This is a genomic window from Egibacter rhizosphaerae (genome assembly GCF_004322855.1).
GTDB lineage: Bacteria > Actinomycetota > Nitriliruptoria > Euzebyales > Egibacteraceae > Egibacter > Egibacter rhizosphaerae.
Genome location: NZ_CP036402.1, coordinates 682609 through 797951, shown reverse-complemented (window position 1 = coordinate 797951; position 115343 = coordinate 682609). Strand labels below are relative to the sequence as shown.

103 protein-coding genes, 6 tRNA genes and 2 pseudogenes (2 of these 111 only partly in view) are annotated in these 115343 nt (G+C 71.5%); 62 read left to right on the top strand and 49 right to left on the bottom strand.

Annotated elements, in window-relative coordinates; genetic code table 11:
• Positions 1-432: the 5' portion of an SPW repeat domain-containing protein gene (locus ER308_RS03730; protein ID WP_131153743.1), read on the bottom strand. 123 nt of this gene lie to the left of the window's left edge; 432 of the gene's 555 nt are visible here — the first part of the coding sequence; it begins with the start codon at positions 430-432; its stop codon lies beyond the left edge, outside the window.
• A gap of 172 nt (positions 433-604) precedes the next feature.
• Here ER308_RS03730 and ER308_RS03725 point away from each other — a divergent pair, with 172 nt between their 5' ends.
• The 9 genes from ER308_RS03725 to rdgB all read left to right on the top strand — a co-directional run bounded on the left by ER308_RS03725 (position 605) and on the right by rdgB (position 7303).
• Positions 605-1198, top strand: coding sequence for a MarR family winged helix-turn-helix transcriptional regulator (locus ER308_RS03725; protein WP_165491796.1), 594 nt, complete (start codon positions 605-607; stop codon positions 1196-1198).
• Positions 1199-1232: 34 nt separating this feature from the next.
• Complete coding sequence (gene selD / locus ER308_RS03720; protein WP_131153741.1) at positions 1233-2270, top strand: selenide, water dikinase SelD; 1038 nt, start codon at positions 1233-1235, stop codon at positions 2268-2270.
• A 168-nt stretch (positions 2271-2438) separates the two neighbouring features.
• Positions 2439-2891, top strand: a complete 453-nt coding sequence (locus tag ER308_RS03715) for a M67 family metallopeptidase (RefSeq protein ID WP_205745882.1) — start codon at positions 2439-2441, stop codon at positions 2889-2891.
• 92 nt (positions 2892-2983) lie between these two features.
• Complete coding sequence (locus ER308_RS03710; protein WP_131153740.1) at positions 2984-3265, top strand: ubiquitin-like small modifier protein 1; 282 nt, start codon at positions 2984-2986, stop codon at positions 3263-3265.
• Positions 3266-3277: 12 nt separating this feature from the next.
• The gene (locus tag ER308_RS03705) at positions 3278-4222 is read left to right on the top strand and encodes a PLP-dependent cysteine synthase family protein (protein WP_131153739.1); all 945 of its coding nucleotides are present in this window, start codon (positions 3278-3280) and stop codon (positions 4220-4222) included.
• Between the two features lie 30 nt (positions 4223-4252).
• Positions 4253-5164 (top strand): glutamate racemase, encoded by a 912-nt coding sequence (gene murI, locus ER308_RS03700; RefSeq protein ID WP_131153738.1) that lies wholly within the window; start codon positions 4253-4255, stop codon positions 5162-5164.
• On the top strand, positions 5161-5907 hold the full coding sequence (locus ER308_RS03695; RefSeq protein WP_165491795.1) for an MBL fold metallo-hydrolase: 747 nt from the start codon (positions 5161-5163) through the stop codon (positions 5905-5907). The genes murI and ER308_RS03695 overlap by 4 nt, the downstream gene beginning before the upstream one ends.
• A gap of 92 nt (positions 5908-5999) precedes the next feature.
• Positions 6000-6695, top strand: a complete 696-nt coding sequence (gene rph / locus ER308_RS03690) for a ribonuclease PH (protein WP_131156885.1) — start codon at positions 6000-6002, stop codon at positions 6693-6695.
• Positions 6692-7303, top strand: coding sequence for an RdgB/HAM1 family non-canonical purine NTP pyrophosphatase (rdgB, locus tag ER308_RS03685; RefSeq protein ID WP_131153737.1), 612 nt, complete (start codon positions 6692-6694; stop codon positions 7301-7303). The genes rph and rdgB overlap by 4 nt, the downstream gene beginning before the upstream one ends.
• Before the next feature lie 55 nt (positions 7304-7358).
• Here the strand turns inward: rdgB and ER308_RS03680 are convergent, their stop codons facing one another.
• Entirely contained in the window at positions 7359-7685 is a 327-nt protein-coding gene (locus ER308_RS03680; RefSeq protein WP_165491794.1) for a DUF192 domain-containing protein, read from the bottom strand.
• A 178-nt stretch (positions 7686-7863) separates the two neighbouring features.
• Here ER308_RS03680 and ER308_RS03675 point away from each other — a divergent pair, with 178 nt between their 5' ends.
• From ER308_RS03675 to ER308_RS03650, 5 genes are read left to right on the top strand one after another with little or no spacing between them, the layout of a single operon-like run.
• Positions 7864-8190 carry a septum formation family protein gene (locus ER308_RS03675; RefSeq protein WP_131153735.1) on the top strand — a complete coding sequence of 109 codons (327 nt, stop codon included), beginning with the start codon at positions 7864-7866 and terminating at the stop codon, positions 8188-8190.
• A gap of 42 nt (positions 8191-8232) precedes the next feature.
• Positions 8233-10074, top strand: a complete 1842-nt coding sequence (locus ER308_RS03670; RefSeq protein ID WP_131153734.1) for an RHS repeat domain-containing protein — start codon at positions 8233-8235, stop codon at positions 10072-10074.
• A gap of 36 nt (positions 10075-10110) precedes the next feature.
• Entirely contained in the window at positions 10111-11109 is a 999-nt protein-coding gene (locus ER308_RS03660; RefSeq protein ID WP_131153733.1) for an RHS repeat-associated core domain-containing protein, read from the top strand.
• A gap of 7 nt (positions 11110-11116) precedes the next feature.
• A complete protein-coding gene (locus ER308_RS03655; RefSeq protein ID WP_131153732.1) occupies positions 11117-11518 on the top strand; it encodes a hypothetical protein in 402 nt (133 codons plus the stop codon).
• 45 nt (positions 11519-11563) lie between these two features.
• A complete protein-coding gene (locus ER308_RS03650; protein ID WP_131153731.1) occupies positions 11564-12034 on the top strand; it encodes a hypothetical protein in 471 nt (156 codons plus the stop codon).
• On the opposite strand, the gene ER308_RS03645 is transcribed toward ER308_RS03650, so the two are convergent.
• The 6 genes from ER308_RS03645 to ER308_RS03620 all read right to left on the bottom strand — a co-directional run bounded on the left by ER308_RS03645 (position 12021) and on the right by ER308_RS03620 (position 16774).
• Positions 12021-12851: an L-lactate permease gene (locus ER308_RS03645; protein ID WP_131153730.1), complete on the bottom strand. Its 831-nt coding sequence runs from the start codon at positions 12849-12851 to the stop codon at positions 12021-12023. The two genes, ER308_RS03650 and ER308_RS03645, sit on opposite strands and share 14 nt — an antisense overlap.
• A 2-nt stretch (positions 12852-12853) precedes the next feature.
• The gene (locus ER308_RS03640; RefSeq protein WP_131153729.1) at positions 12854-13123 is read right to left on the bottom strand and encodes a hypothetical protein; all 270 of its coding nucleotides are present in this window, start codon (positions 13121-13123) and stop codon (positions 12854-12856) included.
• A gap of 14 nt (positions 13124-13137) precedes the next feature.
• On the bottom strand, positions 13138-14142 hold the full coding sequence (locus ER308_RS03635) for a 2-hydroxyacid dehydrogenase (protein ID WP_131153728.1): 1005 nt from the start codon (positions 14140-14142) through the stop codon (positions 13138-13140).
• A gap of 145 nt (positions 14143-14287) precedes the next feature.
• Positions 14288-15277, bottom strand: coding sequence for a sucrase ferredoxin (locus tag ER308_RS03630; RefSeq protein ID WP_165491792.1), 990 nt, complete (start codon positions 15275-15277; stop codon positions 14288-14290).
• On the bottom strand, positions 15274-16467 hold the full coding sequence (locus ER308_RS03625) for a cupin domain-containing protein (protein WP_165491791.1): 1194 nt from the start codon (positions 16465-16467) through the stop codon (positions 15274-15276). The genes ER308_RS03630 and ER308_RS03625 overlap by 4 nt, the downstream gene beginning before the upstream one ends.
• Before the next feature lies 1 nt (position 16468).
• Positions 16469-16774 carry a hypothetical protein gene (locus tag ER308_RS03620; RefSeq protein ID WP_205745881.1) on the bottom strand — a complete coding sequence of 102 codons (306 nt, stop codon included), beginning with the start codon at positions 16772-16774 and terminating at the stop codon, positions 16469-16471.
• A 265-nt stretch (positions 16775-17039) separates the two neighbouring features.
• Here ER308_RS03620 and ER308_RS03615 point away from each other — a divergent pair, with 265 nt between their 5' ends.
• Complete coding sequence (locus tag ER308_RS03615; RefSeq protein ID WP_131153726.1) at positions 17040-17765, top strand: potassium channel family protein; 726 nt, start codon at positions 17040-17042, stop codon at positions 17763-17765.
• A 154-nt stretch (positions 17766-17919) separates the two neighbouring features.
• Here the strand turns inward: ER308_RS03615 and ER308_RS03610 are convergent, their stop codons facing one another.
• A complete protein-coding gene (locus tag ER308_RS03610) occupies positions 17920-19017 on the bottom strand; it encodes an adenosine deaminase (RefSeq protein ID WP_131153725.1) in 1098 nt (365 codons plus the stop codon).
• A gap of 351 nt (positions 19018-19368) precedes the next feature.
• Between ER308_RS03610 and ER308_RS03605 the strand changes: the two genes are divergently transcribed.
• Entirely contained in the window at positions 19369-20649 is a 1281-nt protein-coding gene (locus ER308_RS03605; RefSeq protein WP_240732050.1) for a M23 family metallopeptidase, read from the top strand.
• 24 nt (positions 20650-20673) lie between these two features.
• Here ER308_RS03605 and ER308_RS03600 read toward each other — a convergent pair whose 3' ends face one another.
• The 4 genes and pseudogenes from ER308_RS03600 to ER308_RS03585 all read right to left on the bottom strand — a co-directional run.
• Positions 20674-26325 (bottom strand): ATP-binding protein, encoded by a 5652-nt coding sequence (locus tag ER308_RS03600; protein ID WP_276319885.1) that lies wholly within the window; start codon positions 26323-26325, stop codon positions 20674-20676.
• Positions 26326-26475: 150 nt separating this feature from the next.
• Entirely contained in the window at positions 26476-28314 is a 1839-nt protein-coding gene (locus ER308_RS03595; protein ID WP_131153722.1) for an alpha/beta hydrolase family protein, read from the bottom strand.
• 151 nt (positions 28315-28465) lie between these two features.
• Positions 28466-28726 carry a hypothetical protein gene (locus ER308_RS21350; RefSeq protein ID WP_165491790.1) on the bottom strand — a complete coding sequence of 87 codons (261 nt, stop codon included), beginning with the start codon at positions 28724-28726 and terminating at the stop codon, positions 28466-28468.
• 91 nt (positions 28727-28817) lie between these two features.
• Positions 28818-29078, bottom strand: a pseudogene (locus ER308_RS03585) (LysR family transcriptional regulator); the annotation flags it as partial.
• A gap of 174 nt (positions 29079-29252) precedes the next feature.
• On the opposite strand from ER308_RS03585, the gene ER308_RS23345 reads away from it, so the two are divergent.
• Entirely contained in the window at positions 29253-30401 is a 1149-nt protein-coding gene (locus tag ER308_RS23345) for an FAD binding domain-containing protein (RefSeq protein WP_205745879.1), read from the top strand.
• Here the strand turns inward: ER308_RS23345 and ER308_RS03570 are convergent.
• Positions 30374-30571 carry a hypothetical protein gene (locus ER308_RS03570; RefSeq protein WP_131153719.1) on the bottom strand — a complete coding sequence of 66 codons (198 nt, stop codon included), beginning with the start codon at positions 30569-30571 and terminating at the stop codon, positions 30374-30376. The two genes, ER308_RS23345 and ER308_RS03570, sit on opposite strands and share 28 nt — an antisense overlap.
• A 179-nt stretch (positions 30572-30750) precedes the next feature.
• On the opposite strand from ER308_RS03570, the gene ER308_RS03565 reads away from it, so the two are divergent.
• The 5 genes from ER308_RS03565 to lhgO all read left to right on the top strand — a co-directional run bounded on the left by ER308_RS03565 (position 30751) and on the right by lhgO (position 37990).
• On the top strand, positions 30751-31770 hold the full coding sequence (locus ER308_RS03565; protein WP_131153718.1) for a cell wall-binding repeat-containing protein: 1020 nt from the start codon (positions 30751-30753) through the stop codon (positions 31768-31770).
• 72 nt (positions 31771-31842) lie between these two features.
• Positions 31843-33714: a gamma-glutamyltransferase family protein gene (locus ER308_RS03560; RefSeq protein ID WP_131153717.1), complete on the top strand. Its 1872-nt coding sequence runs from the start codon at positions 31843-31845 to the stop codon at positions 33712-33714.
• 149 nt (positions 33715-33863) lie between these two features.
• Positions 33864-35303, top strand: coding sequence for an FAD-binding oxidoreductase (locus ER308_RS03555; protein WP_131153716.1), 1440 nt, complete (start codon positions 33864-33866; stop codon positions 35301-35303).
• Between the two features lie 21 nt (positions 35304-35324).
• Complete coding sequence (locus tag ER308_RS03550; RefSeq protein WP_131153715.1) at positions 35325-36602, top strand: class I SAM-dependent methyltransferase; 1278 nt, start codon at positions 35325-35327, stop codon at positions 36600-36602.
• Positions 36603-36793: 191 nt separating this feature from the next.
• The gene (gene lhgO, locus ER308_RS03545; protein ID WP_131153714.1) at positions 36794-37990 is read left to right on the top strand and encodes an L-2-hydroxyglutarate oxidase; all 1197 of its coding nucleotides are present in this window, start codon (positions 36794-36796) and stop codon (positions 37988-37990) included.
• A 15-nt stretch (positions 37991-38005) separates the two neighbouring features.
• On the opposite strand, the gene ER308_RS03540 is transcribed toward lhgO, so the two are convergent.
• Both ER308_RS03540 and ER308_RS03535 read right to left on the bottom strand, forming a co-directional pair.
• Positions 38006-38233, bottom strand: coding sequence for a hypothetical protein (locus ER308_RS03540; RefSeq protein ID WP_131153713.1), 228 nt, complete (start codon positions 38231-38233; stop codon positions 38006-38008).
• Positions 38234-38365: 132 nt separating this feature from the next.
• Positions 38366-38890 (bottom strand): VOC family protein, encoded by a 525-nt coding sequence (locus tag ER308_RS03535; RefSeq protein ID WP_131153712.1) that lies wholly within the window; start codon positions 38888-38890, stop codon positions 38366-38368.
• Between the two features lie 504 nt (positions 38891-39394).
• On the opposite strand from ER308_RS03535, the gene ER308_RS03530 reads away from it, so the two are divergent.
• A complete protein-coding gene (locus tag ER308_RS03530) occupies positions 39395-39772 on the top strand; it encodes a DUF488 family protein, N3 subclade (protein ID WP_205745878.1) in 378 nt (125 codons plus the stop codon).
• A 163-nt stretch (positions 39773-39935) separates the two neighbouring features.
• Here ER308_RS03530 and ER308_RS03525 read toward each other — a convergent pair whose 3' ends face one another.
• The 4 genes from ER308_RS03525 to ER308_RS03510 form a co-directional block, all read right to left on the bottom strand.
• A complete protein-coding gene (locus tag ER308_RS03525; protein WP_131156881.1) occupies positions 39936-40301 on the bottom strand; it encodes a VOC family protein in 366 nt (121 codons plus the stop codon).
• Positions 40302-40409: 108 nt separating this feature from the next.
• Positions 40410-40940: a GyrI-like domain-containing protein gene (locus ER308_RS03520; RefSeq protein ID WP_131153711.1), complete on the bottom strand. Its 531-nt coding sequence runs from the start codon at positions 40938-40940 to the stop codon at positions 40410-40412.
• Positions 40941-41124: 184 nt separating this feature from the next.
• Positions 41125-42147 (bottom strand): sigma-70 family RNA polymerase sigma factor, encoded by a 1023-nt coding sequence (locus tag ER308_RS03515; RefSeq protein ID WP_131153710.1) that lies wholly within the window; start codon positions 42145-42147, stop codon positions 41125-41127.
• Positions 42148-42361: 214 nt separating this feature from the next.
• The gene (locus tag ER308_RS03510) at positions 42362-43372 is read right to left on the bottom strand and encodes an aldo/keto reductase (RefSeq protein WP_131153709.1); all 1011 of its coding nucleotides are present in this window, start codon (positions 43370-43372) and stop codon (positions 42362-42364) included.
• Between the two features lie 115 nt (positions 43373-43487).
• Between ER308_RS03510 and ER308_RS03505 the strand changes: the two genes are divergently transcribed.
• Positions 43488-44384: a LysR family transcriptional regulator gene (locus ER308_RS03505; RefSeq protein ID WP_165491789.1), complete on the top strand. Its 897-nt coding sequence runs from the start codon at positions 43488-43490 to the stop codon at positions 44382-44384.
• A 98-nt stretch (positions 44385-44482) separates the two neighbouring features.
• Here the strand turns inward: ER308_RS03505 and ER308_RS03500 are convergent, their stop codons facing one another.
• Both ER308_RS03500 and ER308_RS03495 read right to left on the bottom strand, forming a co-directional pair.
• Positions 44483-46264: a potassium channel family protein gene (locus ER308_RS03500; protein ID WP_131153707.1), complete on the bottom strand. Its 1782-nt coding sequence runs from the start codon at positions 46262-46264 to the stop codon at positions 44483-44485.
• Between the two features lie 217 nt (positions 46265-46481).
• Positions 46482-46564: transfer RNA gene (locus tag ER308_RS03495), tRNA-Leu, on the bottom strand.
• 243 nt (positions 46565-46807) lie between these two features.
• On the opposite strand from ER308_RS03495, the gene ER308_RS03490 reads away from it, so the two are divergent.
• The 8 genes from ER308_RS03490 to ER308_RS03455 all read left to right on the top strand — a co-directional run bounded on the left by ER308_RS03490 (position 46808) and on the right by ER308_RS03455 (position 57826).
• Positions 46808-47356 carry an RNA polymerase sigma factor gene (locus tag ER308_RS03490; protein WP_165491788.1) on the top strand — a complete coding sequence of 183 codons (549 nt, stop codon included), beginning with the start codon at positions 46808-46810 and terminating at the stop codon, positions 47354-47356.
• On the top strand, positions 47353-48447 hold the full coding sequence (locus ER308_RS03485; RefSeq protein WP_131153705.1) for a hypothetical protein: 1095 nt from the start codon (positions 47353-47355) through the stop codon (positions 48445-48447). Before ER308_RS03490 ends, ER308_RS03485 begins: the two co-directional genes overlap by 4 nt.
• Before the next feature lie 95 nt (positions 48448-48542).
• Positions 48543-49157, top strand: coding sequence for a peptidase inhibitor family I36 protein (locus ER308_RS03480; protein ID WP_165491787.1), 615 nt, complete (start codon positions 48543-48545; stop codon positions 49155-49157).
• A 451-nt stretch (positions 49158-49608) separates the two neighbouring features.
• A complete protein-coding gene (locus ER308_RS03475) occupies positions 49609-51381 on the top strand; it encodes a serine hydrolase domain-containing protein (protein ID WP_131153703.1) in 1773 nt (590 codons plus the stop codon).
• Between the two features lie 34 nt (positions 51382-51415).
• A complete protein-coding gene (locus tag ER308_RS03470; RefSeq protein WP_131153702.1) occupies positions 51416-53311 on the top strand; it encodes a glycoside hydrolase family 3 protein in 1896 nt (631 codons plus the stop codon).
• A gap of 170 nt (positions 53312-53481) precedes the next feature.
• Positions 53482-54861 (top strand): exo-beta-N-acetylmuramidase NamZ family protein, encoded by a 1380-nt coding sequence (locus ER308_RS03465; protein ID WP_205745876.1) that lies wholly within the window; start codon positions 53482-53484, stop codon positions 54859-54861.
• Positions 54862-54965: 104 nt separating this feature from the next.
• Positions 54966-55931 carry an endonuclease/exonuclease/phosphatase family protein gene (locus tag ER308_RS03460; protein WP_131153701.1) on the top strand — a complete coding sequence of 322 codons (966 nt, stop codon included), beginning with the start codon at positions 54966-54968 and terminating at the stop codon, positions 55929-55931.
• Positions 55932-56050: 119 nt separating this feature from the next.
• Complete coding sequence (locus tag ER308_RS03455; RefSeq protein ID WP_165491786.1) at positions 56051-57826, top strand: glycoside hydrolase family 3 protein; 1776 nt, start codon at positions 56051-56053, stop codon at positions 57824-57826.
• A 60-nt stretch (positions 57827-57886) separates the two neighbouring features.
• Here the strand turns inward: ER308_RS03455 and ER308_RS03450 are convergent, their stop codons facing one another.
• Positions 57887-58603 (bottom strand): SOS response-associated peptidase, encoded by a 717-nt coding sequence (locus ER308_RS03450; RefSeq protein WP_131153699.1) that lies wholly within the window; start codon positions 58601-58603, stop codon positions 57887-57889.
• 136 nt (positions 58604-58739) lie between these two features.
• On the opposite strand from ER308_RS03450, the gene ER308_RS03445 reads away from it, so the two are divergent.
• Entirely contained in the window at positions 58740-59177 is a 438-nt protein-coding gene (locus ER308_RS03445) for a hypothetical protein (protein WP_131153698.1), read from the top strand.
• Position 59178: 1 nt separating this feature from the next.
• Here the strand turns inward: ER308_RS03445 and ER308_RS03440 are convergent.
• The 4 genes from ER308_RS03440 to ER308_RS03425 form a co-directional block, all read right to left on the bottom strand.
• A tRNA-Lys gene (locus ER308_RS03440) sits at positions 59179-59251 on the bottom strand.
• 132 nt (positions 59252-59383) lie between these two features.
• Positions 59384-60688 (bottom strand): CysS/YqeB C-terminal domain-containing protein, encoded by a 1305-nt coding sequence (locus ER308_RS03435; protein WP_131153697.1) that lies wholly within the window; start codon positions 60686-60688, stop codon positions 59384-59386.
• Between the two features lie 159 nt (positions 60689-60847).
• Positions 60848-60922: transfer RNA gene (locus tag ER308_RS03430), tRNA-His, on the bottom strand.
• 126 nt (positions 60923-61048) lie between these two features.
• Positions 61049-61121 (bottom strand) — tRNA-Arg (locus ER308_RS03425).
• Between the two features lie 197 nt (positions 61122-61318).
• Between ER308_RS03425 and ER308_RS03420 the strand changes: the two genes are divergently transcribed.
• The 3 genes from ER308_RS03420 to ER308_RS03410 all read left to right on the top strand — a co-directional run bounded on the left by ER308_RS03420 (position 61319) and on the right by ER308_RS03410 (position 63412).
• Positions 61319-61843, top strand: a complete 525-nt coding sequence (locus tag ER308_RS03420) for a hypothetical protein (protein WP_131153696.1) — start codon at positions 61319-61321, stop codon at positions 61841-61843.
• 74 nt (positions 61844-61917) lie between these two features.
• Positions 61918-63009 (top strand): lysylphosphatidylglycerol synthase domain-containing protein, encoded by a 1092-nt coding sequence (locus ER308_RS03415; protein ID WP_165491785.1) that lies wholly within the window; start codon positions 61918-61920, stop codon positions 63007-63009.
• Positions 63010-63061: 52 nt separating this feature from the next.
• The gene (locus tag ER308_RS03410; protein WP_131153694.1) at positions 63062-63412 is read left to right on the top strand and encodes a hypothetical protein; all 351 of its coding nucleotides are present in this window, start codon (positions 63062-63064) and stop codon (positions 63410-63412) included.
• Between the two features lie 30 nt (positions 63413-63442).
• Here ER308_RS03410 and ER308_RS03405 read toward each other — a convergent pair whose 3' ends face one another.
• From ER308_RS03405 to ER308_RS03325, 17 genes and pseudogenes are all read right to left on the bottom strand, one after another.
• Positions 63443-65587, bottom strand: a complete 2145-nt coding sequence (locus ER308_RS03405; RefSeq protein WP_165491784.1) for a putative bifunctional diguanylate cyclase/phosphodiesterase — start codon at positions 65585-65587, stop codon at positions 63443-63445.
• A 72-nt stretch (positions 65588-65659) separates the two neighbouring features.
• Positions 65660-65734 (bottom strand) — tRNA-Gly (locus ER308_RS03400).
• Between the two features lie 77 nt (positions 65735-65811).
• On the bottom strand, positions 65812-68172 hold the full coding sequence (gene lon / locus ER308_RS03395; protein ID WP_131153692.1) for an endopeptidase La: 2361 nt from the start codon (positions 68170-68172) through the stop codon (positions 65812-65814).
• 151 nt (positions 68173-68323) lie between these two features.
• The gene (locus ER308_RS21950; RefSeq protein WP_205745875.1) at positions 68324-68644 is read right to left on the bottom strand and encodes a YdhR family protein; all 321 of its coding nucleotides are present in this window, start codon (positions 68642-68644) and stop codon (positions 68324-68326) included.
• A gap of 74 nt (positions 68645-68718) precedes the next feature.
• Positions 68719-69813 (bottom strand): AI-2E family transporter, encoded by a 1095-nt coding sequence (locus ER308_RS03385; protein WP_165491783.1) that lies wholly within the window; start codon positions 69811-69813, stop codon positions 68719-68721.
• Positions 69814-69893: 80 nt separating this feature from the next.
• Positions 69894-70205: a gas vesicle protein K gene (locus ER308_RS03380; RefSeq protein WP_131156879.1), complete on the bottom strand. Its 312-nt coding sequence runs from the start codon at positions 70203-70205 to the stop codon at positions 69894-69896.
• A gap of 92 nt (positions 70206-70297) precedes the next feature.
• The gene (locus tag ER308_RS03375; RefSeq protein WP_131153690.1) at positions 70298-70996 is read right to left on the bottom strand and encodes a GvpL/GvpF family gas vesicle protein; all 699 of its coding nucleotides are present in this window, start codon (positions 70994-70996) and stop codon (positions 70298-70300) included.
• Positions 70993-71127 (bottom strand): gas vesicle protein GvpJ, encoded by a 135-nt coding sequence (gvpJ, locus tag ER308_RS21945; protein WP_205745874.1) that lies wholly within the window; start codon positions 71125-71127, stop codon positions 70993-70995. Before gvpJ (ER308_RS21945) ends, ER308_RS03375 begins: the two co-directional genes overlap by 4 nt.
• Before the next feature lie 146 nt (positions 71128-71273).
• Positions 71274-72392 (bottom strand): GvpL/GvpF family gas vesicle protein, encoded by a 1119-nt coding sequence (locus tag ER308_RS03365; protein ID WP_131153688.1) that lies wholly within the window; start codon positions 72390-72392, stop codon positions 71274-71276.
• A gap of 20 nt (positions 72393-72412) precedes the next feature.
• On the bottom strand, positions 72413-73186 hold the full coding sequence (gene gvpJ / locus ER308_RS03360; RefSeq protein ID WP_240731947.1) for a gas vesicle protein GvpJ: 774 nt from the start codon (positions 73184-73186) through the stop codon (positions 72413-72415).
• Positions 73183-73698, bottom strand: a complete 516-nt coding sequence (gvpO, locus tag ER308_RS03355) for a gas vesicle protein GvpO (protein WP_131156877.1) — start codon at positions 73696-73698, stop codon at positions 73183-73185. The genes gvpJ (ER308_RS03360) and gvpO overlap by 4 nt, the downstream gene beginning before the upstream one ends.
• Before the next feature lie 122 nt (positions 73699-73820).
• Positions 73821-74123, bottom strand: a pseudogene (gene gvpJ, locus ER308_RS03350) (gas vesicle protein GvpJ); the annotation flags it as partial.
• Positions 74124-74170: 47 nt separating this feature from the next.
• Positions 74171-75904 (bottom strand): SAP domain-containing protein, encoded by a 1734-nt coding sequence (locus ER308_RS03345; protein WP_131153686.1) that lies wholly within the window; start codon positions 75902-75904, stop codon positions 74171-74173.
• Entirely contained in the window at positions 75901-76161 is a 261-nt protein-coding gene (locus ER308_RS03340) for a gas vesicle protein GvpG (protein WP_131153685.1), read from the bottom strand. Before ER308_RS03340 ends, ER308_RS03345 begins: the two co-directional genes overlap by 4 nt.
• Positions 76152-76859 carry a GvpL/GvpF family gas vesicle protein gene (locus tag ER308_RS03335; RefSeq protein WP_131153684.1) on the bottom strand — a complete coding sequence of 236 codons (708 nt, stop codon included), beginning with the start codon at positions 76857-76859 and terminating at the stop codon, positions 76152-76154. Before ER308_RS03335 ends, ER308_RS03340 begins: the two co-directional genes overlap by 10 nt.
• Before the next feature lies 1 nt (position 76860).
• Positions 76861-77259: a gas vesicle protein GvpJ gene (gene gvpJ, locus ER308_RS03330; protein ID WP_131153683.1), complete on the bottom strand. Its 399-nt coding sequence runs from the start codon at positions 77257-77259 to the stop codon at positions 76861-76863.
• 58 nt (positions 77260-77317) lie between these two features.
• A complete protein-coding gene (locus ER308_RS03325; RefSeq protein ID WP_131153682.1) occupies positions 77318-77596 on the bottom strand; it encodes a hypothetical protein in 279 nt (92 codons plus the stop codon).
• A gap of 265 nt (positions 77597-77861) precedes the next feature.
• Here ER308_RS03325 and ER308_RS03320 point away from each other — a divergent pair, with 265 nt between their 5' ends.
• On the top strand, positions 77862-78290 hold the full coding sequence (locus ER308_RS03320) for a TMEM175 family protein (RefSeq protein ID WP_131153681.1): 429 nt from the start codon (positions 77862-77864) through the stop codon (positions 78288-78290).
• 42 nt (positions 78291-78332) lie between these two features.
• Here the strand turns inward: ER308_RS03320 and ER308_RS03315 are convergent.
• Positions 78333-78407 (bottom strand) — tRNA-Pro (locus ER308_RS03315).
• A 263-nt stretch (positions 78408-78670) separates the two neighbouring features.
• On the opposite strand from ER308_RS03315, the gene ER308_RS03310 reads away from it, so the two are divergent.
• The gene (locus ER308_RS03310) at positions 78671-79939 is read left to right on the top strand and encodes an aminoglycoside phosphotransferase family protein (RefSeq protein ID WP_131153680.1); all 1269 of its coding nucleotides are present in this window, start codon (positions 78671-78673) and stop codon (positions 79937-79939) included.
• Here ER308_RS03310 and ER308_RS03305 read toward each other — a convergent pair.
• A complete protein-coding gene (locus tag ER308_RS03305; protein WP_131153679.1) occupies positions 79924-80454 on the bottom strand; it encodes a hypothetical protein in 531 nt (176 codons plus the stop codon). The two genes, ER308_RS03310 and ER308_RS03305, sit on opposite strands and share 16 nt — an antisense overlap.
• Before the next feature lie 64 nt (positions 80455-80518).
• Between ER308_RS03305 and ER308_RS03300 the strand changes: the two genes are divergently transcribed.
• The 6 genes from ER308_RS03300 (at position 80519) to ER308_RS03275 (ending at position 86682) form a co-directional block, all read left to right on the top strand.
• A complete protein-coding gene (locus ER308_RS03300; protein WP_131153678.1) occupies positions 80519-82096 on the top strand; it encodes a sensor histidine kinase in 1578 nt (525 codons plus the stop codon).
• The gene (locus tag ER308_RS03295; RefSeq protein ID WP_131153677.1) at positions 82093-82752 is read left to right on the top strand and encodes a response regulator transcription factor; all 660 of its coding nucleotides are present in this window, start codon (positions 82093-82095) and stop codon (positions 82750-82752) included. The genes ER308_RS03300 and ER308_RS03295 overlap by 4 nt, the downstream gene beginning before the upstream one ends.
• A gap of 135 nt (positions 82753-82887) precedes the next feature.
• On the top strand, positions 82888-83820 hold the full coding sequence (locus ER308_RS03290; RefSeq protein WP_131153676.1) for a cell wall-binding repeat-containing protein: 933 nt from the start codon (positions 82888-82890) through the stop codon (positions 83818-83820).
• A gap of 221 nt (positions 83821-84041) precedes the next feature.
• Complete coding sequence (locus tag ER308_RS03285) at positions 84042-85079, top strand: ABC transporter substrate-binding protein (RefSeq protein ID WP_131153675.1); 1038 nt, start codon at positions 84042-84044, stop codon at positions 85077-85079.
• Positions 85079-85930 (top strand): ABC transporter ATP-binding protein, encoded by an 852-nt coding sequence (locus tag ER308_RS03280; RefSeq protein ID WP_131153674.1) that lies wholly within the window; start codon positions 85079-85081, stop codon positions 85928-85930. Before ER308_RS03285 ends, ER308_RS03280 begins: the two co-directional genes overlap by 1 nt.
• A complete protein-coding gene (locus ER308_RS03275) occupies positions 85927-86682 on the top strand; it encodes an ABC transporter permease (RefSeq protein WP_131153673.1) in 756 nt (251 codons plus the stop codon). Before ER308_RS03280 ends, ER308_RS03275 begins: the two co-directional genes overlap by 4 nt.
• Before the next feature lie 152 nt (positions 86683-86834).
• Here the strand turns inward: ER308_RS03275 and ER308_RS03270 are convergent, their stop codons facing one another.
• Positions 86835-88469 (bottom strand): peptide chain release factor 3, encoded by a 1635-nt coding sequence (locus ER308_RS03270; protein ID WP_131153672.1) that lies wholly within the window; start codon positions 88467-88469, stop codon positions 86835-86837.
• A 127-nt stretch (positions 88470-88596) separates the two neighbouring features.
• On the opposite strand from ER308_RS03270, the gene ER308_RS03265 reads away from it, so the two are divergent.
• Together ER308_RS03265 and ER308_RS03260 are read left to right on the top strand one after the other, a co-directional pair.
• Complete coding sequence (locus ER308_RS03265; RefSeq protein WP_131153671.1) at positions 88597-89994, top strand: MFS transporter; 1398 nt, start codon at positions 88597-88599, stop codon at positions 89992-89994.
• A 30-nt stretch (positions 89995-90024) separates the two neighbouring features.
• Positions 90025-91185 (top strand): UDP-N-acetylmuramate dehydrogenase, encoded by a 1161-nt coding sequence (locus ER308_RS03260; RefSeq protein ID WP_131153670.1) that lies wholly within the window; start codon positions 90025-90027, stop codon positions 91183-91185.
• 411 nt (positions 91186-91596) lie between these two features.
• Here ER308_RS03260 and ER308_RS03255 read toward each other — a convergent pair whose 3' ends face one another.
• The gene (locus tag ER308_RS03255; RefSeq protein WP_131153669.1) at positions 91597-93024 is read right to left on the bottom strand and encodes a CUAEP/CCAEP-tail radical SAM (seleno)protein; all 1428 of its coding nucleotides are present in this window, start codon (positions 93022-93024) and stop codon (positions 91597-91599) included.
• Positions 93012-94304: an ATP-grasp domain-containing protein gene (locus ER308_RS03250; protein ID WP_131153668.1), complete on the bottom strand. Its 1293-nt coding sequence runs from the start codon at positions 94302-94304 to the stop codon at positions 93012-93014. Before ER308_RS03250 ends, ER308_RS03255 begins: the two co-directional genes overlap by 13 nt.
• Positions 94305-94543: 239 nt before the next feature.
• Here ER308_RS03250 and ER308_RS21340 point away from each other — a divergent pair, with 239 nt between their 5' ends.
• From ER308_RS21340 to ER308_RS21330, 16 genes are all read left to right on the top strand, one after another.
• Positions 94544-95185: a NifU family protein gene (locus ER308_RS21340; protein WP_205745873.1), complete on the top strand. Its 642-nt coding sequence runs from the start codon at positions 94544-94546 to the stop codon at positions 95183-95185.
• A gap of 218 nt (positions 95186-95403) precedes the next feature.
• Positions 95404-96909, top strand: a complete 1506-nt coding sequence (gene tig / locus ER308_RS03245; RefSeq protein WP_165491781.1) for a trigger factor — start codon at positions 95404-95406, stop codon at positions 96907-96909.
• A gap of 158 nt (positions 96910-97067) precedes the next feature.
• Positions 97068-97664, top strand: coding sequence for an ATP-dependent Clp protease proteolytic subunit (locus ER308_RS03240; RefSeq protein WP_131156876.1), 597 nt, complete (start codon positions 97068-97070; stop codon positions 97662-97664).
• A 209-nt stretch (positions 97665-97873) separates the two neighbouring features.
• The gene (clpX, locus tag ER308_RS03235) at positions 97874-99142 is read left to right on the top strand and encodes an ATP-dependent Clp protease ATP-binding subunit ClpX (RefSeq protein ID WP_131153666.1); all 1269 of its coding nucleotides are present in this window, start codon (positions 97874-97876) and stop codon (positions 99140-99142) included.
• Between the two features lie 64 nt (positions 99143-99206).
• A complete protein-coding gene (locus ER308_RS03230; RefSeq protein WP_131153665.1) occupies positions 99207-101891 on the top strand; it encodes a valine--tRNA ligase in 2685 nt (894 codons plus the stop codon).
• 34 nt (positions 101892-101925) lie between these two features.
• Positions 101926-103458 carry a glutamate ligase domain-containing protein gene (locus ER308_RS03225; protein ID WP_131153664.1) on the top strand — a complete coding sequence of 511 codons (1533 nt, stop codon included), beginning with the start codon at positions 101926-101928 and terminating at the stop codon, positions 103456-103458.
• A 102-nt stretch (positions 103459-103560) separates the two neighbouring features.
• Positions 103561-103968 carry a nucleoside-diphosphate kinase gene (gene ndk, locus ER308_RS03220; protein WP_131153663.1) on the top strand — a complete coding sequence of 136 codons (408 nt, stop codon included), beginning with the start codon at positions 103561-103563 and terminating at the stop codon, positions 103966-103968.
• Between the two features lie 127 nt (positions 103969-104095).
• The gene (locus ER308_RS22910) at positions 104096-104668 is read left to right on the top strand and encodes a JAB domain-containing protein (RefSeq protein WP_131153662.1); all 573 of its coding nucleotides are present in this window, start codon (positions 104096-104098) and stop codon (positions 104666-104668) included.
• A 291-nt stretch (positions 104669-104959) separates the two neighbouring features.
• The gene (locus ER308_RS03210) at positions 104960-106012 is read left to right on the top strand and encodes a rod shape-determining protein (protein ID WP_131153661.1); all 1053 of its coding nucleotides are present in this window, start codon (positions 104960-104962) and stop codon (positions 106010-106012) included.
• A 160-nt stretch (positions 106013-106172) separates the two neighbouring features.
• The gene (mreC, locus tag ER308_RS03205) at positions 106173-107114 is read left to right on the top strand and encodes a rod shape-determining protein MreC (RefSeq protein WP_165491779.1); all 942 of its coding nucleotides are present in this window, start codon (positions 106173-106175) and stop codon (positions 107112-107114) included.
• A complete protein-coding gene (gene mreD, locus ER308_RS03200) occupies positions 107111-107617 on the top strand; it encodes a rod shape-determining protein MreD (RefSeq protein ID WP_131153659.1) in 507 nt (168 codons plus the stop codon). The genes mreC and mreD overlap by 4 nt, the downstream gene beginning before the upstream one ends.
• A gap of 111 nt (positions 107618-107728) precedes the next feature.
• On the top strand, positions 107729-109747 hold the full coding sequence (gene mrdA / locus ER308_RS03195; protein WP_165491778.1) for a penicillin-binding protein 2: 2019 nt from the start codon (positions 107729-107731) through the stop codon (positions 109745-109747).
• Positions 109744-110919: a rod shape-determining protein RodA gene (gene rodA / locus ER308_RS03190; RefSeq protein WP_131153657.1), complete on the top strand. Its 1176-nt coding sequence runs from the start codon at positions 109744-109746 to the stop codon at positions 110917-110919. The genes mrdA and rodA overlap by 4 nt, the downstream gene beginning before the upstream one ends.
• Before the next feature lie 142 nt (positions 110920-111061).
• On the top strand, positions 111062-112981 hold the full coding sequence (locus ER308_RS03185) for a TIGR03960 family B12-binding radical SAM protein (RefSeq protein WP_131153656.1): 1920 nt from the start codon (positions 111062-111064) through the stop codon (positions 112979-112981).
• Entirely contained in the window at positions 112965-113813 is an 849-nt protein-coding gene (locus ER308_RS03180; RefSeq protein ID WP_165491777.1) for a TIGR03936 family radical SAM-associated protein, read from the top strand. Before ER308_RS03185 ends, ER308_RS03180 begins: the two co-directional genes overlap by 17 nt.
• A protein-coding gene (locus ER308_RS21330; protein ID WP_165491776.1) for an Rne/Rng family ribonuclease crosses the window boundary here: on the top strand, positions 113806-115343 show its 5' portion. It continues 583 nt past the right edge of the window; only the first 1538 of its 2121 coding nucleotides appear in the window; it begins with the start codon at positions 113806-113808; its stop codon lies beyond the right edge, outside the window. Before ER308_RS03180 ends, ER308_RS21330 begins: the two co-directional genes overlap by 8 nt.

The following is a 115343-nucleotide window of genomic DNA, read 5'->3' as shown; positions in this document are numbered from 1 at the left end:
AGGGTCGTCACCTGTGCGGTCCGGGCCCGCCGTCTCCGCCCCGGGAGCGGCCTCGTCGGCTGGCCGGAGCCCCTCCTGATCGGGGAACTTGGTCAGCAAGGACACGACCAACGTTCCGAGGCCCAGCAGCACCGCGATGAGTAGTGCCTGCTCGTCGTCGCTGAACCCGAAGGCGAACGGTGCGATGACCAGGAAGAAGCCCAAGAGATAGACCAACCCGGCGTGGACCGGGGCGGGAAGGACCTGCGCGACCCCGGCGGGTCCGCGCGACAGTACGCCGACCGCGAGGTACACGACCCCGGTCGCGACGAACAGGGGTAGCGTGACGCCGTCGATCAGGTCGAAGACGAAGGGCACGAGCACCGCGAAGACGCCCGCGAGGTAGACCAACCCTTGGTGAAGTGGCCATGGGATCAACCCGATCGCTGCCATGCCACCCTCCGCTCGTCGGGTCGACCGTACCGTGCACCTGACCGCCGGGATCCTAACGGTCGGGCGAGAACGAGGCAGCAGGGGCCTGCGCGGGTCGGCCGTTGTTCGTTACATTCAATTCTCGTCGGTTGCGACCGAGAGCCGGACGTGTACGCAGAGGTTGGGGGTAACGGTGGAGGAGGAACTGGTCCGTTATCCCCACGATGACGACGCGCTGGGGACTGACGACACCGCGGAGCTGATCATCCTCTTGCGGTCGATCATGGCCGCGGTCGACGAGATGCTGCGCCGGTACGGGGAATTGCAGGACCTCCAGCGCATCGAGATGCTCGCGATCGACCTCATCAGCCGGCGCGACCCCGACCCGATGACCATGGGCGAGCTCGCGGACTCCCTCGGGCTCTCCACGCCCGCGCTCACCGGTCGGATCGACCGTCTCGAGCAGCGCGGATGGGTGCAACGGGTCCGCAGCGCCGACGACCGTCGACGCATCCAGCTGCGGATCACATCGCATGCCCACGACGCGACGGCGCAGTTCTTCCGCCTCATGATCGATCGTCTACGCGAGAAGGTCGGGGGGCATCCCGACGCTGACCGGGTTGCCGCCCACCGAGTGCTCGAGACGGTGTTCGCCGAGGTCTTGTACGCCCAGTCCCAGATCGACTTGGCAACCTCCGCCACGCAGATCGTGGATCCGAGCCTCGATCGTGCCGCTCGGTCCGATCCGACGGACCTCGATCGCTGGAGCGTCCGGCAGGCCCCATGAGCACCCCCTCGGACCAGCGCCTACGCTGGCGCCCATGGTCGATCAGCATCTCCGCCTGACGGAGTTCAGCCACGGCGCCGGGTGAGCCTGCAAGCTCGCCCCCGGCGAGCTGGCGCAGGTCCTGCGCCACCTGGATCCCCCCGCCCACGCCGACCTGTTGGTCGGCGCGAGCCACGCCGACGACGCGGCGGTGTGGCGGCTCGATGCTGACCGTGCGCTGGTGGCGACCCTCGATGTCATCACCCCGATCGTCGACGATGCCTTCGCGTGGGGGCGGATCGCGGCGACGAACGCGGCCAGCGACGTCTGGGCGATGGGGGCGAGGCCGCTGTTCGGGCTGAACATCGTGGGGTGGAACACCGAGGCGCTGCCGACCGCGCTGCTCGGGGAGGTGCTGGCGGGGGGCTCGCGGGCCGCGCGCGACGAGGGGTGGATCATCGCTGGCGGGCACACGGTCGACGACCCCGAGCCCAAGTACGGGCTGGCGGTCGTCGGCGAGGTGCATCCCGACCGTGTGTTGCGCAACCAGGGGCTGCGGTCCGGCGATGCCCTGGTCCTCACCAAGCCGCTCGGGATCGGGATCGCGACCACCGCCATCAAGGCCGGTTCCGCCCCCGCGGGCCTCGAGGGGGCAGCCATCGAGCTGATGACGCGTTCGAACGCGCGTGCGTCGGAGGTCGCGAGCGCCGCCGGCGCCTCGGCCGTGACCGACATCACCGGCTTCGGGCTCCTCGGCCATCTGCGGCGGATGGTCGAGGGGACCGAGCTCGAGGCGACCGTCGAATCGGGGGCGGTGCCGGTCCTGCCCGGTATACGCGAGCTCGCCGCCCGCGGGGTCGTGCCCGGGGGTTCCCGGCGCAACCTGACCTGGGCGCGGGAGCTGCTCGAGGAGCCGGTCGATCTCGAGGGCGCCCTGGTGCTCGCCGACGCGCAGACCTCGGGGGGATTGTTGTTCGGCGCCGAGCCGCAAGCGGCGGAGGACGCCGTCGCCGAGCTGCGCGGCGAGGGCCACGAGGCGGCCGTCGTCGGCCACGTGGGGCCCGGCAGGGGTCGGCTGCGAGTCGTGGAGTAGGCAGGGGTCGGCTGCGGGTCGTGGAGTAGGCAGGGGTCGGCTGCGGGTCGTGGAGTAGGCAGGGGTCGGCTGCGGGTCATCCGATACCTGGGCTGCGAGTCGCCGTGGCCAGCTGCGGGGCGCGGGCTAGCCTTGTCGACAACCCGGTGACGACGGTAGGAGCGACTGGTGACGCGTGCGGAACTGTCCGGCCGGCTCGATCTCGACCGTGAGACCTTCGACGGGATCGTCGAGCACGCCCGCAGCGACACCCCATACGAGGTCTGCGGCCTGCTGGCGACCGACGACGGTGAGCGGGTGACGGCCCACTACCCCGTTCCGAACTCCGCGCGATCCATGACGTACTACAACATGGATCCGAAGTCGATGCTGCACGCGATGAACGACATGGACGACCACGGGTGGGAGCTGTTGGCGATCTACCACTCGCACACCCACACCGAAGCCTTTCCCTCGCCCACCGACGTGGAGCTGGCCTTCTACCCGGACGCGGTCTACCTGATCGTGTCGCTGCAGGATGCCGAGTCCCCCGTCCTGCGCGCGTTCAACATCGTGGACGGCAAGATCACCGAACGAGTCCTGACGGTCGAAGGGGAAGCTGCAGCGGCTGGTCCGCGTTGACGGGGTTGCACCTATAGCTACCCCGAGGTCGTGCGGCTCGTGCCCGCGCGCTGGGTAGCCTTGCCAGCGTCGCGACAGGAGGATCACACCCCATGACCGTTGAAGTCCGCGTGCCGACCGTGCTCCGCCAACACACCGGCGGGGAGTCGAAGGTTGCTGCGGAGGGCGCGACCCTCCGAGAGGCCATCGACGATCTCGAGGCGCGCCATGGCGGCATCAAGGAGCGCCTCGTCAGCGAGCAGGGGGACCTGCACCGGTTCATCAACCTCTACGTCAACGACGAGGACGTGCGGTTCCTGTCCGGCATCGACACCCCCTTGGACGAGGGCGACAGCATCGCAATCCTGCCGGCGGTCGCCGGTGGGCACCGATAGGTCGAGGTCGGCGTGCTTGCTCCGGACATCACCAGCACCGTCGGTCGGACGCCGCTCGTGGGTCTGCCCGGGCTCGCCCCCGACGGCTACGAGATCTATCTCAAGCTCGAGGGCGAGAATCCGACAGGCTCGATCAAGGACCGCGTCGCGCAGTACCTCATCGCGGCCGCCGAGCGCGATGGGACGTTGCACTCGGGCAGCCGCGTGCTCGAGCCCACGAGCGGCAACACCGGTATCGCGCTCGCCGCGATCTGCGCGCCGCGCGGCTACAAGCTGACGTGCGTCATGCCCGAGAACACCTCCCCCGAACGCACCCAGTTGCTCGAGATGTACGGGGTCGACATCGTCTACACGCCCGCGGGGGAGGGTTCGAACGGGGCGGTCCGGGTCGCTCGCGAGATGGCCGAGGGGGATCCCGACGTCTTCATGCCGTTCCAGTACGGCAACCCGGCGAACCCACGGGCTCACTACGAGACGACGGGGCCCGAGATCATCCAGGACCTGCCCGACGTGGGGGCCGTGGTGGCCGGGTTGGGTACCGGCGGCACGTTGACCGGGGTCGGACGCCGCCTCAAGGAGCACGACCCCGACGTGAAGGTGGTCGCCGCCGAGCCCGAGTACGGGGATCTCGTGTACGGGCTGCGCAACCTTGACGAGGGGTTCGTGCCGCCGATCTTCGACGCGGACGTGCTCGACGGACGGATCAAGGTCGACAGCCGCAAGGCGCTGCGGGCCACCCGCTCGCTGGTCGGCGACGCCGGTGTCTTCGCCGGGCCGTCGACCGGGGCGGCGGTGCACGTCGCGCAGCGCCTCAGCACGCCGCGCCGCCTGCCCGAGGGAACGAAGATCGTGGTGGTCAGCCCGGACGGGGGTTGGAAGTACCTCTCGTCGGGCGCGTACGCGCCGGGGGACGAGGAGACCGTCGCCGAACGCCTGTCCGAGCAGCTCTGGGCGTGAGGTGGTGCGGGACGCATAGACTCCCGCGCGATGCGAGACAATGACCGTCCCACGCCGACGGCGAGGAGCACGGCGGCGGACGGGACGCCCCAACCCGGTGACGTGCGCCCGATCGGTGTCTTCGACTCCGGTGTCGGCGGCTTGACCGTCGCGCGGGCCCTCATGGACCTGCTGCCCGACGAGCGGCTGACCTACGTCGGCGACACCGCCTGGGGGCCGTACGGGCCGCGGCCGCTGGACGCGGTGCGTGAGCGCGCCCGCAGCATCGTCGACTGGCTCGCCTCCCAGGACGCGAAGCTCGTCGTCGCCGCCTGCAACACCGCCACGGCCGCGGCGTTCTCGCAGGACCCGATCGCGACGACCGTCCCGGTCGAGGGCGTGGTCACTCCGGCCGTGCGGACCGCCGTCCGGGCCACGCGCACGGGCGAGATCGGGGTGATCGGGACGGTCGGCACGATCCGTTCGCGGGCGTACGAGCAGGCGGTCGCGGCGGCCTCTCCCGAGGTCCGGGTGCACGCTCGCGCGTGTCCGGACTTCGTCGACTTCGCCGAGCGCGGACGCACGACCGATCCGGGGGTCCGGGCGGCGGCCACCGAGGCGCTGGCGCCGTTGCGCGATGCGGGTGTGGACACCCTCATCCTGGGCTGTACCCACTATCCGCTGCTCACCGGGGTGATCGGCCACGTCATGGGGCCCGACGTGCTGTTGGTTTCCAGTGCCGAGGAAACCGCGCGGCGGGTGTTCGGCCGCCTCGTCGACGAGGGCCTGGACGCCCGTGCGCCACAGCACGTGCCGCACCGCTTCGTGGTGTCCGGGGACGGCGCGGTCTTCCGGGGACTGGCATCGCGGTTCCTCGGCCCGCGTCTGGCCGACGTCGGCGATGCGGCGGCGGTGATGACGACGGGGCTGCAGCTGCCGGAACCAGTGGGAGGGACGGCGTGAGCGTGGCCGTGACCGTTCTGGGTTCGTCGGGGACGCATCCGAGTCCGGGCCGGGTCTGCTCCGGCTACCTCGTCGAGAGCGAGGGGTTCCGATTGCTGCTCGACGCGGGCAACGGGTCGCTGTCGAACCTTCCGTGCGACGTGGCGGAGCTGGACGCCGTCATCGTGAGCCACCTGCACGCCGACCACTGCGTCGACTTGTTCGGCTTGAACTACGCGTTGCGCTTCCACCCCGCCGGTCCGCGATCGGTGCCCGTCTACGCCCCGGCGGGCGCGCACGCCCACCTCGAGCAGTTGCTGCCCTCAGGCGACTCGGGGCTCGGGGACCACCTGGGGTTCGCCTCGGCGACCGCGGGCGACACGTTGGAGCTCGGCCCCATGCGCGTGCGGCTGCACGCGATGAACCATCCGATCGAGACCATCGCCAGCCGCATCGAGGTCGCCGATCGGGTCGTGGCCTTCTCCGGCGACACGGCCGCGACCGACGCCCTCGTGGACTGCGGCCGCGAGGCGGACCTGCTCATCTGCGAGGCGAGCTGGGCGACCGCGGACGGCCCGTTCCCACCGGGCATCCACTTGACGGGCACCGAGGCGGGCCAGCACGCGGACGAGGCCGCGGCCGCCCGGCTCCTGATCACCCACGTCTTCCCCTCGTACCGTCCGGAGGAGATCGCCGCCGAAGCCGCCCGCGCGTATTCCGGTGAGGTGCGGGTCGCCAACGACCGAGAGGAGCACGTGCTGTGACGGCAACCCCTGGTTCCAGCGACGAGTCCGTCGTGCCCGCGGGCGGGCCGCGCCACGATGGCCGTACACCCGACGAGCTGCGTTCGGTGTCGATGCGCACGGGGGTCCAGGCGTTCCCCGCCGGGAGCGTGGAGATCGAGTGCGGGCAGACGCGTGTGCTGTGCGCCGCGAGCGTCGAATCGGGTGTGCCGCCCTGGCGGCGTGACTCGGGGCTCGGCTGGGTGACCGCCGAGTACTCGATGCTGCCCGGCGCCACCAGCGAGCGCAGTCGCCGCGAGTCGACCCGTGGGCGCATCGGGGGCCGGACACACGAGATCCAGCGGCTGATCGGCCGTTCGCTGCGCGCGGCGATCGACCTCGGCGCCCTCGGCGAGGTGTCCATCGTGGTCGACTGCGACGTCGTGCAGGCCGACGGCGGGACGCGCACGGCCTCGGTGACGGGGGGATGGGTCGTGCTCCAGCTCGCCCTCGACGCCCTTTACGCGCGCGGGGAGCTCGCCGAGCCGCTGGCACTGGAACCACTCGCGGCGGTCAGTGTGGGGATCGTCGACGGTCGCCCGGTGCTCGACCTGGACTACGTGGAGGACAGCGCGGCCGCCGTCGACATGAACGTCGTCGTGGTCGGAGATGAGACCCCTCGGTTCGTCGAGGTCCAGGGCACGGGCGAGGAAGCGCCGTTCGATCGTGGGGAGCTCGACGGGTTGCTCGACCTTGCGCTGGCGGGTTGCGAGCGGCTCCGGGAAGCGCAGCTGGCCACGCTGCATCGGGCCCGGAGCGCGGTGGCATGACGAGCGCGACCGTCGTCCTCGCGACCCACAACGCGCACAAGGTCGCCGAGCTGGCGAGGATCCTCGAAGGGCTTGTTGTCGCGTTGCGGTCGGGGCGGGACCTCGACCTGCCGGAGGTCGACGAGACCGGCGCGACGTTCGCGGAGAACGCGCTCCTCAAGGCCCGAGCGGCGCACGCTGCGACGGGCCTGGCCGCGGTCGCGGACGACTCGGGGTTGGTGGTCGATGCGCTCGACGGCGACCCGGGGGTCCGGTCGGCGCGGTATGCGGGCGAGCACGGGGACGACGCGGCGAACCTGCGGCTGGTCCTCGAGCGCATGCGCGGCGTCGAGGACCGTGGAGCCCGGTTCGTGTGCGCGGCGGCGCTCGTCACGCAGGCGGGGGAGTGGGTGCGGGAGGGCACGTTGGACGGGACACTCGTGGCCGAACCGCGGGGTACGGGGGGGTTCGGCTACGACCCGCTCCTGGTGCCCCAGGGTGAGCTCGGACGGGACACGCCGCGTACGTGCGCGGAGCTGACCCCCGAGGAGAAGGACGCCATCAGCCACCGTGGCGCGGCCTTTCGCGCGCTGCGGCCCGTGGTGGTGGAGGCGCTCGCCGTGCAATGAGCGGGCCGGCGCGGCCATTCCCGGGAGTCGCATCGGCACGGTCGCTCGGCGACGCTCAGGTATCGATGCCCAGGAGACTGCTCGGTCGCACTCCCCACCGGTCGAACGAGCCCGGTTCCGCCTCCACCACGACCCGGCTTTCGCGGACGACCCGTGTCATCCGCCACGGACGCAGGCGCACCGTGCGGAGCACGCGGAGGTCACGGTCGCAGAACGCCACGTCCAAGGGGGCGCGCAGACCCACGGAGTGCACCGAGCGGCACGGGTCGAGCAGGAGCGCGCCCGCCAGTGGCTGCTTCCCGAGTGCGCCCCGCAACCTGGACCATGCCGTGTCGGCGATCTCGACCTCGGCCACGGCCTCCCCGTTCACGAGCAGCCGCACTGCTGATCCCTCCTCGCGGTCCGAGCCCTGTCGAGATGCGCGCTTTGTGCCAGTGTCGTAACCTATTCAGGTCGCCAGGACGCTGGTTCAGTGGTAGGGGCCACGTGAGACGCATGCTGTTGGTGGCGGTCGTCGCAGTCGCCATTGTTGGCTGCGGGGGTGACGAGGACGTCGGTGCGTGCTACGAGGATCCGCCTCGAGCCTCCGCCGACCACGAGTCCGTGGACTGCGAGCGAGCCGTTTCGAGGTCGTGGACGTCGATGATCTCGAGCGGTTCGACGACGAGTACCCCGGGCGGGACGAGGTCGCGCGGGCCGCCTTCGATCGCTGCGCGGCGGCGTTCGAGGCCTACGTCGGCGCGAGCCCGGCCCGGTCCGCGCTCGACGTGTGGTTCGATCACCCGGACGAGCGGGCGTGGGCGGATGGGGACCGTCGGCTGGTGTGTGCGGCCAGTGCCGAGGAGGGCGAGGCACTCGGTGGCTCGGTGGCCGACGAGGGACCATGACCGCTGAGCACCGACGAGGACGGACTCGACGTCGAGACCACCGTGACCGATCCCGCGGGTCAGGAACGCCGGTACGTGTACGACGGCGGTGTGCTGACCGCCCAGGTCGACGCGCTCGGCAACGTCACCCAGTACCGCTACGACGACGACCTCAACGTCGTCGAGGTGACGGACGCGGTGGGCGACACGGTCGAGATGGCTTACGACGCGGCGGGCAGCCTGACCGAGATCGTGCGCCCCGAGCCGTTCGACGAGCCCGAGCGCATGATCTACGACGACGATCACAACCTCGTTGAGCACCGCGCGCCTGACGGCGCCCACACCAGCTTCGAGTACGACGACGCGCGCAACCTGATCGGCGTCGAGCTGCCCGACGGCAACCGGGCCCGCTTCTCGTACGAGGACGGGCTGCCCGGCCAACCCACCTCGGTCGAGTTGTCGGACGGGACCGTGTGGGCTCTCGAGTACGACGATACCGGGCGGCTGACGGCGCAGGTCTCACCCGAGGGCCGCGTCGCCGAGCTGGAGTACGACGACGCCGGACGGGTGACCACCGTGCGCGAGGCGTCGGCCGACGGTGAGCACCCCGCCGAGTGGGAGCTCGCCTGGGACGAGGCCTCCCGGTTGACGGCGATCACGGATCCCTCGGGGGCGACCGCCCAGGCCACCTACGACGATATGGGGCAGGTGACCGAGGTCGAGGATCCCGAGGGGCGCGTCACGTCCTACGAGTACACCTCCACCTACGAACTCGAGCGCGTCACCGACGACAGGGGCGCGGAGACGGTCTACGAGTGGAACGCGTCGGGTCGGCTCGACGCACGGGTCGCGCCGACGGGTGCGCGTACCGACTACGGCTACGACGCGGCGGGACGGCTCACCTCGGTGACGGGTCCCGACGGTGAGACGTGGGAATACGGTTACGACCCGGTCGGTCGCCTGATCACGGCGGAGGAGCCGAACGGGCTCCAGACCGTGATCGGCTACAACGCGGTGGGGCTGCCTGCTGCGCTCGACGCCGGTGACCGGGAGCCGGTCCGGGTGGACTACGACCTCGGCGGGCGTCCGGTCGCCATGGAGGACGAGCTCGGCGAGGTCACCTACGACTACGACGCCCTCGGACGGTTGGTCGAGATCGCCCGGGACGGCGCGACCACCCACGAGTACGGCTATGACGAGGTCGGCAACCTCGTGCGCCGGTCGGTCGACGGGATCCCGGAGGTCGCGATCGGGTACGACGGCGACGGGCTCCCTGTTCGCGTGGAGGGTGGGAACCACACGGTCGAGCAGTCCTTCGACACTGCCGGCCGGCTGACGGAGCGCCGTTGGGCCGACGGGACCGAGATGGAGGTCGGCTACGACGCCGCGGGTCGGATCGCATCGATGCTCACCCGCGACGAGGGTGAGGTGCTCGAGGCTCACCAGTACCGCTACGACGATGCCGGCCTTCCGGTGGCCCATGCCACACCAGCGACGACGACGAACTACGGGTACGACGAGCAGGGGCGTCTGGTCGAGGAGCTCGTGGAAGCCCGCGGCACCGGCGAGCAAGTCTCCGCGACGGAGTACACGTACGACGATGCGGGCCGGCGGACCGAGCTGAGCACCGACGAGGGGGTGACGGCGACGAGTACGACGAGGCCGACCGGCTCGAACGGGTCACCGACCACGACGGGGAACGCACGGAGTTCTCCTACGACGCGGCCGGCAACCGCACCCGGGCCGGCGACCTCGCGATGGAGTACGGCCCGTTCGGGCAGGTCAGCGCCGTCGAGGGGCCCGACGGCCGCAGCGACTTCGTCCACGACGGCGCTGGCGTTCGCCAGCTCGCCGAACACGAGGACGGGTCGACGACCGACTACACCTGGGACGTGGGGACGCTGAACTACCCGCTGCTCGCGGTCGAGGGCGAGCAGCGTGATGGCGGTGACGCCGTCGACGAGGCGTACCTGCGGGGCCCCTTCGGGGGATCTGCTGGGCGTCGAGGCCACCGGCGGGCACCCCGGTGCCGTGGCACACACCGACCGGCTCGGGTCCGTGACTGCCCTGTCGGACGGTGGTGACGTCGCCGGCCGGCTGGACTACTCCTCCTTCGGAACCGTGGACGACCGAGACGTCACGGGGACGGCAGGAAACGTCGCACTGGGGTTCACCGGTGAGCTGCACGACGACGAGCGCGGGCTGGTGCATCTACGCCTGCGCGACTACCAGCCCGAAATCGGCCAGTTCACCGCCCTCGACCCGGCGCCCGCCGCCGCGGGCGAGCCCTACCACACGCCGTACCACTACGCGTACAACCAACCGACGAACCTCACCGACCCCTCCGGCGCGTGCCCGCTGTGCGCGGCGGCCGGCGCCGCGGTCGGCGGGCTCGTCGGCGGTGGGGTGGAAGCCGGACGGCAGCTCTTCTCGGAGGACCGCAGCCTCGGGGAGCTCGACTGGGGTTCGATCGGCGCGGAGGCTGCAGGGGGTGCGGTCGCCGGCGGCCTCATGGGCCTGGCGGGGCCCGCGGGTGGTGCGATCGCCGGCGGGCTCGGAGCCTCCTCGGCCGGGGGCGTCGCCACCGGGATGTCGCTCGGCATCACCGGCGCAGCGGGCGGGATCGGTACGCAGACCTCCTCGGTCCTTCGGGGCGACGGGTTCGCGTCGGTCACGGACACGGCGATCGGCGCGGGTACGGCACTGGCCGGACGCGGTGTCGGGTCGCTCGCGACACGGACCCGGTTCGTCCCGGAGTTCCGCAGCATGCACACGATCAGCCAGTCGCGCCATTTCGGGCCGCAGCAGTTCTCGCGGTACTTCGACCACCCCGGTCACAACTACACTGCCTTGCGGCGTCAGAACATGGTCAGCGCATCCTGGGTCATGTTCCAGGGAGTGGGTGATATCAGTGTCGAGCACTACATGACCGGCAAGTGAGGCACGGATGTCCGAGGAACGTGTCGAAGCCCTGTCACGGTTCGATCGCCTCGGCGGTGCGCCGTGGCTGCAAGTGGGGATGTTCCTGCTCTTCGCGGTCGTGGGTGCGGGTGTGCTGATCTTCGATCCGCACGGGACACCGGTGACGACGCTGCCGGTCCTCGCGGCCGGTGTGCTCGTCGGCCTGATCCTGGCGTTCCTGGGCGGCCGCGGTCGCGTGCACGTGGGCATCTCCGCCTTCGAGCTGGGGTTGATCCCGGTCCTGGGGATCGCCGCCTTGGCGGTCACCGGCGGGCACGGCCCGCAGACCCTGGGCGTGTTGTGCTTCTACATGGCGACGGTGATCGGCCTGCGGTGGATCCTGCCGTGGGGCCTGCTGCGCGAGGCGGGCGGTTCGCGCGAGGGATGACCGGTGCCCGGCTGGTGCGAGCCGCTCGTCCCGAGGGAGTGAGCGATGGGGTGGTGGAATCGGCTGCGGCGCTACTTCGGCGGGGCTGATCCCGCAGCGGTCCCCGAGCTCGTGGAGCGGCTCGAGGGCCGTCACGAGGACGTGTCGGTGGCGCTGGTGGAGTTGCCCGTGCAGCGGCGTCCATCGGGTGAGGTGGCGTTGCGCGACGCGGATGCGACCGGGGCGATGTTGGACGCCGCGACCGATCAACTCCCCCACGCGAGACGTCAGGGGAAGGAGCGTTGGTCCTGCGGCTCGTGCCAAGCTGATCTCGGCGGGATGCCGGGAGCCGAGCAGCGGGCGGACCTGCGGGTCGGCCCCGGCAAGGGACCGCCGTTCACGCTCGAGGTCACGATGCCGGGCTGGCAGTGCTGGTCGTGCGGGGCCGTGCAGGTGGCGTCCGACGACGAGCGGGCCAACTCGTTTCGCGAGGCGATCATGGCCGCGATGGCCAGCGGGGGCGTCAAGCGTTCCTGATCGGGCGGGCCCACTCACGCGAGGAACGCGAAGGTGAGAGCGACGCCGCCGAGGGCGTAAGCCAGGCAGACCGGCAGGGTGGCCCGCAGCACATCGCCCCCTGGCCACCGAGTTGCACCGTGGCGCCCGCCGCGATGATGTTGTGGGGACAGATCGCGTTGCCGGCGGCCGCGCCGAACCCCTGGGCGCCGACGATCGGGGCGGCCTCGACGCCGAGCGTGCTCGCGGTCGCGTCCTGGAAGTCGGTGAACAGGATGTTCGACGCCGTCGCGGACCCTGTCACGAACGTGCCGAGCAGCCCGATGAACGGGGCCAGCAGCGGGAACGCACCGCCGGCGAGCCCCGCGACGGCCGCGGCGAGCACCTCGATCATCCCGGCCTGCACGAGCAGCCTGGACAGCAGCAGCATCGCCACGAGCGCCACCACGACGGGCGCGAGCGACCGCAACGCCACCGACAGCGCGGCGCCCAGCTGCTCGCGCCGGGCGCGCTGCCGCGACGCACCGACTGCGAACGAGAGCACGAGCATCGTACCGGGGTGGTAGAGCGGCGCGAACGTTCCCTCGAAGCGCCCACCGAAGGCCCACGAGAGCTCGACGCTCTCGAGGGCCCCGCGCACCGGGGGCACGAGACGCGTCACCAGGATCACCGCGATCAGGACGATGTAGGGCGCCCCGGCACGCAGGAGGGCGAGCGTGCCCGTGCCTGCCCCGTCGGGACCGACCGCGTCGGCTTCGTTGGGGGCGTCCTCCCGGTCCCCCCGGTCGTCGTCCGAGGACGAGGCCGGGTCCCGCGCCGTTCGGCGACGACGCGCCACCGTCAGCGCACCGACGAACGCGCCACCCCGACCACCGCGCCGCCGAGTGTCGGCAGCTCGGGGCCGACGAACACTGCCTCGGCCGCCGTGCCGCCGACCGCGATCGGGATGCCCAGTTCCGGCGCGATCCTCGTGCCGAGACCGTACGGCCCCACCGCGACGACGAGCGCCACGCCGGCCCCGGCCATGCCCGCGCGCCCGGCCGACCAGCGCAGCCCGATCATGAGCCCGAGCACGAGCAGGATCGGCAGGGTTGCGAGGAGCGCGGCCACTGACGGGCGTGGGCTCAGGCGACCATGTCGCGCGTCACGAGGTGGGCCTGCCCGTCATCCGCCTCGAACGACGTGGCGTTGGCCAGCGTCGTCCGCGCGATGTTGGCCACGGCCTCCTGCGTGAAGAATGCTTGGTGGCTGGTGACGAGCACGTTCGGGAAGGTCAGCAGACGCATGAACGTGTCGTCGGTGACGACCCGGTCCGACAGGTCCTGGAAGAAGAGGTCCGACTCCTCCTCGTACACGTCCAGGCCCAGGTAGCCGAGGCGACCGTCCTTCAGCGCTTCGATCGCCGCGGAGGCGTCCACGAGCGCCCCACGGCTGGTGTTGATGAGCATCGCCCCCGGCTTCATGAGGGACAGGGTGCGATGGTTGATGAGGTGGAAGGTCTGCGGCGTGAGCGGGCAGTGCAGGCTCACGATGTCCGACCGAGCGGCGAGCGTGTCGGGCTCGACGTACTCCGCGCCCAGCCGCTCGACCTCCGGGTTGGGGTAGGGATCGGTGGCGAGCAGCTCGCAACCGAAGCCCTTCATGATCCCGAGCAGCGTCTCACCGATCTTGCCGGTCCCGACCACGCCGACGGTCTTGCCGACGAAGTCGAATCCCATGAACCCGTCGATCGAGAAGTTCGACTCGCGCGTGCGGGCGTAGGCGCGGTGGATCTTGCGGTTCAGGGCGAGCATCAGTCCGACGGTGTGCTCGGCCACCGCGTGGGGGGAGTACGCGGGGACCCGTGCGACGGTGATGCCGACCTGCTCGGCCGTGGAGAGGTCGACCTGGTTGAAGCCGGCGCAGCGCAACAGGACCAACCGTGTGCCACCGCGTGCCAGCGTGACGAGCACGTTGGCGGACAAGTCGTCGTTCACGAACGCGCAGACCGCATCGAACCCTTCCGCCAGGGGGACCGTCTCCCTGGTGAGTCGCGGCTCGCAGAACGCGAGCTCGTGTCCGTGGTCCTCGTTGGCCGCTCGCAGGGCGAGCTCGTCGTAGCGCTTCGTGCTGAACACGGCGACCCGCATCGTGACGTCCTCTCTGGTCGACCCGGTGATCGTGACGCGCCGGTACCCGCCGGCCGAGCGCGGCGGGCGGCCACGCGGCGACCAGCCCCGGACCGGGTCCACGATAGGACGTCGTGCCATCCGGATCGGTTGTGTCCGGGGTGGCTCACCCCGATGGCGCACCGCCCGTTGGTGAACCACCCGTTGGCGAACCGTCCGCGTCCCACGGGGCGAGCGGGGTGATCTCGGGCTCGTAGCGTGGCGGGACCGCCGGTCGACCGTGGCAGGACAACAACCGTGGTTCCTGGTCGCGCTCGGTGCGCACCGTGACGCGCCATCGCCCCCCGTGGGGACCGGTGAAGACCACGGAGACGTCCCCGCCCTGGTCGGTGCGCGAGGCGACCTCGAGGTCGTCGATACCGTCGAGTTCGGTGGACCGGCGCAGCGCGATCTCGGCTGCTTGGACCGGGAAGGGCAGGTTGGAGCGCCCTCTCAGGTGCGCGAGCGAGAGCCGCCCCGTGCGGTGGGCCGAGACGATGCCCGGGCCGGCGTGCGCGTCCACATGACCGTAGTAGAGCCCCTCGGGCAGCACGACGAGGTTCGCCGCGAAACGGCAGCCCCCCACGTGGGAGGCCTCCCACGTGGCAGCGGGCTCGACCGCGCTGAGGGCACGCGCCAGCGGCCGGCCGTGTTCGGCGCAGCAGGGATCGTGACGTCCGTGGGTGCAGACGAGCAGCTGCGGGCCATCCACCTCCTCGGCGTCGGGCAGTCGCCGACGGGCCGCGAGCGGGGACCAGTCCACGGTCGCGAGGTCCGCGAGATCGTCCACCTCGAAGCGCTGCAGCCACCGACGGCGTGCCGTCGTCACCCCGGCGAGGATCCGGTGCCCGTCGGTCCCACGCTGGCCGTGGCGCCGGGCGAGCAGGACCCGTGCGCCGCTCTCGTGCTGCGCTCGCTCGAGCGCGGCCCGCGCCTCCTCCGACAGGCGGGTGTCGGTGACGGCGTCGCGCCCCCACGGCCCGGGATGCTCGACCACCAACCAGCGCCGTACGGTCGAGGCGGTCCCGGCCGGATCCTCGTCCTCGCGCCGGGCGTGGGCCGCGCAGCCGTCACGCGGCAGGCGGACCGAGGTCGCGCCGGTCCCCGGTGCGCTCACGGTCGACCACCGACAAGGGACGACGGCGCGTCGTCCCGTTCGGGGGGCACCGGGCGCAGCAACCCCTCCCGGACGAGGCGCCGGGCGAACACGAGCCGGCTGTGTTCGTCGAGGTGGTCGGAGAGGTCGCCGGGGGTGAGGCGTTCGAGGGCAGCGACGGCGTGCACCGCTCCTGCGGCGCGGCCCGGGACCCGGAGGCGCCGATCCGCGAGGACCAGCTCCACGCGGGCGCCCGCCTCGACGACCTCGCACGGGTGGCCGCCGACCTTCTCCAGCCGGGTGCCGTCGGTGAGCGCGGTGGGATCGAGCAACAGGGGGAGGGTGCCCTGATGGCGTGCCGGTCGCCGACCGATCGCCTCCACGGCGTGGGCCGTGGCGAGCTGTGCGGCGTCCTGCTCGGCGATGCTGCGACCGACGTGCTGCAGCTCGCGTGACAGGCCGGCAGCGACCTCGTCGAGCCGGCTCGTCCAGCCGGCGGCCAAGGGCTCGTCGTAGCGCGGGTCCGTGAGCGCATCGTCGACGGCGCGACGAACGAGTTCGCGCCAGGTCCGGGAGCGGATCCCGACGGTGAGGTGCAGCGACGCGGCATCGATCGTGCGCGGCGCGTGCGGCGTGCCGGCCGGCAGGTACAGCACGTCCCCGAGCCGTAGATCGTCGTCGAGCGCCGGGTCGCCCGGGTCGTTCGGATCGGTGCCCGGGGGCCACACCTGCCAGCGCTTGCGGCCCCAGGTCTGCACGACGAGCACGTCGTGGGGGTCGCCGTGCACGTGGAGGCCCGCGGCGACGGGTGGGGTCAGGTACGCGTTCGCCTGCACCGGATGGTCGAGCGCGTGCTCCAGCGCCTGGCAGGCCCGGGTCACCGGGGGCCAGTACCGGTGCAGCCCCTGCAGCACGAGGGTGGCGCCCTCACCGATCAGGCGGTGCACGGCCTCGACGTCCGCGAGATCGGTGACGGTCCGCGACCCGATGCGCGCCCGCCGCGTGTACTGCTCGGGGGGGAGGGCGCGACCCTCGCGCACGAGCCGGAACGCCGGGGCGCGCAACGCGGTGTCCGCGAGCAGGTGGTCGACGTCGTCGAGCCCGAGCAGCCCCGCCGCGTCGGGCACATCACGCCGAGCGATCTCGCGTCCGAAGGTCTGCCGGGCGAACAGGTCAGGATCGCCCAGGAGGGTGGCGGCCGGATCCCGCACGCTACGACGCGTCCCCGTCGGCCCGGTCGGACGCGTCCCCGTCGGCCCCGTCGGCGTCGGCGGCGTCGGCGTCGGCCGCATCGGCGTCCGCGGAATCGGCGGCGTCGGCGTCGGCCGCATCGGTGTCCGCGGAATCGGCATCGGCGGCATCGGCGTCGGCCGCATCGGCGTCCGCGGTGTCGGTCCCGTCCGCGTCGGCTCCGTCCGCGTCGGCTCCGTCGGCGGCATCGCGGTCGCGGCCGTCCTCGGCAGCGTCGTCGTCCGTGACGGTCTCGATGTCCTCGTCGTCCAAGCGCTCGGGCTCCATGGCGGTTCCTCTCGGCTCGTTGGAAGCGGTGGGAACGTCTCGATGGTCCCGCATCGAGGCGTCCCCGGGCACGCTACCCGCTGCAGGCCCCGGCGCCACTCCCGGAGGTTCCGGGCAGGGGTCGGGTCCGCCGGCGCTCGCTTCACCGAGCGCGGCTATCCTGGGCCGAAGCGGTCACTGCGGTGGCCGCGTCCCTGGAACCCAGCGAGAGTCGGCTGGGTGCGCGGCGGGTTAACCCCGTCGATGGCGCCCGTGGGGGTCACTCGTGCACGACCACTACCTCGTCTGCGGCTACGGAGTGAAGGGTCGTTCGGCAGCTCGCGCGCTCGTCGACGACGGCGTCGACCACGACGACATCGTGGTCGTCGAGTCGCAGCCCGCCGCCGCGGACGAGGCCCGCACCGACGGCTTCACGGCCATCGTGGGGGACGCCTCGCGGGTGGCCGTGCTGGAGGAGGCCCGCGTGCGGGAGGCGAGCGCGGTAATCGTCGCGCCGAACCGCGACGACAGTGCGGTCCTGATCACCCTCACCGCACGCGAGCTCAACCCGGACACGACGATCGTCTCCGCCGTCCGGGAGGAGGAGAACGCTCATCTCCTGCGCCAGAGCGGGGCCGATGCGGCGATCACGAGTTCGGAGGCGTCCGGGCGCCTGCTCGGGGTGACGATGCGCCATCCGCATCTCGGTGAGGTCGTGGACGACCTGTTGCACACCGCGAAGGGGTTCGCCCTCGCCGAGCGGGAGGTGGGCGAAGCCGAGGCCGGGGGAGCGGTCGACGACGCGAGCGGTCAGGTCGCCCTGGCCGTGGTCCGCGACGGGCGGCTCATGCGCTACGATGACCCGTCGCTGGGACGGCTGCGCCGCGGTGACCGCATCGTGGGGGTGCCGAGCGACGACAGCGAGGCGCCGGCCGACGGGGGGCATGCGAACGAGGCGCCGGCCGACGGGGCGCATGCGAACGAGGCGTCCGCGGACGGCGAGCGTCCCTGAGAGCCAGCGCGTTTGCGTCCTGCGGTGACGCGCGCCATCCTGCGCATCATGGATCTGATGATCGTGCTCCCGTTCGGCGCCGGGGTGCTGCTGACGCTGCTGGCTCTGGGGTACCTCCTGCCCCTCGGCTACCGCGACGGCGAGGAGTGACGCCTCAGCGCGCCGCGTCCCGGGGGCCAGCGGTGGCGGGCTCGCGCAGGGCGGCGTAGCGCGGCTTGATGACGTCCTCGATCAGCCGCAGACGGTCGTCGAACGGCCAGAAGGCACTCTTCATGGCATTGACCGTGAGCCACTGCAGGTCGTCGAGTCCGAGGTCGAACGCCTCGACGAGGTTCGTGAACTCGCCGGACATGGTGATGTCGCTCATCAGCCGGTTGTCGGTGTTGACGGTCACGCGGTAGCGCAGCTGGCGCAGAAGCTGGATCGGGTGCTCGGCGATCGAGCGCGCGCCCCCGGTGTGCACGTTCGAGGTGGGACACATCTCGAGCGGGATCCGTCGGTCGCGCACGTAGCCGGCGAGGCGGCCGAGCTCGACGTCCCCGTCGTCGGTGACGGTGATGTCGTCGACGATCCGCAGACCGTGGCCGAGGCGTTCGGCCCCGCACCACTGGAGGGCCTCCCAGATCGACCGCGGACCGAAGCTCTCACCGGCGTGCACCGTGATGTGGAAGCATTCGCGGAGAGCGAGCTGGAACGCGTCGAGATGCTGGGTCGGCGGGAACCCGGCCTCCGCCCCCGCGATGTCGAAGCCGACGACACCCTGCTCGCGCCAGCGGACGGCCACCTCCGCGATCTCGTAGCTGCGTGCGGCGGTGCGCATCGCGCAGCAGATCACGGCGACGGTGATGTCGCGTGTGGCCTGCCCTGCGTGCACGCCGTCGAGCACGGCCTCGAGCACGTCGTCGAGCTCGAGGTCCCCCATCGTGTGCAGCTCGGGGGCGAACCGGATCTCGGCATAGACGACGCCGTCGTCGGCGAGGTCCTCGACCGCCTCCCGCGCGACCCGCTGCAGCGCCTCGCGCGTCTGCGTGACCCCGACGGTGTGGGCGAACCCCTCGAGGTACTCCTCGAGGCTGCCGCGCCGTGCGGTGTCGACGAAGTGCTGGGCGAGGTCGTGGGGGTCTGACGTGGGCAACCCGTCGTACCCGGTCTCGTCGGCCAGTTCGGCGACCGTCTGCGGGCGCAGGCCGCCGTCGAGGTGGTCGTGCAGCAGCACCTTCGGGGCGCGTTCGATGAGGTCGTGGCTGATCATGGTTGGCTCCGGTCCGGCACGGCAGGTGTGGCCCGACGAGGTCGGTGGGCAGGAAGGGCAACCTAGCAGCCGGTGCTCGCGACCCGCCGCGTGGCCGGAACCCACTCAACGGGTGGCCGAAGGAGGAGCGATTCCGCCGCTCGGCGCACCACAAGGGATGCGGGCGCTTGTGCGTCGGAGCCCCCGGGAGCCGCGGCGGTCGGGTGCTGGACACTCGGGTGCTGGCCGACCGGACGGTCCGGCCGTGGGCGGTGGCGACGTCCGAATTGCACTAGGATGGCTCAAGCTGCCGGTTCCCCGGCTAACTGAGCGTGTCCGACTATGGCGTGCCGCGAGGGGTCGTTGTTGCGGGTGAACACCTGGACCTGGTGGGGACGGACGAGCGCGTGGCTGATGGCGGGCCTGCTCGCGCTCGGTGTGTTCGCGCCGGTCGTGCACGCGGACGACGATGACTCCGGTGACGACGACCTCGACGAACTGATCGAGCGCGGCGAGGAGCTCCCCGAGCGTGAGGAAGCGCTCGAGGAGGAGCTCGACGAGCTCAACGAGTGGCTCGAGGAGGCCCGCGAGAAGCTGACCGAGCTCACCGAGAAGCTCGAGCAGGTCGAGTCCGAGCTCTCCGCGATCGACCAGCAGCTCGAGATCGCCGAACAGGAGCGCGAGGCCGCCGAGGAGCGCCTTGAGGAGGCCGAGGAGCGCTACGAGGAAGCCGAGGAGCGCGTCGAGGAGGCCGAGGAGGAGCTCGAGGAACGCGAGGAGCTACTCGAGCGTCAGCTCGCGTACGCCTACAAGTACGGCGATACCAGTGCCCTGCAACTGCTCGACGCGGCGCTCAACCAGGACCGCACGGAGGACGTCGTCGAGGGACTGCACCAGCTGGAGCACATCCTCGAGCACGAGAACGAGAACGTGCTGCGCTTGGCCGACCTCCACGACGAAGCGCGGATCGCGCGGGCACAGGCCGATGGCGCCCGTGACCGGCGGGACGAGGAACTTGAGTCCGCCGAGCGCTCCGAGGAGAGTGTCGAGGAGCTGCTCGAGGAACAGGAGGAGCTGCGCGACGAGGTCGAGGAGCAGCGCGAGGAGCAGGAGCGCCTGGTCGAGCAGATCGAGGAGGACCGCGACGAGGCCGAGGGCCTGCTCGAGGAGATCTCCGAGGAGTTGGCGACCCGGCGGGAGGAGGCCGAGGAGGCCGCCCGAGCCGACGGCGACCTCGTTTGCCCCGTGCCGTCCGGCAGTTTCATCGACGACTGGCACTTCCCGCGCTCCGGGGGCCGGTTGCACGAGGGCAACGACATCTTCGCCGACCGCGGCGAGCCGATCCACGCGCCCGAGGACGGCGTGGTCGCTCGCGTGGACGAGACGGACGACTGGAGCCCGGGCTCGAGCAGCGGCCTGGGCGGCAAGACGGTGAACATCCGCTCCGAGGACGACGTGCGCTGGTACTTCGCTCACCTCGACGAGATCGACGAGGACATCGAGTCGGGCGTCAGCGTCGAGGCGGGCGACGTGATCGGCACGGTCGGCACCACCGGCAACGCCCGGCACACCCCGCCGCATCTGCACCTCGGTCGCTACCTCGACGGGGAGGCCGAGAACCCGTACCCGCACATCAGCGAGGCCTGCCGCTAGCGTTCCGCCGGCAGCGGGCCCTCATCAGGGATCGGTCAGTGCGCGGGTCATGCCACGCTCGACCGCATCGACGAGGTAGGGGCGGAGCCGCTCGGGCGGGATGATCGTGTCGATCGACCCCACGTCGCGGGCCCGTTCCACGTCGTGGACCCGGTCGAACTCGGCGGCCATCTCACCGATCTTCTCGGCGCGCACCGTGCCGCGGACCTCGTCCAGGCGCGCGCGCAGCCGGGCGGCCTCGCCCTCGTCGGCGCCCTCGATCTGCGCCGCGAGCTCCTGGACGCGCGGGTCCGCCTCGGTGCGCTTCTTGACCTCCCCCGCGAACACGACCGCGGCGGCCGGTTGCCCCCCGATCACGGAGGCGTGCGCGCCCTCGACGGCGGCGACCTCAATCCCGTCGTTGAGCGTGCGGCTGAACACCACGAACGCGCCGCCGTGGTACCGGGAGACGACGCAGAACACGATCGGCCCGGAGAAGTTCACGACCGCGCGCCCGATCTCGGCGCCGAACTCGAGTTGGAGTTCCCGCAACGACTCGGGTGACCCGTCGAAGCCCGAGAGGTTCGCGAGCACGACGAGCGGGCGGCTGCCGCTCGCGGCGTTGATCGCCCGGGCGGTCTTCCTGGAGGAGTGTGGGAAGAGGGTGCCGGCGGTCCACTGATCCGGTCCGTCGGCCGGCAGGAAGCCACGCCGGGGCACCGGGCGCGACTCGAACCCGAGCAGCGTGCACGGGTACCCGCCGAGGTGCGCGTCGAACACGACCGCGGTGTCCGCGTCGGCCATGTCGGCCCAGCGCTCGAGCGGCCTGTGGTCACGATCGGCCACCGCGCGCATGAGCGCGCGGATGTCGAACGGTCGTTTCCGCCCGGAGTTCGTCCCCTCATCGAAGATCTCGCCGATGCGGGTGAACTCGAGCCCCTCGGCGTCGTGGGCGGCCTCGCGGACGTCACGTTCGGCGGGGTCGACGGTGTGGGCGCGACGTGGGAACCGTTCGCCCGGCGCGACGTACCCGTGGTCGTAGTGCGCGAACAGCACCCGCAGCGCGCCGTTGACGTCCGGCGCCCAGTACTGCGCCTGGCCGTTCGGGCCCATGACCCGGTCGTAGCCGCCGATGCCGAAGTTGTCCTCCGCCGACACGCCGCCGGAGTAGTCCAGCGCCTGCTTGCCGGTGAGCACCATGGCGCTGGCCGGCGTCATCACGAGGATGCCCTTGGTGTGCATGAGCATCGTGGCCTCGGCGTTCCAGTACGGCTGGGCGCCGACGTTGATGCCGGTGACCACGACGTTGATCTCGCCGCCCTGCTGGGTGAACTCGATGATGCGGCGCAGGACCCGGCCGATCCAATCCATGTTCTCGGTGCCGGAGTCCATCGCTATCCGCGCGCCGGATGACACGGCGAACCATTCCACCGGCAGGCCGTGTTCCTCGGCGAGGTCCAGCGCCGCGTTGATGCGTCGGCACTCGGCCTCGGCGAGTGACCCGAGGCCCTTGGTGGGGTCGCCGATCAGCGCGACCCGGTGCATGCCCTCGGGGTAACGATCGCTCGGAGTGCTGACGGTTCCGACGACGACGCTCGCGCGATTCTGGCCGTAGGGACGATCCACCGGCGTGAGCGTGCCGTCGTCGCCGAGGTCGTACTCGGTGAACCGGCCGGGGCTCGCCCCGGCGGGATCCTCGTCGGGGCGCTGCAGCAACAGGGGCACGAGCTCGTAGGGATAGATCGTGCCGCGCCGCCGGGCGCGCTGGACCTTCTGGGTCATCTCGTCGAGCGGCTGCAGGGGCTGTGTCGAGGGGTCCGTGACCCGCAGCGTCAGCCCTTGCCCGGGAGGCCGGTACATGCGCACGACCGCCTCGCGGAAGCTCCCGTCCGGCTGACCCAGGCGCGCGTGTACCTGGACCTGCTCGAGGCCGAGGTCCTCGGTCATGGGGGCGAGGGCCCGCACGACCGGGTCGACCTCGTCGAGGGGGAGGTCCACCTGCGGCCACACGTGGAGCAGGACCCGGTTCCACTCGGGTCGGCGCTCCAGCGGGTAGGTGGCGCGGGCCTGCCGCAGGTCCGCGATGCATTCCGCGAAGACCCGCTCGAGTTCCGGGAGTGCCGTGACCCGCCCGTCGGCGTCGAGGACGGGGGTGAAGTCGCGGATCTCGGCCAGGGCGAAGAGCCGCTCGTCGGCGGGGTTCTCGTGGGCGACGCCGCGGAAGAGGAACACGCCGTCGGCCGACGGCAGCCGCGACAGCGCGAAGTGCTCGAACCGCCAGAGATCGAGGCGCCCCGCGATGAGCGGATGGATCCCCCGCAGGTGTCGACGCTCGGAGAAGTGCCCGGCTTCGTCGCGGCGGAACGTGAGGTGCTGCACCTCGGGGCGTGCGGCCCGCGACGGTCGACTCGTCGGCAGGCCGGCGCTCGCCGGGCGCGCGGCGGCGTCCTCCGCCGTCCCGACGTTCCCGGCGGCGGCGGTGGTCACCGAGAACGTCACCCGGCGCAACCACGTCCCCGACGGCAGGCCGTCGAGGGCGCGCTGTACGGCCGCCGCGAGCGCATCGGGCTCACTCGGCGGATCGAACCAGGCGACATAGATGTCGGCGACCGCGCCGGCCCCCGCGTCGTCGAGCAGGTCGCGGGTGAGGGCGTCGGCGGTGACGATCGCGTCGTCGAGCTCCTCGCGGCTCGTCGCGACGGCCACCACCCGGCCGTGGCCCCGCTGATCGGCGACGTCGGCGACGACCGCGTCGTGGTGGCCTCGCTGAGCGGCCCCGGCCGGTTCCCAGCCGCCCTGCGGGGGCGAGACCGAGCGGACCTCTCGGATCTCGCGGGTCCGGTAGTACCTGCGTGTGAGCACCTCCAGCATCGGGTGCAGGCCACCCACCGCGACGAGGGGGTCCTCCAGCATGCCCAGCAGCGGTTGCGGCGCGGCGACCATCGCGGCCATCCGCTCGTCCCGGTCCGGGGCGTCGGGCTGCTCGACGAGAGCGGCGAGGTGGCGACGCACCTCGCGGTAGACCGCCGCGCGCTCTGCTTCGAGGCGTGGCTCCTCGAAGCAGCGGTGTCGGGCCCGGCGCGCGAGGTCGCCCACGACCGGGTGGCGGACCTGTGTCGCGCGTATCAGGTGGTCCAGGACCTCGCGCAGCGCCTCGCCGCGCTCCTCGTCCGGAGGTTGCCGGGCACGCATCCGTCGCTCGAGGAGCGCGAGGATCGCGGGGACGTGGGCGGCCGCCCGCTGTTGGGCGAGGTGGACGCGGTAGAGGGCCTCCTCGAGCGCCGGGGTCCGCTCGAGGTCGCTGAACCCGTAGTGCGCGAGTGCCCGCTCCAGCTTCGCGCGGAAGCTGTCGGGCAGTCCCTCGGCATCGACGTCGAGCGATCGCAGGAACGCGTGCAGGTACTCGCGGGCGGCTCGGGCCTCTGCGCGGTCCTCTTCGTCCCCGATCCGTCGATTTCGCGACAACGAGGCGAGGTCGGCGAAGATGCGCAGGACCGTGACCTCGGCGTCGAAGGTCGCCGGCTCGTCCCCCCCGTGAGCGGGCGTCGCGTACTCGAGCTCCTCGACGAGCTCCTCGGCCACCCGCGACGAGAGGTCGTAGCCGAGAACGAGCCGTCGCATCGCGTCGAGGGCTGCCCGCTCGCGGTCCCGAGGGTCGTCCGGATGTCGCGCGCTCGCCGTGGCCAGCGCGCCGAAGTCGGCGGGCCGCGCCCGGGTTCGCGCGCGATCGTCCGGCTCGGGCTCGAGGCGCACGACCGGCGTGCCGGCATCGAGCTGGACGTTGGCGCTCACGAGCACCTCTCGGACCCGTCCCGAGACCGGCGCGGCGAGCGCGGTCTCCATCTTCATGCTCTCGAGCACGGCGACGGTGCTGCCCGCCTCGACGTCGTCGCCCTCCTCCACGGTGAGGGCGACGAGCAGTCCCGGGCCGGGCGTGCGGATCAGACCCGCGTCGTCCTGCGAGATGCGGTGCGGGATGCCGTCCACCTCGATGAGCCGCTCGGCCTCGTGCGCGATCGAGGCGATCCGGTGTCGCTGATCGCCCACCGACAGCCGCCGCTCGAACGCGCGCAGGCGCTCCACGTCCACGACGATGCGTCGACCGGCGGCGGTGACGAGGTAGCGCGACGGGCCGGTCCGGGCGACCCCCATGCGGTAGGCGACGCCGCCCTCGCGCAGATCGATGGTTCGGCCCACCTCGGTGGATGCCTGGGGCCGGCCGCGGGCGGCGGCGGCGTAGAAGCGGTTGCGCGCGTGCTCGGCCTCCTCTTCGAACGCCTCGATCGCGGCCTCGATGAGTGCGACGTCGCTCCGGGTGCGGAACGCGTACCCGTCGGCGGCCAAGCGGTCCAGCCAGCCCGTGTCCACCGGCCCGTCGACGATGTCGGGGTGCTCGACGAGGTCGAGCAGGAAGGCGCGGTTCGTCGTTCCGCCCCGCACCAGCACGGTCGTCTGGGTCAGCGCGCGGCCGAGGCGTCCGAGGGCACTCCTCCGATCCGCGCCCCAGGCGATCACCTTGGCGACCATCGAGTCGTACTCGGGAGGGATCACGTCGCCCTCGGCGACGCCGGTGTCGATGCGGATCCCCGGCCCCGCCGGCAGGGCGAGGTGCGCGATGGTCCCCGGAGCGGGTGTGAAGGCGCGCTCCACGTCCTCGGCGTTGAGGCGGACCTCGATGGCGTGCCCGTGCGCCGGTGGGGGGTCGCCCTCCAGCCGGCCGCCCTCCGCGACGTGCAGTTGCAGTTTGACGAGGTCGAGGCCGGTGACCTCCTCGGTGACGGTGTGCTCGACTTGGAGGCGCGTGTTGACTTCGAGGAAGGCCACGAGGTCCTCGGCGGGCTGGTACAGGAACTCGACGGTGCCCGCGCCCCGGTACTCGGCCAGGCGGGCGAGCTCCGCGGCGGCCTCGCGCAGCTCGGCCTCCCGGGATTCCGGAAGAGCCGGGGACGCCGACTCCTCGAGGACCTTCTGGTTGCGCCGTTGCGTGGAGCAGTCCCGTACGCCCGGTGTCCACACCCCGCCCCGCCCGTCGGCCACGATCTGGACCTCGACATGGTGGGCGCGGCAGACGAGGCGCTCCATGAACACGGTCGCGTCGCCGAAGGCGCGGCGCGCCTCGTCGCGTGCTCGCTCGAACGAGGTCTCCAGCTCGTCCGGTTCGTGCACCACGCGGATGCCGCGTCCGCCGCCACCCGCTGCCGCCTTGACCACCAAGGGGTACCCGATGTGGTCGGCGTGCCGGCGGGCCTCGTCCGCGCTCGCGACCGGACCGCCGCTCCAGGGTGCGACCGGCACCCCGGCCTGCTCCGCGAGCCGCTTCGCGCCGATCTTGTCGCCGAGTCGACGCATGACCTCGCCCGAGGGTCCGACGAAGGTGACGCCGATCTCCTCGCAGCGGTCGGCGAAGCCGGCGTGTTCGGCCACGAAGCCCCAGCCGACCCACGCGGCGTCGGCCCCGGCCTCGGTCAGCGCACGCGCGAGCTCGTCGAGATCGAGGTAGGGGCTGGTCTCGGCCGGCGGCTCACCGGCGGCGGGCCCGATGCGCACGGCCTCGTCGGCCTCGCGGACGAACATCGCGGCCCGCTCGGCGTCGGTGTGCAGCGCGATCGCCACGCGTCCGCGGGGATCGGTGTGCTCGAGCTCGCGGATCGCGTGGATCGCCCGTACGGCGGGTTCCCCGCGGTTGACGATGGCGATCCGGCGGAGCTCGTGCGTGCTGCCCGTCGGACCGTCGGCGGCGACGCGGTCGTTGGTGAACTCGATGGCTGGCCCTCCGCACCGGTCGTGGCCGCTGCGCTGGATCCTAGGGCAGCTCGCCGCGATCCGCTCGTGGGGAAGTCGACGCGTTCAGGGTTCCTGACGGCCGCCGAGATGGCGGGCCAGGAACGCCTCGGCCGCGGCGTAGAAGCGCATGCGGTTCTCCGGTTTCGCGAACCCGTGACCCTCGTCCTCGAACAGCAGGTACTCGTGATCGATGCCGTGCGCTCGGAGCGCCTCGACGAACTGCTCGGACTCGGCCTGCTTGACCCGTGGATCGTTCGCCCCCTGGGCGATCAGCAGCGGGATCGACACCCGGTCGGCGCGCGAGAGGGGCGAGCGTTCCCAGAGGAACGCCTCGTCGTGCTCGGGGTGACCGACGCGAGCGTGGAACTGGGCGATGATCGGCTTCCAGTACGGGGGGAACGACTCGATCAGGGTCTTCAGGTTCGAGATCCCCACCAGGTCGACCGCGCAGGCGAACCGCTCGGGCGTGAAGGCGGCGCCGCACAGCGCCGCGTAGCCGCCGTACGAGCCGCCGTAGATCGCGACCCGCGCCGGGTCGGCGTAGCCCTGGTCGATCGCCCAGTCCACCGTGTCGAGCAGGTCGTCGTGCATGGCGGCTCCCCACTCGCGGTCGCCGGCGTTCACGAAGGCCTTCCCGTACCCCGTGGAACCCCGGAAGTTCACCTGCAACACGAGGTACCCGCGGTTGGCGAGCCACTGCACCTCGGGGTGGTAGCCCCACGCGTCGCGGGCGAAGGGACCGCCGTGGACGAGCAGCACGGTGGGCAGGTTTCGCGGCTCCGCCCGGGGCGGCACGGTCAGGTAGCCGGGCAGTTCCAGGCCGTCCCGCGCGGTGACGCGGAACGGCTCCATGCGCGCCAGCTCGTACCCACCGAGCGCGGGGCGGACCTCGAAGAGGAAGCTCAACGCGCGGGACGTGCGATCGTAACGGTGGTAGCGCATGGGGCCGTCATCGCGTTGGTAGGCCACGACCCACGTGGCGTCGGCGTCGTCCTCGTCGAGCAACAACAGGTCCCCGCGTTCGGCCTCGGTGAGCGCCGCGAGCTCGTCGGCGATGCTCGCGTCGATCGGCTCGTGGTCGAGTCGGTCGCGCAGGAAGCTCACCCACTGCACCTGTCGCGTGTCCGGGTCGAGGCGCACGTCGGTGACGTCGTGTCGAGGGTCCTCGGCGAGGCCCTCCTCGGCACCGGTCGCGAGGTCGAGGGACACGAGGCGGCCGGTGTTCGCACCGACCGAGCTGATCGCGAGCAAACGCTCCCCGTCGCGATCGAACGCCACGGGATCGGTCGTGAGCGCGTCCTCGGGGAGCACGTCGAGCAGGGGCCGCCAGTCGCCCTCGGCGTCGTCGCGGACCATGATCCGGTGCCCCCCGTCCGGCTGCGGCTCCACGCCTGCCCGCACCCGGAACGTGGTGTCGACCACGAAGCCGACGAAGCCCGGGTTCTCGAGCACCCGCTCCAGGTGGCCGGTCGGCAGGTGCAGTCGATACACGTCGTGCAGCTCGGGGTTGTCCCGGTTCAACCCGACCAACACGTCGTCGGGGTACCGCTTGTCCAACTCGACGACCCGGGCCTGCACGTCCTCGAAGGGGGTGAGGTCCCGGTCGTGGCCCGTCTCGAGATCGACGGCGTGCAGTCGCCAGTTCTCGTCCCCGCCCTCGTCCTGGACGTAGAGGACGTGGCGGTGGTCGTGCGCCCAGGCCACGGTGCGGACCCCGCGATCGCGGTCGCCGGTGATCGGCCGTGCCGCCGACAGGTCGGCCTCGCCCACCCAGACGTTGAGGATCCCGTCGTCCGGCGCGAGCCACGCCAATCGACGCCCGTCGGGGGAGATCCGAGGGCTCGCGCGCTCCGGATTGCCGAACAGGGCCTCGCGCGGGATCAGGGGGACGTCGTTCGACATGGTCGTGCGCCTTCCGGGCTGGGGCTTGGGTCCGTCCGTCGGTGCCGCGCCTGCGGTGCCGTTCCTGCGGTGCCGTTCCTGCGGTGCCGCTCCTGCGGCCCGGCCATTCTGGGAGCGGGGCGTGCCGGCTGCCGGTCCCGCCACCGGTCAGTCATCGGCGCGGTGACGGGCCGCTCCACAGCGTGACGTGCGGGGTGGTGGGCGCCCGCCGGGCGGGCACCCCCGAGCGCGCCGACAACAGCACGCGGGTCGCCTCGGGTGTCGCGAGGAACCGCTGCAGCTCGGCGGCGAGCGGTGGCGCGCGCGAGGTGTCGAGCGTGGTCGCGTACCACAGTGCGTTGGCCGGTGTGCCGCGGACGTCGAGGATCGCGAGACGCGGTGCGTTCGGGTCGCGGGCAAGGACGTGCTCCATGGTGAGCGCGACGCCCCCGCCGTCGGCGGCGCTGGCGAGCGCGGCGGCGTGGTGGGTGACACCCGCACGTTGTCGGGTGTCAGTCGGTGACGGCCGAGGTCGTGCGAACCGCGTGGCCGGCCTCCTCTGCCAAGCCCAGGATCTCGGCGGCGCGGCCCGCGAGGGCGCGGCCCCCCGGGGTCGGTGTGAGGCCAAATGCCGTTCGGATCAGCAGGGGGTCCTCGAACTCCTGCCGGAGCGACCCGACGGCGGACGAGACGGCGGGCTCGCTCACGCCCAACGACGCCGCCGCGGCCGTCACGGACCCGAGCCGCACGACGGCGGCGAACGCGCGCAGTTGGGCGAAGGTCATCCCGGCTCCACCGCCGGTCGGGTGGTCGGTACGGACATCCCCGGCACGAAGGCCCACCGTCGCGTAGCCAGGTTAAGCGAACCCTTCATCCACCCCTTGACCGCCGGAGCGTACCTTGAAATCGTTCGGGGTCGAAGCGTCCATGGCGGGCGCACGATGCGGAGGTGGCACGCGATGCAGGTGCCTGCGCAGTTCGAGTACGCCCGCGCCGAGTCGGTCGAGGACGCCCTCGCGCTGCTCAAGCGCTTCGGGCCCGAGGCGCGCGTGGTCGCCGGCGGTCACTCGCTCCTGCCGATGATGAAGCTCCGGCTGGCCCGGCCCGAGTGCCTCGTCGACATCAACGACTGTTTCGAGCTCGACTACGTCGTCGAGCAGGCCGGGGAGGTGCGGGTGGGTGCGCTCACCCGCCGTCGCGACCTGCTCGAGTCCTCGGTCATCGGGCGGCACTTCCCGATCGTGCACGACGCCGAGCGGGTCATCGCGGACCCGGTCGTGCGCAACTGGGGCACCATCGGCGGGTCGCTCTGTCAGGCCGACCCCGCCGAGGACCTGTCCACCGTCTGCGAGGCCCTGCGCGCCGAGCTCGTGATCCGCGGACCCGAGGGATCGCGGACGGTGCCGATCGACGAGTTCCATCGCGGCCCCTACCAGTCCGCGGTCGACGACGGGGAGATGCTCACCGAGATCCGGCTGCCGGTCCGCACCGGTGCGGGCAGCGCCTACGAGAAGGTCGAACGGCGCGTCGGCGACTGGGCGATCGTGGCCGCGGGCACCGCCGTGTGGCTCGAGGGCGACGTGAGCAGCCGGGGCCCCGGCTGGCGACAGCCTCGATGCGGGTGCGCTCATGGGCAGGGTCGTCATGGGTCGCCTGCAGGACCCGGCCACGCTCGGGGCCGCGTTCGGGATCGTGGCGCTGCTCGCGTTCCTGGTCGGGCGGGCGACCAAGCGGCGACAGGACGTCGATCCTCGAGTACTGGCCGCACTCACCCCACACCTCGCCCGCAGAGCCGTGCGGCCGGGACTCACGCCTCGACGAGCGTGACCTCCGTCGAACAGTGGATCTGGGGGTGGATGCTCCGGTACACGGGGCAACGGTCGGCGAAGAACCCGTGGACACGGTCGATGGTCGCCCGATCCGCGTCGGGGTCGACCTGCAACTCGAACCGAACGTGGATGCGTTGCAACACGAGCGTCTTGCCGTCGAGGCCGACCTCGCCCTCGGCGAGGCCGACGAGGCGGCCGTCATCGGCGGGGATGTTCCTGGCCTCCAGCGCACCGCCGAAGGTTCCCGTCAGTCACCCGGCCGCCGCCGCCACGACGTAGTCGATGGTCGTGGACGTCTCGTCGTCGGCGTCCACGCTGGCCCCGTAGTGGGCCGCGATCTCGTTGTGCACGCCGAACCGGACGGATTCCCCCACGGGGAGTTCGGCTCGCCGGTTCGGCCCACGGTCGCGCACGATGCGGACCTGTGGGCGATACAAGACCTCGCTCATCTCGTTCTCCTCGTTGGCGCCCGGACCGGGCCGGCGGCATCGGGATCCTCACAACGACCCGTGCGCCCGTCAACGAGGTCGAGCGATCATCGATTCCCGCGCGAGGAGGCCCACGGCCACCGCCCGGACCGCCTACGGTGTGGTGCAGGGATCGGCGCGGGATCGAGGAGGGTTCGCCGGTGCAGGGTCGCCCACCACGGCGCGCCGGACTGCTCCTGTTCGTCCTGGCGGTGGGCTTGCTCGCAGCCTGCGACGGGGTGTGGTTCCCGCACGACGACGTCGCCTACGACATCGACGCCTTGACGGTCCCGTCCGGTGTCGATCGGGAGGCCGGCGCGGACCGGTTCGCCACCGCCGCGGCGCTGGCCTCGGGGGTTGCGGCCGAGCGCGTGTGGGTCGCCACCGGCCGCGACTTCGCGGATGCGCTCACTGCCGCGGCTGCCGGTGACGGACCCGTGCTGCTCAGCGAACCCGACGGCGTGCCCGAGGCCACCGAGGACGCGCTTGCCGGGCGCGATGAGCCCCGTGTCGCCGTCGGTGGCGAGGACGCGCTGTCCGACAGCGTGGCCGAGGCGCTCGACCTCACCGACCGGGCGGGCGGTGCCGACCGCTACGAGACCGCCGCCGCCATCGCGGGGGAGACCCATCCCGACGGGGCGGACGTCGTCTACCTCGCGACCGGCGACGAGTTCGCGGACGCGCTGTCCGCCGCCCCGACCGCCGCAGACGGTGAGGCGAGGATGCTGTTGGCCGGTCACACGCTGCCCGCTGCGACCGCGGAGGCGCTCGAGACCCTGGAACCGGACGATCTCGTCGCGGTCGGTGGTCCGGCGGCGCTGCCCGACGAGGTCGTCGACGAGGCCGTCGAGGCCGCCGGGGGCGCGCTCGTCGAACGGGTGGCCGGTGCCGATCGGTACGAGACCGCGGCGCAGGTCTCGACCCATCGCGACCTCACCGAGGCGCGCACCGCCTACCTGGCGACAGGGGAGGACTTTCCCGATGCGCTCGCCGCCGCGCCTGCCGCGGCCAGCGAGGGCGCGCCGCTCCTGCTCACGCGTCGGGACGAGCTCCCCGAGGCAACGCGCGCGGAGCTCGAGCGGCTGGAGGTCGAGCGGGTCGTCGTCGCCGGTGGCACCGCGGCGGTGGGCGAGGGGGTCGCCGAGGAGGTGCGTGCGCTGCTCGACACGGCGGCCGACTGACGATCCCACGAACCGGCCTGACCTCTGGCCGTCGACCGAGCGCCGTCTTCATGACCGCGTAGAGTCGGAGGGGTGCGTTGGCTGACCGACTCCGTGCGCGTGGCCGGGGTGCTGCTGCTGGCGGCGGCCGTGCTCGCCGCCTGCACGCCCGGCGGCCGCGAGGGTGATGCGGGGGAACCCGACACCGCGGAGTTCGAGGACTCGGCGGGGGACGATTCGCGACCCGGCTCGCACGGCCGCGGCCGCGGCGAGTCGGAGGGCCCCGACGACGCGGGCGTGGATGAGCCCGACCACGATTTCGACCGTCCTCGCGACGCGGACGATCCCGATGAGTCCGAGGGACCGGGCGAGGAGCACGAGGCGCCCCTCGAGACGGCTGCGGTGAGCGCCGGTCACCCCGAGGCTGCCGAGGTGGGAGCCGAGATCCTGGAGGCCGGCGGCAACGCGGTCGACGCCGCCGTGGCCGCATCGTTCGCGGTCTCGGTGGTCGAACCCTTCGGCTCCGGCATGGGCGGTGGGGGAGCAGCGCTGGTCGTGCCGATGGCCGAGGAGCCGGTCGCGTTCGACTACCGCGACGTGCTCCGCGACAGCGGTGAGGTGCCGACGAGCGAGACCGGGATCCCCGGGTTCGTCGCCGGGATGCAGGCCATGGCCGACCAGCACGGCACCATGGATCTCGACGAGTTGCTGCAACCCGCGATCGCTCTGGCCGCGGACGGCACCACGGTGTCGGACATGCTGGCCGAGCGGCTCCGATCACCACGCGAGGGCATGCCGGTCGGTGTGCTCGACCACCTGTATCCCGGCGGGGAGCCTCTGGCGGCCGAGGACGACCTCGTGCAGGAGGAGCTCGCTCGCACCCTCGAGCGCCTCGCCGACGGTGGCGCGGCGGCGTTCTACGAGGGGGAGTTGGCGGACGAGCTGGCGGAGGCGGTCGAGGGGGTCGATCGCGATTCGCTGGCCGCTTACGAGGTCGAGCAGCGCGAGGTGCCTCGGGGCCGGTTCGCGGGATACGAGGTCATGAGCGGCGCCCCGCCGACGAAGGGGTCGACCATGATCCAGCAGCTGCAGGTCGCGGAGGCGCTGGGCGTCGCCGATGACGAGCCGGGCTCCGCCGACGCCGTGCACAACCTCGCGATGGCGTGGCGCCTGTCCGATGCGTTCGCGCGCACCGACCTCGGCGATCCCGACTTCGCTGACGTGCCGGTCGACGAGCTCACCGACGCGGACCGCAACGCACGCCTCGCCGAGCAGGTCGACCGCGACGCGCTGTTGCCGGTCGACCGCTCGCAGCCCCATGACGGGCTCGATGCCGACCCGGAGGTCGATGACCCGGAGGCCGATGACTCGGAGGCCGATGACCCGGAGGCTGATGACTCGGAGGGCCACGAGCCGACGGACACGACGCATATCAGCGTCATCGACGCCGATGGCACCGCGGTGTCGATGACGAACACGCTGTCGAACATGTTCGGTTCCGGGCAGTACGCCCTGGGCTTCTTCCTCAACGACCAGATGCGCAACTTCGACGAGCCCCCGAACGATCCCGAACCGGGGAAACGCACCGTCGCCTCGAGCTCGCCGACCGTCGTGGTCGACGACGACGGGCGGCCGGTGCTCGCCCTGGGGACGCCCGGGGGTCGGCGCATCCCGCACGTGCTCGGGCAGGTGCTCGTGCGCTGGGGGCTGCAGGGTGAGTCGCTCGAGGCGGCGGTGGAGGCCGACCGCTACCACCTCGAGGGGCGGGTGTTGCAGGTCGAGCAGGAACCTGCCCCCGAGGTCGTCGAGCGGTTGCGGGCCACGGGCTACGACGGCCTGGCACAGCCGGCGTTCCCGCACTACTTCGGCTCGGTCCAGGCGCTCGAGGCCGACCACGGGGCGGGCGAGGTCACCGGCGTCGTGGATCCCCGGCGCGAAGGTGCCTGGGTGCCGGCCGCGCCCTGACGATGCCGCCCGGGCGGGGGTGGTTCGGAGCGGCGATGAGTCGGGCGTGCTCCGAGCGTCTACCGGGTAAGCCCGATGATCACCCGTGCGTGTGTGGGAAAGTAGTGAGCCTGGGGTAGGACTGCGTGCGCAACCGGCGAGGACTGAGCATGTTCCAACGTGAGGGCCTGACACGGCGAGCGGCGCGCGACGACGACGTTGCGGCGCGCGACGACGACGTTGCGGCCAGCGACGACGACGTTGCGGCGCGCTACGAGCGGGCTCGGGCCGACCTGCAGACGCAGCTGGCGGGTTCACAGGACCCCGTGCGGCTGGGCAAGCGGACGTCCAACCTCTTCCGCCCTCGGGAGCGGGCCGAGCGGCGCCTCGACGTCGGCGCATTCGCCGGGGTGCTGGAGGTGGATGCCGACTCCGGAACGTGCGACGTGCTCGGCATGACGACCTACGAGGATCTGGTGGCGGCCACGTTGCCGCACGGGGTCATGCCCCTGGTCGTGCCCCAGCTCAAGACCATCACCATCGGTGGTGCGGTCGCCGGGCTCGGCATCGAGTCGACCTCGTTCCGCAACGGGATGCCGCACGAGTCGGTGCTGGAGATGGAGATCCTCACCGGGGCCGGCGAGGTCGTCGTCGCGAGGCCCGACAACGAGCACGCCGATCTGTTCTGGGCCTTCCCCAATTCCTACGGCACGCTCGGCTACGCGTTGCGGCTGCGGATCGAGGTCGAGCCGGTGCAGCCGTACGTCTCGCTGCGTCACCTCCCGTACACCTCGGCGGAGGACTGCATCGCCGACCTCGAGCGCTTGTGCCGCGACCGTGAGCTCGACGGCGAACGGGTGGACTTCCTCGACGGCACGGCGTTCGGGCCGGACGAGCTGTACCTCACGGTGGGCACGTTCAGCGAGACGGCTCCCTACACGAGCGACTACACCGGGCGTCGGATCTACTACCGGTCGATCCGGGAGCGGTCCCGCGACTACCTCACGGTCCACGATTACCTGTGGCGCTGGGACACCGACTGGTTCTGGTGCTCACGCGCCTTCGGGGCGCAGCACCCCGTGGTGCGTCGACTGTGGCCCAAGCGTTGGCTGCGCAGCGACGTGTACTGGAGGATCATCGCGCTCGAGCACCGATTCGGGGTCAAGCGTGGCCTCGATCGGCTCCTGCGCCGCCCCCGGGTCGAACAGATCGTGCAGGACGTGGAGGTACCGGTCGACCGCTCCGCGGCGTTCCTGCGTTACCTGTTCCGCGACGTGGGGTTGTCACCGGTGTGGCTGTGCCCGCTGCAGCAACGCGTCGAGGCGCCCTGGGACCTCTACCCGCTCGAACCCGATACGCTCTACGTGAACTACGGCTTCTGGGGTGGCGTCCCGATCGGTCCGGGCGAGGCCGAGGGTGACCGGGACCGCCGAGTGGAGCAGGCGGTAACCGGGCATGGTGGTCGCAAGTCACTGTACTCCACGGCCTATTATCCCTTCGATGAGTTCTGGGAGCTGTACGGCGGGCGCCGGTACTGGGAGGTCAAGGGCCGATACGACCCCGATGCGCGGTTGTTGGATCTCTACGAGAAGTGCGTGCGACGGCGATGACGGTCTGAAGGAGGGGTCGCGATGTTGGCAGACGTGATGCATCGACTGGCGGGTGAAGGCACGGTTCGCTTCAGTGCCTACGACGGCAGCACCGCGGGGCCGGACGAAGCGCCGGTGCACTTCGAGGTCGCCTCCCCGAGGGCGTTCGCTCACCTCGTTCGTGCGCCGGGGCAGATCGGCCTCGCTCGGGCGTTCGTCGACGGCGAGATCAACGTGCACGGGGACATGTACACGCTGCTGCGCGAGCTTCAGGAGCCACACTTCAAGCGCCTGAGCAAGGCCGACTGGAAGCAGCTGGCGGGGGAGGCGACACGGCACGCCAGGCAGCGCGCACAACGCCCGCCCGAGGAGGCGAAGCTGCGGGGCCTGCGGCACTCCAAGCGCCGGGACGCGGCGGCGATCAGCCACCACTACGACGTGTCCAACCGCTTCTACGAGCTCGTGCTCGGCCCGTCCATGACCTACACGTGCGCGGTGTTCCCCCGGGAGGACGCCAGCCTCGAGGAGGCCCAGCACGAGAAGCACGACCTGGTCGCGCGCAAGCTCGCCCTCCGCCCGGGGATGCGCCTGCTCGACGTCGGCTGCGGATGGGGCGGCATGGTCATACACGCCGCTCGGCACTACGGGGTTCGGGCCCTCGGGGTGACCCTGTCCCGTGCGCAGGCCGAGTGGGCGCAGGAGGCCATCGAGGAGGCCGGCCTCGCCGATCTCGCGGAAGTGCGCTACCTCGACTACCGGGACGTGGCCGAGTCCGACTTCGATGCGATCAGCTCGATCGGGCTGACCGAGCACATCGGCAAGGCCAACCTCGTGGGATACTTCCAGTCGTTGTACGGCAAGCTCCGTCCGGGTGGGCGGCTGCTCAACCACTGCATCATGCGCCCGCGCAACACGGACCCGCGGGTGAAGAAGCGCGGGTTCATCAACCGCTACGTCTTCCCGGACGGCGAGCTGATGGGCCTGGGGCACATCGTGCGCGTCATGCAGGACGAGGGTCGGTTCGAGGTGCGCCACGAGGAGAACCTGCGTGAGCACTACGGCAAGACGCTCGCCGCTTGGACCGCGAACCTCAACGCGAACTGGGACGAGTGCGTCGCCGAGGCCGGGGAGCGCAAGGCCAGGATCTGGCGGCTCTACATGCCGGGGTGCCAGCTGGCCTTCGAGCGCGACGAGATCCAGCTCCACCAGGTGCTGGCCGTGCGGACCGAGGCCGGCGACTCCGGCATGGCGCTGCGGCCGAACTGGGAGGCCGCCACTCCCGAGCCGGCACCCTCGGAGCCGGTGGCTCCCGCGAGCTGAGTCCATGAGCACGGTCGCCGCGTGGGCGGTGGGGCTCGCGCGGCGATCGACTCGTCCGCCAGCCGCGTGGGCAGTGGGGCTCGCGCGGCAATCGACTTGTTCGCCAGCCGCGTGGCCGCCGGCGTCACCCGGGCGAGCCGGGCCGACCGTCGCGTGAGCCCGACGGTGGCCAGCACACCTGCGGAGGCGCCATGCGCATAGGGATCGTCGGCGGCGGGATCATCGGTCTCGCGGTCGCTCGGGAGCTCCTGCGGCGACACCCCGACAGCGAGCTCACGGTGTTCGAGAAGGAACGGACCCTCGGACACCACCAGACGGGGCGCAACAGCGGGGTGGTCCACGCGGGCCTCTACTACACGCCCGGCTCACTGAAGGCGCGGCTGTGCCGTCGTGGCGTCGGCCTTCTCCACGCCTACTGCCGGGAGCGCGGGATCCGCTACGAGGCGTGCGGCAAGGTCGTCGTCGCTCGTGACGAGGCCGAGCTGACCCGTCTGCGGGGGATCCACGAGCGGGCGACGGCCAACGGGGTGCCGGATGTCGAGCTCGTCGGCGCCGACGAGCTCGAGCGGATCGAGCCGCACGCCAGCGGCATCGCCGCCCTGCACTCGCCCCACACCGCGATCGTCGACTTCGGGGCGGTCGCCCGTTCCTTGTCGGGAGACGTGCAGGACCTCGGCGGCGCAGTGCGAACGGGCTCGGAGGTGACCGCGATCGAGACGCGCGGCGGTGGAGCGGCCGACATCGTGCTGCGCCACGGGCAGGAACGACGACGCGTGGACCAGCTCGTCCTCGCGGGCGGCCTGCACAGCGACCGCCTGGCCGAACAGATCGGCGACTCGCCCGAGCCGCGGATCGTGCCGTTTCGCGGCGAGTACCACCGGCTCGTCCCTGCCCGCGAGCATCTCGTCCGGGGGCTCATCTACCCGGTGCCGGACCCGGGGACCCCGTTCCTCGGCGTGCATCTCACGCGCACGGTGGGCCGGGGGGTGCTGGTCGGACCGAACGCGGTGCTCGCGCTCGGGAGGGAGGGGTACCGGCGCACCGATCTCGTCGGCCGTGACGTGCGCGAGACCCTCGCCTGGCCGGGGTTATGGCGCCTCGCGCGGCGGCACTGGCGGGTCGGGGCTCGGGAGGTGCTGACCTCCGCCAGCCGCCAGGCGTTCGCGACGCAGGCACGCCAGTACGTGCCCGCCCTGCGGGCCCGGGACCTCATGCCGGGACCGGCGGGCGTGCGCGCGCAGGCGGTCGCGCGGGACGGCTCGTTGGTGGACGACTTCTGGCTGTCGAGCCGCGACGGGGTCCTCTGCGTGCGCAACGCACCGTCACCGGCGGCGACCTCGGCCCTCGCCATCGCCGAGGAGATCCTGGATCGGACCGCGCTCTCGTGAGGCCCGAGCGGGCGCCTACTCGTCGCGGCGCAGCCCCCACACGACATAGGCGATCTGACCCAAGGGGCGCACGAACGAGGCCGCCACCCAGGAGCGCTTGCTGCCACGGATCTGTGAGGCGGGGCGCCGCCACAGGTCCCAGAGCATGATCGCCTGCAACACGTTGCTGATCAGGCTGACGGCGACGATCATCTTGCGTTGCCGCGGCTCGAGGTCGCTCCAGCGCTGGGTCTGTTTCGACATGGCCGGACTGTGCCCGATGCTCGCGACCGTCACCACCCCTAAGCGCTGAACGTTGCGGGGCGGTCGGCGCGCGAAGTCCTGGCGCGGCGGTGGTGGAACGTCCCGGCGAGTGGCGCCGTTCGAGCCGTGACGCTAGCCCGCGCTCGGCACCGAGACGCCGATGCCTCCGACGGTGTCCGTCCCGTAGCGGGCCTGCTCGGCGGGCAGGTCCAAGCGGCCGATGCGCTTGCGGGCCGCCCGGTCCTCGTCGGTGACGAGCGTGGCGGGCACGATCCAGGCGATCTCGAACTCCAGGCCGTCGGGGTCGCGCCCGTAGAGGCTCTTGGTCGTGCCGTGATCCGACGCTCCGGCCAGCGCGCCGGCGTCGGTCAGTCGGTCGTGGAGTCGAGCCATCTCACCGAGCGTGTCCACCTCCCAGGCGAGATGGTAGAGACCGACCGTCTGTCGTCCCGCCTGCGACGGTCCGGCGCTCGTCCCGATCTCGAACAGCCCGAGGTCGTGGTCGTTGGTCGATCCCGGCGCTTGCAGGAAGGCGGCCTTGAACCCCTCGGGCGTCATCGGCACGACGGTGAACCCGAGGACGTCCCGATAGAACGCGACGCTGCGGTCGACGTCGGCGACGAACAGCACCGCGTGATTGAGGCGGGTGATGGGCATGGCGACCTCTCTGGCTCTTCGAGCATCTGATGAGCCGACGATAGCGCCTTTTATTGACGTGTCAACTATATGCGGGGCTGGCGCCATGAATCACCGCCTGGAGAAGGGCAAGGGCCGTGCGCCTGGCGTGCGCTCCTGTGGGTCAGCCGGCCCTGGAGCGCCTGCACCGGCAGGGCCGTGCGCCTGGCGTGCGCTCCTGTCGGTCAGCCGGACCTGGAGCGCCTGCACCGGAGTGCGTACGACCGGTGAGTGCAAGATCTTGCGCTCGCTTGTAGAGGTCGATCTGGTGCAACGGCGAATCGCGAGTCGATGACAACCTGGTGCAAGATGCTGCGCTGCCTTGAACCGAACGGTTGGGTGCAGCCCGGTCGTGCGGCCGCCGCACGGGCTCAACCCTGTCCTCGGCATGCCGGGCCGATGAGGTCGGCGGGCCGCGGGTCTCGGCCGATCGGCGGTGGCCGCACCGGTGGCCGCGGTGGCAGCGCCTCCCCGTAGCCGGAAGGTGTGCTGTTGAGGGACGTATGCCTCCGACGCGTGTACGACGAACCGGGACCCGACGAGGGCCAGCGCGTCCTGGTGGACCGCTTGTGGCCGCGTGGGTTGAGCAAGGCGGACGCTGCGCTCGACGCGCACCTGCCGCAGGTCGCGCCCTCGACCGAATTGCGACGCTGGTACGGCCACGACCCCGTGAGGTTCGACGAGTTCCGTCGCCGCTATCACTCCGAGCTCGACGCCTCGCCCGCCGCGGAGCACCTTGCCGATTTGATCGAACGCACGCGTGCCGGTCGCGTGACGCTCCTGACCGCCACTCGCGACCTCGAGCACTCCCACGCCGAAGTGCTCGCTGAGCGTGTCCGCTCAGCGCTTGGTGAGCACGACTGACCGTGCTGGCCCTGGGAGGACGTCTGGGTGTCGACGTGAGCCGCCAGGTTCTGTCCGCGACCCTGGGCGCCATCGGCCGCGACCCTTGGGCGCTCCCTCGGCCGCGGCCCTCGGCGCCCCCATCGGCCGCGACCCCCGCTCGTAAGCGTGGCCGGAGACGCCACTACCCCCAGTGGCAGACCGCCTCGACGTTGTTGCCGTCGGGATCGCGGACGAACGCACCGAAGTACTGGTCGTGGTATTCGGGCCACTCGCGTGGCTCATGGAGCATGGGAGCGCCGAGTGCGATGGCGGCGTCGAAGAACGCCCGCACCGCGTCGCGGTCCGGGGCGGCGAACGCGATGTGAACCTCGCGGTTCGGCTCCCCGGACACCAGCGGTCCGAGCCAGAACGCCGGGTGATCGGTCCCGTAGGCGATCACCTCGTCGAACTCCATGACCCGCGTACAGCCCAGTGGTTCGAGCACGCGGTCGTAGAAGGCGACGCTCGCGGAGACGTCCCCGCACTGGATGGACATGTGGTCGATCACGCGCATCCCCGTTCTTGTCGGTACGAGCAATGGTCACGGCCGGCCGGGGCTCTTCGACTCGGCGACGACGATCATGTATCCGGGCGGCGAGGGCGTCACGAGGCCGGATCAGCCCGTCCCCTCGTGGAGGCGGAACGCGATCTCACTCGTCCACGTCTCCGGGTCCGGCTGCTCCGTCGGGTCGGTGAGGAACTGTTCGAGGCGGCTGCCCCACACACGGGTGGTGCCCTCGTCGCGTACGTCCCACTGCCGGTTCTCGGCGGCGCGCCACGTCTCGAGCGCGGCGAACGACTCCTCGAACCGGTCGGGGTGACCGTGATGCGTGATGATCGCGTACGAGCCGCCGGGGATCGTGCCGCCCTGCACACGACCGTCCCCGTCGATGGGCGTGCGCACCGGGACGCCCACCTCGACGTCGAACGGCGTCTCGTGGTCGCCCACGACGTAGTAGCGGAAGAGGGGTGCGGGGACGCGGAAGCCGAGGGGCGACCCACCGTCGACGGCGAGGTCGTGCGCGGCGACCCAGCCCATCACCTCGCCGACGAGAGCGTTGACCGCGCCCCACTCGCTCAACGTCGCCTGCGTGCGGATGCCGGCGTACGGCTGGGCGTCGCGGACCTCGATACGTGGTTGGCTCATCGTTGCAACCTCCGGGTTGGTGGATCCTACGTCAATGGATACGACCGGGCTTGGGTCGACTCATCGGTCCACTGCACCCCGGCCAGCACGAGCCACGGGGAGGAGGTACACGACGACGGGAGTTGCGGGGGACGGGGACCACTCCCGCGCCGCGTGCGGGACTGACACGCGACGCGCTCCGCCACTACCCCGGCATGAGCTGATCGCGCGCCTTCGCGACGGCCTCTGGGTCGAGCGGGATCCCGAACGCGGGGAACAGCCGGGGGGTGTCGAGGAACAGGCTCATCCCCCGGATCCGATCGCCGGCGGTGTCGAGGACCACCACTGCCCGCGGCCGCGGGGGTCCGCCCGGCTCGTCGGGCACGTACTGGGCGAACGCGGGTGCACCGCTCGCGACCATCGGGAGCAGCAGGGTGCCGTCGCAGGCCCCGTCGGCGTTGCGCCACGCGTGCTCGATCGCCTCCCGGCCGGCGAGCCACCAGGCGAACGGGGGCATCGACATGGTCGCGTCCTCGCGCAGCAACCCGACGAGGGCGTCCACGTCGAAGCGCTCGAAGGCGGCGAGGTAACGCTCGAGCAGTTCACGCTGCCTCGTGTTGCGCGGGTCGGCGGGCTCGCCACCCTCCCCCTCTCGTGCGTCCGTGTCGGCGAGCGTGGTCCGGGCGCGCTGCAGCGCGCTGTTCACCGCCGCCGTCGTCGTGCCGAGGAGCTCGGCGGTCTCCGCGGCACGCCACCCGAGCACGTCACGTAGCAGCAGCACGGCCCGCTGACGGGGTGCGAGGCGTTGCAGCGCGGCGACGAACGCGAGACGTACGGATTCCCGGGTCGTGACGACCGTTGCGGGGTCGGCCTCGTCCGCGTGGCCGACGGGCCACTCCGGCAGCGGCTCGACCCAGCGGTCGACGGGCAGCGGCGTGCCGAGCGGCGCGTCGGGAGCCGTCGGCGGGCCGAGGTCCTCCGCGCGAGCTCGGCGGGTGCGCCCGCGCAGCCAGTCGATGCAGACGTTGGTCGCGATGCCGTACAGCCACGTGCGGGGCGACCCGCGCCGAGCGTCGTATTGGGAGACCCGGCGCCACGCGCGCGCGAAGGTCTCCTGGACCGCGTCCTCGGCGTCGAACGGGGAGCCGAGCATCCGGTAGCAGTGGGCGACGAGTTCACGTCGGTGCGCCTCGGCCCATCCGGTCAGTTCGTCCTCGGTCGCGGTCATGGCCCCTCCGGGTCGCTCGGCGCGCGTCGGTCGTCGGCTGGGTCCCCGGTGTTGAGACGCCCGAGCTGCCCGCGGCTCATCGCTCATTCCTACCAGCCCGCGCGCGGCCGAGCACCGGCGCGACCAGGCTCGGGGCCGGCCCCACGACGCTTGCCGTACGTCGCCGGCCCCGATCGATCGCCGCGGTCGCGCCGTGTCGCAGCCGATTGCCTGCTCAAGCCCCGGCGGTGTCGAGTTCCGCCAGCACCGGGCCCTCGAGCCGGAGGTCGAGGGCGGCCATGAGCTCGTCGAACTGCTCGAGCGTGCGCGGTCCGATGAGCGGGATCACGCGGGGGTCCCGCTGGGCGAGCAGCCAGGCGAGCACCACCTGCGAGCCGGTCGCACCGACCTTGGAGGCGACCCGGTCGACCGCAGCGAGGCGCGCGTCTGTATCGGGTCCGCGATACAGGTCGATCAGACCCGGTCCCTCGCGCTTGTCCGCTACGTCATAGACGCCCTGGACGATGGGCGAGTAGGCCACGAGGGTGAGATCGTCGTGCTCGGCGAGGTAGTCGAGTTGCTCGCCGTCGACGTTCGAGGCCTGGTCGCGCTCGATGCGCGGGCGCAAGTAGGTGTGTCGCTGCTGCACCGCGACCGGCGACTGCCACCCGTGTCGATCGCACAGCTGGCGGATCCGCTCCAGACGCCACGTGCGCACGTTCGACCAGCCGATGAAGCGGGCCTTGCCGGCGCGCACGATGTCGTCCAACGCCTCGAGTGTCTCCTCGAGGGGGGTGGTGCGGTCGTCGACGTGGACGTAGTAGAGGTCGACGTAGTCGGTTCCCAGACGCTGGAGGCTGCCATCGATCGCACGATGCAGGGTCTCACCCCCAGCTCCCTCGAACAGGCGCCCCGCAGCGTTCCAGTCCGGCTCCTCGTCCTCGGTGAACGCGGCGCTCGGGTCGGTGACCATGCCGCTGCCCTTGGTCGCGAGGAAGACGTCGTCACGGCGGCCGCGGCGCACGAGCCACCGACCCAGCAGCTCCTCGCTCTGACCACCCCCGATGCCTCGGCGATGCCACCACATGTAGCAGTTCGCCGTGTCGAGGAAGTTGCCTCCGCGCTCGGTGTAGCGGTCGAGCAGTGCGAAGGACGTGGCCTCGTCCTGCCGCGTGCCCATCTGCATGCACCCCAGCGCCACCTGACTCACCTGCTCGCCGCTGCCGCCCAGCGTCATCGTCTGCATCTCTGCCTCCCTGGTGCCGACTCCGTGCTCGGTGGGGATGACGCTACGCAGCACCCTCTCATACGTCCAATGAGAGTTTGTTGCAGAAACAATGCAACGAACGCATCATCCAGGCATGGAGCTGCGCTATCTGCAGGCGTTCGTGGTCGTCGCCGAGGAGCAACACGTCGGTCGGGCAGCCGAGCGACTGCACGTGACCCAGCCGACCCTCAGCCGTCAGATGGCCGCATTGGAACGCGACCTCGACGCGACGCTGTTCTCCCGCGCCCGCCGGCGGCTCGCATTGACGCCCGCCGGCGAGACCCTCCTCGCGGGTGCGCGCGAGCTGCTGTCCCGGACTGGCGACCTGGCTCGCGACGTCGCCCGTGCCCACCGCGGCGAGCTCGGCACGCTGCGGCTGGGGTTCGTCCAGTCCGCGACGTTCGAGGCGCTCCCGAGGATCGTGCGGGCTTTCCGGCAGGCCCATCCCGACGTGATGCTCGACGCGCATCCGATGCCGACGCGCGTGCAGCTCGAGGCCTTCCGGGAGGGTCGACTCGACGTCGGTCTCATGCGCCCGCGGGGGCCGCTTCCCGAGCCGCTGCGGACGCGGCCGGTGTCGCTCGACCCATTGGTCGCAGTGCTGCCGAGTGGACATCCCCTCGCCGAACGGGCCGAGATCCCGCTCGCTGCCCTCGCCGACGAGCCGTTCGTGTTCTACGCGAGACCCCAGGGCCCCGAGGTCCACGACACGATCGTGGGCCTGTGCCGCCAGGCGGGTTTCAGCCCGTCCATCGTGCATGAGGCGCGCGACGTCCAGACCCTCGTATCGCTCGTTGCCGCTGACCTCGGCGTGTCGCTGGTGATCTCCCCGACCCCGGACCCGGGGGAGGCCGTGGCGTTTCGACCACTCACCGACGACCTGCCGGACTGGGAGCTCGTGCTGGCCTGGGCCGAGCAGGATCATGCCCCTGCGCTCGCGCACTTCCTCGCTGTCGCCAACGAGGTCGTCGACGCCCGGTTACCGGGGTGACCGTGCCCGACCCGACGGCGGGCAACCTCGACCAGGGCTCCCACCCCCACGCCCGTGGGTCAGTGCGGGCCGATGATCCGCCGCGTCCCGATGGACGGCTACCCGGGGTTGTCCCGTGCGGTCAACCTGCGCAAGCGGCGGAGTTTGCGCGCAGATCCTCCCGCGGCGACGTAGCGCAGGTGGAAGCGCGTTTCGGCCTCGGGTTCGCCGACGAGAACGAGGTCGGCATCGGCCGGAAGCGGCTCGTCCGCGGACACGTCGGTGTGGCACTGGCCGTCGCGCACGATCCCGACCACGACGCAGCCCGACGCCGAAAGCTGGGTTCGCGACAAGGGCACTCCCACGAGCTCTGGGGGCACTGGCTCACGGAAGGCCACCAGTCCCTCGGCGAGCAACAGCGTGGGATGCGTCTGCATCGCGTTCCACGCTTCGACGGCTCCGACCGAGGCATAGGAGAGCACGAAGTCCGCACCCGCCCGGTACATCGTCGCCACGTTCCGGTCGAGCCCGACCCGTCCGAGGACGTCGGCGTCCGGGCGCAGCCTTCGGCAGTACAGGGTGAGGTAGATGTTCATGTCGTCATCGTGGGTGGTCACGACGACGACGGAGGCCTGCGCGATCCCGGCCTCCTCGAGGACTCGGCGGTCGGCGGCGTTGCCGATCACCGCGTCGTGGTCGGCCAGTACCCGCTCGCGGTGTTGCTCCACGATCCGGAACGGGATCCCGGCTCCCGCGAGCGCTTGGCCGACCGCGCGCCCCACTCGGCCGCTGCCGAGCACGACGACGAACTCGTCCTCGTCGTCTCGCTGCCGCGTACCGTTCGTGCTCGGGGTTCCCCGAGCGTTCGCGATCGCGGTGTCGTAGTTGTCGAGCTGCTCGCGCGTGCCGGCAAGCAGCAGGATGGAGCTCTCCTCGATCCGGGCATCGGGATGCGCGCTGACCAACGAGCCGCGGTCCCACATCCCGACCACCGAGACCCCGCAGCGCGCCCGCACGTCGAGCTCGCCGAGGGTCTTGCCGACGAGCTCGGTGCCGGCCGCGGACGCCTCGGCGATCACGAGGTTGTCGAAACGGGAGATCTCGCTGCTGCGGGCACTGGGTGCGAGGATCCGTCCCGCGAAGGCTTGGCCCAGCAGGTCGCCGAGATGCAGGACGCGGTCCGCGCCGGCCAGGTCGAGCACGTCCATCGAGTCCCGCGATGTCGCGGTCGCCACGATGACGGGCGCATCGCTCACCTCGCGCACGGTGAATGCCACGTTCGTGTTCGCCTGATCGCTGGCGGCGGTGAACACCATCCTCGCCGCCTCGACGCGCGCAGCCCGATAGGTTGCGGGATCGTCGAGGGTCCCGACCAGCACGTCGTAGCCCTCGTCGGTGAGGGTGGCAGCCTCCTCCGGATCCTCGAGGACGAGAGTCGTGCGCATGCCCATCGACAGGGCGCGGCGCATGAGCAGCAGCTCCATCGGAGTGCGCCCGGTCACGATGACGTGGCCGCGTACTCGCTCGGGCAGCTCACGTGGCGCACGCGCTTGCCGCAACGCCGATCGCCAGGGCAGATAGACCAGCTGAATGAAGGTGAACGGAAGCAGGATGAGGATGAGCAGGGCGCCGCTCATCAGCACGAGGAGCGAGTACGCGCGGCCGACGGAGCTCTCGAACACGATGTCCCCGTACCCGAGGGTCGACATCGTGACCAGCGTCCAGTAGACGGCGTCGGTCCAGCTGTGCTCGCGGCCCTCCACGGTGGTCATGAGCAGTTGGAACCCGACCGCGAAGACCACGACCGCACCGAGGAACGCGAGGAGGAGGCTGACGAGGGCCCGTCCGACGCCGCGCAGCCGCTGCGCGGACAGACCGAAGGCGCGGGTTCTCGGCCTCACGTCTCGCACCGTTCATCGCTGACCTGGTTCGGTGACGCGGGCCGCTCCATCCGCATGCTCGTGCGCAGTCGAGCTACATCGCGTCGACCTGCGGCATGATCTCTTCCTTCAGCCGCTTGAGGTCGTCGGGCGTCTTTGACACGGGAACGTCGTTTGCAGCACAACACCACCATAGTGGGCCCTGCTGCGGCCTGGCAGCACGTCCGTGGTGAGGTCGTGCGCGAGGGGGGACTCGAACCCCCACGGGCCAAAGCCCACCAGGACCTAAACCTGGCGCGTCTACCGTTCCGCCACTCGCGCGCCTCTCCGAAACTAGCCTCCGACCCGCCCGGTCTCCGCCGTCGTCGACGTCGCATGCTCGGACCGCATGCCGGACGCCGGGGCCGACGACTGTTGCCACGCGGCGCCAGCGCGGCCAGCCGCCACTGTTGACCGCACCAGCGCGGCCATTGGCCGATCGGCGCCGGGCTCAGTCGGGGTCGCCGATTCGCCCTCGCGCTGTAACGCTGGCAGCGTCCGTCACATGTACAGGTGATGCACGCGATGTCAGACCATTCCGAGGCGCTCCGCCGGTTCGAGCGGGCCTTCGACGAGCACTACGACGCCGTGTTCACCTACGCCTGCCGGCGAAGCGACCGCGAGACCGCTGCTGACGTCGCCGCGGAGACGTTCACGGTCGCCTGGCGCCGGCTGGACAACGTGCGTGCGGGCGAGGAGCGCCCGTGGTTGTTCTCGATCGCCTGGCGGGTGCTGCAGCAGCAACGGCGTGCCCGGGACCGGGAACCGCCCGCTGAAGTGCACGACCGCGCGGACGACCGCGCGGAGGCCGGCGACCGGGTCGTGGAACGCGACGACGCCAGACGAGCGCTCGCCCAGCTCAACGAGCGCGATCGCGAGTTGCTCATGCTCGTGGCGTGGGAGGGGCTGGATCTCGCCGAGGCCGCCGCCGCGCTCGGCTTCTCACGCGCGACCACGCGCGTGCGCCTGCACCGCGCGCGGCGCAGGCTCGCGCAACTCATGGCGCCCACCGGGTCACCGCCGGGCGACGCGCCCGGATCGGTGAGGTTCGTGCAGTCGGGGGAGCAATCATGATCGGACTGGTCGGAGGTCGCGACGAACAGGCGGTCCGCGAGGCGCTCGGGCCGGTCAACCCGGTCCCCGACGAGCAGGTGCAGGGCCTGCACCGTCACGAGGATGCGCGGCGGCTGCGGGACGAGATCACCCGGGGCCATCGGGTCGAGGCCACGGCTGTGCCTGCGGTGCGTCCGCGACCGCGGCTCCTGCCTGCCGTGGTCGCGGCTGTCGTGATCGTTGCGGCGATGGTGCTCCCGGCCGTCCTCGTGGCCCCTGGCAGCGAGGCCCCGGATGAGTTCGCACTGGCGGAGGCCTGGCCCAGCGCGGTCGCGTTCGCGCAGGACCGACGGGACCCGCAGGAGCTCATCGGACAGTTGCCTGCACCGGTCCTCGGGAGCGACGAGCCAGTGCGCTACGAGGAACGCGAGGTCGCGTGGCTGGTGCAGACCGACCGGGGCCCGGAGGCCGCGCGGGTCGTCTCGCAGCACCGCGAGGTCTGGCGGAACGCCGACGGGCAGGAGCACATCGAGGAGCGTCTTGCTCCACCGACCTTCCTCACCGAGGACGAACGCGAGGTGTGGCGGGAGCGGCTGACCGATCCGGACGCGGCCGGCGAGTTCGAGGGAGGGACGCAGGAACGCGAGCGCACGGAGGAGGAGGTGGCCGACCACGACCTGCCCCCCGAGCCACGGGTGTTGCTCGACGAGCTTGCGACCGCGTACGAGGTCCACCCGGGCGATCACGAACGGCTGGCCGGCCTGCTGGTGAGCTACCTCGGGGGGTTCACCCCCGCGGAAGTGCGGAACGCGGCCGCTCGTGCGTTCGCGGAGCTGGAGCCCACCGAAGCTCTGGGAACGGCGACCGATCGCTACGGCCGAGAGATCGTGGCCATCGGGATCGACCGTGAAGGGGCGGCCTGGAACAGCCGTCACGAACTGCACTTCCATCGCGCGACTGGCGAGCTCGTGGGCTACGAGGAGGTCCTGTTGCAGCCGATCGAGGAGTACGGCCTCGAACCCGGGGACGTCATCCACGGAGAATGGCTCCTCGCGAGCGGGACGAGCGGGAGCCTCGGCGAGACGCCGCAGCGGGACCGCACGATCGACTGATCGGCGGCGTCTGCCCCGTCGTGGTCCGACGTGTGAGCAGGAACTGTTCTATGCTCTCCAGTACGCCTCGCGTCCGCGACGGGGGAGGGACGCACGTGCACACCTTCGACACTCTCACACTGCGGCGGCTCGCGGCTCCGCTGGTCGGGGCGTGCCTCGCGCTGCTGTTCACCATGGCGACCGCGGGGTCGGCTGCGGCCAGCGACGCGGCCGACGATCCGATCTCACCAGCGGGCGACGACGGGGCCGAGATCGACCTCGCCGAGGAACCCGACTGGGGCGGGGCCGAGATCTGCTACGTCACGGACGAGTCGACCACCTGCTTCGAGAGCCTCCGGGAGTTCGCGCAGCACCACGCCGAGCACGGCGAGCAGCGCGACCGGGAGCTTGAGGCGCTCGTGGACGATCCCGAGGCCGTCGACGAGCCGGGTGTTGCCGCCGCGAGCTGTCCGAGCGGTGCCTACTGCCTCTACTCGAGCACCGGCTTCTCCGGTCAGCAGTTGGTGCTGTCCACGTCGAGCGGCTGCCAGGCACTCAGCCAGTGGAGCTTCGAGAACCGGGCGCAGTCGTGGGTCAACAACCGCAGCGGCGTGGTGGGCAACTACCGGTCGGCGTACAGTTGTTCCGGTGCCGGCTTCGCCGCCAATGCGTTCAGCAGCGATTCGAACATGGGCATCTACCGGGGGCGGATCTCCCGCGTCGACCTCTGAGATCGCGGCCGCGACGGTGCGGTCGACGGAGACCGTCGCCTCGTGGTGGCTGCGGGCGGGCTCGGCTGCGCGTGGCGTGCGAACGGCGCACGCCTGACCGGAGCTCCTGACGGGGTTCGCCCTGCGCTTCCTCGTCGATGAGGGTCGACTGGTTGGTGGCGTCGGCTGCCGTTGTCGTGTCCACGATGTGCGCCCCGTAAGGGCGACCCGATGGCGACGACGGCTCGTAATCGTGAGGTTGCACGCTGCAGTACACCTGCTCGGATCCGCGGGACGGCGTTGCGGCGATTACAGAGGGTATCCGAATTGGTCTAGAGCAACCATGCCATGGGGCAGCTGATATAGACCGCTCGCACAAGCCTTGACGGTCCTCCAGGGGCGCTCCTAGGGTCCGATCCCGCCGCTATGAAGGCGTTCTCACGTGCTATCCCCCACCTTCGAGGAATCGGCCATGCGGTCTCGACCGGACGGAAAGGTACAGACCACTACCCACTTCGTCCTTGTCAGCGCCCTGATGCTCACCCTGGCGATGGGTCTCACCCTGGCCAGGGGCAGCGCGTCGGACGCGACGGCTCAGGACGGCGCGGACGATCCCTGGGACCGAGCTCAGGAACCGGTCCGCTCGCTTCGGTGGGGTGAGCCGCACCAGGCCGATCTGGTCGCGGAGCACCTCGACGGGGCGGGCGCCGCGATCGCCGCCGGTACGCGATCGGAGCCGCTGGCGTACCCCGGCGGGGTGGGGGTCGTCGCTCGGAACGGCGTCGTTGCCCTCCAGGAGGCTCACGGCAAGGCGGTCCGCTTCGGTGACGATCCGCCGACCGAGCTGCCCGAGGACGAGCAGCGCGACATGACCGAGGACACGATCGTCGACCTCGCCTCGCTCACCAAGCTGTTCACCGGCATCGCGGTCATGCAACTGGTCGAGGAGGGCGCGCTCGAGCTGGATCAACCCGTTGCCGAGGTACTGCCGGAGTTCGCGGAGGGGGGTAAGGACGAGGTCACCGTGCGCCACCTGCTCACTCACACGGGTGGCCTGCCCGCGTGGCTGCCCCTGTGGTCCCAGTACGACAGCCCCGACGAGCGCATGGAGGCCGCCCTGACCGCGGAGGCGACCGCGGAGCCCGGTACCGCGCGCACGTACAGCGACCTCGGGTTCATCGCGCTCGGCGCGCTGATCGAGGAGGAGACCGGCCAGCCCCTCGACCGGGTCATCGAGGAACGGATCACGAGCCCGCTCGGGATGGACGACACCGGCTTCAACCCCGACGCGGAGCTCATCGATCGGATCGCGGCGACGGAGCATCAGCCGCTCGCGGAGCGGGGGGTCGTCCACGGCGAGGTGCACGACGAGAACGCGTGGTCGCTGGGCGGCGTCGCCGGCCACGCCGGTCTGTTCTCCACCGCCGAGGACCTCGCGGCGCTCGCGCAGACGCTGCTCAACGGTGGGCGCTACGCCGATGCGCGGATCCTCGAGGCCTCGACCGTCCAGACGATGATGTCCGAACAGCTCGCCGACATCGGCGAGCCCGGTCAGGCGCTCGCGTTCGAGCGAGGTCAGCGGTGGCTGCAGGACGCGATGTGGTCGCCGGACACCGTGAGCCACACCGGGTTCACCGGTACCTCGCTGGTGATCGACCCGCACGCGGACGCGTTCGCGGTGCTCGTCACCAATCGCGTGCATCCCAGCCGCGACGGGCCGAGCATCAACCCGCAGCGCCGCGAGTTCGCCCGCGCTGCCGCCCGCGCCGTGCCGGTTGCCCCGCAGACCCAGAACGAGGCCTGGTACGCCGGCCTCGGCCCCGAGATCGACGCGACCCTCGAGGTGCCACTGGACCTGCCCGAGCAGGGGGAGGCGACCCTCGACCTCGACCTCTGGTTCGAGCTGCCCGACGACGGGGAGCTGCGGGTCGAGGCCCGCAGCGACGGTGAGTGGGAACCGCTGCCCGGAACCCTGCGGTCCGGCGACGCCGAGCGTTCGAGCGACGGGGTCGTGGAGGGCTCCGGCGAGCGGCGCTGGTGGGACGCGACGTTCGACCTCGATGCGCACCGCGGGGCCACGGATCTGCGGCTGACGATGAGCGCGGATGCGCTGGCCGCCGGACGCGGGGTCTACGTCGACCGTGCCCGCGTGGACGGGCCGAGCGGTGGCCCCATCTTCAACGACCAGAACCCGCACGACCAGTCGCGGTGGGAGGCCGACGGCTGGATTCGGGCCAGCGAGTAGCGACGTGTCACCTGCGACGGAGGAGCCCACGGCCATGAGTCTTGTCACCCCGTCACGCACCGTCCTCGCGGCGACTGCGGTCCTGGCCGCCGCCCTGCTGCTCTTGTCCGCGGCGACCGCCGCTCTTGGTGCCGCCTCCCCTGCCGGCGCGGGCAGCGCGGCGGCGGCCGATCCCGTGGGTGAGGGCCCACCGCCCGGGCACGGCACGCCGCCTGGGCACGGCACGCCGCCCGGGCACGAACCGGGCGACTTCCGGCCCGGCTGGGCGGAACGGGTGATCGCGGGGATGAGCCTCGAGGAGAAGGTCGGCCAGCTCTTCGTGCCGTACGTCTACGGCGAACACGCCGACGACGCGCGCGCGATCAACGAGTCGCGCTACGGCGTCGAGACGCCGGCCGAGGTGGTCGAGGAGTACCACGTCGGGGGGCTCATCTACTTCGCCTGGACCGACAACCTGAACTCGGTGGAACAGATCGCACAGCTGTCCGACGGCCTGCAGCAGGCCGCCCTGGGGCACGGGTCCTCGGTGCCTCTGTCGATCTCGATCGACCAGGAGGAGGGCGTGGTCGAGCGCATGCCGGAGCCGGCCAGCCGCTCGGCCGGGGCGATGGGGCTCGGCGCGGCCGACGACCCCGAGCTCGCTCGCTCGGCCGCGACCGCCACGGCCGAGCAGTTGCGGGCGGTCGGCATCAACCAGAACTACACGCCGATCGCCGACGTCAACGTGAACCCGATGAACCCGGTGATCGGCGTCCGCGCGTTCGGCGGCGACACCGATCTCGTCGGCCGCCAGGTCGAGGCCCAGGTCGAGGGTCTCAACGAGGGGGGTGTCGCGTCGACGATCAAGCACTTCCCCGGCCACGGCGACACCGACCTCGACAGCCACTTCGACCTGCCCGCGGTGACCTACGACCGCGAGACGCTGGAGGACGTGCACCTCCCGCCGTTCGCCCGCGGCATGGACGCCGGCGCCGACGCGGTGATGACCGCGCACATCGTCGTCCACGCGATCGACGAGGACCAGCCGGCCACCGTCTCTGAGCACGTGCTGACCGGGCTGCTGCGCGAGGACATGGGCTACGACGGGCTGATCGTGACCGACGCGCTCGACATGGCCGGGATCGTCGAGCCCTTCGACGAGCAGCACGACGAGATCGCGGTCGAAGCCCTGCAGGCCGGCGCCGACGTGCTGTTGATGCCCGCCGACCTCGAGATGGCCTACGAGGGCGTCATCGACGCCGTCGAGTCCGGCGAGCTCTCCGAGGAGCGCATCGAGGAGTCGGTGTTCCGCATCCTGCGCGCGAAGTTCGGACAGGGCCTGTTCGACGAGCCCTACCCCGACCACGAGGGGCTCGACGAGATCGTCGGCGCGCCCGAACACGAGGAGATCGCCAGGGAAACGGGCGAGGAGAGCGTGACCCTGCTGCACAACGCCGGCGTCCTGCCGCTGGACGCCGGCGACGAAGCGCTGGTGGCCGGCTGGGGTATCGGCACGACCGAGACCCTGGCCGGCGAGCTCGACGACCTCGGCGTGGAGATCGAGCGCCAGCACACCGGCGAGGCGCCGAGCGACGCCGAGATCGCCGAGGCGGTCGACGAGGCCGAGACCCGCGGTACCGCGGTGGTCACCACGATGTCGAGCGGCTTCGAGCCCACCCAGGGTCAGCAGGACCTCGTGGCGGCGCTCGAGGACGCCGACGCCGACGTCGTGACGGTCGCGGTGCGCAACCCGTACGACGTGGCGCAGGCTCCCGATGTCGACGCGGCGCTCGCCGCCTACTCGTTCGCGGATGTCTCCGTGGAGGCAACCGCGCGGGTGCTGACCGGGGCACTGGACCCGAGCGGGGCGCTGCCGGTCGAGATCCCCCGGGCCGACGACCCCGACGAGGTGCTGTACCCGCTCGGGCACGGCCTCTCCTACGACGACTGAGCCGTCGCGGCACGAGGAGCCGCGGAGGCCACGGTCCCGGGAGCCACGACCTCGGGACCGCTGCGACCGAGAGCAGAGCGACGGGGGTGGACCGGGCGATGATGTGGTCACGACCACGCCACCGCCGAGCCGACGGCCGAGCAGATCGGCTGCTGACAGGAGGAGCAACGATGGCCGACTCCACGACCGGACGCGTGTGGCTACTGCGGGCGAGCCTGAGCGTGCTCGCCCTGGGCCTTGCCGGGATCATCGCACTCGGCGTGGCGCCGCTGTCCGCCTCGCCACCGGACGACACCCCCGGCCACGGCCCCCCCGATGGGGTCCCGGGACCGCCGGGAGACGCCCCGGGCGACCTCGAGCTCGGCATCGAAGTGCTGCTCGACGAGGAGCTCGACCGGCTCGAGGGGCAGGACGTGGGGATCATCACCAACCCCACCGGGGTGACCCGCGACCTCGACCACATCGTCGACGAGCTCGTCGCCGCTGAGGACGAGGGCGACTTCGAGGTGACCGCCCTGTACGCGCCCGAGCACGGTATCCGCGGTGGCGCGGAGGCGGGCGACCACGTCGACAGCTACATCGACGAGCGCACCGGCCTCGAGGTCCACTCGCTGTACGGCGACACCCAACGGCCCACCGAGGAGATGCTCGAGGACGTCGACACGCTCGTGTTCGACATCCAGGACGTCGGGACCCGCTTCTACACCTACATCTGGACGATGTACTACGCGATGGACGCCGCCGGCGAGTACGGCAAGGACTTCCTCGTCCTCGATCGCCCGAACCCGCTCGGCGACGAGACCGCCGGCCCCGTCCTCGACCCGGACCTGTCGTCGTTCGTGGGCCTGCGGGAGATCCCCCTGCAGCACGGCATGACCGTCGGCGAGCTCGCGCAGCTGTTCGACGGCGAGTTCATCGACTACGACGTCGACGTCGGGGTCGTCGAGATGAACGGCTACGACCCCGACAACTTCGACGAGTACTGGGACCACCTCGAGTGGGTCCTGCCCTCGCCGAACATGCCGACCCAGGACACCGCGTTCGTCTACCCCGGCATGGGCTTGATGGAGTCGGTCAACTACTCCGAGGGCCGCGGCACGACGAAGCCGTTCGAGTTCACCGGCGCGCCGTGGCTCGAGGACGTCGAGGCGACCGAGCTCGCCGACGAGCTCGACAGCCGTGACCTGCAGGGCGTGACGTTCCGCCCGCAGTTCCTCACCCCCAGCTTCAGCTGGTACGAGGACGAGATGGTCGGCGGCGTCCAGGTCCACGTCACCGACCCGCACGCGTTCGAGTCGGTGCGCACCGGCATCCACATGCTCGACGCGCTCTTCGACCTGCACGACGAGACCGTGTGGCGTGAGCAGGACCCCGACTTCTGGGGCACCTGCGACGGACCGGACGATACCTGCTGGATCGACCAGCTCAGCGGCGATCGCGAGGTCCGCTGGCAGCTCGACGACGGGGTCGATCCCGACGAGATCGTCGACGGCTGGCAGGACGATCTCGTCGAGTTCGAGGACACCGCCGAGGCCTACCGCCGCTACTGAGCCTCCACGCCGTGGGGGCGCCCAGGCGGCGCCCCCACGCGTTTCGCCTCGCCCGGGGCGTCACCGTGTGCCCCCGGGCAGCCCGATGCGTCGAAGGGACCGCAATGAGCCGGACCATCGCCCCCCACATGCCCGCCTCGGTCCTCGCCGGGGTGTTGGCGGCAGCGACGGCGCTGCTCGTCGCCGCGGCCGCCAGCCACGCGCACGCCGGACAGGCCCCCGAGACCGCTGCCGACCGTGGTCCGCCGCAGGAGCAGTCCCTGCGCGCCATGACCTACAACATCCAGCACGCTCGCGGTGTGGACGACGAAGTGAGCGTCTCCCGCATCGCCGACGTCATCGACGAGGCCGACCCTGACGTCGTGGGCCTGCAGGAGGTCGACGTGCACTGGGGCGAGCGCAGCGACTTCCGCGATCAGGCGGGCGAGCTCGCCGACCGGCTCGACATGCACGTGGTGTTCGCGCCGATCTACAGCTTCGAGCCGGCGGATACCGACCCACCGCCGGGACAGCAGCAGCGCGAGGAGTACGGCACGGCGATCCTCAGCGACTATCCGATCATCGAGGAGCACAACCACGAGATCATGCGCTACGCGCGCTGGGTCGGCGACGACCCCGAGCCGGAGCGCTTCCCGGGGTTCGGTGAGGTGACGATCAACGTCGCCGGCACTCACGTGCAGGTGTTCAACACCCACCTGCAGTCGAGCAGCAACGGAAGCCAGATCGACATCGACGTCCGTGCCGAGCAGGTCGTCGACATGCTCGAGCTCATCGACGATGACCCTGACACGACGCTGCTGCTCGGCGACCTCAACGAGGATCGAGACTGGCCGGAGGACACGATCGTCCCGCTGTTCGACGTGTTCACCGATGCCTGGGAGGTCGCCGGCGAGGGCGACGGCTACACCGCCTACGACCTCGACCCGGACCGCCGCATCGACCACGTGCTCGCGAGCCCCGACATGGAGGTCGAGCACGCTCACGTGCCCGAGAGCGGTGCGTCGGACCACTTCCCGGTGGTCGCCGACCTGACGTTCGATCGTGACCCGGGGCGGGCGGGCTTGCGCTGACGCGGCCGTCCCGCCCACCGCACACCGAGGAACCCCCGCGCCGAGGGACGGCGCATCGAGGCCGAGGAAAGGAACGGTGCATGTCGCCGAACGGACGTCAACATTGTCGAATCGCGCTGGTGACGGTGCTCGTGCTGTCGCTGGTGCTCATCGCGATCCCCGTGAGCGCGCAGGGCCAGGGCCGCGGGGACGGTCCTCCCCCCGGGTGGGGCACCCCGCCCGGGCACGACCCCGGCGACTTCCGCCCCGGCTGGGCCGACCGGATCATCGACCAGATGACCCTCGAGGAGAAGGTCGGCCAGCTGTTCTGGACCCGCGCGTACGGGTCGCACGCGCACGAGGAACACTCCGGGAACCAGAGCGACTACGGGGTCGACACCGCCGCCGAGGTGGTGGAGAAGTACCACCTCGGTGGGGTCCTCTACTTCGCCTGGGCCGACAACACCGATCACCCCGAGCAGATGGCCGAGCTGAGCGACGGCCTGCAGGACACCGCGATCGACGACACCGGGGTGCCGCTCAACCTGAGCATCGACCAAGAGGGCGGCATCGTGCAGCGGCTGACCGAGCCGGCGACGGTGTTGCCGGGCAACATGCCGCTCGGTGCGACCGGCGACGCCGACCTCGCCACGGCGCAGGGTGAGGTGCTCGGCCAGGAGCTGCGCGCCTCGGGCGCGAACACGAACTTCGCGCCCGTGGTCGACGTGAACACCAACCCGTTCAACCCGGTGATCGGCGTGCGCTCGATCGGCGCCTCGCCGGACCTCGTCGGTGACCTCGGCACCGCGTACACCCAGGGGATGCAGGACGCCGGCGTCTCGGCGACGCTGAAGCACTTCCCCGGTCACGGCGACACCGACACCGACAGCCACGTCGACCTGCCGGCGGTCACCTACGACGAGGACGAGCTCTGGGAGACCCACCTCGCCCCGTTCCAGCAGGCCATCGACGAGGCCGACCCGGACGCGATCATGACCGCCCACATCATCGTGCAGGCGATCGACCCGGACCTGCCGGGCACTCTGTCGCCGGCCATCCTCGACGGGCTGCTCCGCGACGAGATGGGCTACGACGGCGTCATCGTCACCGACAGTCTCGGCATGGGCGGCGTCGACGAGTGGGACGACGACGAGATCCCCGTCATGGCACTGGAGGCCGGCGCCGACGTGCTGCTCAACCCGCCGGACATGGACACCTCCTACGAGGCGGTCGTCGACGCGGTCGAGGAGGGCGAGCTCAGCGAGGAGCGCATCGAGGAGTCGGTGTTCCGCATCCTGCGCATGAAGTTCGAGCAGGGCCTGTTCGACGACCCGTACTCGGCCGGGGACGACGTGATGGACCACGTCGGCACCGACGAGAACCTCGCGGTCGCCGACGAGATCGGCGAGAAGGCCGCGACGGTCGTGCGCAACGACGACGACCTGCTGCCGCTCGACGCCGACGAGGTCGAGGACGTGCTCGTCACGGGCGCCGGTGGGCCCGCCGACGCGCTCGCCGAGCGCATCGAGGCTCTCGGCGTCGACGCGACCGTGATGCCGGCGACCAGCTCGGACGACGAGGTGATCGCCGCCGCCGAGGAGCACGACGCGACGGTCGCCTCGACCCAGTCGTTCGGCATCGCCCCACCGGCGGGTCAGCAGGCCCTCATCGAGGACCTGCACGAGTCCGACGCCGATCTCGTCTCTGTCGCGGTGCGCAACCCGTACGACATCGCGAGCTTCCCGCAGATCGACACCTACGTCGCGACCTACGGCTGGCAGGACCCGTCGGCGCACGGCGCGGTCGACGTCCTGTTCGGGGAGGTCGAGCCGACCGGGACCCTGCCGGCGGCGATCCCCGACCTCGACGCCGAGGACGAGGACCTCTACCCGCTGGGCCACGGGCTCGGCTACTAGCTGCCCCCCGAGGGTCGGTCCCCGACCGGGACCGGCCCTCGGGTGCGCCGCCGGCTCCGGTCACGCGGACGCGTCGGCCTGGACCGGGTCCCCGGGGTCGACCGGCTCGAGCAGCCCCGGATGGTTGTTCCTGGGGTTGTTCACCTCGGTGCTGACCGGGTGCATCGCGAGCAGGCGGTCATCGGCGGGAGCGAGCAGGTCGCGAACGCCGTCGGGATCGGTGAGGTCGCGGTCGAGCCAGCGATCCCACGAGGCCGGCTCGAGGATGACCGGCATGCGGTCGTGAAGCTCCCGCATCGTCTCGTTGGCGCTGGTCGTGAGGACAGTGCAGGTGTGCAGGAACTCGCCCTCGGGATCGTTCGGGTCCCGCCAGACCGACCACAGCCCGGCGAAGGTGAGGGGTGCCTCGTCCGCACGGTAGATCAGGTAGGGCCGCTTGCCGCCGTTCTCACGCCGCTGCCACTCGTAGAAGGCGTCGGCGGGGATGAGGCAGCGCCGCTTGCGCAGCGACGACTTGAACGCGTTCTTCTCGGCGGCTGACTCGGCCCGCGCGTTGATCATGCGGTTGCCGATCTTGGGGTCCTTCGCCCAGCTCGGCACCAGTCCCCACCGGAACGTCACGAGATGCCGGCGGTCGTCGTGCTCCGCCGCCGCGCAGACCGATTGGGTCGGGGCGACGTTGTAGTTGGGCTCGTCGTCCGGGGCCTGCCGCTCGTCGATCATCAGAAAGCGCGTCAGCCCGTCGGGGTCGGTGGCGGCGACGAAACGCCCGCACATCGCTGACTCCTCTCGGTCGATCGTGAGCAGGGTGTGAAAAGCCCCTCGGGTCCCATGCGCTGTCTCACGCGTATGGCAGGTTCGGCACATGCATGAACAGTATCGAGCCTGTACGGCATGTGGCCATACAAAGCCGTTGGAACAGTTCCCGCTCAAGCGCCGCGACGGTTCGCGACGCCAAAGCTACTGCCGCGCCTGCAAAGCGGTCTACCAGCGGCGATGGTACGAGCGGAACCGGGAACGCCATATCGATGCCGTGAATACCAGGCGTCGAGAGCTGGGCCGTGCGAACCGGGCATACCTGAACCTGGTGAAGACGCGCCCCTGTGCCGACTGTGGCGGTCGCTTCCCGCCCTACGTCATGGACTTCGACCACGTCCGGGGTGAGAAGCGGTGGAATCTGTCGGCATCGGTTCGACGGGTGTCCCCGGAGGAACTGGCCGCAGAGGTGGACAAGTGCGACGTGGTCTGCGCCAACTGCCACCGTCTCCGTACGTATGGTCGGTATGACAACACGACCTCTCCGCCGGATGCATCGGAAGGCACCGAAGGGCACAACCAATTCGACGCGTGAGTGCCCCCGGAAGGATTCGAACCTTCAGCCGACCGGTTAAGAGCCGGGTGCTCTGCCAATTGAGCTACGAGGGCTCAGCGGGGCGAAGATAGCACCAGTCGGGTGCGCCCGCGACCGACTGCTCGCGTCGTTGGTGATGATCGGCCGCCTTGGGGGAGTCTTGAGTGGGGACCGCTGGAGTGCACGACTGTCGGAGGGCTGTCCCCTCACCGATGCCAGTCGTCGCCGAGCAACCACTCCGGGCCCTCGGGGGTGTCACGCACCTCGATGTCGGCCGCGAGGAGCGCATCGCGCAGCTCGTCGGCGGTCGGGTAGTCCCCCGTGTCCCGGGCGCGCTCCCGACGCTGCAGCAGCCGACTGACCAGTGGGGCGAGGAGCCCACGGGGATCCCGTGCCCCGACCTCCGCGAGCTCGCCAAGGCGGACCACCATCCGCCGTAGCTCCGCTCGCGCCCGGTCGGCCTCGTCGCTCTGCAGCGTGTCGGTGGACCATGCGACGATCGCTGCCTCCAGGTCGAGGATCGCGCCGACGCTCTCGGAGACGTCGCGGCGCTCGATCGCGGTGTCGAACCGCTCGCGCTGGACGGCTGCCTCACCCATCAGCGAGGCGGGCGCGCTTCCTGCGTCCTCGCCGTCGGTGGCGTGGGGGAGGGAAGCCGTCGCCGCATCCGAGTCCACCCCCGTGGCCTGCTCCGTCGCGACACGGGCTTCGAAGCCCGACTCGTCGCCGCGCAGCATCGCGCGCAGGCGATCGATCGGGAGCGTGGTGCCGGCGGGCAGCCGCCGGTGCTCGCCATCGACGCGGACGGTGGCGGCGCTGCGCCCTTCGATCCGGGCGTGGCTCGCGGCGAGGTCGAGCACGAGCGCGGTGTGCTCGTCGATGCCGAGCACACCGGTGCCCGCCGGCAGCTCGGCCTCCATCCGCGCGAGCCGGCGCTCGCCGAGGTAGCAGTACCGCGTGTCGTGGGTCCCGCCCTCGGCGTTGTCGAAGTGGGGGATCACCGCGGCGGGCAGGCTCGCGAGCGTCCCGAGAAGGTCGAGCCCGGTGGCCCAGTGCGGCTCGAAGCCGGCCTTGTAGATCTCGTACACGGGTACCGCGTGGGTTCCGGCGACCACGGCGGCCGCGCTGCCGAGCACCAGCGCCCCTCCCCGTCGGACCAGGTCGACCAGGGCCGCCGGGATCGGGGTGCCGCGCCAGTGCGTCAGGGCGTACGTCGGGCTGCCCGGCCCCGCGAAGGCCCAGACCGCGTCGCGCAGGGTCGCGATCGCGGCCTCCCGCTCGACCGTGGGTGCGTCGGCACGCCGCCAGCGGACGGGCTCGACCGGGCGACCCACCGTGTCGGCGAAGTACTTCCGGGCTCGGGCCACGAGGTCGTCAGCGTTCTCCTGGAACCCGAACGGGGTGTCGAGCAACACCGCGGGGCCCTCGCCCACCCGGGTGAGAACGGTTCGATGCACCGGCGCCAGCGGTGGCGCGGTCTCACCCGATCCCATCAGCACGACCAGCGTCACGCGGATCGCCCCTCGGGCGCGTCGGGGTCCGTAGCGCGCGGTGCGGCGGCTGCGCCAGTGCGCGCGGCGGCACGGTGAAGGCCAGGCATGGGTCGGCAGCGTAGTCCGACCGACCGACACGAACGAGCCCCGCGGGTTCTGCGGGGCTCGTCGATTCCGGGTGACCGACGGGACTTGAACCCGCGGCCTCCGCGACCACAACGCGGCGCTCTAACCAGGCTGAGCTACGGTCACCATGTGCAGTTGCCGCTCGCCAGCGGCCGGGCTCCAGCCTACATGCCGTCGCCGACCGTGACGGTGTCGAGCTGGTCCGCATGTCGCCTGATGGCGTGCGTCCCGCGCCCGTGCGCACGTGCCGAGCGCGCCCGGGAGGATTCGAACCTCCGACCGGCGGAATAGAAGTCCGCTGCTCTGTCCACTGAGCTACGGGCGCCCGAGCCGTCGAGCGGTGAGGCGCTCGTTCCAGCACCGCCCGATGGCTACGACCAAGATAGCAAGAGGCGCTCGGTCGGGGGCCCGACTGGGTTGGGGGAGGTCGCGTCGATCGGCGCGTACGCCCGCCGGGTCGATAAAGTGCGTGGCACGGAGTGCTCCGGGGACACGAGACCGCCAAGGGAGAGGTGACACGGCATGGGCGACACCGCCTCCGCGGGCCCACAGTTCGACGCCGTCCGTGAGGCACTCGACGCGGGCGATCCGGCACGAGCCGCCGAGGCTCTCCTGGGTCGAGCGCGAGAGGCCGGCGCCCCGGAGCAGGCCGAGTGGGCGGAGGTCGTGGACTCGCTCGGTCGGGAGTTGAACGACGCGAAGGGCGAGGCGCGCAAGGCGGCCAGCCGGGCCGAACGGGCGCTGGAGGAGACCCGGCGCCGACACGACGCCGCTGGTGGGCGGGCGTCGGCCCGGGGGAGCGGCGGCGGCTCGGGATCCGCGAGAACGCGGTCGGCCGGTAGCCGTGAGACCGAGGCGGTTGGCGGCGTCGACGACCCGGCCGCGCGAGCGCTCCGGAACCTTGCCGACCGGCTCCTCGAGGCGGCCGACGCTCGCGAACGCGGCGATCTCGAGATCGACGATGTGCGCAAGCGCTTGCGCGAGGGCTTCCACGAGGCTCGGCGGGAGCTCAGCGAGGCGCGCGCACGGACGCGGCCCGGGCGCTGAACGGGGCCGACCCGAGAGGTTCGCAGCAGGGGACCGATGAGCGGATCGCACGGACCGACGACCGGGCGGCGCGCGTGACCGGCCGCCCCGCGCGCCGATGGCGGTTGTGGCTGGCCCGCGCGACCGCCGCCGTCGTGAACACCGCCGTCGTCGGGTGGCTCCTTCTCGTCGTGCTGCCCGAGGTCGGCGACCTGCCCGAGGCCGGCGAGCTGCTGCGCGAACAGGTGGGAGCACGCGATGTCTCGCTGCTGGCGGGCCTCATGGTCCTCCACGTGGTCACGTTCGCGGGGATCCTGCTCGCGGCGCTCCCGTCGGTGCGGTTCCTGCCCGCCCTCGGGATCCGCCTGCTGACCGGGGGAATGAGCAAGGTGCTGCCGCTCGGTCCGGCACTGGCCGCGGGCACGCTCGGCGCTCTGTTGCACCGTCGGGGGTTCAGCGCGGATGTCGCGTCGCGCACCGTCGTCGTCACCGGGGTGTGGAACCTCGTCACGAAGCTCGCGCTGCCCGTCGTCGGGGTCGTGGCGGTGCTCGTCTCGGGGGCCGGAGGCGAAGGGCGACCGGTGCTCGTGGTCCTGGGAGCGACCGCAGGGCTGCTGCTGACGCTGCTCGTCATCCGGTTGCTCCTGACCGACGGCGTCGCACGCGTCCTCGCTCGCCTCCTGCGGCGTCCCGTCGACCTGTTCGGCCGGATGGTGCGCCGCGCGCCGCCCGAGGACCTGCTGTCCTGGCTGCTCGCCTTCCAGGAAGCGACCGCCACGGCACTGCGCACCCGCTGGGCGTCGCTCGCGGGCTGGAGCCTCGCGCACCACGCCACCCACGTCGTGCTGCTGTGGGTGGCGCTGCACGTCGTCGCCGGCACGGGCGGCCCGCAGGCGAACGGGGCGCAGGTGCTCGCGGTGATGTCGATCGGCTACCTGTTGACGGGGCTGCCGATCGCGCCGGGAGGTCTCGGCGCGCTCGATGTGGTCGTGGTCGCCGGGCTCGGCCTCGCCGGCGAGGACCCCGGCGTCGCCACCGCGGCGGTGGCGCTGTACCGCCTGGCGACGTACGCGGTCTACGCGCCTTCGGTGGCGCTCGCTTGGCCGGTCTGGCGCCACCTGAACCGCAGGACGGGGGAGGCCTCGTCCGCAGCCGCGGATGCGGTGCAGGCACCGCGGGCAGGGTAGGAAGCGGAGCCGATCGTCAACCGTTCCCCGCACTGGTGGAAGGATCGACACGATGAGCGAGCACACCGAGCCCAGCGGGACTGCAACCGTCGACCAACTGCGCTTCGACACCGGGATCGCCGAGGCGGAGCAGGCCTGGATCGTCGAGGACCTCCGCAAGCTCGACCGGCGTCTGAAGCGCTACGACGCTGAAATCGTCGACCTCTCCTTGTCCGTCAAGGATCGCGACACCCCGGAGCAGCGGATGGTGTTCGAGCTCGACGTGGCGCGCAGGCGCGCCGATCGGCTCGTCGCGACCTCCAACCAGCCGGACCTGCGGGAGGCGGTCAAGGAGGTGCGCGAGGACATGTGGCGACAGCTCGACGAGATGATCGAACGCGCGATCGAATCGCGGCGCAGCTGACGGGCCGCCCGGCCCGAGCTCCGCTGCGGGTCAGCGGGCGGTGGCGGCGCCGAGTTCCCTGGCGAGCGACTCGCGCGGCACCGGTCGACCGATCCCGAACCCCTGGAGGAACTCGCACCCGAGGCCCTCGAGGGTGACCACGTGCGCGTCGGTCTCGACGCCCTCGGCGACGACCCGTGCCCCCACGGCGCGTGCCAGCTGCAGGAGGGCGAGTACGACCGCGCGCGCCTGTAGGTCCTCCTCCATGGCGAGCACGAACGAACGGTCGATCTTGACGATGTCGAGGGGGGCGTTCACCAGGTCCGCCGCCGAAGTCCTGCCGGTGCCGAGATCGTCGAGCGCCAGGGTGATACCGAGCTCGGCGAGCCGGTCGAGCCGGCCGTTGGCCTCGTCGAGGAGCGCGCGCTCGCTGATCTCCAGCACGATGTCGTCCAGGGCGAGGCCGGCTTGGGCGGTGGCCTGGTGGACCCGGTGCGGCAGCTCGGGGTCGGCGAGTTCGGGGCCCGAGATGTTGATCCAGACCGTCGAGGAGGGCGGGACGACGCCTTCGGCCCGCAGGGTGGCCAGCTGCCGGCAGGCCTCGCCCAGCACCCAATGGCCGAGGGGGCGCAGGAGTCCGCTGTTCTCGGCGACATGGAGGAAGTCACCCGGGGGCAGGAGCCCGTGCTCGGGATGCGCCCAGCGCACCAACGCCTCAACGCCGGCGAGGCTGTGCGTGCCGCTCCGCACGATGGGTTGCAGATGGAGCACGAGCTCGTCCCGATCGATCGCTCGCCGCAGCGCGTTCTGCTGGGCGAGGCGCGTCGTCGCCGCCGCGCGCAGCTCGTCGTCGCACACGCGCACGCTGCCGCGTTCGTGCTCCTTGGCGGCGTACATCGCGAGGTCCGCGTCCCTGATCAGTTCGGGGGCGACCCCGTCGCCGCCGGGCGCGACCGCGATTCCGATCGTGAGCCCCACGGTGAGCTCGAGCCCGTCGAGCACGATCGGTTCCCCGAGATGTTGCACCAAGCGATTGGCCTGGGCGACGGCCCCCGCGGCGACGCCCGTGCCGCGGTGGACGACCACGAACTCGTCCCCCCCGAAACGGGCCAGGAGGTCGCCCGTCCGCATCGACCGCTGCAGGCGCTGCGCGAGGATGAGCAGGAGTTGGTCCCCGCCCTGGTGGCCGAGGCTGTCGTTGATGAACTTGAAGCGGTCGACGTCACAGAACAGCACCGCCACGTCCTCGCCCCCGGCTTGGGCACGGGTGAGTTCGCGCTGCAGGCCGGCCTCGAGCGACGTGCGGTTCAGCAGGCCGGTGAGGCCGTCGTGTTGTGCCCGATGCGCCAGCTCGGCCTCGAAGTGCTTGCGCTCGGTGAGGTCGACCACCTGGATGAGCAGTGCTTCCTCGTCGAACGACGAGAAGCTCAGCAGCGCCCACCTGTCCCCGTCGGCGCACAGGCGTCGCTCGGCCTGCACGGTGCCTTCGCCTTCGTGGGTCAGCGCGGAACGTGCGTACGCCGTGATCGGCCCGCCCAGCAGCAATCCGTCGAAGGAGTGCCCGACCAGCCGATCGGCGTCGGCTGACAGGAGCTCGACCAATGCCGGGTTCGCGCGCTGCACGTACCCCCTGGCATCGACCACGGCCATGCCGATCGGGGCCAGGTCGAACATGGCCCGGAACCGCTGCTCGCTGGTGCGTAGCGCTTCCTCCGCCTGGCGCCGCTCGGTGATGTCCCGGCCCACCGCCTGCAGTTCGAGCAGGGTGCCGTTGGGCGAGAGCACGACGTGATCGGACCACTGGTAGTCCCGAATCGTGCCGTCGGGCAAGGTGACGGTGTTCTCGTGGATGATCGGCTGCCCGGACTCGCACAGGCGGGCGATGTGGGCCTCGGCCCAGGCGCGCCATTCGTCGGGGAAGAGGTCGAGTATGGACGTGCCGACGAGGTCCTCGGTCTCGCACCCGTACTGCCGGGCGTAGGCGCGATTGACGAAGGTGATCGTCGCGTCCGGCATGAAGCGACAGATCATCTCGGGCTGGCTGTCGAGTGTGGCCCGCCAGCGCGCGACATCATCGAACGCGAGGGATTCGATGGCTCCGTCCTTCGTCTTCGGGGATCGCTGGGTCAGGGACGCCCGCAGGGTGTTCGTGGCGTCCTTGGTGGATTGCCTGTCGGCCGCCTCGAACCCAACCAAAGGGGCTGGGAGACGGCAACGACCCCGCGGCGGAGGATTGTTCGGTCCCCGAGCGCCGGGAGCGCTGGCGTGTGGAGCGGGTGACGGGAATCGAACCCGCATACCCAGCTTGGAAGGCTGGTGCTCTGGCCATTGAGCTACACCCGCGGGTAGAGCCAGTCTAACGGGGATCCCGCGGCGGTGGCGCCGCCGCGGGATCCCCGGTGGCCCGATCGATCGACGGGTCAGGCCGCCAGTGCCTCCGGCGCCTCCAGGGCGATCGCCAGGGCGTCCTCGATCCGGTCGACGAGGTGGATCTGCACGGCTTCCCGAACCTCATCGGGCACCTCGTCGAGGTCCGGTGCGTTGCGCCCGGGCAGGATCACCTCGGCCAAGCCGGCGCGGTGCGCAGCGAGCACCTTGGCGGTGATGCCCCCGACCGGCAGGACCTTGCCCTGCAGCGTGATCTCGCCGGTCATCCCGACGTCGCCGCGGACCCGCCGACCCGAGACCAGGCTCGCGAGCGTGGCGGTCATGGCGACACCGGCCGACGGTCCGTCCTTCGGGGTCGCGCCCGCGGGCACGTGCACGTGGTAGGGCCGGTCGGTGACCGCGTCACCGAGCCCCAGCCCTCCCGCGTGCGAGCGCACGTGCGCGAGCGCGATCTGGGCCGACTCGCGCATCACGTCGCCGAGCTGGCCGGTGATCTGCAGCCCCGATTCCCCGTCCGGAAGCGCGGCAGCCTCGACGAAGAGGATTTCCCCTCCCGCGCCGGTCACCGCGAGGCCCGTGGCCACGCCCGGCTCGTCGATCTCGACGGCGGTCTCGCGCTGGAACGTCCGGGGCCCGAGCAATTCGGGCACGTCGTCGAGCCCGATGGCCACCGGTGGCTCGGTCGTGTCGGAAGCGATCCGGGTCGCGACCTTGCGGGCCACCGTGGCGAGCCCGCGCTGGAGCGCGCGCACCCCGGCTTCCCGGGTGTACTCACTGATGATGCGGTCCAGTGCCCCGTCGTCGACCGTGAGCTCGTGGGGCTCGAGCCCGTGTGCCGCCAGCTGAGCGGGGAGCAGGTGATCGCGGGCGATCGCGTGCTTGTCCGTGTCGCTGTAGCCGTCGAGGCGCAGCACCTCCATGCGGTCGCCGAGCGCCGGCGGGATCGTGTCCGCGACGTTGCCCGTCGCGAGGAAGATCACGTCGGACAGGTCGAGGTCGAGCTCGAGGTAGTGGTCCCGGAACGTGTGGTTCTGCGCGGGATCGAGGACCTCGAGCAGCGCCGACGAGGGGTCACCTCGCCAGTCGGCCCCCACCTTGTCGATCTCGTCGAGCACGACGACGGGGTTCATGGTGCCGGCTTCCTCGAGTGCCCGGGCGATTCGGCCCGGCTGCGCCCCCACGTAGGTGCGCCGATGACCGCGGATCTCCGCCTCGTCGCGCACCCCGCCGAGCGCGATGCGCACGAACTGGCGACCCAGGGCGCGGGCCACCGATTCACCGAGCGAGGTCTTGCCCACGCCGGGAGGGCCGATGAGGGTGAGGATCGCCCCCTCGCCCCGGCGTGCGGACCCCTCGCCGGTGGCCTCGAGGCCTCGGTCGACGCGCAGCTTGCGCACCGCGAGCTGTTCGACGACCCGGTCCTTGATTTTCTCGAGCCCGGCGTGGTCCGCGTCGAGGACCTCCCTGGCGGCGTCGAGGTCGGTCGTGTCGCGGTCGCGGACGCCCCACGGCAGCTCGGTGAGGGCGTCGAGGTAGGAGCGGATCCACCCGTGCTCGGGGTTCTGCTCGCTCGTGCGCTCGAGCCGCCCGAGCTCGCGCTCGACGGCGTCGCGGACCGCGGTGGGGACCCCGTCCCCCCGCGTCTCGAGCTCCTCGAGCCGCTCGCGGTACCGGGCCGCGGGGTCCTCGGCGTCGCCCTCGCCGAGCTCTCGCTTGATCGCCTCGAGCTGGCGGCGCAGGAGCTGCTCGCGCTGGGTCTCCTCGAGTTCCTCGGTCACCTGCGACTCGATGTCGGCCTGCACGGAGGCCTCGGCCAACCGGTCACGCAGCCAACCGAGCGCGCGCTCGAGACGTTCGGCGACATCGAGGGTCTCGAGGATCTCGATCTTCTGCGCGAACGTGAGCTCGGGGGCGTACACGGCGAGATCGGCCAGCTGTCCGGGTTCGCTGATTTCGGACAGCATCGCCGCGAGCTGGCGGCCGCCGCGCCGTTCGAGCAGGCCGCTCGCGACGGCGCGGAACTCCGTGACGAGTTGCTCGACTCGCTCGGGATCCCCGGATGGTTCCTCGACCGGGTGGACGTGGACGTGCAGGCCGCCCTGCTCGGCCGTCCCCGCACCGATCCGGACGCGCTCAACCCCGCGGATCAGCGCGGCACGACGCCCGTCGGGCAGCGGTTCGAGCTGTTCGATCTGCGCGATCGCCCCGATGCGTGCGTACTCGCCGTCCTGGCGCGGGACGAGCACGACGCGCCGGTCGGTCTCGCTGCTCGCGTCGACGGCGGCGTGGGCCTCCGAGCTGTCGATCGCGACGTTCACGACCATCGTCGGCACCACCACGCCGTTCTCGAGCGGCAGCAGCGGGAGTGCCTCGATGGTGAGGTCCTCTGTCATTGGTGGTGGGCTCCTCATTCGTGGGTTCCGGGCCCTGATCAACGGTCCGGGACGCCCAGCTATTCCCGAACCGAACGTCGAGTACCAACTTTAGCCTTATAGGCTTAGGTATTCATCGTCGACTTATGATCGATCATCCGCCCGGTGGCCCTCACCGCGGCTCCGGGGTGAGGGCCTCGTCGGCGTCGTTGTCGAGCACTGCCTGACACGGTAGGTAGGTGATCGTGGGCGGGACCCCGAACACTCCGGTCATGTGCTCCCGCCACGCGTCGGTGTAGCCGTTCTCGGCGGCCTCCTTGGACTCCCACACGTAGATTCCGCCGACCTCGCGGCCGTCCTCGCTCGTGATGTAGTACTTGCGGATCAGGCCCGGCGTCCCCCTCCAGCCGGCGATGCTCGCCTCGAGGGCGGACTGCACGGTCTCCGGGTCGGGGGGTTCGCTGAGCGGAAAGCTCACGCGCGCGATGATCATCGGCCCTCCTATCGTTCGTGGCGGTACTTCCACCGCGGGGACGATCCCCGAAGTACCTACTCCTGCGGATCTGGCTAGGACGGCTGTTGGCTCTGCCCTGAGGCGCCGGGTGCTTCAGTCTGCGTCTCTTCGCGGAGGTAGTCGATCGCGCGGGCGATGATGGCGGCGGCCGGGACGGCGAGGAAGGCGCCGAGCACGTTCGCGGCGATCGCGCCGGCGGTGATGGCGAGCAGCACCATCATCGGGTGCAGGCTGATCGCCTGGCCCAGCACGTACGGCTGGAGGACGTTCGCCTCGAGCTGCTGCACGGCGAGGATCAGCCCCAGCACGATCAGTCCCGTGACGAGCCCGCCATCGGCGAGCGCAACGAGGACGGCCAGCGCTCCCGTCGCGATGGCCCCGACGACGGGGAAGAGCCCGCCGAAGAAGATGAGGACCGCCAGCGGGAGCGCGAGCGGCACGCCCAGCAGCAGCAGCCCGAGTCCGATGAACACCGCGTCGACCAGCGCCACGAGCAGCTGACCTCGGAAGTACGCGGTCAGCGTGGTCCAGGCGCGGCCACCGATCTCCCTGAAGGCGGGGCGAAGGTGGCTCGGTGCGGTCCTCGTGAGGCTGCGGGCCAGCCGCCGGCCGTCCTTGAGGTAGAAGAACAGGATCACGAGCATGATCAGCATGCCGGCGATGGTCTCGACCGCCATCGCCGCGGCCTGCATGCCCTGCGCTGCCACGTCGCCGGCCTCGCCGAGCAGCTGGGCGCCCTCGTCGATGAGCTCGGAGATCCCGCCGATCTCGAGGCCGAACTGCTCGTCGAGGAACTGCTGGAGCTCGCCGAGCCCCTCGCTCGCCGACTCGGTCAGCTCGGGCAGCTCCATGGCCACGAGCGGGACCATCAGCCCCACGACGAGCCCGATGAGGGCGAGCCCTCCGAGCAGGGCGAGCAGTGCCGCGAGCGCGGCGGGCGCCCGACGCCGCTTCAGCCAGTCCGCGACCGGGACGAGCAACGTCGCTGGAAACAGGGCGAGTACGAGGGGCACGACCACGACGGCGAGCTCGGCCAGCACGAGCCATGCGACGACGAGCGCGGCGGCGATGCCCACGAGCGCCCATCCCGTGCGTCCGGCCTTCCAGAGGCGGGGCTGCACGCCGGCGTTGGTGGAACCGGGCTTCACGTGTCCTCCGACTCGTGGGTCTCGGCGAGCTCGAGGAGGGTCTGATAGCCCGCGAGCTGCTCCCGAGCCCGTGCGGTACGTCAGCGGAGTCGACCGAGCGGACCCAGGTCGAGGTTGAGGTCCTCGTCGGTGAGCCCGAACACCTCCTTCAGCTCGTCCATCCGCGCCTGGAGCGCCAGGAACGTGCCGCCGAGGCGCTCAATCTCCTCCTCGTCGAGGGAGCCGTTCTCCATGCGACGCAGCGCCTGGCGCTCCATCAGGTCGCGCAGCAGCTCGACCAGCGTCAGGACCAGCTGGGCGAGCCCCTTCTGTACGTCCTCCGGCCGCGCCTCCCCGGAGCGGCCTTCGTCGAGGAGGCGGTCCAGCTCCCGGCTCAGGTCGAACCCGGCCATGCTGGACAGGTCGCGCGCTGGGTCGTGGCCCTGACTCGCGTCGTGGCCCTGGCTCGCGTCGTGGCCCTGGCTCGCGTCGTGACGCTGACCGGTCATGTCGGCACCGCCTCCTCCACGAAGGAGTACGGGGGCCAGGGGCCGCCCCACACGCCCCGATCGAGCGCGCCCGCTGCCGCTGCCGCGGCCTCGGCGAAGCCGTCGACGTGGGTGCGCGGGACGAGGAAGCACCGCTCGGGGCCGCGCGGCCCCGAGCGCTCGATGACCTGCCGGGCTTGCGGATCCAGCGCACGCGTGACGGATCGGAGCTCGGCGAGGACCTCGCGGTGCTGCGCCACCTGCGCGTGCTGCTGGGCCAGCCGCCGACTGAGGTACGTGTAGCCGGGACCGGCATTCGGGCTCTCCGGGTGCGCCTCGTCCTCCTGCCGGGCGGCGGGGGCCGCCGTGGTGGTGCGCGGGCGGTCGAGCCGCACCACGAACTCCGCCGCGTCGCCGACCGACTCCAGCGCCGCGACCAGCTGATCCTGCACCTCGGCCAGGGCAGCGCGCAGCCCGTCGACGTGGGCGTGCTGCACCCCGAAGCGCACCGGCAGCGTCGGCGTCGCCTCCGCGAGGGCAGCGACCGTCGCTGCGTGCGCGAGGGCGGCCTCCTCGGTCGGTGACGGGGCACGGTCGTGGGTCGTGGTCGCCGCGTGCAGGGGGCCGCAGGTCAGCTCGGCGACCGGCCGGTCGTCGATGCCCGCGAGCCCCTCCACGTGGGACGGCTGGCTGGTGAGCCCGTAGAGGTGGATCACGGCACCTCCTCGTCGCCGTCGATCCCCTTGAGAACCAGGCGGACGCCGAGGTGGACGAGGTCGACGCCGGCGACCGACAGGACCACGTCGCCAGTGATGGTGACTCCTCGGTCGAGGACCCGGTCGAGCACGTCCACGAGCGTCGCGTCGGATCCGAGGCGGGCGGGCGAACTTGTGGGAGCGGACCTCGCCGGCGCCGCAGGCGGGGAGCGATGGGCCTGCTGCTCGTTCGTCGACGCCGTGGTGCGGCCAGTCGTCGGGGAGGGCGACTCGGTGGTCACGGGGTCCCCTGGTCGGTGGGGGCGTCGTCGGACAGGTCCAGCGAGGTGAAGTGGTACGGCGGCCACGGGCCCGTCACCTCGACCTCCACGTCGGGGTGCTCGGCGCGCAGGTACTCCACGGTCGAGTCGAACCGGTCGCGTGCGTCGTCGTCGAGGAGGTAGACCCCGTGCAGAAGCGGTGGGTCGTCCTGCTCCAGCGGCCGCGCGCCGACCTCCACCGCGTCGCGGGCACAGGCGGCCAGCGGCCCGTGAAAGCTTGCCGCGACCCGCTCCTCTTGCTCCCACCGCGACTCGCGCGCTTGGAGCGCGGCGCGGCGCTGCTCGAGGTAGTCGTGCCCGGATGTCGCGGCGGGGCCCTCCGCTGGCGGTGCGGCCTCGGGCGCTGGCTCGTGCACCGTGACCGCCCACTCGCTCCGACCGCGGATCCGATCGAGCTCGGTCTCGAGTCGGTCGGCGTGTCGCACCAGGAGCCCCTCGACCGCTTGGTCGTCGGGGAGGACGGTGCCGAGGCCGAGGGGCAAGACCGGACCCTGCGCGAAGGTGGCGAGCACCTCGTCGTGGACGTAGGCGGCCGCGGCCAGCAGCTCCAACCCGTCCGGGGTCGCCTCGCGCAGCGCCTCGAAGGAGCTCGGGTCCACGTCGCACACGAGGGCCTGGCATCGGGCCGCGGGAAGCAGGCGGACCGGGCCCCCGCCCGGCAGTTGCGGCAGCTCCGCCTCGGGCAGCGTCACCTCGCCTCCGACCACGCCGAACAGGTAGGTGGCGAGCTCCGCTGGTGGGTCCTCGGGCGCGTCCGCGTGCACGGCGGTGTCGGTCGTCCCCTCAGGCGCTGGCGCAGCAGCCGGCCCATCGTGGGCGACGCCGGACGCTCCACCCTCGACGGCGTCGGACGCCCCACCCTGGGCGACGTCGGCCGCGGCCCCGTGCGAGGCCGAACCCCCTTGCAGGGTGCCGAGTGATCGCCGCAGCAGGTCGTGGGCCATCAGACGGGTCAGTGTCGCGCGCACCTCCTCGCGCGCGTCCTCCCATGCCCCCTCGACGAGCGACGTGACGTCGACGTCGGCTTCGGCGAGGACGCTCTGGAGCTCTCGCAGGAGGTCACGTTCGTTGGCCACGGCTGCTTCTTCGGTCGGGGTCAGTCGCTCGAGGTGCGGAGGCGCTCGATGAGGGCGTCCTTGTTGCCGCTGACCGGCAGGCCACGCTCGCGCAGGCGTGACTGCAGCTGCGCCTTGCTGAGCTCGGCGTAGCGCTCGCCCTCGCTGGCATCCTCGGCTCGGATCCGTGCGTCCCCGCTGGTGGCGATCGCGTCCTCGCCCTGGGCCTCGTCGGTCTCGATGCGCAGCGTCGAGCCCTCCTGGGCCGGCTCGACACGGATCTCCTCGGTCTCGACCGCGTCCGGCCGGGCGGTCGAGGGGTCTTCCTCGCGTCGGCGGCCACGCTCGGACGTGTCGCTACCGGGGGACGCTGCCTGCCGCGCCTCGCGCCGCAGCGCTTCGGTCGGGCGCGTCTGGCCACGGGTCGACGTGCGATCCGTCGCCCCTTCCCCGACCAGGTCGCTGGGGGAGGGCTCGCCGGGGGCGAGCTTCTCGCCCAGGCGCGCCTCGAGGGCGTCGACCCGGTCACGCAGGATCGCGTTCTCCTGTGCCAGCTCTCGGTCGCGGCCGCTGAGGAAGGGATCGTGCTTCCACCAGTCGATGCCCATCTGCTGCGCGGTGTCCGCCGAGGCCAGCAGCAACCGCACCTTGATGGTGATGAGCTCGATGTCGAGCAGGTTGACCTGGATGTCGCCCGCGACGACCAGTCCCTTGTCGAGGATCCGCTCGAGGACGTCGGCGAGCCCGTCCGGACCGCTCGACCGCCGTGCCGTCGGCGGTGAGCCGCGCATGTAGGGGTTGGAGGAGTCGCTCACTGCCCACCTCCCACCTGGCCGCGGATGTAGCGATTCAGGCGTTCGTAGCGCACAAGGTCCCCGTACTCGTCGACGACGACCTCGTAGGTGCCGAGCACGTCGGTGGCGGGCGGCACGCGCTGGCTCTCGACGAGCTCGAGGAGCACGCGCGAACCCTCCTCGGTCTGCTCCAACCCGGAGGTCCCGTCCACTCGGCGGCCGCTCAGCTGCTCGAGCTGACGGGCCGCGGCCCGGGTCAGCTGCAAGGGCTTGAGTCGCGCGCGTCCCTGCGACGAGGACGACCCGCTGCGCTGCGGGGCCGACTCAGCGCTGCCCTCCTGCTGGGCTGAGGACTGGTCGGCAGCGGAAGAACCCCCGCTCGCCCCGCTCGATGCGCTGGCCCCCCCGCGCTCGGCGTCGCGGTCGTCGCCCTGGAGACGCTCGACGAGCTCGTGCTTCGTGCCGCTGACGCGCAGGTCGCGTCGGTGCAGCTCCTCCTTGAGCTCGGCCTTGGTCTGGTCCTGGTAGCTCACGGTCTCTCCTTCGCCCTTGCGCCCGGCCTACGGGTACCTGCTCGTCGGGTCGACGGCCGGTCGCGTCGGGAACCTCCCCCAACTGGGCCTTCGGACCCCTGCCCGGGCGTGGCCTACTCGCCGCCGACGAGGTCTTGCAGCTGCGTATCGTGCTCTTCGGCCTTCTCGCGCAGGTCGAGGCGGTTGGTGGCCTCGGCGAAGTGCAGGTAGGTGTCGACGCTGGCGACCACCACGCGGATGTCGACGGTGAGCAGCTCGATGCCGACCAGCGAGACGCGCACGAAGGCGTCGATCACCAGGCCCTTATCCAGGATGATGTCGATGACCTCGGCCAGCGTGCCCGACGCGGGCCGACGGTCGACCGTGGACGTGGAGGCCGGGGAGGCGAGGGTTCGGGGATTGGCTGCCACGGCGGTGGCGGACATGGCGGGGCTCCTCGATCAGTAGAGGTAGGGCGGGCTCGGTCGATAGCTCAGCTGGTGCCGCGCAAAGCGGTCTTGGCCTTCTGGGCGGAGGTGTTCGTCGTGCGCCCGGGGCCGCGGTCGTCCTGCGCCGGCGACCCCAAGGCGTCCTCGTCGCCTGCCGCGGGCTCCGTAGCCTGCTCGGAGGCCCGCTGGCCCGACCCGCCGGCTCGCGCTTCAGGCTCCTCGCTGGTGTCGGTGGCCTTCTGGGCGGCTTGCTTGCCGGTCTCGGTGGCCTTCTGGGCGGCTTGCTTGCCGGTCTCGGTGGCCTGCTTGCCGGCTTGCTTGCCGGTCTCGGTGGCCTGCTTGCCGGCTTGCTTGCCGTTCTCGATCGCCTGCTTTCCCGCTGGGGTTGCCTGGGAGGCGGTCTGCTTGCCGGTCTCGGCGGCGGTGTTGGCTGCGTCCTTGCCCACGTCAGCCGCCTTGTCGGCGGCGTCCTTGCCGGCGTCGGTGGCCTTGTCGGCGGCGTCCTTGCCGGCCTCGGTGGCCTTGCCGAACAGCGCTCCCACGGCGCGACGCGCGTCGCGAGTGGCCTTCTTGCCCTGCCAGAGCGACTGCACCGTCCCCCCGCGCGGGTCCGACGCCTTGCCGGCATGCTCCACGGCATCGGTCGCGTGGTCGGTGAACGACTCGTTGCCGGACGAGATCGTCCGCGCCACGCTCTTGACGGCGTCCCTGACGGCCCGCAGCGGGGCGAGGAGCGTGTCGAGCAGGCCGCCGTCGTCGGCATCGCCGTCGTCGGCGCCCTCCTCGTCCGTTCCGTCGCCGGTCGGGGAGGGCAGTGCGTCCAGCGCCTTCTGGACGGAATCGGTGAGCATGTCGGCCACCGAGCTGAGGCCGGCGTCGTTGAGCAGCTTGGCAATCTTGGCCAGGAGCTTGCCGACCAACGCGTGATCGGGTCCCTCGTTGGCGGTGAGGGCGAGGTGCAGGCGGTTGAGGTGCACCTCGAGTCCCATCACGTCGAGGGCGACGGGACCGAGCTCGAGGTCGACGAGCGGCTCGACGGTCTCCCGCGGGTCCTGCTCCACCCGGTACTCGCCGCGGTCGCGCGCCTGCTTGCGGTCCTCGGTGACGTCCTCGTCGGCGTCGGGCTCCTCGGCTGTGTCCTCCTCGGCTGCTTCCTCCTGGGCTGCTTCCTCGTGGGCTGTTTCCTCCTGGGCTGCTTCCCCCTCGTCCTCCCGCGCTGGCCGGGTGCCGGCCTCCGTCTCCTCGGCTTCGGCCCGCTCCCGCTCCGGTTGGGTGTCCTCGGCTTCGGTGCGCTCCCGCTCCGGTTGGGCGTCCTCGGCTTGGGTCCGCTCCCGCTCCGGTTGGGTGTCCTCGGCTTCGGTGCGCTCCCGCTCCGGTTGGGTGTCCTCGGCTTCGGTGCGCTCCCGCTCCGGTTGGGCGTCGGCTTCGGCCCGCTCCCGCTCCGGTTGGGCGTCCTCGGCTTGCGTGCGCTCGGTGTCCGTCGAGCTCTCGGCTTGGCCGGTCTGAGCGGACGATGAGCCGCTGTCGTCCGCGGCGTGGTCACTGAGCCGGCCGATGAGCTCGTCCTTGTTGCCCGACACGGGCAGACCGGCGCGGTGCAGGCGCCGCTGGAGGTCGGACTTGGTCAGCTCCCTGAGCTGCTCGGCCGACGACACGTCGATGTCGCCGATCTCGGAGGTGAGCCGTTCGAGCAGCTCCTGCTTGGAGCCGGTGACGCGCAGTCCGCGGTCGCGCAGCTCGTCCTGCAGCTGCGCCTTGGTGAGGTCCTCGGTTTTCACGGCGTCTCCTGGCTGTGCGCTCGGCGCGCGCGTGCCTCCATGAGGCGCTCCAGGAGCACCTCCTCGGCGGCGGCGTGCTCCTCCTCGGTGATGCGCCCTGCGTCGGCCTCGGCGGCCAGAGCGCGGAGTTCCGCCACGATGCGTCCCTCGTCGTACAGCTCCGCCTCCGCGGCGGCCACTACCTGGTCGACCACCCAGAAGCCGGCTCGTGCCGGTCCGGTGACGGGAAGCGTCAGTAGGCTGCCGATCAGGCCCACGCGTCCGCCTCCTCGGTCACGAAGCTGAAGGGCGGCACCGGTCCGACCAGCTCCAGGCCGATCACCGGGGCGAGTTCCTCCCCGAGCGCGTCGACCGCGCGGTCGAAGGGCTCGCGGGCCGTTCGACCGACCAGGAACGACAGCGAGAACGCGTCGAGCGTCTCGGTCGTCCCCGAGTCCACCACCGCGGCCGGGTAGGGCGCGAGGGCGGCGCGAGCGTGGTGCCGGTCGGCGCCGCGACGTGCATCGATCCCGGCGACGATGCGTTCGCCGAGCTCGATCTTGGCGTCTGTCTCGGTGCGCCCGTGCAGGTGCGCTGCGCGCGGATCCTGTCGGAGGATCCCGGCGATCACCTTCGCCTCGTCGTAGTGGCCGCGCAGGCGCAGCTCGACGTGGCCGTCGAGCCGGTCGAGCGTTGCGAGCAGCTGCTCGCGCTGCGGCGCGAGGTAGTCGTTCGCGAGGGTGTCGAGGTCGGGGACGACAACCCCGAACCGCATCGGCACGACCGTGGCGTGCTCTCCGACTCGCTCGAGCGCCCGGGTGTGCTGCAGGAGGTTGGCGCGGGTCGGCAGCGCCTCCTCGTCCGGCGTCGGGCTCACGAGCGCCACCAGCGGACCGTGGCGGACGGTCTCGACGTCCAGGTCCGTCGCCGGTGTGGTCTGGAGCTTGCGGCTGACGCCGTGGACGAGATAGGGCACCTCAGTCCTCCTGCTCCTCGGTCTCTTCGGCGTCCTCGTCCTGACCGAAGACGGCCTTCACCTTCTCCTTGCCGCTCTCGATCGGCTCGCCGAACTCCTCCTTCGCCCCCTCGATCGCGCCCTCGGTCTTCTCGGCGGCCATCCCGCCGACGAGGTCCTGCAGGTCGGCGTCGTGCTCCTCGGCCTTCTCGCGCAGGTCGAGGCGGTTGGTGGCCTCGGCGAAGTGCAGGTAGGTGTCGACGCTGGCGACCACGACGCGGATGTCGACGGTGAGCAGCTCGATGCCGACCAGCGAGACGCGCACGAAGGCGTCGATCACCAGCCCTTTGTCGAGGATGATGTCGATGACCTCGGCCAGCGTGCCCGACGCGGGCCGACGGTCGACGGTTGCGGTGGACATGGGGATCCTTTCGCGTGGTGCGTCCCCGGACCGTGCGGTGCGTGCCCGGAGCGAGCGGTCAGCCGTTGGCGGCTTCGAACTCCTCATCGAGCCGCTCGATGACGTCGGCGGCCGCCATGCGGGTGACGATCTGGTTGGCCCGGTCGAGCATGCGTAGGCTCGGGAACCGCTGGTTCTCGGCCTCGGACAGCAGGAGATCGACGTAGCGCTCCGCGGTCTCGCGGTCGGTGATCGCGGCCTCGATGCGCTTGAGGATCTGGTGGCTCGGGTAGCGACCGGCGCTCGCTTGAGCGAAGAGGTAGTCGACGTAGCGCTGGTGCGCCGAGTTCACGGGCACGTTCGACTCCTAACGGGAGGCGACGGGTGCGGGCGGATCGTTGTCAGGACTGACCCCTCCTACCCCGGCACACCCCTGTCGAATCCACCGGCGCGGCGAACACCGCGAGCATGAGGCGAGGCGAACCCATGGGATGATCGGTCTCCCAGCCCGTGGGGAGTTCCATCAATGCGTTGACAGCGCGAGGCTGGGATGGGTGCTTCGCGAGGTGGCTTTCGCGTCGGCCACGCGTGGTTCGGGTCCGAGCCGGCCGTAGACTCCGCGCATGGAGGCGGGCTGGGGGCTTCTGGACGACGGCTCGGCGTCGCGACGCTACCGACGCGACTCCGTTGAGTTCTCACGGGTCGCGAACCTGAGCGATGCCCTGTTCGCGATCGCGATGACCCTGCTCGTACTGCGCATCGAGGTCCCTGATGTTCCCGCCGACCAACTCGCCGGCGCGCTCGCGGACCAGCTCCCGCAGTTCATCGCGTTCCTGTTGAGCTTCGCTGTCGTGGCGAACTTCTGGTGGATCCACCATCGGTTCATCGCGGTGCTCGGTGTCGTCGAACCCGGCTTGATCGCGATCAACCTCGTGCTCCTCGGAGCGGTCGCCCTCGTGCCGGTGGCGGGTCTGGCCCTGTTGGTGCTGACCTGGCCGGCGGAGTCGGTCGTTGCATGGCGCGCGCCGCCGGAGTACCGGGCATGGGGATAGCGACCGCTCACCGGCCGTCCGAGGAACGGCCCGAGAGATGAGTCGGGACGGCGGGATTCGAACCCGCGACCTCCTGCTCCCAAAGCAGGCGCGCTAACCAAGCTGCGCTACGTCCCGGAGCGGCCCCGACCGGCGTCTCCGCCCGTGCGGTGGGCCAGTGTCCGTTTGCCCACCTTGACGCACCACGACGGTCAATCGGGCCTGCGCACGCCACGGGTCACGGTACCCCGCGAGCGCTGCATGCCGACAGTCTACTGAGCGAGACCGGCTTCGCGGTCGTGGGCGGGTCCGTGGACGTTAGCGGGTCGGCTGCGGCCGGATAAGCGGTCTCTCATCCGCGGCTCATCGGGGCCTCATCGGCCGCGGCGACAAGCGGGGTCATGGAGGACAGCACGCTTCGGCGACCCGAAGCCGCTCTGTGGGAGGCGTACGAGGAGCCGCTGGCCGCAGCGGTGGAGGCCGGCGGCGGCGCGGTACGCGCAGCGCGCCCGACCGAGGTCCGGTACGAGCCAAGCCGGCGAACCGTCGTGCGGTTCCGCTGCGAGGTGGACTGGTCCGGTCGGGACGCCAGCGGCAACGCCTCAGGATCCGGCGGGCGGAGGGTGGAGTCGTACGCGCTCGCGCACGGTGAACTGCCAGCCCGTGCCGCGCGCGTGGTCGGTCCCGAGGGCGTGACGCTGGCCGCATGGGCCTATCCCGGGGACCCCTGCCTGCCGGGCCTACCGTCGGTCTGCGCGCCCGAGGGTGCAGCCGCCCTGATCCGTGGACTCTCGCGCGACCACGTTCACAGCGGTCGGGTCGCCCGTGTCGTGCCACGGGTCTATCGACCGACGTCGCGGGCGGTGCTCGAGGTGATCGGCGGAGGGCGTTCGCTGTTCTTGAAGGTCGTCCCGCCGGACCAGGCGGAGCGGCTGGCTCGCCTACACCGCGCCCTGGAGCGGGACCTGCCGGTACCCGGCGTGCTCGGCGCGGCTCCCGACCGGGGTGTGCTCGCCCTCGGGGCCCTGCCCGGGAGGACCCTGGGTACGGCGCTGGTGGATGGCGCATCGGTGCCTGCTCCCGGGACGGTTCTCCGACCGCTTCGCGGGCTCGCTGGGACGAGCACCGACCCCGCCGTCGGGGCGGCGGAGCCGCCCGGTGTCCACGCCGCCCGCCACGCCCGACTGCTGGCAGCGGTCGTCCCATCCGTCGGTCGCCTCGCCCGACAGGTGGCCGCGGCCGCGGACGTCCCCTGGTGCCCGGACCGCATCGTCCACGGGGACTTCCATGACGCCCAGGTCCTGGTCTCGGGCGAGCGGGTCACCGGTCTGCTGGACCTCGACCGGGTCCGCCCGGGGGACGCGATCGACGACCTGGTGTCGCTGCTGGCCCACCTGCGCGTGCTGGCGTGGGCGAACCCCCGCGCGACGACGAACGTCGCGGCCTATGCCGCGCGGGTCCACGAGCTGGCCACCCGGCGTGTGTCGGCCGAAGAGGTCGCCGGTCGAGTCGCCGGGGCGCTCCTCGGGTTGGCGGGGTGGCCGTTTCGCGCACAGCACGAGGCGTGGCCCGTTCGGGTGCGCGAGCTCGTGCGGCTGGCAGCCGCAGCCGCCGCCGGTCATGAGCGGGCTCTCATCGGCACCTCATCGACGGTTCAGCGGGGAGGGTGAGGATTCGTGCCGAACCGCGCCACCCCGTCCCGACCGAAGGAGCACGTCATGCGCAACTGGAAGGTGATCACCGCCGGCACGGCCGTGGCCGGAGCCGCCGTGGCCGGGTTGGCGGGTCTGCAGGCACAGTCCGAGGCGTCGGACCCCATCGAGCTCGACCGCCCCGATGACGCTGAGGCGCAGGCCAGTGCCCCGTCCACCGCCTCGTCGGCCTCGGCTCCGTCGATCCCCTCCATCGAATCGGCGCCGTCCGCCGAAGCCTCCGATTCCGCGGCGTCGCAGTCGCCGGCCTCATCAGATTCACCGGATTCACCGGATTCACCGGACTCGCCGGCCTCCCCCGACTCGCTGAGCGCCCAGGACTCGGTGGACTCCCCGCAGTCGGTGAACAGCCCGGTCTCGCCCGCCTCGGTGGACTCCCCGAACTCGCCCAACTCCGCGGGCTCGCCGGCCTCTCCCGACTCGCCCGATAGCTCGGACTCGCCCGACAGCTCGGACTCGCCCGACAGCGACAACTAGTTGTCCCGCCGGTCGGTCAGCCGACCCGCCCGGCCCCGGCGCACGGCACCATGTGCGGTGATGGCAGCCTCGATGCTCGGAGAGTCGACACCCGGTCGCGCCCGCGGCGGCCGGCTGCGCCGTTTCGTGGCGAGCGTGCGCTTGCGGTTGATCGCCTGGCACGTGCTGCTGTTGGTCGTCGGGTTGGCGGTCTGCCTCATCGCGGCCCGAGCGGTGCTGCTCCTACGCCTCGACGAGCGGATCGAACGCGAGCTCACCCAGGAGGTCGAGGAACTGCGCGCCCTCGCGACGGGCACCGATCCCGAGACCGGTGAGCCGTTCGGGGACGATGCGGAACGGATCCTCGAGGTCTTCTTCGATCGCAACGTCCCCCAGCGCAACGAGCAGCTCCTCGGCTACATCCAGGGGACGTTGGCCGAGCACACCCCCTCGCCCCCCGCGGGCGTCGACGCCGCCGCGGCACTGGGCGGACGCTTCGCGGGCCTCGGCGAGCCCTCCAGAGGCCTCGTCGACGTGTCCGGAAGCGGGCGGGTCGACTACCACGCGGTGCCGCTCCTCGTGGACGGGACGACCGAGGCGGTGTTCGTCGTGGTGTGGCATCGCGACCTGGAGGCGCGCGAGGTCGACGAGGTGATCGGCGTCGCTGCACTGGTGGGGCTCATCATGGTCGTCCTCGCCGCGGTGGTGGTGGGCAACCTCTCCGGCCGTGCTCTGCGGCCGGTGCGCGAGGTCACGGGCACCGCCCGCCGCATCACCGAGACCGACCTGACCGAGCGCTTGCCGGTCGAGGGCCGGGACGAGGTCAGCGAGCTGGCCCACACGTTCAACGAGATGCTCGACCGCCTGGAGGAGGCGTTCGAGCACCAGCGTCAGTTCATCGACGATGCCGGACACGAACTGCGGACCCCGATCACGATCATCCGCGGTCACCTCGAGCTGCTGCCCTACGACGAGCCGGAGGACCACGCCGCAACCGTCGCCCTGGTCACCGAGGAGCTCGACCGCATGCACCGCATGGTCGAGGAGCTGCTGACGCTGGCCAAGGCGGGGCGCCCGGACTTCCTCCAACCCGAGCCGGTCGATCTCGGCGACCTGACCCGCACCGTGCACGCCAAGGCACGCGGGCTCGCGTCGCGCCACTGGGTCCTCGAGCAGGTCGCAGAGGCAGTGCTGGTTGCCGACGCCCAACGCCTGACGCAGGCCGCCGTGCAGCTGGCCTCCAATGCCGCCGCGCACACGAGCCCGCAGGGGACGATCTCCATCGGCTCCTCCGTCACCGACGAGGCCGTCCGTCTGTGGGTCCGCGACGACGGCCCCGGGATCGCCGAGCAGGAACGCGAGCGCCTATTCGACCGCTTCGCCCGCGGCGGCGACCGCGCGCGCTCGGGGGAGGGCGCCGGCCTCGGGCTCGCCATCGTGCGGGCGATCGCGCAGGCCCACGGCGGCACTGTCGAGGTGGCTGGTGCTCCCGGCGAGGGCGCCGCGTTCACGCTCGTGCTTCCCCCGGCGACGCTGCCCCCCACGGAGCCGTCAGTCGTGGAGCCGTCCACTGGGGAGCCGTCGACCGGGGAGCCGTCGACCGGGGAGCCGTTCACCGGGGAGTCGTCCACCGCCGAGCCGCAGGACACGGGCCGATGACGCGGGTCCTGATCGTCGAGGACGAGGCGCGTATCGCCTCGTTCATCTCCAAAGGGCTGCGTGCCGAGGGCTACGCGACCACCGTCGCCAAGGACGGCGCGGCGGCCCTGGTGTCGGCCACCAGCGATCCGTTCGACCTCATCGTGCTGGATCTGGGATTACCCGACCTCGACGGGCTCGAGGTCCTGCGCCGCCTCCGCCGGAGCGGCACCGGTGTGCCGGTCCTGATCCTCACCGCCCGCGACGGTGTCGACGCGACGGTGACGGGCCTCGATCAGGGAGCCGACGACTACATCACCAAGCCGTTCGTGTTCGAGGAGTTGCTCGCCCGCGTGCGGGCCCGTCTGCGCGAGCCCCGCTCAGCCGACCCCGGGGCCCTGTCAGCGGGCCCCGTGACCCTCGACCTCCGGACCCGGCGAGCGACCGTCGACGGCCACGAGGTCGAGCTGACCGCCCGGGAGTTCGCCCTGCTGGAGGCCTTCCTGCGCCACCCGGGCCAGGTGCTCAGCCGCGAGCAACTGCTCAGCCACGTCTGGGGCTACGACCACGACCCCGGCTCCAACGTGGTCGAGGTCTACGTCGGCTACCTGCGGCGCAAGCTCGGCGACCAGCTCATCGGCACCGTCCGTGGCATGGGCTACCGGTTCGCGGGCTGACCGCGCGACCCACCCTCGCCCGAGGGTTGCTGAGGACGCTCTCATCGTGTCCTCACCGGACCCTCATCCCCGGGTGATTCGATGGCCTCGTTCGGCCGAAGCCCCGCCGAACCTCTACAGACCCAGGAGGTCCACATGACCACCACCCGCACGCGCGTGAGTGCCCTGTTGCTCGCCACCGTCGTCCTCATCGTCCTCGTGAGCTGGGCGGCGACCGACCCAGCCGCTGCCGACGAATCGTGCACGGGCACGATCGGCGCCACCACGATCGACGACAACGTCGTCGTGCCCGACGGAGCGACCTGCACGCTCGACGGCACCACGGTCGAGGGCAACGTGCTCGTCGGCTCGGGCGCGAGCCTCACCGCTCTCGACGCCGAGATCGACGGCAACATCCAGGACGACGACAACAACGCTGGCGACGTGACCGTCGAGGGCACCGTCGTGCACGGCAACATCCAGCTCGAGGACGGCGCCGGCGCCACGGTCACCGCCACCCGCATCGACGGTGACCTGCAGCTCGAGGCCAACGACGGCGCGCTGGCCGCCGACGACAACACCATCGACGGCAATCTGCAGGCCAATCAGAACACCGGCGGACTGGACATCACCGACAACACCATCGACGGCAATCTCCAGTGCCAGTCCAACGACCCCGCTCCCACCGGTGGTGGCAACACCGTTCGCGGGGACGCCGAGGGACAGTGCTCCGACCTGAGCGGTGCGCCCGACAACGGCGACGACGAGGACAACGGCGAGGACGAGGGTGACGCTCGACCGACGCGCCGCCTGGCCGGGAACGACCGCTACGAGACGGCGGTGGCCATCAGCGAGGAAGCCTTCGCCACCGGCGCCGACGTCGTCTACCTCGCCCGTGGGGACGAGGCCGCCGACGCGCTGGCCGGCAAGTCGCTGTCCGATGGGCCGATCCTGCTCGTGCCCCAGTGCGGGTCGCTGCCCGGAGCCGTCGCGAGTGAGATCGACCGGCTCGACCCCGACGAGGTCGTCACGCTCGGCGGGTCCTCGGCGGTCTGCGACGCCATCGTGGAGGAGGCGGCCGCCTCGTAGGCGCCGCAGTCGCCTGCCATGTCCTCCAGCCGGTGGGTTGCCACGGTTTGAACGGCGAGGTGGTCTGCGAGCCCCGCACTCGACGGTGATGCTTGCCGCTACCGAGGTCGCGGGCTCCGGTCCCGCTGGCCGCCACTTCGGCTCGGTCGTTGCCCACGGGCGCCTGGAGGAAGCACGTGACGGACTGCTGCGGTGCGGGCGGGGCATCGGCTCCCGCCGCGATGCTCGAGTCGCCGCTGCGGTCGCGCCTTACCGGCGCGCGAATCAGCCGCCGGACGCTGCTACGCGGCGTCGGAGCGCTGACCGGTGGGGCGGCGCTCGCCGGCTGCGGCGCGTTCGGCGGCTCCGAGCGGATCCGTCTCGCCTTCTGCAGCCAGCTGCTCTGCGTCGTGCCCTACGAGGTCACCGAGACCGCCGGTCACTTCGCGGACCAGGATCTCGAGGTCGAGCTGATCTACAGCGACGGCGGCGGCGCCGCGATGCAGGCGCTGGTGGGCGGCGCCGTCGACTACGCGGCCACCAGCTTCGACGCCTTCGCCCAGGCCGCCGAGGAGGCCGGGGGTGTGCGCCGGTTCGCCTCGACCGGCCGGCTGCCGCTGTTCGCGTTGGCCACCGCGCCGGAGACCGCCGACGAGATCACCGGCATCGAGGACCTGGCCGGGCGCACCATCGGCATCTCCAGCCTCGGCAACGCCGACCACTCGATCCTGCTCTACCTGTTCGAGCAAGCCGGGATCGATCCCGACGACGTCGAGTTCACCCAGGTCGGGACCAACGCCTACGACGTGGTCCGCCTGGGCGACGTCGAGGCCGGCATGGTGCAGGAGCCGGCGCTGTCGCTGCTGCGCGACGACGGCTCGGAGGTGCTCTTCAACGCGATGGACATCGACGACGCGGAGCGGTTCCTCGGCGGCGCCTACGAGTTCATGGGCGTGGCCGTGCGGGAGGACGAACGGGAGGAGCGGGGCGAGCAGATGCGCCGCCTCGGACGCGCCCTCGCCGCCGGGCTCGAGACGACCCGCTCGCTCAGCGGCCGGGAACTCATCGACGCCCTCCCCGGAGAGCTCGTCGCCGGGGAGGACACGGGGCTGCTCGCGGAGGTGCTGGAACAGTACCAACAGTCGCTGTATCCCGACTCGGTGGAGATCGATCCGCCGTCGGTGCAGCGAGCCATCGACTCCCTGAACGCCTCCGGCGCCGTGGAGCGCGCGTACGAAGCCGACGACCTCATCGACCTGCGAATCCTGGAGTCGAACTGATGCTGCGAGTCAACGATCTGCGGATCGGCTACGGCGACGAGCCGGTGCTCGACGGACTCGACGTGGAGCTGTCCGCCGGCGAGTTCGCGAGCCTCGTCGGGCCCAGCGGGTCCGGCAAGTCGACGCTCCTGCGGGCGATCGCCGGCCTGCACGAGCCCGACGCCGGGGAGATCGAGAGCGACCTCGCGCCGCGGGAGATCGGGTTCCTGTTCCAGGACGACGCGCTGCTGCCGTGGCGCACGGTCGCGCAGAACGCCGCGCTCGGACTGACGATCCGCGGCGTCGGAAAGCGCGAGGCCCGCGAGCGCAGCCAGCGGTGGCTCGACCGGCTCGGCGTGGGGGAACTCGCCGGCCGCTGGCCGCGTCAGCTCTCGGGAGGGCAGCGCAAGCGGGTCGCGATCGCGCAGGTCCTCGCCCTCGAGCCGGCGCTGCTGCTCATGGACGAGCCCTTCGCGTCGCTCGACGCGATCGTGCGTCACCGGGTCGTCTCGGACCTGCTGCGCTGGGTGGAGGAGGCCGGGATCGCGGTGCTGCTCGTCACCCACGACCTCGAGGAGGCGATCGCGCTCGGCGACCGCGTCCATCTGCTGCCCGCCGGCCCGCGCGCGAGCATTGCCGGCAGCTACGACGTCGCGCTGCCGCGCCCGCGCGATCCGCTGGCGGCCAAGGCGGACCCCCGGTTCGCCGAGTTGCTGCCGCGACTCTGGGCCGACCTCGAGCGAGTGTCCGCCCCGACGGCGGAGGCCGCGGAGGCAGGGACGCAGGCAGCGGCTCCGGCCGCGTCCACCGAGGGCGGCCAGGCCGGCGAGGGCTCCGACGACGGCGAGTTGGCGGAGGTGGCGCGGCGATGACGCGGGAGACGCGACGTCGGATCCGGCAGCTCGCGACGTTCGGAGCGATCGCGCTGCTCTGGGAGGCGGGCGGTCGGCTCGGCCTGGTCGACCCCTTCTACCTGCCGCCGCCGTCCGCGATCGGCGGGGCCGTGGGCGAGCTGTTCGTCGAGCAGGACATCTGGAGCCATGCGGCCGCGACGTTCGGGGCCGCGCTCGGAGGGCTCGCCCTGGGGGTGCTCGCCGGGATCGTGCTCGGGTTCCTCGCCGCGTTGTCGCCGTGGGTCAGCGACCTCGTGCGTCCCGTCATGGGCGCGCTCAACGCCATCCCGCGAGTGATCCTCGCGCCGCTGCTCATCATCTGGCTCGGTGTGGGGATCTCGTCGAAGGTGGCGCTGTCGTTCCTGCTGGTCGCCGTGCTGTTCTTCTTCAGCGTGTACAGCGGGATCGAGGAGGTCGATCGGCGCCTGGTCGAGCGCGTGCGCTCGTTCGGCGGCGGCACCCGGGCGCTCGTGCGCGAGGTCTACGTTCCCTCGGTCACCGCGTGGGTGCTCTCGAACCTGCGGGTGGCGGTCGGGTTCGCCTTCACCGGTGCGGTCGTGGGGGAGTTCGTGGTGTCGAGCCGGGGCATCGGCTACCTGCTCGGGTTCGCGCAGTCGACCTACAACGCGCCGCTGGTCTTCGGCCTCATCCTGCTGGTGATGGTCGTCGTCCTCGGCCTGTTCAGCGCGACCGGGCGGATCGAGCAGCGGCTGCTGGCCTGGCGCGGCTGACCCGCACGGCGCCCGGCGGGATCTTGTGCAGATGAGCACGTCACTCCGCCCGGGCGGGTTCCTGTGCAGATGAGCACGTGACCCCGCCCGCGTGGGGCGCACGGCGCCTGGGCGGGGGTGTGCCCATGTGCACCCGGGTCCGCCCGGGCGGATCAGGAGCGGGCCATCCCCATCTCGTGGAACGTGACGTCGGGGAAGTCCTGCTCCGCCCACCGCAGCGCGAAGTCGTTCGCGAACAGCACGAGCCAGCGGTCGTGGCGGTCGCGCGCGACCATCGTCCCGCGCTGGTCGCGGACCCGTTCCGCGTCCTCGGCGGAGACCTCGCGGGCCAGCTCATAGGGCGTCGGCTCGAGCTCGACCGTGCACCCGAACTCGTTGGTCATGCGGTGCTTGGCCACCTCGAACTGCAGCTGCCCGACCCCCGCGAGGATCGGCTCCTGCTCCCCGAGCTCGGGATGCTGCAGCACCTGGACGACGCCCTCCTCGTCGAGCTGTCGCAATGCCGACCGGAACTGCTTGTAGCGGCTCGAGTCGCGGTTGCGGATCCGCGCGAACCGTTCGGGCGAGAACGTGGGGATCGGCGGGAACGTCACCGGCTTCCCGGCGTACAGCGTGTCCCCGGGCTGCAACCCGCTGGCGTTCACGAGCCCGACGATGTCGCCGGCGACCGCCGTCTCGGCCGTCTCGCGATCGTCCGCGAAGAGCTGGTGCGCGTACTTCATCGGGAACTGCCGCCCGGTGCGCGCGAGCGTGGCCTGGCCTCCCCGCTGGAACCAGCCCGAGTTGACGCGCAGGAACGCGACCCGGTCGCGGTGCTTGGGGTTCATGTTCGCCTGAACCTTGAACACCTGCCCGCTGAAGTCCTCGTCGATCGGGCGCGGCTCACCGGGCTCGACGGTGGGCTGGGGCGTCGGATGGGGGGCGAGGTCGGCGAATCCCTCGAGCAGCAGCCGCACCCCGAAGTTGGCCAACGCGGAGCCGAAGAACACCGGGGTCTGGCGGCCGGCGAGGAAGGCCTCACGATCGAGTTCGGGCTGGTCGACCTCGAGGAGCTCGAGCTCCTCGAACGCTGCCTCGAACCGGTCCTCGGGGCAACCGAACGCCTCCCCGCCGGCCTCCTGCGCCTTCTCGACCGGGATGCGTTCCTCCTCGCCGACGGTCGCGCCGTGCACGGTGCGGTCGAAGCGCACCAACTCGTTCGACGAGCGGTCGATCACACCCGCGAAGTCCGCGCCGTCGGCGACCGGCCACGTCTGCGCGACCGGTTCGAGGCCGATCTCGGACGTGATCTCGTCCAGGAGCTCCAACGGCGCCATCCCCGGTCGGTCGCACTTGTTGACGAACGTGACGATCGGCAGGCCGCGGTCGGCGCAGACGCGGAACAGCTTCAGGGTCTGGGGCTCGAGGCCCTTGGCCATGTCGAGCACCATGACGGCCGCGTCCGCGGCGCACAGCGTGCGGTAGGTGTCCTCGCTGAAGTCCGCGTGCCCCGGGGTGTCGAGCAGATTGAACCGCCAGCCTCCCTCCGGTCCGCGGTCGGGCGCGGCGTAGGCGAAGTGCAGCACCGTCGACGAGATCGAGATCCCCCGCTCCTGCTCCAGCTTCATCCAGTCGCTGGTCGCCTGCTTCGCCTGCTTGCGCGACTTGACCGCCCCCGCCTCGTGCACCGCGCCGGAGAACAGCAGCAACTTCTCCGTCAGCGTCGTCTTGCCCGCGTCGGGGTGGCTGATGATCGCGAACGTGCGTCGCTGCGCGACCTCGCGGGCCAATCGGTCGTCTGCGGGCATGGCCGGCGGGGCTCCTCGTCGGGGTGGCAGGCAGGCAGGGCACGGGCGCACGGGTCCGGGTTCGGCGGAAGGGACGGGACCGGGCCGACGGCGGGAGCGCACGCCCGTCCTAGGATAGTGGGCTCGTGTGCGCCGTCAGGCGCGGGAGCGTGCCGAGCCCCGCGTCGGCTCGCGCCCTGGTCGGATCCCGGAGGAACTCGTGCTCGAGCGTCCGCGCGCAGTGCTCGCGGCGGTCCGCGGCTTCTACGGCTGGCGGATCGTCCTGTTCGCTGCGCTCGGCCTCGCGTTCACGGCGCCCGGGCAGACCGTCGGCAACTCGGTCTTCATCGACCACTTCATCGCCGATCTCGACCTCACCCGCTCCCAGGTCTCCGGGGCCTACCTCGTCGGCACCCTGGTGGGTGGGGCGACGATGCCGTTCGTCGGCCGCTGGATCGACCGCTTCGGGGTCCGGCTGGTGATGGCGTTCGTCGGGGCGGGCTTCGCGCTCGCGCTGGTCGGCATGAGCGCGGTCGTCGGGTTCGTCTCGTTGCTGATCGGCTTCACGGGCATCCGGATGCTCGGACAGGGCGCCCTCGGGCTCGTCTCGACGACGTCGGTGTCGTACTGGTTCGAGCGTCGGCGTGGCGCGGCGTTGGGGATCACCGTCGCGATCGGCTCGGCACTGATGTCGCTCGCGCCGCTCGCCCTGACCCGGGTCATCGACGTCACCGGGTGGCGGAGCGCGTGGATCGTCGCCGGAGTCCTCGTCGGCGTGGTGGTCGTCAGCACGGCGCTGCTCGGCATGCGCGACCGGCCCGAGCACGTCGGCCAGGGCATGGACGGTGACGTGGTGGACCCGCAGACCCCGCCGTCCGCGAAGACCGGCTGGGCCCGGGGCGAAGCGATGCGCACATCGATGTTCTGGGCGGTCACCGGAGCCGTCGCGGCGGTGGGCCTGATCGGCACCGGACTGCAGTTCCACCAGATCTCCCTGCTCGGCGAGCAGGGCCTCACCCCGGTGGAGGCGGCGGCGAACTTCATCCCGGTGACGATCGCGACCATCGCGGCGACCCTGCTGGTGGGGGCGCTGATCGACCGGGTGCGCCCGCGTCACCTGATCATCGCGTGCATGGTCCTGCTGCTGGGCGCGATGCTCGCGGTGCCGTTCGTCAGCCCCGGTGTGCTGGCCGTGGTGTACGCCCTCGCGCTCGGCACCGCGGGCGGGGGCGTGCGCTCGCTCGAGGCGGCGGTCTTCCCGCGCTTCTTCGGTCTCGCGCACGTCGGGGCGATCCGTGGCTCGGTCATGGCCTTGAACGTGGGCAGCACGGCCTTCGGACCCTTGGCGCTGGCCGCGGGGTTCGATCTGACCGGCAGCTACGTGCCGGCGATCGGGGTGCTCGCCGTGCTCCCGGCCGCGGTGATCGTCGCGGCGCTCTTCGCGCCCGTGCCCGACGACGCGTTGCTCGAGCGGATCCGCCAGCGGCGCCCGACAGCGGGCTCCGAGGGGGCTCCGGCAGAATCGGTGTCGCAGCGTCCCGACTGACCCGCCCCCTCGCGGGGAAAGGCTCCCGAGGTGCACACGACCGAGGCAGCCCCGCTGGCCGGGCACACGACGCTCGGCGTCGGGGGACCCGCCGGCCTGCTCGTCGAGGTGGCCGGCGCCACCGCGGAGGTGCGCGCCGCGCTCGACGCGGCTCACGCGCACGCCGAGCGGCCGGTCACGCTGCTCGGCGAGGGCAGCAACGTCGTCGTGTCCGACCGCGGCCTCGACGCGGTCCTGCTGCTGCGCGGCGGCACGGTGCGGGCCGTGGGCCGCACCGCCGGCGGCACGCGGGTGCGCGCTGACGGCGGGATGGTCTGGGACGATCTGGTCGCATGGGCGGTCGCGCAGGGTCTGGGCGGGATCGAGCTGCTCTCCGGCATTCCCGGTACGGTCGGCGCGGCACCGGTGCAGAACATCGCAGCGTACGGTCAGGCGCTGGCCGACACCTTCGTCGAGCTCGAGGCCGTCGACCGAGCGACCGGTGAGGTCGTGCAGCTCTCGGCGGCCGATTGCGCGTTCGGCTACCGCGACAGCCGCTTCAAGCGCGACTGGGCCGACCGGTTCGTCATCACCTCGGTCACCCTCGATCTCGTGCACGAGGAGCGGTCCGCCCTCACCTACCGGGACCTCGAGGTCCACTTCGAGCGTCACGGTGGGGATCCGTGGGTCCTTGCCGACCGCCGAGCGGCCGTCCTCGCGGTGCGGCGGGCCAAGTCGATGGTGTGGGATCCTCAGGACGCGTTGACGCGGAGTTGCGGCTCGTTCTTCATGAGCCCCTTCCTTCCGCGCGACGAGGCGATCGCGCTCGTCGACGCGGTGCGCGGCCGGGGCGCGGGGGAGCGGCTGTTCGCCTGGTACTCCGGAGCGGAGGCCGAGGACGTCAAGGTTCCCGCGGCGATGGTGCTGCTCGCCGCCGGGTTCGCGAACGGGGACCGCTGGGGGCAGGTGGGGTTGTCGCCACGCCACGTGCTCGCGATCGTGAACCTCGGTGGGGCCACCGCGCAGCGTGTCAGCGACGTGGCCGCGCACATCCAGGCGGTGGTATGGGAGCAGCTGGGGGTGCGCTTGCACGCCGAGCCGCGCTTCCTGGGGGAGTTCGACCCCTTCGACGCGCGGCGGTTCGCCGAGGAGGCACCGTACACCCCCGGTGATGCCGACACCCCCGGCTGGGCCCGCGATGCGGTGCGCTGATGCGGTCCGCTGGCGGCGTGCTGATGCGGCGTGCTGATGCGGTCCGCTGGCGCGGTGGGACGGCGCGGTGGCACGGGCTGGGAAGCGGCGGTCGTGGTGCAGTTACCCGCGCGCGGGTGAGGCGGCCAGACCGATGGTGCGGTTACCCGCGCTGACGCGGGCAACCGCACCACGAATCGCGCGCTTGGCGTGCGGTCACCGCATCGTTGGGGAGGCCGTGCGGTTACCCGCGCCGGCGCGGGTAACCGCACGCTGCCTCGGGCGCGACCGGCTCGGGTCGCCGACGGGCGGACGACCAGCACCGGGCCCGAGTTGCCGAGGGCGGACGACGAGCACCGCGCCCGGTCGCACACGAGGGGTGCGAGGACGGGGCCGTCTCCGCGCACCGGCGCTCGACGACCCGTCGGCTCCTCAATCGACCGAGGACCCGGCGGCGATGGTGACCGCCCCGAGCTGGTCGTCGGTGGGCTCGGCGCAGCAGAACCACGGCTCGGTGAGGCGCGGCCGGTCCGGGACGGCCTCGGGGACACCCCGACGCGCGGCCTCCCCCGGATGAGCGGCGCCACAGGCGGCGAGCACGGCACGGCGCATCGCGACGAAGGTCTCGGGGATGGCCTCGCCGGTCGCCGCGGCCTGCTCGGCGATACCCGCGAGCTCGCCCGCCAGCCGATCGGCCTCGGGATCCTCGGCCGCCCACGTCCATGACAGACCGGCCTCGTCGTAGGCCCCCAAATGGGGCTGGAGCTCCGGCTCCTCGAGCAGGAGCGAGCCGGTCGGCAGCAGCAGGCGGATCGCGTACTGCACCGGATCGACGTTGCCGACGAGGTCGTGCTCGACGACGAAGTCCATGAGCTCGGCCACACCCCGCGGCGTCGTCCAGGGCGTGAAGGGCAGGAACGACGGGCGGGGCTCGATCCCGCTCGCGCGCAGCAGCTCGGTGGCCTCGGCCATGTCTGTGGCCGTGTGGCCCTTGTCGAGCAGGCGCAGGATCCGGTCGTCGACCGACTCCATCGCGGTGACGACGAACCGGCAGCCGGCGGCGGCGAACTCCGGCCAGAGCTCGCGGTGGCGCAGCACGTGCTCGACCTTGACCGTGGCGTCCCACGTGAGGTGCGGCCACGACGCGGCGATCTCGCGAACGATCCGCTGGCTGTGGCGCCACCCGTTCAGGAAGTCGGGGTCGGCGAAGGTCAGGTGGTCGACGCCCATCTCGACGAGTTGTTCGACGTCGGCGAGCACGACGTCGCGGGGCACCAGTCGCACCTTCCCGCCGTACACGGCGGGCACCGGGCAGTGGGTGCACTCGTGCGCGCAGCCGTGCGTGGCCTCCACCGCGGCAGCGACGCGCTCCTGCCCGTCGATCACCGCGCGGGCGTAGCGGGTGGGCTCCGGTAGCAGGTGCCGCGCGGGCGGTGCGAACGGGCTCTTGTCCAGCCGGATGAGGCCGCCCTCCTCGGGTGCCTCGAGCCGACCCGCGTCGAGATTGTCGGCCCAGGTCACGAGCGCGGGCTCGAACTCGCCGGCGATGACGCGGTCGGCGACACGCCCGACCACGTGGTCGCGGCTGACTGGTGCGTAGAGCCCATAGACCGCGATCGGCAGCTCGGGACGGGCGGCGCGCAGGCGCTCGGCGGCGGCGATGCCGAGGCGCATCGCGGTGTGCATGGGCACGCTGATCGCCACGGCGTCTGCCCACTCCGCCAGCTTGTCGTCCCACGCCTCGACCGCGAGGTCGAGGCAGGCGACCTCGTGACCGGCGCGCTCGAGCGCGGCCGCCGGCGACGCCACGGCGACGGGCTGGTGGCCGAGCTCGTAGGTGGAGATCATCAGGACGCGCACGCAGGGCTCCCTTCGTCGGCGCCGACGTCGCGTGCGGGTTCCACCCGTATCTCGAGCTCGGCGTGCGCGCGGCGCAGTGCGGCCTCGACCTCGTCGGCGGTTCGGGCCCGGGCGATGACGAAGCCCAGGTAGCGGTCGCCCTCCGGGAGGCGGCGCACGGTCCGGCCCAGCGGCACCGAGCGGCTGACCTCCTCGACGCCCGGAACGGCGCGGGCGCGCTCGATCCCGTCGAACGTCGCGAGCACTCCGTGGTTCGCCCCGTCGGTCGCCTGAGGGATCGGGACCATCAGCGCACCGGCCGCCGCGTCCTCGCGCGCCAGCGCGGGCAGCGCCTTGCCGGTGGCGTGGCGCAGGACGACCTCCTCGAGGCTCATGCCCAGGCCGAACGTGAGCGCCCGACCGCAGCGCCCGCCGATCGTGCGGGCGGCGACCTCGAGGACCACCGGGGGCCGGTCGGGCGGGAGCCGGAGCTCGGCGTGCACCGGGCCCTCGTCGACCCCGAGCGTGGCGACCGCCCGGGCGGCCACGTCGGTCACCCTGGCGGCGGTCGTCTCGTCGAGGCGCGCGGGGGTGACGTAGTAGGTCTCCTCGAACACGGGGCCGTCGAGCGGATCGGGCTTGTCGAACAGGGCGAGGGGGACGAGCTCGCCGCCGCGGACGAGGCCGTCGAGGGCGACCTCCTCGCCGGGCACGAATCCCTCGACCAGCAGGGTGGCGGGGACGTCGGCCGCGTGCGCGATCGCGCGCGCCCGCTCCGCGGCGTCACACGCGTCGCGGATGGTGTCGGCGCGGAGCACGCCGCGGCTCGCCGCGAGCCGGGTCGGCTTGACCACGCAGGGCAGGCCCACCGCCTCGGCCGCTGCTGCCACGGCCTCGTCCAGGTCGGCGTCGGAGGGGATCACTCGCCAGCGAGGCTGGTCGACGTTGCCCGCGCGGAGTCGTTCGCGCAGCTCCTGCTTGTCACTAGCCGCGGCCACTGCGTCCGGCGGCGCGTGGGGCAGGCCGAGTGCCGCGCTCGCCTCCGCTGCCGCTCGCACACCGGCATCGTCCACGCCGACCACCGCGTCGAGCGGCAGGTGCGCGTGGACCTCCGCCAGCCGTTGCGCGGTCGCCTGCGAATCGCCGAGGTCGACGCGAACGAGGTGCTCGCCGCCGAGCCCGTCCAACACGGATCCATGGTCGCTGGCCACCACGATGTCGATATCCAGTCGCCCGGCGGCCTCGAGGAACTCGGCCGCGCGGTAGGTGGTGGCGGGGAGGACGAGCGCGACGCGGGCCATGCCCGCACGGTACCGCGACCGCGGCGGGTTGCCCTCGGAGATCACCGGGCCCTGCAGCGGGGGTCCAACGGTCGGCCGCCCTGGAAGCACGGGTCGGGGGCCTTGGGAGCACGGGTCGGCCGCCCGCGATCACCGGACCGGTCCGCCCGCGCGCTGTCCGCGCGGAGCCGCGCGGCGTCGGGGACGCGCACCGGTAGGCTGGCCCACGGACGCCAGGCGCCGCGAGAGCGAGAGAAGCGATGAGCGAGCAGCCACTGATCACCGTCACCGATGTCGCGCGGACCAAGGTCGTGCAGATCCGCGATCGCGACGAGCACCCGGAACGGTTGGCCCTCAAGCTCGCGGTCACCGGTGAGGGGCAGGGCCGCTACGAGGTCGCGATGTCGCTCGAGTTGCTCGAGGAGGCAGGCCCGCAGGACCTGGTCCAGTGGCACGACGATCTGCCGATCGTCGTCCAGAGCGACAGCATCGACAAGCTGCGCGGCTCGACCCTGGACCTTCAGGGCGACCTCGAGACGGGCGGAATCGTCCTCGAGAACCCGAACCGGCCCGAGCCCCCGGCGTCCCCGGCCGCGGACCTCGACATCGGCGACGCCGACCTCTCGGGGGAGATTCCCCAGCGCATCCAGCAGCTCCTCGAGCAGCACATCAACCCGCAGATCGCCGCCCACGGCGGGCGGGCCGACCTCGTCGCGTTCGAGGAGGGCACGGCCTACCTGCGCCTCGGCGGCGGCTGCCAGGGCTGCGGGATGGCACAGGTCACGCTGCGCCAGGGGATCGAGAAGGCCCTGATGCAGGGCGTGCCCGAGGTTGCCCAGGTCGTCGACGTCACCGACCACGCGTCGGGGACCAATCCGTACTACGAGTCCGCGAAGAAGTAGTCGCGCCCGCGCCGGGCGTGCGTCGCCCGGCGCGAGCGACCCCGACGCGCTGGAGACCGGCGCGGTCGGGGCGTCCGCTCTATCCTGCCGCCCCACCGATCAGCGACTTCCCGTCCGCTCGACCCGCGCGCCCGTCACGAGCCCGACCGACGGCACGTCACGAGGCCCACGGGCAGGCGCCGCGGCGTGCGGGCGCGCACCCAGCCGAGGAGGCACCAGTGGAGACCACCGTCGAGCGCGTCGACGACACGAACGTCAAGCTCGCCGTGACGGTCGAGGCCGCCCGCGTCGACGAGGCGGTGGACCAGGCCGCGAAGGAGCTCGCCAAGGAGGTGCGCGTCCCGGGCTTCCGCCCCGGCAAGGTGCCCCGCCGCGTGCTCGAGAGTCGGATCGGCAAGGGCCCGTTGCTCGAGCAGGCCGCCCAGAACGCGGTCCCCACCTTCTACCGCGAGGCGGTCGAGGCGGAGCAGTTGCAGGTGCTCGGCCAGCCCGAGTTCGAGGTCGAGACCTTCGAGGACGGTCAGGACGCCGTGTTCAACGCGACCGTCGAGGTGATGCCCGAGGTCGAGGCCCCCGATTTCGCCGGCCGCCAGATCCCCCATCCCGAGTGGGAGGTCACCGAGGAGGAGGTCGACGGTCAGCTCGACGAGCTGCGGGAGCGGTTCGCCGAGGTGGAGACCGTCGAGCGGCCGGCGCAGGCGGGTGACTACGCGGTCATCACGCTGTCGGCCATGAAGGACGGAGAACCGGTCGAGGAGGTCGCCGAGGAGGACGCGATGTACTCGGTCCGCGACCCCGAGGAGTCGGGGGAGGAGCTCGACCGGCAGATCATCGGTGCGCAGGCCGGTGACGTCCTGGAGTTCTCCGACACGCTCGGCGACGACTACGGCGAGGAGCTGTCGGGGAGCGAGGTCGACGTGCGGGTGATCGTGAAGGAGGTGAAGGCGAAGCAGTTGCCGGCGTTCGACGACGACTTCGCGATCACCGCGAGCGAGTTCGACACGATCGACGAGCTGCGCGAGGCCGTTGCCGTCCAACTCGAGCGGCAGAAGCGGAACGAGGCGCGCGAGGCGCTGCGCGGCCGCATCGTCGACGAGATCGCCGAGGGGATCGAGGTCACGCTGCCCGAGGCGCTGGTCAATCAGGAGATCGAGTTCCGCGTGAGCCGCCTGGGCCAACAGGCCGAGCAGTACGGGCTCGAGCTCGAGCAGTACCTGCAGTTGGCCGGGATCAGCGCGGAGCAGCTCATCGAGCAGTTCCGCGAGCAGGCACAGCAGACCGTCAGGGCCCAGATCGTCGTCGACTCGGTCGGACGCCAGGCCGAGATGGAGGTCGACCAGCAGGACCTGACCGAGGAGGTCAACCGCCAGGCCCAGCGGATGGGGCGGGACCCCCAGGAGCTCGCGGAGTTCATGACCGAGCCCGAGCGCATCGGCGCGCTCTACTCCGATGCGTTCCGGCGCAAGACCATCGACCACATCCTCGAGCAGGTCGAGGTCATCAACCCGCCGCCCGAGACCGACGAGGACCTCGACGCACGCGAGCCCACCCCCGACGTGGTGGAGGATGACGCCGACGAGGCCGACACGGCCGATGATGTCGGCGAGGCCGACGGGGCCGACACGGTCGCAGATGACGCCGCCGCTGATGACGCCGCCGCTGATGACGCCGCCGCTGATGACGCCGCCGAGGCCGACGACACCACCGGGGACGAGACGCGCTGACCACCGGCCCGGGCCGAGGCCGGCCCACCGGGCGCTATCGTGGCCCGACACGCCCCAGCGGCCGTGAGAACGACCGCGCAGGACCCCAGAGCCAGGAGACGCCTGTGAGCCGCGAGCTGCCCACCGACCCGTACGACGTTCAGAACTACCTCGTCCCGATGGTCGTCGAGCAGACGAACCGGGGCGAGCGGTCGTTCGACATCTACTCCCGTCTGCTCAAGGAGCGCATCATCTTCCTGGGCACGCCGGTCAACGACGAGATCGCGAACCTCGTCATGGCCCAGCTGATCCACCTCGAGGGCGAGGATCCCGACAAGGACATCTCCTTCTACATCAACTCGCCCGGGGGGTCGGTCACGAGCCTCCTCGCGATCTACGACACGATGGAGTACATCAAGCCCGACATCCAGACGCTGTGCATGGGCCAGGCCGCGAGCGCGGCCGCCGTGCTCCTCGCCGCCGGCACGCCGGGCAAGCGGTTCGCGCTGCCGCACAGCCGGGTGCTGTTGCACCAGCCCGCCGGGGGCGCGGAGGGCCAGTCGGTCGACATCGAGATCCAGGCGCGCGAGATCCAGCGCATCGCCGACATGCTCGACGAGATCCTCGCCGTCAAGTCCGGTCAGACGGTCGACAAGATCAAGGGCGACACCGACCGGGACTTCATCATGGACGCCGAGGAGGCCAAGGAGTACGGGATCGTGGACATGGTGATCCAGTCCCGGCGGGCCCAGGAGGCCGAGCTCCGCAAGGCATAGCCAGGGCATAGCCTGCACCGGCGCAGCCGATCCCGGCCCACCGAGCGCCGTTCGGCCGGCCGGCCCGGGCGAGGCGCGTTGATCCGGGACGGACGTCACCTCGCACGGGGCGCGTCCGCTACCATGCACACACCGCAGCGACGGCGGCCCGCGGTTGCCGATCGGCCCGCGGGTCGACGCCCAGCGAGCCAAGGGGATGAGGCCTGCCGATGGCGAAGTTCGGGGAGTCGGGCGACCTGCTGAAGTGCTCCTTCTGCGGCAAGTCGCAGAAGCAGGTCAAGAAGCTGATCGCCGGTCCGGGCGTCTACATCTGCGACGAGTGCATCGATCTCTGCAACGAGATCATCGAGGAGGAGTTCGCCGAGACCCCCGAGGTCCTGCCGGGCGAGCTCCCGAAGCCGCGGGAGATCTACGAGTTCCTGAACGACTACGTGATCGGTCAGGACGAGGCGAAGAAGACGCTCTCCGTCGCCGTCTACAACCACTACAAGCGGATCCGCGTCGGCGAGCCGACCCGCGACGACGACGTCGAGCTCGCGAAGTCGAACATCCTGTTGCTCGGCCCGACCGGCTCGGGGAAGACGCTGCTCGCGCAGACGCTCGCGCGCCTGCTCAACGTCCCCTTCGCGATGGCGGACGCGACGGCGCTCACCGAGGCGGGCTACGTCGGCGAGGACGTGGAGAACATCCTCCTCAAGCTCATCCAGGCCGCCGACTTCGACACGAAGAAGGCCGAGACCGGGATCATCTACATCGACGAGGTCGACAAGGTCGCCCGCAAGTCCGAGAACCCGTCGATCACCCGCGACGTCTCGGGCGAGGGCGTGCAGCAGGCGCTGCTGAAGATCCTCGAGGGCACGACCGCGAGCGTGCCGCCCCAGGGCGGCCGCAAGCACCCTCACCAGGAGTTCATCCAGATCGACACCACGAACGTGCTGTTCATCTGCGGAGGCGCGTTCGCCGGGCTCGAGGAGGTCATCGAACAGCGCCTCGGCCGGCAGGGCGTGGGCTTCGGCGCCGAGATCCGCTCGGATCGCGAGCGCAAGCAGGCGGAGCTCTTCGACGAGGTCCTGCCCGAGGACCTGATCCGGTTCGGACTCATCCCCGAGTTCATCGGACGCTTGCCGGTCGTGTCGAGCGTGGACCACCTCGACCGTGAGGCGCTCGTCGAGATCCTCACGCAGCCGAAGAACGCGCTGGTGAAGCAGTACCAGAAGCTCTTCGAGCACGACGGGGTGCGGCTCGAGTTCGACGAGGAGGCGCTCGGGGCGATCGCCGACCTCGCGATCCTGCGCGGCACCGGCGCCCGTGGGCTGCGGGCGATCCTCGAGGAGGTGCTGCTCAACACCATGTACGAGCTGCCCAGCCAGGACGACGTCGACGAGTGCGTCATCACCGCGGAGGTCGTGCAGGAGAAGGTCAACCCGACCCTCGTGCCGCGTCGCGAGGAGCCCCCGCGTCAGGAGCGCAGCGCCTGAGTCCCCCGGCCGGCCCTCTGCCGCCGGGCTCGGCGGCAACGGCACGCGACGCTACGCTGCCCGTATGAGTCCTGAGACCGCCGCACGGGCCGAGTTGTCGAGTGCGTACGACCCCGCCGAGGTCGAGACCCGCCGGTACGACTGGTGGGAGCGGGGCGGTTGGTTCGAGGCCGAACCCGACGATCCCGGCGAACCGTTCGCGATCTCCATGCCCCCGCCGAACGTCACGGGATCGCTGCACATGGGCCATGCGCTCACGACGGCGATCGAGGACGCGTTCATCCGCCACGCGCGCATGCAGGGCAAGAACGCCGTCTGGTTGCCCGGGACCGACCACGCCGGCATCGCCACGCAGAACGTCGTCGAGCGGGAGTTGGCCAAGGAGGGCACGTCCCGGCACGACCTGGGACGCGAGGCCTTCCTCGACCGGGTCCACGAGTTCGTGGAGGAGTCCGGCGGCACGATCCTGCTCCAGCAGCGCCGTCTCGGGGCCTCGTGCGACTGGCGTCGGGAGGCGTTCACGCTCGACGAGCCGCGCTACCAGGCCGTTCGCGAGGCCTTCTGTCACCTCTACGAGCAGGGCCTGGTCTACAAGGGCGAGCGCATCATCAACTGGTGTCCGCGGTGCCAGACGGCCCTGTCGGACATCGAGGTCGATTACGCGGACATCGAAGGCGAGATCGCGCGCCTGCGCTATCCGGCCGCCGATGGATCCGAGGGCGTGGTCGTCGCCACCACGCGGGTCGAGACGATGCTCGGCGACACCGGGGTCGCGGTGCATCCCGACGACGAGCGGTACCGCCACCTCGTCGGCACGACCATCGAACTGCCGCTCATCGGACGGCAGTTGCCGGTCGTCGCGGACGAGCACGTCGACCCCGAGTTCGGTACCGGTGCCGTGAAGGTCACCCCGGCCCACGACGCGAACGACTTCGAGATCGGCCGCCGCCACGACCTCGGCACGGTCAACGTAATGACCGAGGAGGCGGTGATCAGCGACGCCGGCGGTCCCTACGCCGGCCTCGGCCGCTTCGAGGCACGCGAGCGCGTCAAGGCCGACCTGGACGCCCGCGGGTTGCTCGAGAGCGTCGAGGCTTATACCCACTCCGTCGGTCACTGCTCGCGCTGTGACACCCCGGTCGAGCCCCGCCTGTCCGACCAATGGTTCGTCAGGGTCCGCCCGCTGGCCGACGAGGCCGCCGCCGCCGTGCGCGACGGCCGCACCACCTTCGTGCCCGAGCGCAACACGAAGGGGTTCCTCGAGTGGCTCGAGAACCTGCACGACTGGTGCATCAGCCGCCAGCTGTGGTGGGGCCATCGGATCCCGGCCTGGTACGACCGCGACGGGAACATCCACGTGCGCCGCGAGGACCCCGTCGACGACGAGGTCGAGCGGCTCGGCCTGAGCCAGGACCCCGACGTGCTCGACACGTGGTTCTCGTCCCAACTGTGGCCCATGACCACGCTCGGCTGGACCCGGCCGGGTGACTCGACCCCCGAGCTCGAGACCTGGTATCCGAACGCGGTCATGGAGACCGGCTACGACATCAACACCTTCTGGGTCAGCCGGATGCTCATGATCGGGCTGCACATGACCGGGGAGGTGCCCTTCCGCGTCGTGTTCAACCACGGCATGGTGCGCGACGGCGAGGGCAAGAAGATGTCGAAGTCGTTCGGCAACGTCATCGACCCGCTCGACTTCATCGGGAAGTACGGTGCCGACGCTCTGCGGTTCGCGCTCGTCCGCGGTGCCAACCCGGGCACGGACGTGCCGCTCGCCGAGGAGTGGGTCGAGGGTGCCCGCCGCTTCTGCAACAAGCTCTGGAACGCGGCGCGGTTCGTCCTCGCACACCTCGGTCCCGTGACGCCCCGCGACGGGCTGCCGGCGCGCGCCGGTCTGGCTGTCGAGGATCGTTGGATCCTGTCCCGCCTCGAGGCGGTCCGAGCGGAGGTCGACGCCGCCTACGCCGCCTACGACCTGGCGAAGGCGTCGCGGGCCCTCTACCACTTCGTGTGGGACGACTACTGCGACTGGTACCTGGAGCTCGCGAAGCTGCGCGCCGGCGGCGAGCGGGGCGAGCCCGACGCGCACGATCCGCACGACGCGGAGGCCGCGCAGCGCGTCCTGGCAGTGGTTCTCGACGAGGTCCTGCGGCTGCTGCACCCGCTGACGCCGTTCGTCACCGAGGAGCTCTGGCAGGCGCTGCACGCCGAGCCGGCGGGTGAGGCCCTCATCGGAGCAGCCTGGCCGCCGGGGGAGCCCGGACGGCGTGATCCCGAGGCCGAGGCAGCCCTCGGTGCCGTCCAGGAGGCGGTGACCGCGCTGCGACGGTTCCGGGCCGACCACGGGCTCAGCCCCCAGCAGCAGCTCGACGTCGTGGCGCGGGTGGCGGACGACCGACGGGGCGCTCTCGACGAGGGGCTCGAAGGGATCCGCGCGCTGGCGGGGGTCGCGGATTGGACGTTCGACGATGCGCCACCGGGTGGGCCGGTCGGCGAGGTCGCCGTGGCGGGTGGGGAGCTGCTCGTGCCCTTGGCGGACCTCATCGACCTCGACGAGGAGCGCGCGCGCATCGACCGCGAGCTCGACAAGGCCCGGGGCGAGGTGCGCAGGGCCGAGGGCAAGCTCGCGAACGACTCGTTCGTGCAGAAGGCGCCCGGTGAGGTCGTCCAGGCCGAGCGGGACAAGCTCGCCGAATGGCGCGCTGCCATCGAGCGTCTCGAGCAGCAGCGGGCCGCCCTCTCATGACGTCTCGAACGCACGGCTCGAAGGCGGGTCCGACGTGAGCGACCCGTTCGATCCCGAGGATCCTGAGGAGGAGGGCCCAGAGCCCGAGGGCTCGGAGGCCGCGGCGGACGACGAGGCGGACACGGAGCCGCACGACCCCGCAGCGCTCGGGCTCGGGGAGCGCGAGCCCGACGACCTCGGCCTCGGACCCGAGGACGCCGCTCGGCTCGGTGTCGGCGAGGTCGACCCGTTCGTCGAGGTCGACCCGGATGAGCCCATCGACCTGGACGAGCACGCCGAGGTCGAGGAGACGCTGCCCGCCGGCCCGGGGCCGACGGCGGCCGGCGCGCTCGATGCGCTCCTGGAGCGTTCGGACGCTCTGCCGTCGCGGGATCGCTTGCTGACGCTGCTCGAGCTGCTCGGTCGGCCCGATCGGGCACAGCCGGCCATCGTGGTCGTGGCGAGCCACGGGGCGTCGAGCATCGCGCGGATGGTCGTGGCGTTGCTGGGCGCGCTCGGGTTGACCGCGGGGACGCTCGAGCGCACCCACCTGCAGGACCTGGCGGAACGGTCGCGGATCGCCGCGGGACTCGCGGATCGTGCGTTGCTGGAGGAGCAGGCGGGGGAGCTCGCCCCGTTCCTGCTCGAGGCCGACGATCGCCACCCGGAGCCGGTCACCCGCGACGAGGCTCTGGCCGCGCTCGCGTTCGCGCGCTTCGCCGACGGTCCCGTCGACGTGGCCGTCGTCGAGGCGGGCCCAGGGGGCGCGGCCGATCCCGCCAGCGTCGTTCGGGCCGAGGTCGCGGTCGTCGGGCCGCTCGACGACGAGGACGTGGCCTCCGCGGCCGAAGTGGCGGGCCGCGCCGCGACGGTCGTGCGCGCCACGCTGGACGAGGCGACCGCGGAGGCGATCGACGGGGCGGTGGTCGGGGACGCGCGGCGCGTCGTGGTCGGCCGCGACGCCGCGCTGGTGCAGCGCGACCTCGCGTTGGCGGGTCAGCAGGTCGTGCTGCGGGGCGTGACCGATCTCGTGGACGAGATCTATCTGGCCCTGCAGGGGGCGCATCAGGCGCAGCATGCCGTCGCCGCCCTCGCCGCGGTCGAGGGGTTCCTCGGGTTCGCTGGCGGGCTCGATCCCGAGGCACTGCGTGAAGGCTTCGCGGGCGTTCGCGCGCCGGGGCGCCTCGAGGTGGTCCGCAGACCCGAGGAGTCCACCGTCGTGCTCGACCTCGCCGACCGGGCTCCCCGCACCCGTGCGTTGGCTCGCGCGCTGGAGGACGAGTTCGCCTTCCGCAATCAAGTGATCGTGGCGGCACCCTCGGCGGAGGCCGATGTGGCGGCGTGCCTGCGCCCGCTGCTCGGTGCGGCCCGCCACCTGGTGGCCGTGCCCGCTCCCGGCGCCGCCGACCCCGAGCGGGTCGCCGCCGCCGGTCGGGCGTTGGGCGCGAGCGTCGAACTCGCGGCCGACGCGACGGCGGCGCTCGACCTCGCCGGCGGCGTCATCGGTGAGCAGGACGCCGTCGTCGTCGCGGGAGTCCCCGCGTTCGTCGGACAGGTCCGCGCCGCGCTGGGACTCGATCCCGCCTGAGCAGACGACCCACGCCCGGACTGCCGGTTTGGGGCATCACCTGCTCCGACCTCTAGCATCCCCGCCCGGTCACGGGACATCCCACACACGAACGGAGCCCCCATGAGCGAACGAACCCTGATCCTGGTCAAGCCCGACGCCGTACGCCGCGGACTGACCGGCGAGGTCATCCGGCGGATCGAGGCCAAGGGCTTTGCCATCACCCGGCTCGAGCAGCGGCACATCAGCCGCGACATCGCCGAGCAGCACTATGCGGAGCACGCCGACAAGCCCTTCTACGCCGGGCTCGTCGACTTCATCACGAGCGGCCCGCTCGTCGCGATGATCGTCGAGGGCGAGGGGGCCGTGGCCGGCATGCGGCAGCTCATGGGAGCGACCAACCCGCTCGAGGCGGCCCCCGGCTCGATCCGAGGGGACTACGCGACCTCGATCGGCGAGAACCTCGTCCACGGGTCGGACTCGATCGACAACGGCGAGCGCGAGATCGGGCTGTTCTTCCCCGATGCCTGAGCTCGGGACGGTGGTCGTGCCCCTCACGTAGACGAGCGGGCGCTCCACAAGGGCGACCCGGCGAATCTGGCCGTCGCGCCGGCAGCGGTGCTTGGCTGACACACGAGCCCGCCAGAAGGAGCGATCCGTGTCGACGACCCCGACGACGCCAGCGACCCCGACGCCGCCCACGAGCCCGACGACCCCGACACCGCCAGCGACCCCGACGCCGCCAGCGACCCCGACGCCGCCGACGAGCCCCGCCGTCCCGGCCGGCGCCTGCTGTCGCGATTGCGCGGTCGCGGGCGCACGGACCCTCGATACCGAGCCCGCGGCACGGCGCCTGCAGGTGCGGCGCCCCGAGGATGCCGTGGGAGTGGTCGCGCCTCTGCTCGCCCAGCGGGATCGCGAGCACTGTGCGCTCCTCGCGCTCGACCGCAAGCACCGCCGACTCGCGCTGCTGATCGTCTCGGTCGGCACCGCCGACCACACGTTCATGCGGCCCCGGGAGATCTACCGCGATGCGTTGCTGGCCGGGGCCTCGGCGGTCGTGGTCGCACACAACCATCCGAGTGGTGACTGCACACCGTCGGCGGACGACCGTCAGGTGACCCGGCGTATCGCGGAGGGCGGCGAGCTCCTCGGGGTGGAACTTCTCGACCATCTGGTCGTCGGTGACGCGCACCAGTGGACTAGCCTGGCCCGCCTCGGGGTGTGCTGAGGGCTTCGCGCGATTGTGCGCCGTCTGAAGGGGGGTGTACGCTCCGACAGTCGGTGGCCCGTGAAACGGCGGCTAGGCTATGCAGCCGCAAGCGCTGCCGAAATCGTCCGTCGATGGTGGTCGCGCGGCACCGCTGCCGAGCGCGGAGAGACTACGATTCCGTGCCCGGGCTGATTCGCCCTCTCGGCGCTGGGCGGCATCAGGGTGTCACCGCCACCGTGCACCGTGGGCTCGGTCACCCACCACCCACGTACCGGACGCCAACCGTCCCGTCGTTCACCGAGGTTTGCCGTGGCACAGCAGTCGGTCTCCAACTTCCAGCTCTTCGGCCGGGACATCGCCGTCGACCTGGGTACCGCGAACACGCTCGTCTACGTGCGTGGTCGAGGGATCGTGCTCAACGAGCCGTCGGTCGTGGCCACGAACACCAAGACCGGCGAGATCCTCGCCGTCGGTTCCGACGCGAAGCGGATGATCGGCCGCACGCCCGGGCACATCATCGCGATTCGGCCCTTGAAGGACGGCGTCATCGCCGACTTCGAGGTAACCGAGAAGATGTTGCGCTACTTCATCCAGAAGGTCACCAAGCGCCGGTACTTCGCGATGATGAACAAGCCGCGCGTGGTGATCTGTGTGCCCAGCGGCATCACGGGGGTCGAACAGCGCGCGGTCGAGGAGGCGTCGATCCAGGCCGGCGCCCGCTCGGCCTACATCATCGAGGAGCCGATGGCCGCGGCGATCGGTGCCGATCTCCCGGTCCACGAACCCGCCGGCAACATGGTGGTCGACATCGGCGGTGGCACGACCGAGGTGGCGGTGATCTCGCTCGGTGGGATCGTGACGAGCGCGTCGATCCGTATCGGCGGCGACGAGCTCGACGAGTCGGTCGTCAACCACGTGAAGAAGGAGTACTCCCTCATGCTGGGGGAGCGCACCGCCGAGGAGATCAAGGTCGCCATCGGCAGTGCCTTCCCGCTGCCCGAGGAGAGCCACGCCGAGATCCGCGGACGCGATCTCGTGACCGGGCTGCCCAAGACCATCGTCATCAGCGCCGAAGAGGTGCGCCGGGCGATCGAGGAGCCGGTGAACTCCATCGTCGACGCGGTGAAGAACACCCTCGACCGCTGCCCGCCCGAGCTGGCCGCCGACATCATGGACAAAGGGATCGTCCTGACCGGGGGCGGCGCGATGCTGCACGGGCTGGACGAGCGCTTGAAGCACGAGACCGGGATGCCGATCCACACCGCGGACGACCCGCTCGATTCCGTGGCGATCGGCTCCGGGAAGTGCCTGGAGCAGTTCGAGCGCCTGCGCCGGGTGCTCATCTCGAGCTCCCGCGCATAGGCTCTCGTGCGGGAACCTTGCCCGTCCCTCACGCGTCTGAGCAGGCGGTGTCCGCTCGGTCGACCTCGTCGACTGCTGGGCGGCGCCGCCCGGAACCCACCCCTGACCGATCGCGAGCGAGCCGATGCCGGAACGACGCCGTAGCCGAACCCTGCTGGCGGTGCTCACGCTCGTCGCGCTGCTCCTGATCACGTTCGACTACCGGCAGGGCGACAGCGGGCCGATCGCCGAGGCGCAGCGGGGAGCCCTCGTCGCGTTCGCTCCACTCCAGGAGGGCTTCTCCCAAGCGTTGCGTCCCGTCGGCGCCGTTCTGTCCGCCGTCGGCGACCTCGGCAGCATGCGTGCCGAGAACGTGCGCCTGCAGCAGGAGGTCGAGCAGCTCGAGGAGCAGCTGCCGAGCGTCGCCGACCTGGAGCGCGAGAACCGCGAGCTGCGCGAGCAACTCGAGATGCGTGAGCGGTACGAGCTCGAGACCGTCGCCGCCGAGGTCATCGGTGAACCGCCCGGTGAGCAGGGCCACTCGATCATCGTCGACAGGGGCGCGGACCAGGGAATCGCGTCGGGCATGGCCACCGTGTCCACGCGGGGACTGATCGGCAAGGTCACCGAGGTGACCCCCGAGTACGCTCGCATCGAGTTGCTGACCAGCCCCAATGCCCGCTACGCGGTCCGTGTCGCCGAGTCGGGTGAGACCGCCCTCTTGCGCGGGCAGGGTGCCCAGCCGTTCCAACTGGAGCTGCTCGACCCCGAGGCTGACGCCCCACAGGGCAGCGAGGTCGTGACTCGCACGTTCCAGACCTCGACGATCCCCGACGGCCTGCCGGTCGGGGAGGTGTCGAGCCCGGACGAGGCCGACGTGACGAGTCCACGCTTCCACCAGGTCCGACCGTTCGTCGACTTCCGCCGACTCTCGACGGTGCAGATCGTGCTCGACGCCGAGACCGCGCCCGGTCGGTTCGACCCTTCCGACATCGTCGACTCGCCGGAGTCCTCCGCACCCGACCCGCCCGACCTCGAGGAGGAGGACGACGAGGACGACGACGAGGAGGGTGAGGACGGCGACGACGAGGACAACGACGATGAGGACAACGACGACGGGTGATCGTTCGCGGTGTCCTCCTCGGGTTGGTGTTGCTCACCGTGCTGCTGCTGCAGACCGTGGTGGCACCCGCCATGACGATCGGCGGTATCGCGCCCGACTTCGTCGCGCTCACGGTGCTGGTCCTCGCGGTGGTGGAGGGGCCCGGCAGCGGCCTGCGGTACGGGTTCGTCGGCGGACTGGCCGTCGACCTCCTCGCCGCGACTGACACGATCGTCGGCGCGTCGGCGCTGGTCTTCCTGCTCGGCGGCTACGCTGCAGGCCTCACCCGCCCCTACATCGCCGGCAACCCGTTCGCGGGCGCCGTCCTCGTCGCCGGGATCGGAACGGCCGTGCTCGTGGCGATGCGCGTGCTGCTCGGCTTCGTGCTCGGCGTGCAGAGCGCGACGCCCCTCACCGTGCTCGTCGACGCCGCGCTCACGGGCGTCTACGGGGCGGTGCTGAGCCCCATCGCATGGTTCGTGCTGCGCCGGCTGCTCGGCCTCGTCTCGACGTCTTCGGGCTGACGCCGGAGAGGTCGGCGGCGCACCGAGAGCACGCGGTCCCCTGCCCGACGATGCGGGCTCCGTTCGCGACATGCCACGGCCAAGGTGTCCCCGGTGTAATAGCCTTCGATCGTGCCTTCGCTGAACGTCCCCGCCGCGACCGATCAGGCCGAGAGCACCAGGCTGCGCCTGGTGTTCTTTGCGTTGCTGCTCGTTAGTCTCTTCGTGCTCCTGTTCGCGCGGATGTGGTACCTGCAGGTGATGGCGGGCGCCGACTTCGCCGATCGCGCCGAGGGCAACGCTGTCCGGACGGTGAGCATGGAGGCGCCGCGCGGGAAGATCCTCGATCGCGAGGGGGAGCCCCTCGTCGACAACGAGTTCGTCTACGTCGTCGGGGTGCAGCCGGCCGAGATCGACGACGACGAGGAGGAGGACGTCTACGAGGACCTGGGCGAGGTCCTCGACATGGACGGCGACGAGATCGCGACGGAGATCGAGCGGTCGCGCGTCAGCCCTCTCCGCCCGCGCCCGATCGCGGTCGACGTGCCCGAGGAGGTCGTCCTCTACATCTGGGAGAACCAGTCGACGCGATATCCGGGGGTCTACGCCGAGCGGCTGCCCCGCCGGACCTATCCCCAGGGAGACCTCGCGAGCCACGTGCTCGGATACGTCACCGAGATCGGCGAGGATCAGCTCGCGAGCGAGGCCTACGAGGACTACCGGGCCGGGGAGCTGATCGGCTCGGCCGGGGTCGAGTCGGGCTACGAGTCCGAGCTGCGCGGCACCGAGGGTCTGCGCCGCCTCGAGGTGAACCCTCGCAACGAGGTGGTCCGCCAGCTCGACGAGGTGCTCCCCACGCCGGGCTCGGACCTGCGCCTGACGCTCGATTCCGACGTCCAGGCCGACACCGAGGAGGCGCTGCTCGAGGGGATCGAGACCGCGCGTCAGGAGCCCGACGACAACAACGTCGCCTCCACTCTGCGCGCCACCGGCGGAGCGGTCGTCGTCCTCGACGCCGACAACGGCGAGGTACGCGCGATGGCCTCGTACCCCGACTACGACCCCAGCGAGTTCGTGGGAGGGGTGAGCACCGAGTACTTCGCCGACATCCAGGATCCCGACAACGAGATCCCCCTGCTCAACCGCGCGATCCAGCAGACCTATCCGCCCGGCTCGGTGTTCAAGGTGGTCACGGCTTCCGCGGCGCTCGAGCACGGGTTCGTCGGCCCGAACGAGACGCTGCCGTGCCCCCCGCAATGGGAGTGGAACGACCAGACGTTCCCCAACTGGTCGAGTGTGGACTCCGGTGACATCTCGATGGCCCAGTCGCTGACCGAGTCGTGCAACACCGTGTACTACGAGCTCGCGCGGGACATGTGGCATGCGGAGCAGGCGAGCGGCGACGACGAGCGCGAGTACCTCGCCGATCACGCCGAGGAATGGGGCCTGGGGGGCACCCTGGGCATCGACCTGGCGAGCGAGCGTGGCGGGGTCGTGCCCGGTCGCGAGTGGAAGCGTGAGTACTGGGAGCAGACGCGCGACCGCAACTGCGCGCTCGCCGAGACCGCACCCGACGGCAGCTACGAGGAGCGCCTCTACACCGAGCTGTGCAGCGAGCAGGGCGCGAACTGGCGCGGCGGTGACGCGGTCAACATGTCCATCGGGCAGGGGGACGTGCAGACCACGCCGCTGCAGATCGCGTCGGTTTACGCGGCGGTCGCGAACGGCGGCACGGTTTTCGCGCCCCGCGTCGCCGACGAGGTCGTCCGTCCCGACGGCGAGGTCGAGGCCGTCGAGCCCGAGGTCGTGAACGATCTCGAACTCTCGGACTCCACCGTGCAGGTGCTGCGCTCCGGACTGCAGGGCGTGAACGAGGACGGTGGGACCGCCGAGAGCACCTTCGAGGACTTCGGCCCCACGATCGCCGGCAAGACCGGCACCGCGCAGTTCGGCGATTCCAAGCAGCCGTACTCGTGGTACGCGGGGTACACGGTCGACCCGGCCGAGGACGGGAGCCGCTACGTCGTCGTCTCGCTCATCGAGGAGGGCGGCGGGGGCAGTCAGACCTCGGCGCCGATCGTCCGGCGGGTGTTCGAGTCGGTGCTCGACGTCGAGGAGACCGAGATCGATCTCGGTGAGGTCACGGATTGAGCACGTACCAGGACCACAACGCCCTGCGGGGCCAGCGCGAGGCCTACCGCAAGCAGTGGCTGTCGGCCTACGCGCCCGCTCGGCAGGTCGACCCGGTGCTCGTGCTCGTCGTGCTCGCGCTGGCGGGCATCGGCTTCGTCTTCATCTACTCGGCGACGGCGCCGCAGCTCGCCGGGACCGAGTACGACACACTGCACTTCGTCAACCGGCAGCTCGTGTCGTTCGCGCTGGGCATCGCGGCGATGGTGGCCGTCACCGCGTTCGACTATCGCGCGTTCCGTGCGTGGGCGCCGGTGCTGTACCTGGTTTCGCTGGTGCTGCTCGGCGTCGTGCTCGTGGTCGGTGAGGACACGGGGCAGCCGACCCGTGCGCTCGTGCTCGGGGGGTTCTGGTTCCAGCCGGCCGAGCTCGCCAAGCCCGCGCTCATCGCCATCCTCGCGGCGCTCTTCCACGAGCGGCGCGAGGAGGCCCTGGGCCTGCGTGCGCTGATCGAGGCCTGCGTGCTGGCGGCGATCCCCATGGTCCTCATCGTCGCCCAGCCCGACCTCGGCACCGCGATCGTCTTCGTCGCGATCACGTTCGCGGTGCTCCTGCTCGCGCGGGTGCGGATCCGCTACATGGTGGCGCTCGGGGTGATCGGCGTCGCGTCGATCCTCGGGGCACTGCAGCTGGACATCCTCGAGCAGTACCAGCTCGAACGCCTGGGCAGCTTCCTGAACCCGGAGGCCGCGGATATCCAGGAGGACGGTTACAACCTGAACCAGGCGCAGATCGCGATCGGCTCGGGGCAGCTCGTCGGCCAAGGGCTGTTCCAGGGGACGCAGACCCGCCTGGGCTTCGTCCCCGAGAACCACACCGACTTCATCTTCACCGTGGTCGCCGAGGAGACCGGGTTCCTGGGCAGCGCTCTCCTCCTCGGCCTCTACGGAGTGCTGATCTGGCGCGGTATCCGGATCGCGATGGGCAGTCGGGACACATTCGGGACGCTGCTGGCCGGCGGCGTCGTCGCGGTCCTCGGCTTCCAGGTCTTCGTGAACCTCGGAATGTCCCTGGGGATCATGCCCATCACCGGGCTCGCCCTGCCTTTCGTCTCCTATGGGGGCACGTCGATGATCAGCATGTTCATCATGGTGGGGCTGTTGCAGAACGTGCACATGCGCCGCTTCCAGTAGCCCGCCCGCCGTGGGCGCGTCCGCGGGGGTGTTCGCTACACTCGCCTCCGCAGGAAGCGGCAGGGCCCCGGCCGGTTCGAGCCGCATCCGGCCCTCGCCCCACGCCCGTACCGCGACGTCGATCCCGACAACGGACGACCGCATGCCCATCGACCGCAGCACCGGATCCGTCTGGGAGTGCCTCGAGCCCCTGCTCACGCAGGTGAGGAAGCCCGCGCGCTACGTCGGCGGCGAGACGAACATCGTGGTGAAGGAGCACGGGGAGGTCGACAGCGCCTGGCTGCTGGTCTATCCCGACACCTACGAGGTCGGACAGCCGAACCAGGGCATCCAGATCCTCTACGAGGTCCTCAACGAACGGCCGCGCACCCTCGCCGAGCGTGGATTCGCACCGTGGGGGGACATGGAAGCGGTGATGCGGGCTCACGGCCTCCCCTTCTTCAGCGTCGAGACGCATCGCCCCCCGCAGGCGTTCGACGTGCTCGGGTTCAGCCTCGCGACCGAGGTCGGCTACACGAACCTGCTCAACATCCTCGACCTCGGCGGCGTGACGCGTCACGCGACCGCACGGGCCGACGACGAGCCGCTCGTCATCGCCGGTGGGCACGCGGTGTTCAACCCGGAGCCGCTCGCGTCGTTCCTGGACCTCGCGATCGCCGGCGACGGTGAGGAGGTCGCGCGTGAGCTCGACGGCCTCGTTCAGGAGTGGCGCAGCGCCGGCGACTGGTCGCGCGAGCACCTGCTCGGTCGCGCCGCGCGGATCGAGGGCGTCTACGTGCCGCGGTTCTACGAGCCGCGCTACGGCCCCGACGGGCGACTCGAGGCCACCGAGCCCGTGCGCGCCGATGCGCGCCGCGCGGTCCCCAAGCGCACGCTCTCCGACCTCGACGAGTGGCCGTACCCCAAGAAGCAGCTCGTGCCGCTCACCGAGACGGTGCACGAGCGCTACTCGGTGGAGATCTTCCGCGGTTGCACGCGCGGCTGCCGGTTCTGCCAGGCCGGGATGATCACGCGCCCGGTGCGCGAGCGGTCCCGCGAGACGATCAAGGAGATGGTCTCCGAAGGGCTGGAGAACTCCGGGCTCGAGGAGGTCGGGCTGCTCTCCCTGTCCTCGGCTGACCACTCCGACATCCGTGGCCTCTGCGGCGACCTGGGCGACCAGTACGAGGGCACGAACACGAGCCTCTCGCTGCCCTCCACCCGCGTCGACGCGTTCAACGTCGAGCTCGCCGACGAGCTCACCCGCAACGGTCGCCGCACCGGGCTCACGTTCGCGCCCGAGGCCGGAACCGAGCGGATGCGCAAGGTCATCAACAAGACCGCGAGCGAACAGGACATGCTGCAGGCCGCCGAGACCGCGTTCGCGAACGGCTGGCGGCACATCAAGCTGTATTTCATGATCGGTCTGCCCACCGAGACCGACGAGGACGTGCTCGGGATCGCCGAGCTCGGGCTCAAGGTCCTCGCCCTCGGCAAGCGGCACGGCCGCAAGAACAAGGTGACGGTGTCGGTCGGGGGGTTCATCCCGAAACCGCACACGCCGTTCCAGTGGTGCGCCCAGGACCCGCCCGAGGAGATCAAGCGCAAGATCGGGCTCATCAAGGAGCGCGTCGCGGCCGACCGGAACCTGAACCTGCGCTATCACGACCCCGAGCCCGGCGTCGTCGAGGGGCTCCTGTCCCGGGGCGACCGACGGGTCGCCGCCGCCGTCGAGCGCGCCTTCGAGCTGGGCGCGCGCTTCGACGGGTGGGCCGAGGTGTTCGACCCCGACCGGTGGCGGCGGGCCTGCGCGGACACCGGCGTCGATCTCGACTGGTACCTGTACCGTGACCGGGACGAGGGCGAGGGCCTGCCCTGGGACCACATGGACAGCGGCCTCGACAAGTCGTGGCTGTGGGAGGACTACCAGGATTCGCTGCACGCGCGCGAACTCGACGATTGTCGCTGGATCCCCTGCTACGACTGCGGGGTCTGTCCCGGACTCGACATCGACCACCAGACCGGCTACGCCCAGGGCGACACGCTGGGTCTCCTCCCGATTGTCCGTGCGGGTACGGGTTAGGTACGCCAAGACCGGCAAGGTCCGGTTCGTCTCGGCGATCGACCTCGGGCGGATATGGGAGCGAGCGCTGCGCAAGGCCCGGTTGCCCGTCGCGTATTCCGAGGGCTTCAGCCCGCACCCGCAGGTAAGATTCCCGGATGCGCTACCGCTCGGCTACGGCTCGATCGCCGAGTACGCCGAGCTGGAGTTCGCCGACTCGTTTCCGATCGAGCCGGCGCTCAAGGAACTGAACGCGGCCTTCCCGGAAGGGATCGAGGTCCGTGCCGGGGTGGAGGTCGTCGAGGGTGCACCCCGACTCTCGAAGTGGTTGCGCGCCTCGGCGTGGGACCTCGCCTACCCCGGCGATGGCGCCGCGGCACTGGAGGAGGCCGTCGCACGCATCCTCGACGCCGAGAGGGTGCTCGTGCCCCGCGACAAGAAGGGCGAGGTGACCGAGGTCGACCTGAGGCCCGCTCTGAACAACCTGGTAGCGCGTTCCCTCGCGCTATCCGAGACCGTGCTGCCGCCTGATCCCGATATCGGTGATGCGCACGGCGTTGTCGAAGCGGGTGGGGCGACTCTCGCCGAGCCCACCGAGGATCTGTCCGCGGCGTCCCAGGAGGACGCCACCAGCGCGCGGGTTCGTGCGCTGGTCCACCATGTCGAGCCCCCGATGCGTCCCAGCGAGGTGCACGCCGCGCTCGCGGCTCACTGCCCGCACCCCTGGCGGGACGCGCTCGAACCCGGCCGTGTGACCCGCGTGGCGCAGGGCGAGTTCGTCGACGAGGGGCTCCGCGAAGCGATCGGCGGCACGATCGTGCCGCCGCGACCGGAGGCTGTTCATCGTGAGTGATCATTCCGACGACTCGGCGGCGAGCACCGCCGGGCCAGACGACCACACCGATCCCGAGGACCATTACCAGCAGAGCAAGAGTCAGAGTTCCGACACGGACCCACCCGAGGGTGGCGAGGAGCCACCCGGCGACCGGACCGACGCCGACGACGGGCAACAGCGCGTGCGCGTGCGGACACGGACCCGCCGCCGGGCGAGGGAACGCGACGAGCCTGACGCGAGCCCACGGCCAGCGGACTCGTCGGAGCAGGGCGCGACACGCGACGCCTCCGAGCAGGGCGCGACACGCGGCGCCTCCGACGATGCCTCGACCGCTGTGAACGATGCCGAGGTCGGGGATTCCGGCGGGCAGGCTTCCGCCCGGGGTTCCCCCGATCGCCCTGACGCAGCCAGCGACGGGACCGACGCAGCCAGCGACGGGACCGACGCAGCGAGCGACGGGACCGACACAGCGAGCGACGAGACCGATGCCGGGTCGGGTGACGGGCCCGCCAAGCAGGTCAAGCGACGCCGCGGCAGCCGCGGTGGGCGCGGTCGGCGGGGTGGACGTGGCCGGCGCGGTGGTTCGGGCAGTAGCTCGGGCAGCGGCTCAGGCACCGGGGCGGCCGGCACCACGGACGCCGGGGAGTCGACCGAGGCCGACGCCTCCGGGGATGCGGTCGCAGCCGAGACCGACGCCTCCGGGGACGAGGCCGTCGCCGAGTCCGAGGTCCCGGAGGCGCCTCACGCCAAGGACGTCGACGGTGACGGTGCCGAGGCTTCCACCCCACTGCAGTCGAAGCGGCGGAGCAGCGCGCGCTCTTCCGGGCGTGGCCGTGGGCGCCGCCCCACGACGCGCATGTCGGAGGAGGCCCGCCGCACGATCGCGGAGGGTCCGCCGCGCCGCATGCTCGTCGAGACGGGCACGAAGCGCACCCAGATCGCCGTGCTCGAGGAGCGTGATCTCGTCGAGCATTACGTCACCGACCGTGACGACACGAGCTACGTGGGCAACATCTACAAGGGCCGGGTACAGAACGTCCTGCCCGGGATGGAGGCCGCGTTCATCGACATCGGCAAGGGCCGCAACGGCGTGCTCTACGCGGGGGAGGTCAACTACGACGAGGCCGACCTCGACGGCGAGGTCCCGCGGATCGAGCAGACCCTGAAGCCCGGCCAGCCGGTGCTGGTGCAGGTGACCAAGGATCCGATGGGCTCCAAGGGCGCACGGCTGACGCAGAGCCTCTCGATCGCCGGGCGGTTCTGCGTGCTCGCGCCGGGCGAGGGCATGCTCGGGATCAGCCGCAAGCTGCCCGACGACGAACGGGAGCGGTTGCGGGGGATTCTGGAGTCCGTGCGCCCCGAGGGCTTCGGACTGATCGTGCGGACCGCCGCCGAGGGCGCGACCCACGAGCAGCTCGAGGCGGACGTGACGCGTCTGGTCGAGAAGTGGCGGATCGTCCAGGACCGCGCCGACAAGGTCAAGCCACTCGAGCCGGTCTACGAGGAGCCCGGCCTGGTCATCCGCGTCATCCGCGACATCTTCGGTCC

Excerpts from the sequence above, each read along its gene's own strand:
- ER308_RS03465 (WP_205745876.1), top strand. The coding sequence starts at position 53,482 with ATGGCCGACTCCACGACCGGACGCGTGTGGCTACTGCGGGCGAGCCTG.
- ER308_RS03505 (WP_165491789.1), top strand. The coding sequence starts at position 43,488 with ATGGAGCTGCGCTATCTGCAGGCGTTCGTGGTCGTCGCCGAGGAGCAA.
- ER308_RS03490 (WP_165491788.1), top strand. The coding sequence starts at position 46,808 with ATGTCAGACCATTCCGAGGCGCTCCGCCGGTTCGAGCGGGCCTTCGAC.
- ER308_RS03540 (WP_131153713.1), bottom strand. The coding sequence starts at position 38,233 with ATGTCGAAACAGACCCAGCGCTGGAGCGACCTCGAGCCGCGGCAACGC.
- ER308_RS03620 (WP_205745881.1), bottom strand. The coding sequence starts at position 16,774 with ATGGAGCCCGAGCGCTTGGACGACGAGGACATCGAGACCGTCACGGAC.
- ER308_RS03295 (WP_131153677.1), top strand. The coding sequence starts at position 82,093 with ATGACGCGGGTCCTGATCGTCGAGGACGAGGCGCGTATCGCCTCGTTC.
- ER308_RS03270 (WP_131153672.1), bottom strand. The coding sequence starts at position 88,469 with ATGCCCGCAGACGACCGATTGGCCCGCGAGGTCGCGCAGCGACGCACG.
- ER308_RS21350 (WP_165491790.1), bottom strand. The coding sequence starts at position 28,726 with ATGGAGCACGTCCTTGCCCGCGACCCGAACGCACCGCGTCTCGCGATC.
- ER308_RS03650 (WP_131153731.1), top strand. The coding sequence starts at position 11,564 with ATGGGGTGGTGGAATCGGCTGCGGCGCTACTTCGGCGGGGCTGATCCC.
- ER308_RS03320 (WP_131153681.1), top strand. The coding sequence starts at position 77,862 with ATGGAGGCGGGCTGGGGGCTTCTGGACGACGGCTCGGCGTCGCGACGC.
- ER308_RS03230 (WP_131153665.1), top strand. The coding sequence starts at position 99,207 with ATGAGTCCTGAGACCGCCGCACGGGCCGAGTTGTCGAGTGCGTACGAC.
- ER308_RS03610 (WP_131153725.1), bottom strand. The coding sequence starts at position 19,017 with ATGATCAGCCACGACCTCATCGAACGCGCCCCGAAGGTGCTGCTGCAC.
- lhgO (WP_131153714.1), top strand. The coding sequence starts at position 36,794 with ATGCGCATAGGGATCGTCGGCGGCGGGATCATCGGTCTCGCGGTCGCT.
- rph (WP_131156885.1), top strand. The coding sequence starts at position 6,000 with ATGCGCACGGGGGTCCAGGCGTTCCCCGCCGGGAGCGTGGAGATCGAG.
- ER308_RS03310 (WP_131153680.1), top strand. The coding sequence starts at position 78,671 with ATGGAGGACAGCACGCTTCGGCGACCCGAAGCCGCTCTGTGGGAGGCG.
- ER308_RS03410 (WP_131153694.1), top strand. The coding sequence starts at position 63,062 with ATGAGCGAGCACACCGAGCCCAGCGGGACTGCAACCGTCGACCAACTG.
- ER308_RS21340 (WP_205745873.1), top strand. The coding sequence starts at position 94,544 with ATGAGCGAGCAGCCACTGATCACCGTCACCGATGTCGCGCGGACCAAG.
- ER308_RS03280 (WP_131153674.1), top strand. The coding sequence starts at position 85,079 with ATGCTGCGAGTCAACGATCTGCGGATCGGCTACGGCGACGAGCCGGTG.
- ER308_RS03420 (WP_131153696.1), top strand. The coding sequence starts at position 61,319 with ATGGGCGACACCGCCTCCGCGGGCCCACAGTTCGACGCCGTCCGTGAG.
- ER308_RS03460 (WP_131153701.1), top strand. The coding sequence starts at position 54,966 with ATGAGCCGGACCATCGCCCCCCACATGCCCGCCTCGGTCCTCGCCGGG.
- ndk (WP_131153663.1), top strand. The coding sequence starts at position 103,561 with ATGAGCGAACGAACCCTGATCCTGGTCAAGCCCGACGCCGTACGCCGC.
- ER308_RS03470 (WP_131153702.1), top strand. The coding sequence starts at position 51,416 with ATGAGTCTTGTCACCCCGTCACGCACCGTCCTCGCGGCGACTGCGGTC.
- ER308_RS03450 (WP_131153699.1), bottom strand. The coding sequence starts at position 58,603 with ATGTGCGGGCGTTTCGTCGCCGCCACCGACCCCGACGGGCTGACGCGC.
- ER308_RS03535 (WP_131153712.1), bottom strand. The coding sequence starts at position 38,890 with ATGCCCATCACCCGCCTCAATCACGCGGTGCTGTTCGTCGCCGACGTC.
- ER308_RS03185 (WP_131153656.1), top strand. The coding sequence starts at position 111,062 with ATGCCCATCGACCGCAGCACCGGATCCGTCTGGGAGTGCCTCGAGCCC.
- clpX (WP_131153666.1), top strand. The coding sequence starts at position 97,874 with ATGGCGAAGTTCGGGGAGTCGGGCGACCTGCTGAAGTGCTCCTTCTGC.
- ER308_RS03380 (WP_131156879.1), bottom strand. The coding sequence starts at position 70,205 with ATGGCCGGGTTCGACCTGAGCCGGGAGCTGGACCGCCTCCTCGACGAA.
- ER308_RS03710 (WP_131153740.1), top strand. The coding sequence starts at position 2,984 with ATGACCGTTGAAGTCCGCGTGCCGACCGTGCTCCGCCAACACACCGGC.
- ER308_RS03300 (WP_131153678.1), top strand. The coding sequence starts at position 80,519 with ATGGCAGCCTCGATGCTCGGAGAGTCGACACCCGGTCGCGCCCGCGGC.
- ER308_RS03485 (WP_131153705.1), top strand. The coding sequence starts at position 47,353 with ATGATCGGACTGGTCGGAGGTCGCGACGAACAGGCGGTCCGCGAGGCG.
- ER308_RS03655 (WP_131153732.1), top strand. The coding sequence starts at position 11,117 with ATGTCCGAGGAACGTGTCGAAGCCCTGTCACGGTTCGATCGCCTCGGC.
- ER308_RS03240 (WP_131156876.1), top strand. The coding sequence starts at position 97,068 with ATGGTCGTCGAGCAGACGAACCGGGGCGAGCGGTCGTTCGACATCTAC.
- ER308_RS21950 (WP_205745875.1), bottom strand. The coding sequence starts at position 68,644 with ATGATCATCGCGCGCGTGAGCTTTCCGCTCAGCGAACCCCCCGACCCG.
- ER308_RS03550 (WP_131153715.1), top strand. The coding sequence starts at position 35,325 with ATGTTGGCAGACGTGATGCATCGACTGGCGGGTGAAGGCACGGTTCGC.
- rdgB (WP_131153737.1), top strand. The coding sequence starts at position 6,692 with ATGACGAGCGCGACCGTCGTCCTCGCGACCCACAACGCGCACAAGGTC.
- lon (WP_131153692.1), bottom strand. The coding sequence starts at position 68,172 with ATGACAGAGGACCTCACCATCGAGGCACTCCCGCTGCTGCCGCTCGAG.
- ER308_RS03285 (WP_131153675.1), top strand. The coding sequence starts at position 84,042 with ATGCTCGAGTCGCCGCTGCGGTCGCGCCTTACCGGCGCGCGAATCAGC.
- murI (WP_131153738.1), top strand. The coding sequence starts at position 4,253 with ATGCGAGACAATGACCGTCCCACGCCGACGGCGAGGAGCACGGCGGCG.
- ER308_RS03275 (WP_131153673.1), top strand. The coding sequence starts at position 85,927 with ATGACGCGGGAGACGCGACGTCGGATCCGGCAGCTCGCGACGTTCGGA.
- ER308_RS03250 (WP_131153668.1), bottom strand. The coding sequence starts at position 94,304 with ATGGCCCGCGTCGCGCTCGTCCTCCCCGCCACCACCTACCGCGCGGCC.
- ER308_RS03570 (WP_131153719.1), bottom strand. The coding sequence starts at position 30,571 with ATGAGCGAGGTCTTGTATCGCCCACAGGTCCGCATCGTGCGCGACCGT.
- ER308_RS23345 (WP_205745879.1), top strand. The coding sequence starts at position 29,253 with ATGCAGGTGCCTGCGCAGTTCGAGTACGCCCGCGCCGAGTCGGTCGAG.
- ER308_RS03475 (WP_131153703.1), top strand. The coding sequence starts at position 49,609 with ATGCGGTCTCGACCGGACGGAAAGGTACAGACCACTACCCACTTCGTC.
- ER308_RS03555 (WP_131153716.1), top strand. The coding sequence starts at position 33,864 with ATGTTCCAACGTGAGGGCCTGACACGGCGAGCGGCGCGCGACGACGAC.
- gvpJ (WP_131153683.1), bottom strand. The coding sequence starts at position 77,259 with ATGTCCACCGCAACCGTCGACCGTCGGCCCGCGTCGGGCACGCTGGCC.
- ER308_RS03520 (WP_131153711.1), bottom strand. The coding sequence starts at position 40,940 with ATGAGCCAACCACGTATCGAGGTCCGCGACGCCCAGCCGTACGCCGGC.
- ER308_RS03290 (WP_131153676.1), top strand. The coding sequence starts at position 82,888 with ATGACCACCACCCGCACGCGCGTGAGTGCCCTGTTGCTCGCCACCGTC.
- ER308_RS03595 (WP_131153722.1), bottom strand. The coding sequence starts at position 28,314 with ATGTCGAACGACGTCCCCCTGATCCCGCGCGAGGCCCTGTTCGGCAAT.
- ER308_RS03635 (WP_131153728.1), bottom strand. The coding sequence starts at position 14,142 with ATGCGGGTCGCCGTGTTCAGCACGAAGCGCTACGACGAGCTCGCCCTG.
- ER308_RS03660 (WP_131153733.1), top strand. The coding sequence starts at position 10,111 with ATGGCGGTGACGCCGTCGACGAGGCGTACCTGCGGGGCCCCTTCGGGG.
- ER308_RS03510 (WP_131153709.1), bottom strand. The coding sequence starts at position 43,372 with ATGCAGACGATGACGCTGGGCGGCAGCGGCGAGCAGGTGAGTCAGGTG.
- ER308_RS03515 (WP_131153710.1), bottom strand. The coding sequence starts at position 42,147 with ATGACCGCGACCGAGGACGAACTGACCGGATGGGCCGAGGCGCACCGA.